We start from the raw sequence: 100,999 nt of genomic DNA, 5'->3' as shown, positions 1-100,999 counted from the left end.
CCCGGGGGCGACCGGTACATGTCCGTGGCCCGCTTGCCCCGGCGGCGGTAGGGCGGGACCCTGTAACCCCGCGGGCCGGTGCCCGGGGGGCCGCCCCCCGGGCCACCGGCCGTTTTCAGTCAGGCAACCGGACGGGTCACCGCTCGGACCGGTCCCGGGTCAGCGCAGCTCCGGGTCCGTCTCGATGACGCTGTACGGGTACGGGAGCACCTGCCCGCTCGCCTCGGTGAGCAGCTCCGCGTCGGCCGGGTCGAGGTCCAGGTCCGCCGCGCCCAGGTTGGTCTCCAGCTGCTCCAGGGTGCGGGCGCCCACGATCGGGGCCGTCACGCCCGGCCTGCCGAGCAGCCAGGCGAGGGCGAGGACGGGCACCGCGAGACCGGTGCGCCCGGCCACCTCGTGCAGGGCGTCCAGCACCCGCCAGGTCCGCTCGTCGCCCTCGTACGCGCTCCACGACTCGCCCCACCCGAGCCGCTCGGCGGTCTCCACCCGGGTGCCGGAGGGCGGTGCCGTCGTACCGCGCCGGATCGCGCCGCTCAGCCAGCCGCCGCGCAGCGGGCTCCACGGGATCACGCCGAGGCCCTCGTTGCGGCTGACCTCGATCAGCTCCCACTCGGCGGAGCGGTCCAGCAGGTTGTAGAGCGGCTGGAGGGCGGTGAACGGCTCCCAGCCGTGCGCCCGGCTGAGGTCGATCGCCTTCTGGAGCTGCCAGCCGGAGAAGTTGCTGGCCCCGATGTAGCGGACCTTGCCCGAGGTGACCAGGGCGTCCAGTGTGGCGAGGGTCTCCTCCAGCGGGGTGCCCGGGTCCCAGGCGTGCACCTGGTAGAGGTCGATGTGGTCGGTGCCCAGGCGGCGCAGGCTCGCCTCCACCCCGGCGATCAGGTGGTTGCGGCCCAGCCCCCGGTCGTTGGGGCCCTCCCCGGTGCCGTACCGCACCTTGGTGGCGACGACCACGTCGTCGCGGCGCTGCCCCTTCAGCCAGCGGCCGAGGATCTCCTCGGAGGCACCGGCGGAGTAGATGTCGGCGGTGTCGACGAAGGTGCCGCCCGCCTCCGTGAAGCGGTCCAGCAGGGCGTGGCTGGTCCGCTCGTCGGCCTCGCGGCCGAAGGTCATGGCGCCCAGGCAGAGTTCGCTGACCCTGAGGCCGGTCTTTCCGAGGTAGCGGTAGCGCATGGTCGGGTTCCTTAGCTGTGGTGTCGGAGGTGAGGTCGGAGACGGGTGTCGGCGGGCGTCCGGGAAGCGTGGTCCGGGCCGGTGAGCGACACGGTCACCTCCTGGACGCTGTGGTCGGAGAGTCCGCGCGGGTCGCGGAAGCGGTAGCTGTGCACCCGGGCGCCGGGGGTGGTGAGCACCCAGTCCAGGCGCCACCAGCGCATCCCGGGGCGGGGCTGCCAGGAGGTGGGGCAGAGGCGTCCGGTCAGAGGTACGGCGTCGGCGCCCAGCCGGGCGATGTGCCGGGCGTCCCCGATCGCCGCCGTGGTGTTGAAGTCCCCGGCGATCAGGGCGGGGTGGGGGCAGCCCGCGACATCGCGGGCGAGTCCGGCGTACTCCCGGGCCCGGTCCCCGGCCCGGGTGCGCACCGCGCGGTAGAACGCGGGGCGCAGCGGGCTGATGAGCCGCAGCTGCACCGGGATATGGACGTTGAACGTGGTCAGCACTCCCCGGCCGCCGGGCATCTCCAGGTCCACCCGCAGGGTCCGGCGGGCGGCGGTCTCCACCGTGGCGGCCACCGGCAGCCGGGAGAGGGTGATCAGCCCCCGGGCGATGACGGCCTCGTGGCCGGGGAAGGTGGCGCGCAGCCGCCGTTCGTCGTCGATCAGGCGGTAGGTGCCGTCGAACACGTCGTGGTGGTACTCCTGGAGGAGGTAGACGTCGGCGTCCAGCTCGCGCAGGAAGGCGTAGAACGGGCCGGGGTCGGTGGACTGGCACCAGTGCTGGGTGTTCCAGGACACGAGGCGTACGGTGCCTTCTTCCGGTGGCCGGGCCGGTCGGCGTACGAGTGCCCGAGCCGGCCTGCGTACGAGTGCTCCGGGCACCAGGCCGCACTGCCGGGCCCCGATGAGCAGCGCTGCGCCCGCCACCGCCCCGGCGGCCACCTCCCCCGTCACCCAGGCGAGCACCAGCAGGGCGGCGGGGACGGCGGCGAACAGGGGCGGCGGGAGCAGCGAGGGCAGCAGCCACAGCCACCAGCGGCCGTTGAGGGCCAGGTGGGCGCCGAGGAAGACCGCCCAGGCCACCGCCGCCCACAGCACCGGCCCCCCGGTCACGCGGCCGCCCCGCGTACGGCTCCGGCCTCCTGGAAGAGGGCGTCGTACGCGTCGAGGCAGGCGTCCGTCCCGTACCGGGCCCTCGTCGCGCGCGCCCCCTCCGCGCGCCGCTCCGGCGGGAACGCGGCCACCTCCGTCAGCGCGGCGGCCAGGGCGTGGGCGTCGCCGGGCGGGAAGAGGCGCCCGAAGCCGGTCTCGGAGACGGGGACCCGCATCCCGGGGGCGTCACTGGCCACGGAGGGGACGCCGAGCATCATGGCCTCGGCCTGGGAGATGCCGAAGGACTCCTCGGCGACGGACGGCAGGGCGAAGGCGTCCAGCGAGGCGTAGAACTCCGGGACCCGGGCGTCGTCCAGGAAGCCGGTGAACCGGATCCGGGTGTCACCGCCCGCCCGGGTGCGCAGCGCCCCGACGACACTGCCGCCCGCCACCTTGGAGTAGTCCCCCGCGATCAGCAGCCGGGCCTCGGGGTCGGGGAGCGTGCGGAAGGCGTCCACCAGGTGGTGCAGGCCCTTCTCGTGGGCGATCCGGCCGAGGAAGCCGAAGTGGGGACCGGCCGTCTCCCGGAACGTGGCGGGGGCGGGTTCGCGCTGGCGGCAGGGCGGGGCGATGGCCAGCAGGGTGCGCTCGCGCATGAGGGGCCAGTGGCGCGAGTGCTCCGCGTGGTCCACGTTGTTGACGACGACGGCGGCCGAGCGGCGCAGGGCCGCGCCCACCGAGGCGTCGACCACCTTCACCTGGAGCGGGGCCAGCCGCCCCGGCGGCAGCCAGACGTCGTCGTGGTGGGTGCTCACCACGGGGGTGTCCCCGGCGAGCCGGGCGACGGCCCCGGCCTCCAGCATCGGCAGGTGGACGTTGACCACCCGGGAGGCGCGGGCGACGCGCCCGGCGAGCGGGGCGAATCCGGGGCTGAGCACCCCGCGTCCGATCCGGGCCGCCACCGGGGCGCGGAACACCTCCACACCGTTGACGGTCTCCCGCGCGGGGTGGGCCGGATCGTGGCGGGAGGCGACGACGGCGACCCGGCGGCCCCGGGCGGCCAGCCCCTCGGCGACCGTGCGGGCCACCTCGGTGAGGCCGCTGGTGTAGGGGAGGTAGTAGGTGAGGACGATCGCCACGTCGAAGCGGGGCGGGGGCGCGGCGCGCCTGGTCGCGGCCGGGCCCTCTCGGTGGGCAGGGCGCCTGGTCATGGCCGGTCCTTCTCGGTGGGCGGGGCGGAGTTCCCGGGGGCGGGCAGGGAGAGGCGGAGGTCGATCAGCTTGTGGGTGGAGTGTTCGGCGGGCGGGTCCTCGATGTGCTGCCGGTGCAGTCGGACGGAGGGCGAGACGAACGCCCAGTCGAGCCGCCAGAGGGCGGGGCCCCGGACCGGGAAGGTGGCCGGGTGGACCGGGCCCACGAGCCCGGCGGCGTCCCGGAGCCCGTCGAACCAGCGCAGGTCCCCGGTGCCGGGCAGCACGTTGAGGTCCCCGGCGAGGACCACGGGGTGCTCGTTGGCGTCCAAGTCCTCGCGCAGGGCCCGGAAGTGGATCTCCCGCCGGTCGGAGAGCTGCTTCACCGCACGGTGGTAGGCGGGGGTGAGGGGGTTGCGGTCGACGTTCAGCAGGTCGGGCAGGTGGGTGTTGTAGAGGGAGAGGGTCCGGCCGTCGACGTCGATGTCGGTGCGCAGGACGCGGATGTTCCAGTAGTCGGCCCAGGAGGTGTCCGGCGGGGCGAGCCCTTCCGGCCGCAACGCCCGTACGGAGGTGATGGGGTAGCGCGACAGGGTGAGGAACTCCCCCTCGGTGGCGAGGTGGTAGCCGGGGAACTCGGCGCGGAGCCGGGACAGGTCGTCGATGGGCGCGGGTTCGTCGCCCCGGCGGTTCTGGTACTCCTGAAGGAGGTAGACGTCGGCGGAATGGCTCTTCAGGTAAGCGTAGAAGTCATCGGTGTCGCTGTCCTCGTCCCAGAAGAAAGTGTTCCAGTTGACCACCTTCAGGGCGTCGGCGGGAACGGCCGGCTGCCCGCGCAGCAGCGCCCCGGGGTGGAGCCCGGTCTGCCAGGAGCCGAGGAGCAGCGAGACCAGGACGACGCCCACGGCGAGCCGTCTCCCCCGCCGGATCAGGGCGGCCGGGACCAACAGGGCGAGCGGGACCAGCAGATGGGCGACGGGCGGGGCGAGGCCGATGCCGTTCCACCCCCACCACCGCCCGCTGAGGAGTGCGCGGGCGGCGACGAACAGCGCCCAGAGGAAGGCGACGCCGAGCAGGAGGCGGCCGGGCCACACCCGGGGGGCGCCGCGCGTACCCGTAGGGGCGTCGGAGTCGCGTACGTGGGTCACGTCGTGGCCCGTACGGCGGTGAGGTGCTCCCCCGGCTCGTACAGCCTGCGGAAGCGCCGGGAGGCCAGCCACTGGAGGACGCCGACGCCCGCGCCCGCCGCGATGACCGCGTTGACCACCGAGTGCGTGAAGGCGAAGTAGGCGGTGAAGAGGGGCCCCCGGCGGCGCAGGACGAAGCGGTAGAGGGCGGTGTCGGCCAGCAGGGCGAGGGCCAGCAGGACGGCCGGGAGCAGCAGCCAGGGCGCGGCGATCAGGCCCAGCGGCAGGGTCAGCAGGGCGAGCAGGGCCGCCACACTGGCCCCGGCGCGGGGGCCGGTGGCGATACCGCCGGGGAGGTCGCCCCGGCGCACGTACAGCGGGATGTGCAGCCGGGTGCGGTGGAAGACCTTGCGGAGCACGACCCGCCAGGTGTCGTCGTGGTCGTGGCGGCCGCGCACGGTGGTGGAGCTGTGGACCTCGTAGCTCCGGCAGATCCTGGCCGCGTAGTCGCCGTCCTCGGTGTGGCGCAGCCGGGGGTTGAAGGGCCCGATCTCGGCGAAGACATGGGCGGGCATGGCGCAGATCGCGGTGTGCAGGGTGCCGATGCGGCCCTCCGTCTCGGCGAGCCAGTAGTACTGGTGGAGGCAGCGGTACTCCTCGATCAGGCTGTCCCTGATGAGGGGTTCGGCGTCGTACGTGCCGCAGACGGCGCCGATCCTCGGGTCGGAGGTGAGCAGGGCGACCGCGTTGGTGATGGCGTCCGGTTCCATCGCCACGTCGGAGTCGACGAAGACGACGATCTCGCCCCGGGCGTGGGCGGCCCCGGTGTTGCGGGTGGTGGCGACCCCGCTGTTGACCCCGGTGGAGATGACCCGCACCCCGCACGCCTCGGCGACGGCGACCGAGTCGTCGGTGGAGCAGTCGTCGATCAGCAGCACTTCCATGGGGGCGTAGGTCTGGGCGAGGGCGGCACGCAGGCAGAGCTCCAGGGCGCGGCCGTAGTTGTAGTTGGGGATGACGACGGAGACGAACGGTGTCTTCTTCTGGTTCGACGTCTTCTTCTGGTTCAACGGTGACTTCTTCTGGTTCATGGGGCCGCACCTTCGGGCGGTCGGAGGGTCGAGGCGGTGACGGTCGGTTCGGTCACAGTCGGGAAAGTGCGCCGGTCACAGTCGGGAAAGGAGCAGGGCTACGGAGACCAGCACGGCCCACAGCGTCGCGTTGACGAGCGTCGCGCGGTCCCGGAAGAGGACATGGACCGGATTGGCGCCGCCCTCCTCCACCAGGAGGAGTTGCAGATAGCGGGCCAGCCCGAAGACGGCACAGGGGGCGGAGAGCAGGGTGACGAAGGAGGCTCCGGCGGCGAGGGCGGCGTCGTCGCGGAGGTAGAGCACATAGGAGACGGCCGTCAGGACGGCGACCAGGACGACGAGGTGGTCCAGGAAGGCGAGCGTGTAGCCGCGCAGGGCGGGGCGGTGGGCGCGGCCCGCCGCCGTCATCTCGTGCCGCCGTTTGCCGAGGGCCAGCATCAGGCAGAGCGCGAAGACGCAGAGCGCGAGCCATTCGGAGACCCGGCCGCCCACCAGGAGGGCGCCCTGGACGAGCCGCAGGACGAAGCCGGTCGCCACGATGAACGCGTCCACCAGCGGTACGTGTTTGAGGCCCTGGCTGTACGCGATCGAGAGGGCCAGGTAGAGCGCGGTGGGCCACCACTGCCAGGCGGGCCCTGCCACCGCCCAGCAGGTGAGCGAGGCGGCGAGGAGGCCGGTCAGGACGGTGGCCGCGGTGGTGGAGACCCGGCCGGAGGCGATCGGGCGGTTCCGTTTGACCGGGTGCAGCCGGTCCCGCTCCCGGTCGGCGAGGTCGTTGACGACGTAGACGAGCGCGGAGGCCAGGGTGAAGCCGAGCACGGCCCACCCGATCCGCCCGAGCGCGGCGGGGTGCCAGGGCCGGACGTCCAGCAGGGCGAGCGGCACGACGACGAGGTTCTTCACCCACTGGCCGGGGCGCACGAGGGCGAGGAGGTCACGGAGGAGGCCGCGGTGGGCGGCGGGCTGCGAGGTGGTGGGGGCGGGCAGGACCGTGAGGTCCGGGGGTTCGGGCGGGGCGGTCACCACGCGCACCGGCGCGGGTGAGGACCGGGTGATGTCCACGGCAGGGCTCCCGCGTCTTTAGAAGAAGACCTTGGCGAGGCCCAGCGCACCCTGGCGCCACGGGTCCCGGCTGGTCCGGCCGGCCCCGGGAGCGGGTGCGCTGCCCTGCCGTTGGGTGCGCCACCAGGCGTACGTGCCGAGGATGGCGTCCTGGTTCGAGAGCGCGGGACGGAAGCCGAGCCGTTCGGTGGCGCGGCTGATGTCCACGTACGAGTCGTCGAGGAGCTTGAAGAGCAGCCGCCCGTAGACCGGGGAGAGCCTGGTGCGCTCCAGGAGGCGCAGGACGGCGAGCGCGGGCCCGGCGGGCAGCGGAACGACCCGCTTGCCGTGTCCGGCGGCGTCCAGGACGGCCTGGAAGTCCTCGCGCAGGGTGCCGAACTCGGCGGCACCCAGGTTGTACACGTCGTTGGCAACCTCGGGCTCCGCGTGCAGGGCGAGCACCACCGCGTCCACCAGGTCGGCCATGCCGAACATCTGGATGCGGACATCCCCCCGGCCCAGGACGGGGAAGTTGCGCCGCTCCTCGGCCCATTCGAAGAGCATCGCGAACAGGCCCATCCGGCCCGGCCCGAGGAAGGTCTTGGGCCGCAGCACCGGCAGGCACATCCCGCGCGCCCGGAACTCCTCGCAGACCTCCTCCGCCTCGGCCTTGGCCCTGCTGTACGGGTCGACGGGCTCGCGCGGGTGCTCCTCCGGGGTGGGGACACGCTTGGGGAGCCCGTAGACGGCGGTGGAGGAGATGTGCACGACGCGGGCGACCCGGGCCCGGTGGGCGGCGGCCAGGACCGTACGGGTGCCGTCGACGGTGATCGAGCGGATCTGGTCCACGGGGTAGCTGGGCAGGGCGGCGGCGCAGTGCACCAGCGCGTCGGCCCCGGCGAAGGCGCGGCCGAGCAGCACGCCGTCCCGGATGTCGGCGACCACGTGCCGGGCGCCCGGGGGCGGTTGGGGGTCCTCGCGCAGGTCGATGCCGATGACGTCGTGCCCGTCGGCGGCGAGCCGGGCCACCAGGTGCGAGCCGAGCATGCCGGCCGCCCCGGTCACGGCGATGGTCAGGCGGCCCATCTGGACACCGCCTTCTCCTTCAGGAACGCGGCGAGGAGCCGGTTCATGCCCCGGGCCAGCGTCCTGTCGAAGGCGTCGAGGAAGATCTCCACCTCTTCGGGCCCGGCGACCAGAGAAGGCGCCGCGACCAGAGGGCTGCGCCCGTTGAGCGTGTAGTACATGTACACGTCGTGCTCCTGGTACATCGCGTTGACGACCGCGCAGGTGATGACCTTCGTCCGGAGAAGAGGGTCACGCGCGAGCCCTCCGGGGGCGAGCTTGGCGGCGAGGTCGAGCATCTTCGGTCCGCCGTCGAGGAAGATCCCGTACAGCGCTCCGGCGCCCCGGACGTCCGCGATGATGTCGGGGTACTGCTTGCGCAGCCGCTCCAGCCCCGGGGCGAGGACGCGTTCGATGGCGCGGGCGCGGGCCGGGTAGTCGTCCTCCACCGCGATGTTGACGGCCTCCAGCGCGGTGGCGGTCTCCTCGCCGAAGCCGTAGTAGGTGGTGCTGGTGGACTGGAGCATCGCGTCGCCGAGGCTGTCGTACGCCTTGCGGAAGACGGGTTCGCGGGCGACGAAGGCGGAGATGGAGGACTTGCCGCCGCCGAAGGACTTCGAGGTGGTCACGACGTCCGGGACGAGCCCCGGGTGGCGCATGAAGTGGAAGAGGCTGCCGGTCTTGCCCCAGCCGGTGTAGATCTCGTCGAAGATCAGCACGATGTCCTCGGCGGTGCACAGCTCCCGCAGGCCGCGCAGGAACTCCTCCGAGCACTCCGTCATGGTCGAGGCGGAGAAGGGTTCGATGAGGATCGCGTACACATCGCAGCGTCCCTTGGCGTTCCGGGCCGCCGCGACGCTCTCGCGTACGGAGTCGAGGTCGCCGTAGCGGAAGGCGGAGACACCGGGGATACCGGGGAAGGCGAAGGTGCTCTGGGCGCTGCCGGTGAGGCTGCCGGAGCCCAGCAGTTTGCCGTGGAAGCTGATGTCGGCGTGCAGGATCTGCTGCCGCTTGCCGCCGTGGTACTTGTACGCGAGTTTCACCGCGCCCTCGACCGCCTCCGCCCCCGAGTTGGGGAAGAACGACATGTCCAGGTCGGCGGGGAGGAGTTGGGCGAGGTTGTGGCCGAGGGCCGCGATGTAGGGCGAGAAGTAGGTCTTGTGCACCTCCATCCGGCGCTGCTCCTGGAAGCGGCGGCGGGCGGCGAGGATGCGGGGGTGGTTGTGGCCGTGGTTGAGGACGCCGACGCCCCCGGTGAAGTCGAGGATGCGGCGGCCGTCGCGGGTGTGGATCCAGGAGCCCTCGGCGTGGCTGACGAGCTCCCGGCCGAAGCCGAAGGAGGTCATCAGGGAGACCTGGCTCTTGTTGACGTGCGACCGGTAGAGGTCGTGCACGCGGCGCAGCGGCATCTCCTCGCAGTCGTCCACGGTGATCAGCGGTGGCAGGCCGGTGTTCGAGGGCCTGGTGTCGGAGGGCGGGGGTGTTACGTCGGTGGTCATGCGGCTCCTTCCTGGAGCGCGGGTCGGGGTGTGGGCAGGGGGCCTGCGGCGCGGGCCCAGAGCAGCGCCCCGCCGGTGGCGGCGACTTCGCTGAGCACGCAGACCAGCCGGCTGGCGATGACGGCGGCCGCGGCGGCGGAGAGCGGCATGACGGCGGAGAGGGGGGCGAGCAGGACGAGTTCGCGGGCGCCCCAGCCGTCGGGCAGGACGAAGGCGAGGCTTCCGGCGACGGTGGCGAGGGCGAAGCCGCCGACGCAGACGGGCAGGGAGAGCAGCGGCGGGGCCCCGAGGAGGACGGCGATGGCCCACAGGTGGAGCCCGGAGACCGCCCAGGAGGCGCAGGCCCAGCCGATGGAGAGCCGCAGGGCCCGGGGCGAGGAGGCGGCGGCCCGGTCGGGGCGGCGGGCCAGCCGCATGGTCCACGCGACCAGCCGGCCCACCCAGCCGGGCCGGACGACGGCCGCGGCGGCGAGCAGGACGAGGGGGGCGAAGACCCAGGCATGGGCGCCGAACACCGCCGGGGCGACCAGGAGTCCAGCGGCGGCGCCGGTGGTCATCCCGATGACGAGGCCCAGCCCGAAGGCCGCGATCATCCGCTCGGGGGCGATGCCGAGGGCCTTGCCGAGCTGGATGTGGGCGAGGACGCCCCAGATGCGGCCGGGGACGAACTTGCTGATGACGCCGATGAAGAAGATCCGCGCGATGTCGGAGGTACGGGCCTTCGGCCCACGGACACCGCCCTCGCCCGCGCCGCCGTCCCCTGCTCCGCCGTCCACGACGAGGACCCGCCAGGAGAGCATCGACAGGACGAGTCCGGCCGCGTTGGCGAGGAGGGCGGCCACCAGCAGCAGCACGCCCCCGGGCCGTCCGGCCGCCTGCGCCACCTCCGTACCGGCACCGCGCAGCGCACCGCCCACGGCGAAGCAGGTGGCCGCGATCAGGACGAGGGCGGCGACGAGGCGGAAGACCCGGGCGCGCCGGGACGGCCGTACGGGGGCGGCTTCGGACACACCATCACCCGAAGCGGCTTCGGACACACCGTCGCCCGGAACGGCTTCGGAGGCACCGCCGCCCGGAACGGCCGCACCAGCACCAGCGCCCCCGTCCCGCGTCACCGTGCTCACCGCGCGACCACGGCCGACGGCCGGTCCCGGCGCCGCCGGACGGAGGGGCCGAAGCCCGGGTCCACCAGCCAGCGGACGCCCCCGTGGACCGCGCCGAGGACCAGGGCCAGGTGGACCGCGAAGTGCAGGGCGGTGAAGCGGAGGAGGAAGGGCCACCCCTCGCGGCGGGCCACGAAGCGGGAGAGCTCCACGTCCGCCAGGGCGAAGGCCAGCGCGCAGGCCAGGGGCACCGCGAGCAGCCAGGGCGTCAGCAGCGCGAGCGGGAGCGTGGCGGGGACCAGGGCGGCGGCCAGGACCCCGCGCGTGCGGTTGGCCCGGAGCCCGCCGCCCCGGCGGCGCTCGACGGCGGCGACCGGGACGAGGAGCTGGGAGCGGCGGTACTGCTCGGCGAGCATCGGCAGCAGCCGGTCCACGTCGTCGTGGCGGCCGGTCACCCGCTCGCTGAGGCGGATGCGGTGGGTGGCGGCGAGGCGGTCGCTGTACTCGACGTCCTCGGAGTCCCGCAGGTTCTCGTCGAAGGGCCCGGTGGCCTCGAAGACGCGGCGTTCGATCGCGGCCAGGGCGAAGAAGGCGGTGCCGACGATCCCGGCGCTGCGGCGGCGCCAGAAGTGGGCGTGCAGGCAGTGGTAGACCTCCACCGGCCCGTCGTCGTAGAGCGGTTCGGGGTCGAGCACGCCGTGGACGCAGCCGGTCTCCGGGTCGGCGCCCAGCAGGGCGACCGCGTTCTCGATCGCGTCCGGGGCCAGCGCGATGTCGGAGTCCAGGAAGAACAGGATCTCGCCGCGCGATGCGGCGACGCCCAGGTTGCGGGCGGCGGAGACGCCTCCGTTGTCGGGGCGGGCCACCAGGACGCAGGGGAACTCCCGGGCGATGTCGCGGGAGGAGTCGGTGCTGGCATCGTCCACGACCACCACGTCCAGCGGGCGCAGGGTCTGGGCGAAGACGGATTCCAGACAGGCCCGCAGGGTCTTCTCGTAGTTGTGGTTCGGGATGATCACGGACACGGTGGGGTGCTCCCGTGACATGGCGGGTCGGGTCCTTTCCGTTCGGGCAGTCGGTGCAGGTCCGGGCGGCGCAGGACCGCGAGGTGCCAGCCCCGGGCGCCGGGGTCGGCGGCCAGGGAGGCGAGGAGGAAGTCCAGGGCGGCCAGTTCGGCGTGGAGGGGGTCGGAGTCCTCCATGTAGAGCGCGGCGCGGACGGTCTCGCCGAGGTACGAGGTGGCGTACAGGTGGGCCGGGTGCGGACCGTCCGGGCCGGGGCGGCGCGCCCTCGCTCCGGTGCCCGAGGCCCGGAGCCGCCGGGCCAGTTCACGGGCGGTCCAGGCGGCGGGCTCCGGGGGCTCGGTCCGCACCAGCAGCGCGGTCACCAGGTACACGGAGGAGGTTCTCTTCTCCCGGGGTCACCCCCAGGAGAAGCCGCTCCGGGTGGCGGGGGCGAGAACGGCCAGGAGCGCCGGGGCGAGGGCGCAGGCCAGGGCGAGGCGGAGGGAGAGCGTACGGAGGGCCTGCATGCGGGACTCCTTCTCATCAACAGCGTGTGAATGTCTGGGCACGGCCCGAGCATGGCGTCACGGCTGTCCGGGGGTCACGCCCTGCCGGGTGGCCGGGAGTTACGGGCAGCAGGCTGCCAGCGCCCGCCGCCCCGTACGCACCCCCGCCACCTGCGGGGAAGCCCTGCTGGCAGCCGGTGGCCAGGCACCTAGCGGCCACGGTGCGGGCGCGAGGTGTCCACACTCCGGGCAGCGGCCGGATGGGGACCGGGCGAGGCGGACGGGTGCCGGGCGGGCGATGTCCCGTATCCACCCCATGGACTTGGTCTATACCTATCCGGCCCCCTCGCTCTACACTCGCGCCGGTGCCGATGAGGGTGTCCCGGCCCTGCATCGACGTTCAGGCGCGGCGTGACATCGGTGGGGGAGCCAGAGATGTTTCAGGTACTGGGGTTGGATGCGCGGACGGAGCTCGTCTACCGGCTCGTCCTGGAGGAACCCGAGCTGCGGCTCGACCAGATCGTCGCGCGGCTGGGCCGGAGCGAGCAGGACGTGCGCGACGCCCTCGACCGGCTCGCCGAGCTCTGCCTGCTGGACAACCACGACGACCGCTCCACCGCCGGTGACCCCCCGGTCTTCCGCGCCCTGGACCCGGCCGCCAGCCTGCCGTTCCTGCTCTCCCGGCGGGAGGCGGAGCTGGCCCGGCAGCAGCGGGGCCTGGAGGTCGCCCGGGACGCGGTCTCCGCCCTCACCGCCCACCGGGGCGGCCGGGCGCAGCGCGGGTTCGACGTCATCAAGCGGCTGGAGGGGCTGGACGCCGTACGGGAGCGGCTGACCGAGCTCGCCGAACTGGCCAGGTCCGAATGCCTCTCCCTGCTGCCCGGCGGCGCCCAGGCCCCCGACACCCTGGCAGCCAGCAAGCCGCTCGACCAGCAGGCCCTGGAGCGGGGCGTGCGCATCCGCTCCATCTACCAGGACAGCTTCCGCAACGACCCGGACACCCTGCGGTACGTGAACTGGATCGGCGGACTCGGCGCCGAGAGCCGTACGTTACCCACGCTGCCGCTGATCATGGTCGTGGTCGACAGCGAGGTGGCCCTCGTCCCGCTCGACCCCGACGACGGCCGGGCCGGCGCGCTGGAGCTGCGCAGCAAGGGTGCGGTGCTGGTCGCCCGCCTGCTGTTCGAGAGACTCTGGGCCGCCGCCACCCCGCTCGGCGCCGAACCGCCGAGGGACAGCGACGGCCTGACTCCGCAGGAGGGCGAGCTGCTCTCCCTGCTGGCCCAGGGGCACACGGACGCCACCGCAGCCCGCCGCCTGGGGGTCTCGCTGCGGACCGTCCGCCGGATGAACGCGGAGCTGACCGCCCGTATGGACGCCCGCAGCCGCTTCCAGGCCGGAGCGGAGGCGGCCCGCCGGGGCTGGATCTGACTGCCCCGGCGAGCCGGTCCCCTCGGCGACGACCCGATCCTTCTGGAGGTCGCGTGAATCTCCTTTGGGGCCCGCGTGAACTTCCTTTGAGTACGCGTGAACCGATTCCTCCCCTCGCCCGTGTCCCAACTGCGGAACAACGGAAATACGGGGCTGCGGGGCATCGGTGATGCCGGACCGGAATGCGGACAGGGGTTCCGGAGAGCGGCCACGAGCACCTAGATTTCGCGCACGTTGCGACAGTGATCACGCGAGGGGACGGATCGTCATGCCGGAATCGCCCACACCAGCACCACCGGTTCCACAAGCACCGGGACGGCGGTCGCTGTCCCCGAAGTCGATAGCCGTCTGGAGCCTGGTCGCCCTGGCGGGCGCCGCCGGCTGGGCCACCCTGGCGCTCTCGCGGGGCGAGGAGGTCTCGGCCGCCTGGATGCTGCTGGCGGCGCTGGGCTCGTACGCCATCGCGTACCGCTTCTACTCCCGGTTCATCGCCAACCGGGTCCTGAAGGCGGACAAGAACCGCGCGACCCCGGCCGAGCGGCTGGACAACGGTGTCGACTTCCACCCCACCGACCGCCGGGTGCTCTTCGGCCACCACTTCGCCGCCATCGCGGGGGCGGGCCCGCTGGTCGGGCCGGTGCTCGCCGCGCAGATGGGCTATCTGCCCGGCACGATCTGGCTGGTCGTCGGCGTCATCTTCGCCGGTGCCGTCCAGGACATGGTGACGCTGTTCTTCTCCACCCGCCGCAACGGCCGTTCGCTCGGCCAGATGGCGCGTGACGAGATAGGGCCGGTCGGCGGGATCGCCGCCCTGATCGCGGTCTTCGTCATCATGATCATCCTGCTCGCGGTCCTCGCGCTGGTCATCGTGAACGCGCTCGCCCACTCTCCGTGGGGCGTCTTCTCCATCGGCATGACGATCCCGATCGCCCTCTTCATGGGCGTCTATCTGCGCATCCTGCGGCCCGGCAAGGTCAGCGAGGTCTCCTTCATCGGCGTCGCGCTGCTGCTGCTCGCGATCGTCGCGGGCGGCTGGGTCGCCGAGTCGTCGTGGGCGGAGTTCTTCACGCTGGAGCCGGGCACGCTGGTCATCTGGATGATCGTGTACGGGTTCCTCGCCTCCGTGCTCCCCGTCTGGCTGCTGCTGGCCCCGCGCGACTACCTCTCCACCTTCATGAAGATCGGCACGATCGGGCTGCTGGCCCTGGGCGTGGTCGTCGCGCTGCCGACCCTGAAGATGCCCGCGGTCACCGACTTCGCCACCAGCGGCTCGGGCCCGGTCTTCGCCGGTTCCATGTTCCCGTTCGTCTTCATCACCATCGCCTGCGGCGCGCTCTCCGGCTTCCACTCCCTGGTCTCCTCGGGCACCACCCCGAAGATGGTCCAGAAGGAGACACAGATCCGGGTGATCGGCTACGGCGCGATGCTGGTCGAGTCGTTCGTGGCGATCATGGCGATGATCGCGGCCTGCATCATCGACCCCGGTCTCTACTTCGCCATCAACGCGCCCGTCGGGGTGATCGGCGACAGCGTCCAGTCCGCCTCCGAGGCCGTGGCCAACTTCGGCTTCACCATCACCCCGGACGCCCTGGCCCAGGCCGCCAAGGACGTCGAGGAGGCGAGTCTGCTCTCCCGGACCGGTGGCGCGCCCACGTTCGCGCTCGGCATGGCGGAGATCTTCTCCGCGGTGATCGGCGGGACCGCGATGAAGGCGTTCTGGTACCACTTCGCCATCATGTTCGAGGCGCTCTTCATCCTCACCACCGTGGACGCCGGCACCCGGGTCGGCCGCTTCATGCTCCAGGACATGCTGGGCAACGCCTACAAGCCGTTCCGCGAGGTCAGCTGGAAGCCGGGCGTCTGGTTCGCCAGCGCCGTCGTGGTCGGCGGCTGGGGCTACTTCCTCTGGGTCGGCGTGCACGACCCGCTGGGCGGCATCAACCAGCTCTTCCCGCTCTTCGGCATCGCCAACCAGCTGCTGGCCGCCGTCGCGCTGGCCGTCTGCACCACGCTGCTGGTCAAGTCGGGCCGGCTCAAGTGGGCCTGGGTCACCGCGGTCCCGCTCGCCTGGGACGTGGCGGTCACCCTCACCGCGAGCTGGCAGAAGATCTTCTCCTCGGACGTGAAGGTCGGCTTCTTCGCCCAGCGCGACAAGTACCAGGCGGGCATCGACGCGGGCGAGGTGCTGGCACCGGCCAAGAACATGGAGGAGATGCGGACGGTCGTCACCAACTCCACCGTCGACGGTGTGCTCTGCGCGCTCTTCGCGATCCTCATCATCGTGGTGCTCGTGGACGCCGGCCGGGTCTGCTACAGGGCCATCCGCGACCCGGAGAGCATCAAGCTCCACGAGACGCCGTACGTGGAGTCCAAGCTCGTCGCCCCGGCCTCGCTCATCGCCACCAAGGAGGAGAAGGCCGAACTGCTCGCGGCGGGCGTCGGCCCCGAGGGCGGCATCCGCAAGGAGGCAGCGGCGGGCACGGGGAGCCGCTCATGACGATCGCGGATGTACGGCGGGTGGCGGTCGTGACCATCGGGGACGTACGGCGGGTGGCGGGGCGTATCCGCTGGTACGTCCGCGAGCTGACCGGCGAGTCGACATATGACCGCTACGTGGCGCACGCGAGGTCTCATGATCCGGACACGCCGGTCATGACCCGCCGAGCCTTCGAACGCAGCCGCATGGACGCCCGCGAGGCGGACCCCCGCGAGGGCTTCCGCTGCTGCTGAGCACCGTCGGCCGAACGGGGCCGTCGCACCCCTTCCAGGGGCGCGGCGGCCCCGTTCCGCGTCACCGCGAGGGCCCGCCCGCCCGCCGCCGATGCGGAAAAAGCCGGGCGAAGAAACCAGACCGCCACACCAACATCTGTTCACGCCGACACAACATGTGGGGGCTTCCTCATCAGGCGGCCCCCACATGTATGCTCGACCTCGCTGTCGCCGCAGGGGAATCCGGTGTGAATCCGGAACTGTCCCGCAACGGTGTGATCAGTGTGCTTTTGCACACCCGAAGTCCGAAGACCTGTCGACAGTACGTCCGGCTCGACCGAACCGGACGGCAGACGTCCGGGCCTCGCGGATGGGCCGGTGGACGCCGTGATCAGTGCTGCCCTGTGGGCACCGCGCTGCCCGGCTCCCCCCGCTCGCCGCCGGCCCCCAGCCGAGCGAGGGAAAGCCCAGTGACCATCGCGCCCGCCGATCCGGTTTCAGCCACCGAATCCGCTGCCTCCACCACGTCCGGAGCAGGCACGAACGACGGACCCGGGACCGCCCTGCTGCGGACCCTGACCGACCTCACCGTCGATCTGCCCGACACCGACCCCGGACGGGTGGCCGCCTCCGCGCTGCGCGGGCGCAACGCCCGCTCCGACGAGGCCGAGCTGCGCTCGCTGGCCACCGAGGCGGCCGCGGGCCTGATCTCCGAGGACCCGGCGTACTCCAAGCTCGCCGCCCGGCTGCTGACCCGTACGATCGCCGACGAGGCCGCGAGCCAGGGCGCCACGTCCTTCTCCGCCTCGGTCGCAGTGGGCCACCGCGAGGGCCTGATCGCGGACCGCACCGCCGCCTTCGTGGAGCTGCACGCCAAGGCGCTGGACGCGCTGGTCGAGCGGACGCTGGCCGAGGGCGCGGACGACCGCTTCGGCTACTTCGGTCTCCGTACGCTGCACAGCCGTTACCTGCTGCGCCACCCGATCACCCGCCAGGTCATCGAGACCCCGCAGCACTTCATGCTGCGCGTGGCCGCGGGCCTCGCCGAGGACGAGTCGGTGCGCGCGCTGGACGAGGTCGCCGCGCTCTACGGGCTGATGAGCAAGCTGGACTACCTCCCCTCCTCCCCCACGCTCTTCAACTCGGGCACCCGGCACCCGCAGATGTCCTCCTGCTACCTGCTGGACTCCCCCAAGGACGAGCTGGACTCGATCTACGACCGCTACCACCAGGTGGCGCGCCTCTCGAAGCACGCGGGCGGCATCGGCCTCTCCTACTCCCGTATCCGCGCCCGGGGTTCGCTGATCCGGGGCACCAACGGGCACTCCAACGGCATCGTGCCGTTCCTCAAGACGCTGGACGCCTCGGTGGCGGCGGTGAACCAGGGCGGCCGGCGCAAGGGCGCGGCGGCGGTCTACCTGGAGACCTGGCACGCGGACATCGAGGAGTTCCTGGAGCTCCGCGACAACACGGGCGAGGACCAGCGGCGTACGCACAACCTGAACCTGGCTCACTGGATCCCGGACGAGTTCATGCGCCGGGTCGACGCGGACACCGACTGGTCGCTCTTCTCCCCCGCCGAGGTCCCCGAGCTGGTCGACCTGTGGGGCGACGAGTTCGACGCGGCCTACCGCGCGGCCGAGGCCAAGGGCCTGGCCCGCAAGACGATGCCGGCGCGTGAGCTGTACGGCCGGATGATGCGGACCCTCGCCCAGACCGGCCAGGGCTGGATGACGTTCAAGGACGCCTCCAACCGGACCGCCAACCAGACCGCCGAGCCGGGCCGGGTCGTCCACTCGTCGAACCTGTGCACGGAGATCCTGGAAGTCACCAACGACGGCGAGACGGCCGTCTGCAACCTGGGCTCGGTCAACCTGGGCGCGTTCGTGACGGGCGGCTCGATCGACTGGGAGCGCCTGGACTCCACGGTCCGTACGGCGGTCACCTTCCTGGACCGGGTCGTCGACATCAACTTCTACCCGACCGAGCAGGCCGGGAACTCCAACTCCCGCTGGCGGCCGGTCGGTCTGGGCGCCATGGGCCTTCAGGACGTCTTCTTCCAGCTGCGCCTGCCCTTCGACTCGCCCGAGGCGCGCGCGCTCTCCACGAAGATCTCCGAGCGCATCATGCTGGCCGCGTACGAGGCGTCCTGCGACCTCGCCGAGCGCTCGGGCCCGCTGCCCGCCTGGTCCGAGACCCGGGCCGCGCGCGGTGTGCTGCACCCCGACCACTACGACACCGAGCTGAACTGGCCGGAGCGCTGGGACGCCCTGCGCGCCCGGATCGCGAAGACCGGCATGCGTAACTCCCTGCTCCTGGCCATCGCGCCGACGGCGACGATCGCCTCCATCGCGGGCGTGTACGAGTGCATCGAGCCGCAGGTCTCCAACCTGTTCAAGCGCGAAACGCTCAGCGGTGAGTTCCTCCAGGTCAACGCCTACCTGGTGGACGAGCTGAAGAAGCTCGGCGTGTGGGACGCCCGCACCCGCGAGGCGCTGCGCGAGGCCAGCGGCTCCGTACAGGGCTTCGCCTGGATCCCCGAGGACGTGCGGGCGCTGTACCGCACCGCGTGGGAGATCCCGCAGCGCGGTCTGATCGACATGGCGGCGGCCCGTACGCCGTTCCTCGACCAGAGCCAGTCGCTCAACCTCTTCCTGGAGACGCCGACGATCGGCAAGCTCTCCTCGATGTACGCGTACGCCTGGAAGCAGGGGCTGAAGACGACGTACTACCTCCGTTCGCGCCCGGCGACCCGGATCGCCCGTGCCGCCTCCGGAGCCGCGTCGGCCGCCGCCCCCATTCCCGTACAGCAGGCTTCGGCTCCCGACGCGGACGCCATCGCCTGCTCCCTTGAGAACCCTGAGTCCTGCGAGGCCTGCCAGTAATGAGCACCACCGACAACAAGAACCTGCTCGACCCGGGCTTCGAGCTGACCCTGCGTCCCATGCGCTACCCGGACTTCTACGAGCGCTACCGGGACGCGATCAAGAACACCTGGACCGTCGAGGAGGTCGACCTCCACTCGGACGTCGCCGACCTCGCCAAGCTGTCGCCGGGTGAGCAGCACATGATCGGCCGCCTCGTTGCCTTCTTCGCGACGGGCGACTCGATCGTCTCGAACAACCTCGTGCTGACGCTGTACAAGCACATCAACTCCCCCGAGGCGCGGCTGTACCTGTCGCGGCAGCTCTTCGAGGAGGCCGTGCACGTCCAGTTCTATCTGACGCTGCTCGACACCTACCTGCCCGACCCGGACGACCGGGCGGCGGCGTTCGACGCGGTCGAGGAGATCCCCTCGATCCGCGAGAAGGCCCAGTTCTGCTTCAAGTGGATGGACTCGGTCGAGAAGATCGAGCGCCTGGAGACGAAGGCCGACCGCCGCCGCTTCCTGCTGAACCTGATCTGCTTCGCGGCCTGCATCGAGGGGCTGTTCTTCTACGGCGCCTTCGCCTACGTGTACTGGTTCCGCTCGCGCGGCCTGCTGCACGGCCTCGCCACGGGCACCAACTGGGTGTTCCGTGACGAGACGATGCACATGAACTTCGCGTTCGAGGTCGTGGACACCGTCCGCAAGGAGGAGCCGGAGCTCTTCGACGACGCGCTCCAGCAGCAGGTCACCGACATGCTGAAGGAGGCCGTCGAGGCGGAGCTCCAGTTCGGCCGCGACCTGTGCGGCGAGGGCCTGCCGGGCATGAACACCGAGTCGATGCGCCAGTACCTGGAGTGCGTCGCCGACCAGCGCCTGGCCCGCCTGGGCTTCCCGACGGTGTACGGCTCCGAGAACCCGTTCGCGTTCATGGAGCTCCAGGGCGTCCAGGAGCTGACGAACTTCTTCGAGCGCCGCCCGTCGGCTTACCAGGTGGCGGTGGAGGGCTCGGTCGGGTTCGACGACGAGTTCTAGGCCCCTGGGCCTGCTTCGGCAGCCTGTTCCAACAGCGCCGCCCACCATGCATTCGGCATGGTGGGCGGCGCTGTGCGTCTGCCCCCCGCCTTTCCGTAGCAGCGCCGGTCCGGCAGCCGGGGCGATTCTGCGGGAAGGGCACGCGAAACACCGGCCACGGCAGTACAGTTCACATGTTCGATTACCAGGGGGTGGCCCGGCACTCCGTCCGACATGGAGAACACGATGGCCGACGACACGTCCAGGAACATCGCACTGCGCCCCCTCACCGAGGAGGACATCCCGACGCTCTTCGAGATCCAGCTCGACCAGACCGCCCAGCGGCTCGCGGCCTTCACCGATGCCAGGACCGCCCGCGACGCCGAAGCCTTCCGGCAGAAGTACCGGAAGATCCTGGCCGACGGCGCGGTGGTCCACCGGGTCATCGAGATCGACGGTGAGGTCGTCGGCAGCGTGGCCACCTATCCGATGGAGGGCGACACGGAGCTGACCTACTGGATTCGGCGGGACTGGTGGGGCCGGGGCGTAGCCACCGCGGCCGTCACGGCGCTGCTCGACGAGGTGACGGAGCGACCGATCCACGCCCGGGTGGTGGAGGACAACCGCGGCTCCGTACGGGTGCTGGAACGCACCGGGTTCGTACACATCGGGAGCGAGGACTCGCTTGCTCCCGGCCGCCGGACCACCGTCACCGAGCTGATCTTCAAGCTGGGCGACTGATCCGGGCGGGGCCAGCCGCGCACACTCCGGACGGCCACAGAGAACGCGACCGAACGGGTATCCGGCCACCCGTGTCAGGCGCGCCCGGACAGGAGCTCGGCGAGCAGGCCGCGGACCCGCCGTTCGATCTCGTCGCGGACGGGCCGGACGGCGTCGGCACCGAGCCCGGCCGGATCGTCGAGCCGCCAGTCGAGATAGCGCTTGCCGGGGAAGACGGGGCAGGTGTCGCCGCAGCCCATGGTGATCACCACGTCGGACGCCCGTACGGCGTCGGCGGTCAGGACCTTCGGCGTCTCGGCGGACAGGTCGATGCCCACCTCCGCCATCACCTGCACGGCGGCCGGGTTCACGGCGTCGGCCGGTGCGGACCCGGCGGAGCGGACCTCGACCTGGCCCCGGGAGAGATGGGCGAGGAAGGCGGCGGCCATCTGCGAGCGGCCGGCGTTGTGGACGCACACGAACAGCACGGACGGCTTGGGCTCAGACACGGGCGGAACCTTCCGGGGCGATGACCGGCCGGCCCTTCGCGGCGGGCCGGGGGAAGAAGCGGCGGGCGGCCAGGGCGACATGGACCAGGCCGATGAGTACGGGGACTTCGACGAGGGGTCCGACGACTCCGGCGAGGGCCTGGCCGGAGGTGGCGCCGAAGGTGGCGATGGCGACCGCGATGGCCAGTTCGAAGTTGTTGCCCGCGGCGGTGAACGCCAGCGTGGTCGCCTTCGGGTGGCCGAGTCCCACGGCACGGCCGACGGCCATGGACCCGGCCCACATGAGGACGAAGTAGACCAGCAGCGGCAGCGCGATCCGGACGACGTCGAGCGGCTTCGAGGTGATGGCGTCACCTTGGAGGGCGAACAGCACCACGATCGTGAACAGCAGCCCGTACAGGGCGAACGGTCCGATGCGGGGGATCAGCCTCGTCTCGTACCAGACGCGCCCCTTGGCCCTCTCGCCCAGGCGGCGGGTGAGGAAGCCGGCCAGCAGCGGGATGCCGAGGAAGATCAGCACACTGCGCGCGATCTCCCACACGGACACGTCGAGCACGGCCTGCTCCAGGCCGAGCCAGCCGGGGAGCAGGGAGAGGTAGAACCAGCCGAGCAGGCCGAACGCGACCACCTGGAACACGGAGTTCAGGGCGACTAGGACGGCGGCGGCCTCGCGGTCACCGCGGGCGAGGTCGTTCCAGATGATCACCATGGCGATGCAGCGGGCGAGGCCGACGATGATCAGGCCGGTACGGTATTCGGGCAGATCCGGCAGGAAGAGCCAGGCCAGGGCGAACATCAGAGCCGGGCCGACGGCCCAGTTCAGGACCAGGGACAGGATCAGCAGGCGCCGGTCGCGGGTGACCGTGCCGAAGCGGTCGTAGCGGACCTTGGCGAGCACCGGGTACATCATCACGAGCAGGCCGAGCGCGATCGGCAGCGAGACGCCGGTGACGGTGACCTTCGCGAGCGCGTCCCCCAGCCCGGGCACGAGGCGGCCCAGGCCGAGGCCGGCGGCCATCGCGACGAGGATCCACACGGTGAGGAAGCGGTCCGGAAAGGGCAACCGCCCGGCGACCGCCCCTGCGGGCGCGGGGCCGGTGGACCCGTTGCTCAAGAGGCGGTCCCGGCGGGCACGGTCCCGGCCGACGCGGGCCGGGCGGGTGCGGGACCGGCCTGCGCGGACCCGGCGGGCGCGGACCCGGCGGGCGCGGACCCGGCGGGTGCGGTCACGCCCGGGAACTGCCCGGCGGGCCGGGTGAGGATCGCCGCAAGGTGGTCGGTCGTCTGCGGCAGCAGCCGGTAGTACACCCAGGTTCCGCGCCGCTCGGAGTCGATGAGCCCGGCCTGCTTCAGCAATTTGAGGTGGTGGGAGATGGTCGGCTGGGACAGGTCGAAGGCGGGGGTGAGGTCGCAGACACAGACCTCCCCGCCCGCACGGGAGGCGATCATCGACAGCAGCCTCAGCCGGACCGGGTCCCCCAGGGCCTTGAACACCTTCGCCAGCGTCTCGGCCTGGTCCTCGTCCAGCGGGGCGGCCAGCAGGGCGGGACAGCATCCCTCGACGCCGTCCTGGCCGAGCACCACGAGCTCTTGTTTCGACATACTTCTATGTTGACATTCTTCGATCCAGGACACAACCTTGAATCGACAGGCATCGATACAACCCGACCGGGGAGACCGTCATGTCCCGTGCTCAGCTCGCCCTCAACGTCGCCGACCTCGAAGCGTCGGTGACCTTCTACTCCAAGCTCTTCGGCGTCGAGCCCGCCAAGCGCCGCCCCGGCTACGCGAACTTCGCGATCACCACCCCGCCGCTCAAGCTCGTCCTCATCCAGGGCGAGCCGGACCAGGAGACCCGCCTGGACCACCTCGGCGTCGAGGTGGAGACCACCGACGAGGTCACCGCCGCCACCACCCGGCTCAAGGACGCGGGACTCGCCACGTTCGAGGAGAACGACACCTCCTGCTGCTACGCGCTCCAGGACAAGGTGTGGGTCCACGGCCCCGGCCGGGAGCCATGGGAGGTCTACGTCGTCAAGGCCGATGCCGACCGGCTCGGCAAGAGCCCCGCCCCCGAAGGCGGCGCCTGCTGCACGAGCGGGAGCGAGACCGCCGGGGGCGAGACCGCCGGGACCGTGACACCCGAGCCGACGGCAGCGGGCTGCGCCTGCGGCAGCTGAGCCGCGCCAGGACAGTAACCGCCGGGACAGCCACCCCGGCGGCGGCTGTCCCGGCACTCGCCCCCACCGGGGTGGCCGCCCCTCGTCCATAAGCCCCCCTTCGGATGATCTCTATCTTCCAGATGTTGCGTTTGTTTCGGATAATGCGGATACTGCGGATAGCGGGCCGGTCACTGAGTACACCGGACCTGTCGCCACTGCCCTCACGCCAGTGGGCTTCGTGGTTGCGCCAACACTCATGAAGCCCGCCACCGTCGTCAGCCCTCCGCCGCGCCAACGGCGGTCGGCCCACATCTAGGGGCGCCCCATGACAAAGACCGACCTTCGCCCGGTCAAGCTCCCGGACGACAAGAAGGAAGCCGCCAACCACGCTCTCGCGCGGGTTCGGACGTACTTGGCAGAGCACCAGGAAGCGTCCCAGGTCCGCGTCAGCGTTCAGGGGGAGAATCCTGAACCCCTGGTCCTCCCCCGCGAGGCCGTGGAGCTTCTCGCGTCGCTCCTCGCCCACCTCGGCGCCGGCCGCGCCGTGTCCATCGTTCCCTCCGACGCCGAACTCACCACTCAGCAAGCCGCCGACATGCTCAACGTGTCCCGCCCTTTCCTCATCGGGCTCTTGGACGCAGGAGAGATCGAGTACAGGACCGTCGGCACACACCGCAGGATCACTGCGTCCTCTCTGCTGGAGTACAAGCGTCAGGACGACCACCGTCGCCGCCTGGTGGCGGACGAGCTCACTCAGCTCGGCCAGGAGATGGGAATGAACTGAGGCCATGGCCTTCACCACCGTCTACGACGCCAACGTTCTGTATCCGAGCACCCTGCGTGACGTGCTCATCAGAGTCGCGCAAGCGGGTCTGGTACAGGCGAAGTGGACGGACCGCATCCTCGACGAGACCTTCCGGAACCTGGAGAAGAACCGGCCTGACCTGGCCCCGCACAAGCTGAAGCGAACGCGCGAACTCATGGCGGGCTCCATCCGGAACGTGCTGGTCAGAGGGTACGAGCCACTGATCGGGATGCTCGATCTACCGGACCCGGACGACCGACACGTTCTCGCGGCGGCTGTCCGCGCAAAAGCTCAGGTGATCGTCACGTTCAACCTCAAGGACTTCCCGGCCGACAAGCTGTCGGTCTGGGATGTCCAGGCTGTCCATCCGGACGCGTTCATCGAAGCGCAGGTCGGTCTGTCGCCCCAGTTGGTCTACGGGGTGCTGACACAGATAGCGGACGCGTGGATGGTGCCTCCTGACGCGGTGGTGTCCGATGTGATCGCCTCGCTGGAGAGAGAGGGCCTGGTCGCCTCGGCCGCAGCGCTGCGAGCCATGCGGTAGGCAGCTCACGGCAGTTGCTCCAGCGTCCCGGGATCCGGCCTCCCGAGGCTAGATCTCCCGGGATCCGGCCTCCCGAAGTTCGGTCTCCCGGGATCCCGGCCCCCGGCATCCCCGATCCGGCCGCACGCCCGCGTCAGGTCGTCGCGGTCGTCCCGTCACCGAATCTGGCGGCCTGCATGCGCCGCGCGGCCGTGGCGGCGTCGCCCTCCGGGGCCCAGTCCTTCGGCCGGCAGCCCTCCAGGATGCGTTGTACGGGGGTCCATCCGGCCCACCGAGGAGTGTCCCAGCCCGGCGGGCCCGGCAGGGCCGGGATCTCCCGGTAGTGGTCGGTCCTGACCTCGTTCCAGGCGTGAATGACCAGGCCATCGCCCACACACAGCCCCACATGGCCCCAGTTCTGCCGCCGGCCGAGCATCTCGCCGTGGACGTCGTAGAACACGAAGGCCCCGGCCGGCGGCTCCCCGTCACAGCTCCAGTCCATTGGCCCGTTCGTAGGCGTCCTCCACGAAGGCCAGACAGCGGGAGGCGTAGGACGCCGTCCCGAGGTGCTGTCGCGCCCAGGCGATGGCGTTCTCCGTACGCGTGGTCTCCAAGTGCCGTTCCACAGGGCTTCTTCAGCGGGTTCGGACGCCGGACGGGCCGGTGGTGGGGGCCGCGCGCCGGTACGTGAGGACCGGCCCGGCATACGTCCACGCCCGAGCCGGACCCGGGCCACCGACCCTGCCCGCCCCACCTGTTACGCCGGTCATGGTCGGCATCATGGCCGTCAACCGCGCGCCGCGCACCCGACTTTCCCCCCGCCACCGCAGCCACCCGCCCCCGCCGTCAGGACGCGGCCACCCGTGCTGCCTCCAGCTCGGCCACCAGCCGTGTGATCCGCCGGTTCCGGGTCCGGCCCCAGCTGTGGCCCCCCAGCATCAGCAGCTGGTCCGTCCCGCCGGAGGCCAGCACCAGTTCCGGGACGTCGGACGAGTAGACCGTGCTCGGCAGGACGGCCACCCGCACCTCCCGGATGTCCTTCCACGCGTGGGAGCGCGCCCCGAACAGCCCGGAGTACCGCACCCCCGCCGGGCCGTAGGAGACACCGAGCCCCGGCGCGCGCAGCGTCAGCAGCGCACCCGGTACGCCGACGACCACGACCGGGATCAGGTGGACCACACTGCGGGCGCCCACCGCCATGACTCCGGCGACGAAGAGGCAGGCGCAGCCCATCAGGAAGTAGCCGGGCGCCCAGAGAGTGCGTCTCTTCCTTGCCCGCATACCTGCCCCCGTCCCACCACGCGACGCTCGCGACTCGCGGACCAGCATACGAACGCACCGCATACGCACGTACCGTCGCCCCGGCCCCACACCGGGCACCGGACCCCCACCCCTGAGAAACTGTCCGGCCGCTCAGCGAGCACAAGGGGCATACTTCCGCCTCATGACCGACCACGGCATCGCGCTGCCCCACTACCGCCTCCATGTCGTGCCTGCGGTCGTGGCGCTGGCGAGCCCGACCTGGCAGCGAGAGGTATGGCTCGATCCGGATCGGTTCGAGGACCTCGACCACACCGTGCACGTCCTCTTCGATGACTTCTGCGATGCGGACAACCCCCGGCCCTGGCTGGGGCAGTCCCTCTGCAGCGAGGAGGAGGTGGAGCTGATGGCGCGTCTCGGTGCGGCCTACGGCGCGGTGCAGGACGCGGTCGGCGCCCGTGCCCCTGACGAGGTCTACCTGGACGCACCGGGCTGGTCGGCCGTGGTCTCCGCGGCGGCCCGGCTCGCCCAGGTGCTGGTGTCCAACGACCACTCCGCGTTGAGCGGGCTGCATGACGCCGGCCACCGCCGGACGAGAACATGAACCGCCGGACGAAAATATAATTGGACTAGACCAAGCTTGGCGTGCACACTCTCAGATCGACCCCGCCCGACAGGGCCCGGCCCGCTCCAGGAGAGGCGCACATGCCCGTCATAGAAGTGGCAGACCTCGTCAAGGAGTTCAGCCGGCCCAAACGGCAGGAGGGCGCCTTCGCGGGCATCCGTACGCTGCTGACACGTGAGAGGACCGTCAAGCGTGCCGTGGACGGCGTGAACTTCACGGTCCAGCAGGGCGAGATGGTCGGCTATCTCGGCCCCAACGGTGCGGGGAAGTCCACCACCATCAAGATGCTCACCGGCATCCTCGTCCCCACGTCCGGCACGGTCACGGTCGCCGGTGCCACGCCCTGGCAGGACCGGTCCCGCAACGCCCGCCGGATAGGCGTGGTCTTCGGCCAGCGCAGCCAGCTCTGGTGGGACCTGCCGCTGCGCGACTCGCTCTGGCTGATCGGCCGTCTCTACGACGTGCCGGAGGCCCGGTTCCGCGAGAAGCAGCGGCAGTTCAGCGAGGTGCTCGACCTCGGCCCGTTCCTCGACACCCCCGTACGGCAGCTCTCCCTGGGGCAGCGGATGCGCGGCGACCTGGCCGCCGCGATGCTCTACGACCCGGGCATCCTCTACCTGGACGAGCCGACCGTCGGGCTCGACGTCATCGCCAAGGAGCGCATACGCGCCTTCGTCGGCGAGCTGAACCAGGAATCGGGCACCACGGTCATCCTCACCACCCACGACCTGGACGACGTCGAGGAGCTCTGCGACCGGATCATCCTCATCGACCACGGCAGAGTCGCCTACGACGGCGCGGTGGACGAGCTCAAGACCCGCTACGCCCCGCACCGCGAACTCGTGGTGCAGACCGACCGGCTGGAGAGCGTCGAGGGCGCGGAGGTCGTCCGCCGGGAGGACGGCAAGGTGTGGCTGCGCTTCGACCCCGTACGTACTCCGCCCGCCGAACTGGTGGCCGCGGTGCTCGCGCAGCACCGGGTGACCGACCTCTCGATCGTGGAACCCGAGCTGGAGAGCGTCATCCACCGGATCTACGCGGACCGCGGATGACCGCCCCGACGGCCCGCGCCTCGGCCAAGACGGCCCGCACCTCCGCGAAGCCGCCACTCGGGACGCTGCTCCGGGCCCATCTCGCCTGCGCCCGGATGGAGTTCCGGGCCGCCCTGACCTACCGCACGGCCTATCTGTCCTCCTTCGCGATGATGCTCCTCCAGATCTGGTTGCTGACGGTGGTCTGGAAGGCCCTCTACGACGGCCGTGCGGAGGTGGACGGGCTCAGCCTCACCACCATGACGGCGTACGCGACGCTGACGACGCTCCAGTACCAGTTGGTCAGCCCGTGGCGGTCCTCCCCCATCGACCAGCGCGTACGGGAGGGCAAGGTCGCCGTGGACCTGCTGCGGCCCATCGGCTTCCCCGGGCAGATGCTCGCGGGCCAGCTCGGGTGGGCATCGGCCGCGGTCCCGGTACTGCTGGTGGCCCTGCCGTTCGCGCTGCTGATCGGCGCGGGCCAGGCCCCCGCCTCCACGGCGGCGGGGTTCGCCTACCCCGTGGCCCTGCTCGGCGCGCTGCTCGTGAACCAGTTGCTCGGGCTGCTGCTCGGCATGGTCTCCTTCTGGACCCTGGAGGTGAGCGGCGCCCTGATGGCCTACCGCTTCGTCGCACAGTTCTTCTCCGGCGCCCTGGTCCCGTTGTGGTTCATGCCCGGCCCGGTCCGGGTGGCGGCGGAGTGGCTGCCCTTCCAGGCCACCGCGTACACCCCGGCGGCCGTCTACCTGGGCCAGGTCGAGGGCCTGGGCATCGTGGCCGCCCTCGGGGTCCAGCTCGCCTGGATCGCCGCGCTCGGCGCACTGTCCGCGTACGTCTGGTCGCGCGCCCGGCGCCGCGTCATGTCGCAGGGGGGATGAGGGGCGATGCGAGGACCGCGTGCCTATCTGCTGCTGGCCGGTGCGGCGTTCCGCGCCGAATTCCAGTACCGGGGGAACCTGTTCATCAACATCATCGGCGGCCTGTTCTACCAGGGCGTCGGGCTGGCCTTCATCTGGGCGGTGCTGGACCGCTTCGGGCAGGTCGGCGGCTGGGGACTGGGAGAGATCGCCTTCCTCTACGGGATCAGGCTCACCGCCCACGGCCTGTGGCTGCTCCCCGGCCACCAGCTGATCCACGTCGACGAGGTCGTCATCGAGGGCGAGTACGACCGCTACCTCGTCCGCCCGGTACCGCCCCTGGTCCAGCTCCTCACCCGCAGGGTACGGCTGAGCTCGCTCGGCGACCTGGCGGGCGGAGTGGTCCTCCTCTCCATCGCCTCGGCCTCCGCCCCGGTCGACTGGTCACCGGGAGCCGTCGGCTTCCTCCTGCTCGCGGTGGTGGGCGGCGCACTGGTGGAAGGCGCCCTGCAACTGGCCGCCTCCGCCCTGGTCTTCAGGATGAAGCGGGTCTCCCCCATCAAGTTCGCCATCGACATGATCTTCAACGACTTCGGCAACTACCCGCTGAAGATCTTCGGCCCGGTGGCGGGCTTCGGCCTGACCTTCGTCTTCCCGCTGGCCTTCGTCGCCTATCTGCCCGCGACCGTGCTGATGGACCGGGGAGAGGAGCTCGCTGTACCGGAATGGCTCGCCTGGGGCGCCCCGGGCATCGGCGTGGTGCTCATGTACGCCGCGTACCGCTTCTGGGAACGGCAGTCGCGCCATTACGAGAGCAGTGGGCACTGAGCGGGTCCGCCGGGGCGTCGCGTCGCGGACCGGGACGATGTCACGCAGGGCGGCGGGGCTGACGGCCACTCGACGCAGGCACCACCCTTCGGGCTGTACGAGGACGTGAACCACGGCGTGTGCTCGGTCGTCGCGATGTGCGCTTTCGTAACCGGGAGTTCCACCATCCACGCTCCGGCGGGGCAACGCCGGAGGGCCTCTGCCCGCCGAGGCGGTAACGCGTCGAAGTCGTACTCCAGGACGTAGGCCGCCGCGTTCAGGACCGTCTCATTGACTTCCACGGGACGGTTTGCTTACCGCCCGAGGAGGTAGAGCGCGCGCTCATCGAGCTCCGCCGCACAGCGCACCCCGCGAGCGCGGAACCTCGCGATGTCCTTGCGCATGTTCTTCACAGCCTTGCGTGTACGCGTTGACTGCACGCCGTCCATATGGTTGATGGCCCGGTTCCAGGTCTCACACGCCTCCTCGATCCGTCCACGCTTGAGCTGCATCTCCGCGCCGGCCACGAGGTCGAGGGAGACGATCCGCGCATAGGTCGTGGCGGGGCGGGCGGCCGCCGCTCGGGCGTACTGGCCGGCAGCGGCGCTGAAGTCGCCCAGCGTCTCGTGCACCTTGGCCGTCCGGGAGTAGACGGACGCGGCGGGTGGTCCCCAGGCCAGAGCCCAGAAGGGAGTCTCGTCGCCCTTGTCGGCGGCGAGGAGTTCACGGGCCCGGTCGGCCTCGGCGACAGCGGCTCGCCGTTGTCCGCTCTTGGCGAGGGTGTGGGCGTGGACGACACGGAACAGCGCCATGGTCGCGTTGTCTACCTTGCCCTTGGCTCGGTTCAGTCCGGTTTCCGCGAGGCCCTGGCAGTGCTCGGGACGGTGGAGCTTCAAACCCTGCATGGCCATGGTGCGCATGATGAACCCGTCGTGCCCGGTGATGCCCGACTCGACGGCCAGTGCGTAGGACTGAAGGTAGTAGCGCTGGGCGAGTCCCTGCTGTCCCGCGTCGCAGGACTTCCAGCCCAGGAGGTGCACACCCCGGCTGGCGGCGGAGAGCATGTGCTGGCGCATCTCCTCGTTGCGGAAGCGGGCACGGCACAGCGGTGCGACGTCGTCGCGGAGGTACTGGACCAGGGCTGAGCGCCCGTGCCGGCCGCCGTGGCGTTCGTCCATCTCGGAAAACATCCTCACCATGTCCCTCACCGCACGCACCTCGGCCATTCCGACGATGTGTCCGGTGCGAGCGGCAGCCGACCTGTCGACCACCTCCTGCACGTAGTCGAGAGGCAGTGCGGCAGCGGCCACCGAGTAGGCGGAGCTGGTCAGGAAGGTTCGCCGGTCCAATTCGGCCCTCCACATCGGCACCAGGGCGTCGATCGGGTCCGCCCCGAGGGACAGGCCCATGGTGTCATTCTCTGCCACATCCGGGCTGGGCAGGCCAAGGTCGGCCGGCGTGAGCAGACGGTCGAGGTGCCGGGACAGGGCAGCGGCCAAGAATCGAGCGGTCGTCTCCTGTGGTACGACACCGTTGAGCCAGTGCCGAATCATGCCCTTGTTCGTGGCCAACTCGATGCCGCACTCGGCAGCGACCTGCCGGACGGCCTTGGCGAGCGCTTCATAGGTGAGACCCGACTCGGAGATGCGATCCCGCAGCCGCTGGTTCGGTGCGCTCATGGTCGTTCCCGCCCCCGTGATACCCGTGATACCGCTTGACCTCCCCGTCACCGTACCGCCTGACGCCTACTGCGGGTTGACTGTTCATCACGCCGGGCGACCGCCCTCAGGGAGTTCCGGGGACGCGTCACGCCTGACCACGTTCCACCGGACGTGGCAGCGTCCCGAGGCTGACCGGGCGTCCAGCCGCGAAGGGCCGCGCCGCGTGCAGGCCTCCGGCGGCCCGGTGCCCGCTCTTGTACCGGCGATCGACATACCCCTGTAGAGAAGAGAAGGGAACAAGTGCGAGTGGAGATGGAGTCGCTGCCACCCACCGTGGGTGCACTCGTGGTCGACACCAGTCGTGGTGACCGCGTGGGTGAGTTCCGTGGGGTGGCCGGCTGCTATTGGTCGCTGCGGCCCGTGGGTGGTGGGCGGGAGTGGGAGGTCGAGCCCCGTCACGTACGTCCCGCGCTGGTCATAGAGCAGCTTCGGGCCCGCATCGCGCGGATGAACGCACGCAGTCGGGGTGAGGTCCTGTGAGCGCCCTCGCCCGGTTACGGGTCCAGCTCGCCCTTGCCCTCGGGGCCGTGGAGGTCCGGCTGCGGCTCCGCTTCCCCCGCCTCATGTGGGCGTTCACCCGGGGCCCGGCCGAGCCCGTCGTGCCCTTCGCCGAGCTGCAACGTATCGAAGCCGACCCCGCCTACCGGGCCCTGTTCCTCGCCCGGCTGGACGCGGCGATCACCGACCGGGACGCCGAACGCGAAGCCGTCGTGCACGCGATCGAAGCGGCGGCCGACCGGCTCCGGGCGCTGATCCATACCGACAGCCGCAGCGGTGGCAGTGGTGGGCGTGGCGCGTGATGCGGGCGATGGCGTACGCGTACGCCGCCGAGGTCACCGTGACCGACGGGCGGCGGTTCGCCTCGCTCGGCGGGGTCGCCGTGCCGAACCGGCGGCTCCTCCTGCGCTGGCTCCGCAGGCAGGCGCTGCGTCTCGCGGACGGGCACGGGCTCGTGGTGGCCCCGGACACTCTGCGACCGCCGGTCCGGGATGTGCGGCCGGTTCTCTTCCATGGATCCGACGCCCCGGAAGAGTTGCGGACCTGGGCGACCGACGACGAGCGCCAGGACGATGCGATACAGGCCCTGGAAGCGGGCTTTCCCCTGCTGTTCACCGTAGTTGACCCCGCAGTCGGGCTGAGCCTGACCCTCGCCGGATGGCACATATCCCCGGCCGACCACCCATAGCACCCAGCTCCCCTCCCCCCTCCCTCTCCACCACCACCTCCACAGAAGAGGCCCCACGTGCTGCAATGCACCGCCGTGACCCGGATCCCTCTCGGCGAGGTGACCGTCGCCCTCGTCACCCTGGGCGGCGGGCCCGACGACCCGCCCGACGACTTCACCCTCGACCACTACGTCCTGTGCGAACTCGGCGAGCACACCCCCCTCACCGAACACGCCGCGCTTATCTCCCCCGCCGACACACCCCACCGGCCCGCACTCTGGTTCCTCTGGACCGGCACCGACACCGACCGCACCCACCGCATCACCACAGTGCCCTGGTGCCCCGCCGTCCTCCGCATCCTCGCCACGGCCTCCGCACTGCCGTGCTCACTCTTCAACCACCACACCGGGGCCCACTCCTGGAGCGTGACCGACCCGCTCGGCGACCTCATCGCCGGACCGATCACCTTCGGCGACACCACCGACGACCCGAGATGACGGACCCCACCATGCACCAGTGCACCGCAGTCACCCTCCTGCCACCCCCCGACCACATCATCATCCTGGCAACCCCCGGCCACCGCCCCGAACCCGGCCACATCCTCTGCGAACTGGCCACCGACCACCCCGACGACCACGCCACCATGCTCTGGGACGAAGGAGGCCCGGCCGGTGGCGCCGTCTGGGCCTGCTGGAACACGCATCGCCCCCGGCTCGTCCCGCTCCCCTGGTGCCCCGCACTCGACCCCCGTAAAGAAGCCTGCGAACTCTTCGCCGACCACCCCTCGCCCCACAGCTGGGACATCACCGACCCCACCGACGAAGCGATCACCCACGACCTCGCCCGGCAACACCCCCACCTCTTCCCCGGAACCCCCGAGATCGCCGAACGCACCGAAGAGGGAGACGGGAGCTGACGACTGTCCGCAAGAACCGGGAGAGAGGGTGGCGTACAAACCCCTGCCTGGTCGGCTAGAAGAGGCCGGAGTGCCGGGGGTGCGTGAGGTCCTCAAGAATCCTGCGCAACCACGGGCTGCGGATGGCCGGCAGCCGGACCAGGGTGTGCCGCAGCACATCCAGGTCGGCCCGGAAGAGGTGAGGCGGGTGCGGCGCGGGAGGGTCGAAGTCGTCGCGGCGGACCCCGGCCGGCAGGACCCCCGACGTGGGGACGGGCAGGTCCGGTACGGGGAAGGCCAGCCACCGCCACACCCCGAACGGCAGCGGCACCAGGTACGGCACCGGGTCGGCCGGAGCCCAGGTCGTACCCGTCTGGGGATGGGACGGCACGAGGAGGATGGGGTCGTCCCCTCCGGGAGCCGGTAGTCCGGGTCCAGCCAGGACGGCCTGCCGCGCCGGTGGCCCCGCGGGCAGCAGGGCGCTGAGCGCACGCTGGAACACCTGCTCGGCCAAACCGCCCGGGACGAGCACCGGTTGACCGCCGGACGCCGCCAGGAGGTGGGCGAGCGCCTGGCCGGCCGCTGCCTCCCACTGGGGGCTCCACGACCACCAGTAGTTCGCCCAGTGGCCCGCCACCGTCCGCGCTTCCCAGGAGGCGATGGGCTCGTACGGGGGCGTGCCCGCGTTCTGCGCCATCAACTCGGTCCAGGTGAGCGGCGCGGCGCCGTGGCCGTCGACGCGAAGGCGGCGCACCGCGTCCGGGGCGAGCCACATCGCCTGCCAGAGCGAACAGTCGTCGACCCTGCTCGCTACGGGCAGGGAACACTGGGCGCAGGCCACGTTGGGGCCGTCGGCACCGTCGAGGCCGCAGCAGTAGCCGTCCGGGCGATTCCCGGGGATCAGCACCGTGCCGTCGGCGTCGCCGGGTGCGATGACGATCGCGCCGGGCGCACCGTCGGAGAGGGCGTACACCGGGGCGTACACACCGCGGGCGACTGCTTCGTCCGGGCGGATCTCCTCCCACCTCCGCCACGGCGGCCCCCAGGGCTCCGGGTCCACGGCGAAGGTGCCGGACGCCATGAGCACCGGGAGCTGGACCCCGTTCCCGTACTTCTGATGGGCATGGGCGGGCAGGGCGACCTGGGACAGTGGGGCGGTCAGCCTGGCCCCACAGCCTACGCACGCGAAGACGAACAACCAACCTCCGTAAGGAATCAAAGGAATCAAAGGAATCAGCAGCATGATGTCGGCTCGGCGGCGGACCGGGCGGTGAACGAGTTTCTGGTCGGCCGTGCCGTCGACGACGGACTACCGGAGATCGGTGCTCGGTCGACGACGCCAGTCCCAGTCGGGGTGGCGGCCCAACAGCGTGAGGAATGCGCTCGTCGGCAGGATCTCGAAATGGTTGGTGTCGACGAGGCCGTCGACACCGGGAAGAACCTCACGGAGGAACGCCCGGGCCGCGTCCATGGACTGGCACGACACGTAGACCGCGTACGGTTCGCCGATCGACGACGTGACCTGGTCGAGCTCGTCCGGCTCATAGTCCGTCAGGATGCCGCCCGAGAGGTCGAGGCAGTACGCGTAGCCGTGCCGGTGCAGCCTTTCGTCACCCGTCACAGGGTCCGGCACAAGCCCGAAGGTACGGATTCTCCCTTCAAGGGACGGCCGCTGTTCTGCGGCGACAAGGATGATCACAGACGGCCAGGACACGGCGCTCACCTCCCCAGTGACCGTACCCGCCCCTCGTCGAGGTGGACCGTCCAGGTGTCTCCCACGGCCCTGCGCAGTTCGACCAGGGCCCGCGGCCTCCGCGATGACCGGCGGAGCGTCGGACAGGCGCAAAGGGGAGTCCGGGACGCCGCCGCGGGTGTAGACCGGCAGCTCTCCGGTGCAGGTGAAGGCATGCACCGGAGAGGGCGGGCCACTGAACCAGGTGGGGCGGTGCTCCTCGGCCCATCTGGCCGCGGCGTCAACGCGTTCCGCATGCGCCAGCAGATGTTCCGGCGCGGGCCCGTCGCTGAACTGGACGAGGAAGCCCCGGGCGTCCACCGCCCACCAGTCCCAGAGTGTCGAACGCCCACCGCAGAACAGCGTCCGCGGTCTCCGTGGCATATCCGTGGGCCCACGCGGCGGCATCGAAGACATACCCCAGGGACGCACTGCGGAAGTCCGGGTTCCAGCCGGTCAGGCCACACCAGCCGATGAACGCACCGTCGGAGACACGGTCGACGGCCACCCGCGGCCCGGTTCGGTCCACGGCGGGGAGTCCCAGTAACGCCGCAGCACATGAACGTCGCTGTGCAGCGCGTAGAGCGGCGCCGCGTCGGCGGCGAGGCGGCGAGGCGGCGAGGCGGCGAGGTGATGGGGAGGTCAGGGGCGGCCAGCCGTCTGGACCTTCGCCCAACTCCGCGACGGGAGGCGCCGCGTGGCGTTCTCCCGTTCCGTGGGCGGCGCCTCCCCCCGCTCCGCGTCGCGCAACTGGCGGTCGATACGGCGGTCATGGGCCGCGCCGATGGTGGCGGGGAGGAGGACGAGGGCGAAGAGGGCGGTCACGACCAGGTAGTCCAGGAAGATGTTCATGGCTCCACCTTCGCCCGCCCGGAAGGTTTTGGTCAGTGGCAGCACTGCCACACAGCATCGAATTACTGCCACACTGCCCCCATGCTGAAAAACGTCGCCGTCCTGCTGCTCGACGAGGTCCACCCCTTCGAACTCGGTGTGCTGAGCGAGGTGTTCGGACTGGACCGCAGTGAAGAGGGGCTGCCGGTGCACGACTTCGCCGTCGTCTCCGCCGAGGGTCCCGTGCTCCGCACCCACGCGGGCTTCACGATCAGCACGCCCCACGGCCTGGAGCGGCTGGAGGAGGCCGACCTCATCGCCGTACCGGCGGGCAGCAATTTCATGGACCGGGAGTATCCGGAAGAGGTCCTGGCGGCGCTGCGCCGGGCCGTGGAGCGCGGGGCGCGGGTGCTGAGCGTCTGTTCGGGGGCGTACGTCCTCGGGGCGGCGGGCCTGCTGGACGGGCGCCGCTGCACCACGCACTGGCGCCACGCGGCGGAGCTGGCCCGGCGCTACCCGAAGGCGGTCGTGGAGCCGGACGTGCTGTACGTGGACGAGGGCCCGGTGATCACCTCGGCCGGGACCGCCTCGGGCATCGACGCCTGTCTCCACCTGGTCCGGCAGGCGTACGGGCAGGACGCGGCCAACACCATCGCCCGGCGCATGGTCGTGCCGCCGCACCGGGACGGCGGGCAGGCGCAGTACATCAACCGCCCGCTCCCCCGGAACGCCTGCGACACCGTCGGCTCCACCCTGGCGTGGATGGAGCACCACCTCGACCAGGAGATGACGGTGGAGCAACTGGCCGCGCTGGCCCACATGTCGCCGCGCACCTTCGCCCGCCGCTTCCAGCAGGAGACCGGGACGACCCCGTACCGCTGGCTGCTGCGACAGCGGGTGCTGCTGGCCCAGCACCTGCTGGAGACCTCCGACCAGACGATCGACACCATCGCGGGGCAGACGGGGTTCGGCACGGCGGCGACCCTGCGCCACCAGTTCGTACGCACGCTCGGTACGACGCCGAACGCCTACCGCCGGACCTTCCGGGGCCCGACGAGCACCGTGCCCGACGTCGCCTGAGGGCGGACGCCGGGCACGGCCCACACCTTCAGCAGATCAGATGCCGCACTGCGATGCCGACCAGAAGCGGTTCGGCCCCTGGTTGACGTGCACGTGGTCACCGTGACCGGCGTAACCCGGGCCGAGGATGCCCCGGAAGCCGTGGTAGCGGGCCTGCTTGGCCAGCGTGCACAGGGAGTGCGGCGAGGCGCCGAGGTCGACCGCGTCGCCGTACAGGTGGCGGCTGTTGGTCGCTCCGCCGACGGCCGCGTTGCAGGAGGTGGAGCGGAAGCCGCTGGTGACGCGGATGGACTTGTCACCCAGCGCGTGGCGCAGCGCCTCCAGCTTCCACATGCTGCTCAGCGCGTTGGCCCTGGCCGTGCCCGCCGCGACCGCGCCGCCCGCCCAGGTGCTGTTGCACTTGTTGAGCTCGGGGTACGTGAAGTGGATCGGGGTGCAGTCGTTGTCCTGGAGCGCGTAGATCTTGGCCTGGGTGGCCGGGCCCGCGATCCCGTCGGCGGCCAGGCCGTAGGCCGCCTGGAACCGCTTGACGGCGGCGGTGGTGGCGGGGCCGTAGGAGCCGTCGATGGCGAGCACGGAGTCGTACCCGGGCCATCCGGCCACCCGGATCTGGAGCTGGGTGACGTCGTTGCCGGTGGCTCCCGGCGCGAGCGTACGGGTCCAGGTGTAGCAGCCGTCGGCCTGCGCGGGACCGGCGGTCAGCACCGCCCCGCCCAACGCGAAAGTAATGGTCATGACAAGTCCGAGCAGCACGCGTGCGGCACGTCTCAGCATGGGGCTCCCTCTCGATCACGGACGCTGTGAAGGCGAGCCTGGCCCAGGAGTCGACGCGCGTCAACTCCCTCCGGGTAAACGGCAGTTATCCGAAGGGAAGGGGCCCGGCACCCCGGACGAAGCGGTGCCGAGCCCCGTACGCGTACAGCGTCCTCAGTCGTTCGGGACCGTCTCGTAGCGCGGCGTGCCCTCTTCCATCTGCCGCAGCGCGTCCTTGCGGTCGCGCTTGGAGAGCCGGTCGATGTACAGGTACCCGTACAGGTGGTCCGTCTCGTGCTGGAGGCAGCGCGCGAAGTAGCCGGTGCCCCGGACCCGGATCGGGTTCCCCTTCGCGTCCTGGCCGCGCACCACCGCGTAGTCGGGGCGGGCGAGGGAGGCGTACGCGGTCGGGACCGAGAGGCAGCCCTCGTTGGAGTCGTCCAGCACCCGGCGCTCGGGCTCCAGCTCCTCCAGGACCGGGTTGCAGACCACTCCGGTGTGCCGGTTGCCGTCGTCGTCCGGGCAGTCGTAGACGAAGACCTTCAGGTCCACGCCGATCTGGTTGGCGGCCAGGCCCACGCCCTCGGCCGTCTTCTGGCTGGCGAACATGTCGTCGATGAGCTGCGCGAGCTCGTCGCCGAACTCGGTGACGTCCTTGCACTCCTTGTGCAGCACCGGGTTGCCCACGACCGTGATCGGACGCGACGTTCCGCGCTCCCGGTACGCCGTCTCGCGCGCCTCACAGTCCTCGGTGTCGATGACGAACCCCTCGTCGTCCACGCCGATCCGCCCGTCCGTCTCCTGCTGCGACATGTCCGCCGTACGCCTTCCTGCAAAACCTGAACTCGGTGACCCCGCCGGACCCGGCCGGATGCCGGGAACCACGGGAGGAACAGCACCGCGATCGGTGCGCGTACAGCCTACGGGCAGCGGTCAGCAGACTTCTTCGAGATCCCGCCACTCGCGGCTGTCCGGGCTGTCGGCGACCCAGCCGTCCAGCAGGCCGCGCACCAGACCGGCGGGGGCCGCGAGACCGCACTCGCGCTCGGGCACCCACAGGTCACCGGCGCCCGCCGTGCGGTGGCCCAGCGGTCCCGGGTGGCCCGGCTCGCTGTGGTCGTGCGGGTCCAGGTGCTCCCCGTCGCCCTCGTCGCTCTCCATCCGGCTCTCCGAACAGGCCCGGCACAGCAGCCGTACGGAGGAGGACCAGTCCTCGGCGGCGAACCCGGCGTCCGAGGCCAGCTTCTCCAGCGCGTCCCGGTCGTCCTCGGTGGCCGCCTCCAGCAGCACCACCCAGGTCGGCACCGGGGAAGGCGCCCACAGCTCGATCTCGTCGAACACCGGATACGAGGGTCCGGCGGCGGTGACCCGCTCGCCGTTGGGCACCCCGTCGTGCAGCACGACCTCGCCCCAGCGCCGCCCGGACGACGGCAGCGGGATGGAGAGCACCTCCATCCGGGCCGGGTCGAGCCGGCGCCCCCAGACCACCTCTGCCTCGCCCTCCGGCGAGAGCCGCACCGCCGCGCTGCCCAGCTCCATGCCGGTCGGCTCGGTGGTGGCCGCGCTGTTCAGCCCGGAGCCGGGCACCCGGAGCCCGTACGCCTGCCAGGCCCGGCGCGCCAGCGGCCAGTCCTGGAGCGCGGTGGCCGCGATCCCGACGTTCCACCAGTCCGGGGCGCCGGACTCGCGGTCCAGCAGCGCGACCGCCCGCAGGCCCGCCGCGCGCGCCTGCTCCCAGTCGTGGCGGAACTTGTGCAGCAGCGCCAGATTGAACCAGGACTCCGAGAGCCAGGGCTCCAGATCCGCCGCGCGCGTCAGCAGCGCCCCCGCGTCCTCGTACCGGCCGTCGCCGATCAGCGTGAACGCGCGGTCCGTGGCCTGCCGCCAAGAGGCGGACGGCCGATGCCGTACCTTCCCGAAGATCCTCACGATTCCCGCCTGTCCCGACTGGACACCCTCGTTTTCCGCTCTGCTTTCGCATCCAACCATGCCCGGCCGGACGCCCGCTCATTACCCATGGGTTACCCAGCCCCGGCCCGGGCCAGACCGCCCCGGCCGAGGACTCTCGCGAGGGCCTCGACCACCTGCGGCTGGTGGTCGTGGCCGGTACCGAGCCTGAGCTCCTCCAGCGCCCCCAGCGGCCCGCCGATGCCTTCCCCGCACAGGTCGTCGTATGCGTTGACCGTCCTGACGATTCGGGCGGCGGGCAGCTGTTCCCGGTACGGATCGGCCTGCTGCTCCACCACCGCCGCGACCTGAGGGTCCACCCCGGTCCGGCGCACCACGGCCCCGCCGAGCAGCGCGATCCGGCGCTGCTCGGCGACGGGCAGCCGGGCGGTGGCCCCGTCGGCGACCGGGTCGAGCAGGGAGAGCTGGCCGATGTCGTGCATCAGGGCCGCGTGCTCCAGGACGGTCAGCTGCGCCCCGGTGAACCCCAGCTCCCGCCCCACGGCGGTGGCGAGGACGGCGACCCGGCGGGCGTGGCCGGGCGGGGTGTACCCGGCGATCTCGGTGGCGCGGGCGAGCGAGGCGATGGTCTGGCCGTAGGTCGTACGAACGGCCGCGTACCGGCGGAAGGAGACCTGGGTCAACAGCAGCGGCACACAGAGCACGGGCAACGCCCACAGCCCGGCGACGGCCACCCCCAACGCCATCACCACCCCACTCGCCCCGACGGCGGGCCCGATCCCGGCAAGCGCCCGCAGCTCGTCGCGGAGGAAGGGGCCGTAGGGGGGTGGGGTCGGCGGTCGGTACGGGGGTGGGTTCCCGATTCCGTACGGGGTCGGGGCCTCGGTGCCGTACGAGGTCGGAGCCCCGGTCCCGACCCCGTACGGCAGCGCCCGCGCACGTGCCACGAGGGCGGCGAGCAGCGCGTCGCAGGCGGCGGTCAGCGCCAGCAGGCTGAGCAGGAACAGCGCGAAGTACAGCCCGTCCCCGAACCACCGCACCGCCTGCCCGGAGTTGTACAGCGGCTGGAAGCAGATGGCGGCGAACCCCACCGTGACCACCCGCCGCGCCGCCCGGTCCACGTCCGGGCCGCCGCCCCGGGCGAGCTGCCCCACGGCCACCACGAGCTGCGCGGCGACGACCACGGCGACCACCTGGAGGGGCCTGTGCCCGGTCGGCTCCCCCGCGCTGTCCCCGAGCAGGGCGTACGCCAGCGCTCCGGCGGCGGCGAGCGGCGCGGGCTCCCGCTCCCCGGGCGCCCCGCCCCGCCGGGCCAGCTCCCCGAGGGCGACGAGGAGCCCGAAGGCGAGGGCGTGGCCGGGCTGGATGAGACCGTGCCAGAGCGTGTGGGCGAGCGCGGCGAGGGTGAGGGCGAGGGCGGCCGCGCGCAGGGCGAGGAGGGCGGGCGGGGTGGGGCCCTTGGGCCGCGTACGGCTCCTCGGCGGTGTGCGGCTCTCCACGCGGCTTCTGACGCGGCTTCTCACATGGCTTCTCACGGGACTTTTCACGCGGTTCCTCACGCGGACCGGTCCGGGGAGGGGCTTCGCGGTTCGGCTTCCTCGCGGGCCGTGGGCACGGCCATCGCCCCCGCCTCGTCCGCCGTCACCGCCGTGTCCGCGCCGCTCCAGCCGTGCCGCTCCACGGCGCGGGTCAGCGCCCGCACCATGCGCGGGTCGAACTGGCTGCCCGCGCACCGCCGCAGCTCGGCCAGGGCGGCGGGCACGGGCCGCGCACGCCGGTAGGAGCGGGTCGAGGTCATGGCGTCGAAGGCGTCGGCGACCGCGACGATCCGGGCGAACTCGGGGATGCGGCCGCCGCTGAGCCCGTACGGATAGCCGGTGCCGTCGAGCCGTTCGTGGTGGTGCAGGATCGCGGCGCGGGCCTCGTCCAGGAAGCCGATGCCCCGGACGATCTCGTGGCCGTACTCCGGGTGCAGCTCCATGGCCCGGCGCTCGTCGGGGGTGAGCGGGCCGTCCTTGCGCAGCACCCGGGTCGGTACGCCCAGCTTGCCGACGTCGTGCAGGACCCCGGCGAAGCGGAGCGCCTCCAGGCGGTCCTGGTCCATGCCGAGTTCACGGGCGATCAGGACGGAGGCCCGGCCGACGCGCTCGCTGTGGCCGCGCGTGTAGGTGTCCTTGATGTCGACGGCCTGGACCAGGGCGCGGATGGTGGCGCGGTGGGCGGTGTCCTCGCGGTGGTACTGGGCGAAGACCCAGCAGGAGATGTACATGGGCAGCAGGACGAAGAGCGCGGAGACGGGCCCGTACGGGCTGCGCCACAGCACGGCCATCATCAGCCCGGCGAGCGCGTGCACCAGGTGGGGCCCCAGGGCGCACGGCAGCAGACGGCACCAGGAACGGCGTACGGGCCGGCCTTCGGCCGCCGCGAGGATGACGCAGTCCAGGGCCGTCAGCACCAGGCTGAAGGCGAGGGCCGCCGCGCAGGCGGGCAGCAGGGCGTACGGGAGGTCCGGGGCGGCGATGGCAGCGGGGCCGCCCAGGAGCGTGTGGGTCCAGGAGGCGGCGCAGCAGGCGAGGGCGAGCTGTGCGGCCCGCCAGCTCCGGCGGGCCGCGAAGGGCGGCCGGTCCACCCGGCCGGCCAGCGACGCCACGGCCGCGACCAGCGCGGCGGCCGGAGGCGGCAGGAGGAAGGCGGCGGCGGGCAGCAGAGGGAGGAACGATCCGGCACCGGCCTGGACCGCCCCCGGATCGAAGCGGCGGCCGACGGCCTCACAGACGAGACAGAGGACAGCGAGCAGCCCCAGCGTTCCCCAGGGGATGGCGGAATCGGGCCGTACCAGGGGAATGGCGGAGTCGGGGCGTACCAGCGGGAGGGCGCAGGCGGTGGCCGTGGCCACCGCCGCCAGGATGCAGACGCGCGCCGCCGCCGGTGTGCCTCTCACGCCCGCATTCGCCCCCACTGGTGGTCCATGGAGGCGCCACGCTAGCGAGTCGGCGGGCTCACGGAGCCGCTACAGGTGCGATTAACACATTCGGGTGACTACTCCCGCGCGGTCGCGGCCTGGTCGGTCCCGGCGATGGTGGCGTCCGGGCCACCGCTGACCGTGATGTCCTGCTCGGGCACGGCCTCACCGGCCCTGATCAGGTCGATCCGGCCCATCACCTTGGAGCGCAGGTCGGTCGGGACCTCGTCCTGACCGCAGCAGCGCTTGACCAGCTTCTTCACGGCCTGCTCCAGGCCGTACTTCTCCAGGCACGGCGAGCACTCCTCGAAGTGCACCTCGAACTTGGTGCAGTCGCCCTCGGGCATCTCCCGGTCCAGGAACTCGTAGAGATGGTCGAGGACCTCCGAGCAATCCGTCTCGTGCGGCTCTCCGCAGCTCATGAGGTAGAGCCCTTCCGATCGTCCGAATCACCGGCACCGGCCGCGACGAGCCCGCGCTCACGGGCGTAGTCCTCCAGCATGCCGCGCAGCTGGCGGCGGCCGCGGTGCAGCCGGGACATCACCGTACCGATGGGAGTCCCCATGATGTCCGCGATCTCCTTGTAGGCAAAGCCCTCGACATCGGCGAGATAGACGGCGATGCGGAACTCCTCGGGAATCGCCTGGAGCGCCGACTTCACGTCGGAGTCCGGCAGGTGGTCGAGGGCCTGGGACTCGGCGGAACGCAGACCGGTCGACATGTGCGACTCGGCGCGTGCCAGCTGCCAGTCCTCGATCTCCTCGGCGGCGCTGCGCTGGGGCTCGCGCTGCTTCTTGCGGTACGAGTTGATGAAGGTGTTGGTGAGGATGCGGTACATCCACGCCTTGAGGTTCGTGCCCTCACGGAACTGGTGGAAGGAGCCGTACGCCTTGGCATAGGTCTCCTGGACCAGGTCCTCGGCATCGGCGGGATTGCGCGTCATGCGCAGCGCGGCCGAGTACATCTGGTCGAGAAACCCGAGGGCGTCCCGCTCGAAACGCGCGTTGCGCTCGGCGGTCGTCTCCGGTGCGCGGCCGTCGTCGGTCCCTGTGTCGGTCCCAGTGACCGGACCCACCTCCTCCAACGATGTGGCGGAGCCGAAACCGGACCCGCTCGCCTCGGAGAATAGTCGACCTTGCTTCGAGACGGGCTGTCGATCAACGACGCCCGTCGACCGCTCACGGGTGGTCTTCGCCGCAGGCAGCACGGTCCACTCCAGGTCAGCGGCGTTCGAGCGGCTGGGGCAGATGGTCGAACCCATGCGACGGACTCCCTCTCCACGTACACGTTGTCGTACCGGCGTCGTTGTACCGACGTCCCGAACAACAGCACCCCCGTACGCGGCATTCCCGTGGCCCGTGTCACCCCAGTGACGTGAGCCATCCCGTGACCGCCCCGGTGAGCACGCCCATCGCCTGATCCTCACTCAGCCCGGACTTCTTCGGTACGGCGAAGCCATGGTCTCCGTACGGCACTTCCTTCAGCTCGTACGGGCCGGACGGGAACTCCTCCGGTCGCCCGAACGGGTCGTTGCCACCCTGCACCACCAGGGTGGGCACGCCCGTGCCGAGCAGTTCGTCCGCCCGGGACTTCTCCGGCCTGCCCGGCGGGTGCAGCGGGAAACTGAGCGCGAGGACGGCCGCCGCGCCCAGCTCGCTCGCGGTCCGGCAGGCGACCCGGGCCCCGGCGCTCCGGCCTCCGGAGACGACCGGCAGCCCGGGGGCGGCCAGGGCGGGCCACAGACCGCGCCACCCGGTGTCCAGGGTCTTCGGGGCGGGCGCCACCTTCTTCCCGGCCACCCGCCAGGGCTGCTCCACCAGGGCGACGGTGACCCCGTGTCCGGGCAGGGCGGCGGCCAGGGCCTTCAGGTCCCGGGCCTCGATGCCGCCACCGGCCCCGTGGCTCGCGGCCAGCACGAGGCGGGGCGCGGTGGTGGCCGGGAACCAGGTGATCCGGGCCTCTCCGGCGTCGGTGGTGACGTTCTGCGTACGGTGTTGGGGGCTCACCGGCCCATCCTCCCCCGTACCCGCCCTCAGACCCTCCCGTACGCCCTCAGAAACGCGCCCCCGGAGAAACACGCCACTAAAAGCACGCCTCTAAAGAGGGTCGCCTCCTCCACGCGCCCTTAGAAGCGCGCGCCCTTAAAAGAGGGTCGCCTCCTCCGGCGCGGCCAGTTCCTCCAGCAGTTCGGGCCCGTTGTTGCGGACGTTGCTGACGGCGGTGGCGACCGGGTAGGCGCGCATCAGCCCGCCGGGCGGCGGCTCCAGCAGCGCGCGCAGCTCGTCCAGGCCGGTGTGGGAGGGGTCCAGCCAGGCGTCCCAGCGGTCCGGGGTGAGCATCAGCGGCATTCGGGGGTGGATGTCGGCGAGGGCGCCCGGCCCTTCGGCGGGGGCGACGGCCAGGGGCGTGGTCTCGGCCTCGGTGGTGATCACCGAGCACGTCACCCACCAGGCGTTCTCGTGCTCGCCGGGGAGCGTCGGGTCGCGCCAGAACTCGTACAGTCCGGCCATCGCGAAGACCGAGCCGTCGGCGGGGGTGACGAAGTAGGGCTGCTTGCGCGCCCGCTTCTTGCCCTTCTTCTCCTCCAGCTGCCGCTCCTCGGCGCCGGTGACCCACTCGTAGTACCCGTCGGCGGGCAGGATGCAGCGGCGCTGGGCGAAGGCCCGGCGGAAGGAAGGCTTCTCGTGGACGGTCTCGGAGCGGGCGTTGATCATCCGGGCGGCGCCCTCGGGGGTCTTCGACCAGGAGGGGACGAGCCCCCATTTCAGGGCCCGCATCTGGCGAACCGGACGCCGGTCGTCCGCGTCCTTAACAGGACGTTCCAGTACCGCGTAGACCTCTTTGGTCGGCGCCACGTTCCAGTCCGGCTCCAGGGTCTCGGTGGGTTCCCACTTCTCGACCCCGAAGAGTCCGGTCAGGTCCTCGGGCGCCCGACTGGCCGCATACCGTCCGCACATAAGTGCCAGACTGCCACGACCGCCCGCCCCCACCGCAAGGAGTCGCCCGGCCGATGAACAGCACCGAACTGGGCGATCTGTGGGATCGCCTCACCGGCACCCAGCCCGCACCCGAGCAGTGGCTGGTGGTGGTGACGGCCGCCCTGGCCCTCGTCGCCGTCGTGCCGAACCCGATATGGCGGCTCGCGCGCAACACCATCACCATCGCCCACGAGGGCGGCCACGGCCTGGTGGCCCTGCTCACCGGGCGGCAGCTCTCCGGCATCCGGCTGCACTCGGACACCAGCGGGCTGACCGTGAGCCGGGGCAAGCCGACGGGCATCGGCATGATCCTCACGGCGGCGGCGGGCTACACGGCCCCCTCGCTGCTGGGTCTGGGCGGTGCCTGGCTGCTGACCAATGGCCGGATCACGCTGCTGCTGTGGATCTCGACGGCGCTGCTCGCCGCGATGCTGGTGATGATCCGCAATGTGTACGGGGCCCTCACCGTCATCCTGACCGGTACGGCCTTCCTGCTGGTGTCCTGGCTGACCTCGTCGGACGTGCAGTCGGCGTTCGCGTACGCGGTGGTCTGGTTCCTGCTGCTGGGCGGGGTGCGGCCGCCGTTCGAGCTCCAGTCCAAGCGGCGCTACGGCGGCGCCCCGGACTCCGACGCGGACCAGCTGGCCCGCCTGACGCACGCCCCGGCGGCGCTGTGGCTGTTCCTCTTCCACGCGGTGTCGCTGTGCTCGCTGATCGGCGGCGGGCGCTGGCTGCTGGGCTGGTGAGGACCGGCCTCCCGCGCGGGACATGATCCGGTCCGTAACCAGTCCTTCGTCACGGGACACGATCCGGTTCGCAACCAGTCTTTCGTCACGGGACACGATCCGGTCCGTACCAGTCTTTCGTTACGGACCGGTTTCCGCCCTTTTGGTGACGATCCGCGTTTGCTCGGAGCCACTAAAGTAGGGCCATGACCGAGAGTTCCGTGCACCCCGCCCTCTGGCCCGCCCCTCACGCGAGCGGAGCCGTCGACGCGACCGTCACCGTGCCCGGATCGAAATCGGTCACCAACCGGGCGCTCGTGCTGGCCTCGCTGGCCTCCGAGCCGGGCTGGCTGCGCCGCCCGCTGCGCTCCCGCGACACCCTGCTGATGGCCGAGGCGCTGCGCGCGATGGGCGTCGGCATCGAGGAGACGGTCTCCTCGTCCTCCGCGACCAGCCCCTCCGCCGCGACCGGACCGGACGCCTCCGGCGAGGCCTGGCGGGTCATTCCGGCGGGGCTGCACGGCCCGGCCACCGTCGACGTCGGCAACGCCGGCACCGTCATGCGCTTCCTGCCGCCGGTCGCCACGCTCGCCGACGGCCCGATCCGCTTCGACGGCGACCCCCGCTCCTACGAGCGGCCGCTGACCGGCGTGATCGAGGGACTGCGGGCGCTGGGCGCGCGGATCGACGACGACGGGCGCGGTGCGCTCCCGCTGACCGTGCACGGCGGCGGGGCGCTGGACGGCGGCCCGGTGGCGATCGATGCGTCGTCGTCCTCGCAGTTCGTCTCGGCACTGCTGCTGTCGGGGCCGCGCTTCAACCAGGGTGTGGAGGTCCGGCACACCGGCTCGGTCCTCCCCTCGATGCCGCACATCCGGATGACCGTCGACATGCTGCGGGCCGTCGGGGCGCAGGTGGACGAGCCGGAGACGGGCGGCGAGCCGAACGTGTGGCGGGTCTCCCCCTCCGCGCTGCTCGGCCGGGACCTGACGATCGAGCCGGACCTCTCCAACGCCCAGCCGTTCCTGGCCGCCGCGCTGGTGACCGGCGGCAGGGTCACCATCCCCGACTGGCCGGAGCGGACCACCCAGCCGGGTGACGCGCTGCGCGAGATCTTCACCGCGATGGGTGGCAGCTGCGAGCTGACCGAGCGCGGTCTGACCTTCACCGGTACGGGCCGGATCCACGGCATCGACGTGGACCTCGGCGAGGTCGGCGAGCTGACCCCGGGCATCGCGGCGGTCGCGGCGCTGGCCGACTCCCCCTCCACGCTGAGCGGCGTCGCCCATCTGCGGCTGCACGAGACGGACCGGCTGGCCGCGCTCACCAAGGAGATCAACGAGCTGGGCGGTGACGTCACCGAGACCGCCGACGGGCTGCACATCCGCCCGCGCCCGCTGCACGGCGGCGTCTTCCACACGTACGACGACCACCGCATGGCCACCGCCGGGGCGATCATCGGCCTCGCGGTGAAGGGCGTGGAGATCGAGAACGTGGGCACGACCGCCAAGACCCTGCCGGACTTCCCGGACATGTGGACCGGAATGCTCGGGGTCTAGATCATGCGCCGCTACGGGAAGAACCCCGACGAGGACGACATCCGCGTCCGCCCCAACCGCAAGGGCAACCGGCCGCGTACGCACATCCGGCCCAAGCACGAGGACGCCGAGGACGGCATGGTCCTCACCGTCGACCGGGGCCGGCTCACCTGTCTCGTCGACGGGCGGACCGTGGTGGCGATGAAGGCCCGCGAGCTGGGCCGCAAGGCCGCCGTGGTGGGCGACACCGTCTCCATCGTCGGGGACCTGTCCGGCGAGAAGGACACCCTGGCGCGGATCGTGCGCATCGCCTCGCGCCGTACGGTGCTGCGCCGCACGGCGGACGACGACGATCCGTACGAGCGTGTGGTCGTCGCCAACGCCGACCAGCTGGCGATCGTCACCGCGCTGGCCGATCCGGAGCCCCGGCCGCGCATGATCGACCGCTGCCTGGTGGCCGCGTACGACGGCGGCCTCACCCCGCTCCTGGTGCTGACCAAGTCCGACCTGGCCTCGCCGGACAAGCTCCTGGAGGCGTACACCCCGCTCGGCGTCCCGTACATCGTGACCAGCCGCGAGGAGCTGGAGAACGGCGGCGCGGCGGACCGGGTGCGCGAGCAGCTGGCGGGGAAGGTCACCGCCTTCGTCGGGCACTCCGGGGTCGGCAAGACGACGCTGGTCAACGCCCTGGTGCCGAAGGACCGGCGGCGGACCACCGGCATCGTCAACGCGGTCACCGGCCGCGGCCGGCACACCACCACCTCCGCGCTCGCCCTGCCGCTGCCCGACGGCCGCGGCTGGGTCGTCGACACCCCGGGCGTCCGCTCCTTCGGGCTGCACCACGTGGACCCGTCGCGCGTCATCAACGCCTTCCCCGACCTCCAGCCGGGCACCGAGAACTGTCCGCGCGGCTGCACCCATGACGCGGACCAGCCGGAGTGCGCGCTGGACGCCTGGGTGGCCGAGGGCCACGCCGACCCGGCCCGGCTCGACTCCCTGCGCCGCCTGCTCTCGACCCGCGAACGACGCGAGGGCGACTGACCGGGGTACGGGGGCGACCGCCCCGGACTCGGGGGCGACCGACCCGGCCCGGGCGTGGGGCCGCGCCCCGGACGCGAGGGCGATGATCGGGACCCGCCACGATGTGGCGGTTTTCGGCCTCTGCGCGCCCGGCATGTTTGCCAGTTTCAACAACTGGTAAAGGCATAATCGCCCGTGCGGGACAGACCCCGCCAACTACGCAGGAGGCAACGGACGATGGCATGGCTGCTGGTCGTGGTCGCCGGACTGCTGGAGACCGGCTTCGCCGTCTGTCTGAAGCTCTCGCACGGCTTCACCCGGCTCTGGCCGACGGTCGCTTTCGCGGTGTTCGCCCTGGGCAGTTTCGGCCTTCTGACGATAGCTCTGAAGAAGCTCGACGTCGGGCCCGCGTACGCGGTGTGGACCGGCATCGGCGCGGCAGGCACGGCGATCTACGGCATGGTCTTCCTCGGTGACATCGTCTCGACGCTGAAGCTGGTGTCGATCTCGCTGGTGATCATCGGAGTGATCGGACTCCAGCTGTCCGGCTCCGCGCACTGACCGGGCGAGCGGGGCACGACCACGTAGGAGAGTGCGAGGCGCAGGGCGGTCTCGCAGCGTATCGCCGTCTCGTACGTCTCCGTGGTCGGGTCCGAGACGACGGCCACCATCCGGTCCCGGGCCAGGCCGAGGAGTTGGGCGGGGGCCGGGACCTCATGGCCGGGGCGGGGTAACCACTCCCCCCAGAGTCCCGTCAGTAAGCCCTTGACCAGCGGGTCCTCGCGGGCCGCCCGTACGGTCCAGTGCGCCACGGCGACCGGGTGCTCCGGCGCGGGCGCGGTCAGTGCGCGGTCCACGCCGGCCAGATAGCGGTCGGCGGCCCGCCGCAACAGGGCCGTGGCGAGCCCGCCCTTGGTGCCGAACTCGTTGTAGAGGGTCTGCCGCGAGACCCCGGCCAGGGCGGCGACCTCGACCATCCGCACCGTGCGCCAGGGCCGCTCGGCGAGCGCCCTGAGGGCGGCGTCCAGCAGGGCTTCTCGCGCTGTCGGCATCGCCGCCTCCCACGCCCGGGGCCTGCGGTTCAGCGTTGAGGCGCTCGTACGGACTGTCAAGGGTCCGCGTACGGGCCGGGGGCCGGTGGCCCCCGGCCCGTACCGCTGGATACTGTGACGGCATGCCCGACTACCACGATGATCTGCGCCTCGCCCACGTACTGGCGGACGCCGCCGACGCGGCGACCATGGACCGGTTCAAGGCTCTCGACCTGAAGGTGGAGACCAAGCCGGACATGACGCCGGTGAGCGAGGCCGACAAGGCCGCCGAGGAGCTGATCCGCGGCCATCTGCATCGGGCCCGCCCGCGCGACGCGATTCTGGGCGAGGAGTACGGGGTCGAGGGCACCGGGCCCCGGCGCTGGGTGATCGACCCGATCGACGGCACCAAGAACTACGTGCGCGGTGTGCCGGTGTGGGCGACGCTGATCTCGCTGATGGAGGCGGGAGAGAACGGTTTCCAGCCGGTCGTCGGCGTGGTCTCCGCGCCCGCGCTGAACCGGCGCTGGTGGGCCGCGAAGGGCGCCGGCGCGTACTCCGGGCGCAGCCTCACCTCCGCGACCCGGCTGCACGTGTCGAAGGTGGAGACCATCGCGGACTCCTCGTTCGCGTTCTCCTCGCTGAGCGGCTGGGAGGCGCAGGGCCGCCTGGACGGCCTCCTGGACCTGACCCGGGCCTGCTGGCGGACGCGGGGGTACGGGGACTTCTGGCCGTACATGATGGTCGCGGAGGGTTCCGTGGACATCTGCGCCGAGCCGGAGCTCTCCCTCTGGGACATGGCGGCGAACGCGATCATCGTGCAGGAGGCGGGCGGCCGGTTCACCGACCTGGACGGGGCCGACGGACCCGGCGGCGCCAACGGGGCCGCGTCGAACGGGCTGCTCCACGACGAGCTGCTGGGCTATCTCAACCAGCGCTACTGACACTTCCGCCGGTCACCGGGCGCCCGGGGACGCTGTCACTTCCACCGGTCATCGGACGCCGGGGGACTCTGTCACTTCCGCCGGTCATCGGGCGCCCCGGGGACGCCGTGCGTGCTCACGCACTCCCCCGGCGCGCGCCCGGTCCACCCCTTGTCGACCCGCCCCAAGGGTGCAACTCTGAGAGTCCCCCCACTTGTGAACTTGTGAATCGGCTCACAGAGTCGGCGCACCGAGGAGGTGGCTCGTTTCATGCTCGTCCGTGACGCCATGAGCACGGTGGTCCTCACCATCGGCCCCACCCATACGCTCCGCCAGGCGGCCCGGCTGATGTCGGCCCGCCGGATCGGAGCTGCCGTCGTCCACGACCCGGACACCTGCGGACTCGGGATCATCACCGAGCGCGACATACTCGACGCGGTCGGCTCGGGCCAGAACCCCGATCTGGAGACCGCCGCCGCCCACACCACCACCGACGTGGTGTTCGCCGCCCCGGCCTGGACCCTGGAGGAGGCCGCGGAAGCCATGACGCACGGCGGGTTCCGGCACTTGATCGTGCTGGACGGCAACGGCCCGGTGGGCATCGTGTCGGTGCGCGACATCATCCGGTGCTGGGCGCCCACCCGTCGCCGTACGGTCGCGGCCGCCGGGCCGGCGTAATCCTCTGCGAACGCCCGGTGGGCCGGATCCCCGCGAGGGAGCCGGCCCACCGTCGACGGCAAGCGTCCGGTCAGCCGCGAAGGGCCTGGACCGCGGCTTCCAGCCGCTTGCCGAAGTCGCCGTCCGCCTGGCGGAAGTTGTTGATCGCGCGCTCGGCGATGTCGTCGCGCGAGACCTGGGAGATGAACCCGGCGAGGTTGTCGATCAGCCGGGCCTTCTCGTCCTCGGAGAAGAGCCGGTAGAGGTTCCCGGCCTGCACGAAGTCGTCGTCCTCCGCGTGGCTGGGGGCCTCGGTGTTGCCGGTGGTGCCGCTGACCGGCACGGGCTGCCAGAGCGGGCGGTCCGTCTGGAAGGGGCCGCCGAAGCTGTTCGGCTCGTAGTTCCTGGCGCCCCGGTGACGGCCGTCGTAGAGGTAGCCGTCCCGGCTGTTGGTGCGCGCCTCGGTGGCGTGCGGGCGGTTCACCGGCAGGTGGTCGGCGTTGATGCCGACGCGGTAGCGGTGGGCGTCGCCGTACGCGAAGAGACGGCCCTGGAGCATCTTGTCCGGGGACGGGCCGATGCCCGGCACGAAGTGCGCGGGGCTGAAGATCGACTGCTCGACCTCGGCGAAGATGTTCTCCGGGTTGCGGTTGAGCTCCAGCTTGCCGATCTCGATCGGCGGGTAGTCCTCGTGCGGCCACACCTTGGTGAGGTCGAACGGGTTGAAGCGGTACGTCGCCGCGTCCGCCGCAGGCATGATCTGGACCTGCACCGTCCAGGACGGGAAGTCCCCGCGCTCGATCGACTCGCGCAGATCGCGCTGGTGGCTGTCGGGGTCCTCACCGGCGAGCTTGTCGGCCTCGGCCTGGGTGAGGTTCTTGATGCCCTGGTCGGTCTTGAAGTGGTACTTGACCCAGAAGACCTCACCGGCCTCGTTGTTCCACTGGAAGGTGTGCGAGCCGTACCCGTTCATGTGGCGCAGCGTGGCCGGGATGCCCCGGTCACCGAAGAGCCAGGTCACCTGGTGCGTCGACTCGGGCGACAGCCCCCAGAAGTCCCAGACGTTGTCCGCCTCCTGCGAGCCGGTGTACGGGTCGCGCTTCTGGGTGTGGATGAAGTCGGGGAACTTGATGGCGTCCTTGATGAAGAACACCGGGGTGTTGTTGCCGACGAGGTCGTAATTGCCCTCCTCGGTGTAGAACTTCAGCGCGAAGCCGCGCGGGTCGCGCACGGCGTCGGCGGAGCCGAGGTTTCCGGCCACCGTGGAGAAGCGCAGGAACGTCTCGGTCTGCTTGCCGACCTCGGAGAGGAACTTCGCCCGGGTCCACTGCGTCACGTCGCGGGTCACGGTGAAGGTGCCGTACGCCCCGGCGCCGCGGGCGTGCACGACGCGCTCCGGAATGCGCTCCCGGTTGAAGTGCGCGAGCTTCTCCAGCAGCGCCTGGTCCTGGACGAGAACCGGACCGCCGACGCCCGCGGTCTCGCTGTTCTGGTTGTCGGCGACCGGAGCCCCGGCCTCCGTGGTGAGCGGTCCCTGCGTCACGTGCGCCTCCTGCGTCATGTCCCTGTACAGATTTCTGGTTCCCGTACAGCCCTGTCCATTGGCTAATGCCGTTCTCGATCCTACAATGGACAATGTCTAAGTCAAGCGAGCATCCAAAGTCACACCCGATCGGGACTCGATCCCGCCACTGTTAGGCTGGGCTGCATGAGCGACCTGCTGGAACGACTCCGTGGACGCGGCTGGCGCATGACGGCGCAGCGGCGTGTCGTGGCCGAGGTCCTCGACGGGGACCATGTGCACCTGACGGCTGACGAGGTCCACGCGAGGGCCGTCGACAAGCTGCCCGAGATCTCCCGTGCCACCGTCTACAACACCCTGGGCGAGATGGTGTCCCTCGGCGAGGTGCTGGAGGTCTCCACCGACCGCCGGGCGAAGCGGTACGACCCGAACGCCCACCGCCCGCACCACCACCTGATCTGCGGCCAGTGCGGCGCCATCCGCGATGTGCACCCGGCGGGCAACCCGCTCGCGGACCTGCCGACGGAGGAGCGCTACGGCTTCACGGTCTCCGGCGTCGAAGTCACGTACCGCGGGCTCTGTCCGAGCTGCGCCGCCTCCGCCTGAGCACTCCTGGGCCGGGCCCGTCTCCTGTGAGGCGGGCCCGGCTTTCCGTTGCCGGGGCAGTTCTCGGACATGGCGAAGGCCCGGATCTCTCATCGAGATCCGGGCCTTCGTTCTTCAGTAGCGGGGACAGGATTTGAACCTGCGACCTCTGGGTTATGAGCCCAGCGAGCTACCGAGCTGCTCCACCCCGCGTCGGTGAATGCAACATTACGTCAGCGGGTCGAACGGCGCAAATTCATTCAGCCCGGCCCCCGGGAGGCCGTCCCGGTGTCACGCGGTGAGCTCCTGGTGCAGCGCCTCGCGCAGCCGCGCGGCCCGCTCGGCGACCTCGGCCGGGCCCAGCTCCACGGCCCGGGCACACCAGCGCTGCCCCTCGGTGAGCTCGCCCCGGCGGGCGGCCAGCAGGGCCAGCCGCAGCGCGGCCCGGCCGTGACCGGCGTTGGCCGCGCGGCTCCACCACAGGGCGGCCTCGCGCTCACTGCCCTCGCGGGCCAGCAGCAGCCCCAGGTTGAAGGCCCCGTTGCGGCTGCCCGCCTCGGCGGCCTCCCGGTACCAGTGGGCGGCGCTCTCCACGTCGCCCCGGGCGGCGGCGAGCATGCCGACCCGGACCTGGGCGCGGCGGTGGCCCTGCTGGGCGGCCCGCTCGTACCACTCCTCGCACTCGGTCTTCTCCGGCATCGGCTCGCCCAGCGCGGGCGGGCCCGGCGGCGGCTGGCGCGCGTCCAGCACCCCGGCCAGCCGGAACGCCGCCTCGGCGCTGCCGCCACCGGCCGCGCAGCGCAGATGGCGCTCGGCCTCCCGGTCCTCACCGTCGCGCAGCAGGGCCATGCCGACCTGGAGCGCGGCGTCGGTGTGCCCGGCCGCCGCGGCCCGCTGGTACCAGCCCAGCGCCGTACGGTCCTCGTCGCGCCCGGCGTGCAGGATGCCGAGGTTGAAGGCGGCGTCCACGCTGCCCGCCTCGGCCGCCTTGGAGAACCAGGGCTCGGCTCCGGTGTGGTCCCCGGCCTGGAGGAGGAGGACGGCGAGCGCGTTGGCGGCCTCGCGGTGTCCGGCGTAGGCGGCGCGGCGGTACCACTGCTCGGCCTGCGGCGTACGGTCCTGGGCGGCGCAGAGCAGCCCGAGGTTGTACGCCCCGTTCACGTCACCGGCGTCCATGGCGGCCCGGTACCAGCGCTCGGCGGTCTGCTGCTCGCCGCGCGCCGCGTGCAGGGCGCCCAGCGCGTTGGCGGCGTTGCCGTCGCCGTCCTGGGCGGCGCGCAGCCACCAGACGGCGGCACTCTCCTCGTCGCCCGCGTCGCGCAGCAGGAAGCCCAGCGCGCAGGCGGCGCGGGCCTCACCGTCCTTGGCCGCCGTGAGGTACCAGCGGCCCGCCTCCTTGAGCTCGCCGCGCTGCTCCAGGATGGCGCCGAGGTGCAGGGCCGCGCGCCGGTGTCCCCGGGCGGCGGCGCGGCGGTACCACTGCTCGGCCTCGCCGACCCGCCCCGCGGCCGGACCGGCCACGGGGCTGTCACCGTCGGCCCCGCTCTTCCCGCCCTTCGCGCCTGTCACACCCTTCGCAGCGGTCGTGCCCGCGGTCCGCGCGTCGGTGGCGGCCGGGCCGGCGGAGGGTCCGAGGCCCATACCGGTGCGGCCGGTGCCGGTCCCCCGGCCCAGGCCGAAGGCGTCGTGCGGGTCCTCGACGGCGTTCCGCTCCAGGGTGCGGGCCAGCCGGTACGCGGCCTCCCGGTGCCCCTGCTCGGCGGCAACGCGCAGCCAGCGCTCGGCGCCGACATCGCCCCGGTGCTCCAGGAGGTCGGCGAGCGCGTAGGCGCCCAGCGCATGGCCCTGCTCGGCGGACTGGCGGAGCCAGTACTCGGCCCCGGGCTCGTCGCCGCGCTCCCGGAAGTGGCGGCCGAGCGCGTGCGCGGCGGCGGCGGAACCGGCCACGGCGGCGATGCGCCACCAGCCGGCCGCCTCGTCCGGGTAGCCGCGCTGGTGGAGCAGGACGCCCAGGTTGTTGGCGGCGGCACGGTCGCCGTCGGCGGTGGCGGCGCGGAGGTAGGTCTCGGCGCCGTCCAGCTCGCCCCGGCGCAGCAGCAGGGCGCCCAGCACGCTCATCGACGCGGTGTCCCCGGCCTCGGCCGCGCGGCGGTGGCGCGCCTCGGTCTCGGCACTGTCCGCCGCGTCGACCGCGTCCGTGGTGTCCGCGTCGGCGGTGGGCACGTCCGAGACGGCCTTGTGCGAGGTGCCCGTGTGCGACGTGCCCGTGTGCGAGGCCGTCGTGTGCGGGGCGCTTTCGGCGCGTACGGCTTCGACGTCCGCGCCGTCCGCGCTGTCCGGCGTCACGATGGCGTCACCCGTGACGCGCCTCCCGCCCCGGGCCGGCGCCTCGACAGCGGGTCCCGCTCCACCGGCGGTGGTGGCGTCCGCCACTCCGGGTGTGCTCACGCTCGCCCCGGCCGCCCCGGCGATGACAGCTGCGAAAGCCGCATCTGCCACCTTGTCCGCCTTCTGGCCGCGCCGCTGCACAAACCGCCCTGTCTCCAACAGAGTTGCCCTGTCCCCCATAAATACCATCGTCGCACCACCTGTAACCCGCGTACACCTGGTATATCGCGGTCAGTGAGGTCACTTCAGCGTTTTGTCGACATGCCCACAGAGAGACAAGTCAAACACGTCGGAACCCAACTGGTGCCCAGCGAACCGCACTTCACGCCCACCGTCCGAGAAAGACACGACGACATGACGAAGGCCCGGATCCCATAGGATCCGGGCCTTCGTCTTTCAGTAGCGGGGACAGGATTTGAACCTGCGACCTCTGGGTTATGAGCCCAGCGAGCTACCGAGCTGCTCCACCCCGCGCCGTTGTGTTCAAACCGTACCACGGCGCGGGGTGGTGCCTTCTCAGGTGCCCTGGTCGCCGCCCGGCTCGGCCTCGTCGCCCTCGTCGGGCTTCTTGGCCGCGTCGGCTCCCTCGTCCTTCTCGGGCTTCTCCGGCTTCTCCGCCGCATCGGCCTTGTCCGCCTTGTCGGCCTCGCTGCCGGCCTTGGGCTGGGCCTTGGCCGCCCGCTCAAGAGCCTCCTGGAGCGCGTCCTGGGCCTTGCCGTAGGCAGGCCAGTCCTGCTCCTTCAGCGCCTTCTCGCCGTCGGAGTACGCCTTCTGGGCGTCCGCGATGGCCTTCTTGAGCGCTTCGCTGCCGGTGGCCGGGGGCTTCGTGGTGTCGCCCGGCGGCTCACTGGGATCGGGCGGTGTGGTGTCCGATTCGCCGTCGACCCCGAAGACCGCGTTGAGCGCGTCTCCCAGGTTGTTCTCAAAGACGATCTTCGAGCCGTACGAGGCGGCCACCTTGCGCAGCAGCGGGTAGTTCTGGGTGCCACCGCGCGTGTAGACCGGCTCGATGTAGAGGAAGCCGCCTTCGAGCGGCACCGTCAGCAGGTTGCCGTAGTCGATGTCGGAGTCCGTGCCCTTGAGGTTCCTCACGAACTCGGCGACGTCGTCGTTACCGTTCAGCTCACTCTGTACCTGGCCCGGGCCCTTCACCGTGGAGGTGACCCGGAGCAGTCTCATCGTGCCGTAGTCCTTGCTGGCCGCGTCCGCGTTCACCGCCATGAAGGCGCCGAGGTTCGGCCGCCCCCTGGGGGTGAACGTGGTGGTCAGGGAGAACGCCTGCTGATCCTGGCCCGGCATCTTCATGGACAGGTAGTACGGCGGAACGGAACCCGACTCCTTGGTCGTCGGGTCGTCCGGCACCTGCCACGCGTCGGAGCCGCTGTAGAACTGCGCGGGGTCCTCGACGTGGTAGCGGGTGAGCAGCTCGCGCTGGACCTTGAAGAGGTCCTGCGGGTAGCGCAGGTGGTCCATGAGCGCCTGCGAGATCTCCGAACGGGCCTTCACCGTGCCCGGGAACGCCTTGCGCCAGGTCTTGAGGACCGGGTCCTTGGTGTCCCACTCGTAGAGCCTGACCTTGCCGTCGTACGCGTCGACGGTGGCCTTGACCGAGTTGCGGATGTAGTTGACCTGGTTCTGCTGGGCGACGACCGCGCGCTGGTTGGTGGTCAGCGAGTCGGCCGTGGTGTCGCCGAGCGTCGTCCGGGACGCGTACGGGTAGCCGTTGGTCGTGGTGTAGGCGTCGACGATCCACTGGATGCGGCCGTCGATGACCGCCGGGTAGGCGTCACCGTCGATGGTCAGCCACGGGGCGACCGCCTCGACGCGCTCCTTGGGCGTGCGGTTGTACAGGATGCGCGAGCCCTCACCGATGGCTCCCGAGTACATGATCTGCGGCTCGCTGAAGGAGACCGCGTACGCGGCGCGGTTGAACGTGTTGGAGAGACTGACCCCGCTGTCGCCCTTGTAGCTGGTGGTCTTCTCGCCGTCCTCCTCGTAGTCGAGCTCCTTCTGGGGCCCGCCGACGATGGAGTACTGCTCGGTCTTCTCGCCGTAGTAGATCCGCTGCTCGTAGTCGCCCAGCTCACCGGTGGAGGGCAGGCCCGACTCGGTGAAGTCCGGGGACCCCGTCGGGTTGGTGCCGGTGGTGGTGCCGCGGGCCGCGATAGCGCCGTAGCCGTGGGTGTACGTGAAGTGGTCGTTGATCCAGTTCCGCTTGGGCAGGCCCTGGATGTTCAGCTCACGCAGACCGATGATCGTGTCCTGCTCCTTGCCGTCCTCGCCCTTGTAGCGGTCGACGTCGAGCGTCTTGGGGAACTGGTAGTAGTTCCTCCGCTGCTGGAGCTGCTGGAAGGCCGGGGAGACCACGTTGGGGTCCATCACGCGGTAGCTGGCAGCCGTGTTGGCGGCGGCACGCAGCTTGGTGTCATCCGTCGTGGTGGCCTGGCCCGAGTAGTCCTCCATCACGGCGTCATCGATGTCGTACGCATCGCGTGTCGCGTCGATGTTCTTCTGGATGAAGGGTGCTTCCTTGGCCTGCTCGTTCGGCTGGACCTGGAACTTCTGCACGATCGCCGGGTAGAGCCCGCCGATCAGGATCGCCGAGAGCACCATCAGGCCGAAGCCGATGACCGGCAGCTGCCAGGTGCGGCGCCAGAGCGTCGCGAAGAACAGCACGGCGCAGATCGCCGCGATGCAGAACAGGATGGTCTTCGCCGGGAGATAGGCGTTGGCGTCGACGTACCGCAGGCCCGTCCAGTTCTCCGCGGCCTTGAAGTCACTGGACTTCACCGCGAGCCCGTACCGGTCGAGCCAGTAGGCCACGGCCTTCAGGGAGACGAAGATGCCGAGCAGCACCGAGAGGTGGCCGGTGGCCGCTCCGGTGGCGCGGGCGCCGGGGCTGGTGATGCGCAGCCCGCCGTACAGGTAGTGGGTCAGGGCGGCGGCGATCAGCGAGAGCACGGTCGCCGCGAAGCCGAAGCCCAGCAGGAAGCGGTAGAACGGCAGGTCGAAGGCGTAGAAGGCGACGTCCAGCTGGAACTGGGGGTCCTTCTGGCCGAACGGCACGCCGTTGATGTACATCAGCCACGTGCGCCACTGGCCGGAGGCGGATGCTCCGGCGATCAGCCCGACGAGCGCGGTGACGGCGAGCAGCACCCACTTCTTGAAGGGGGCGACGCTCATGCGGTAGCGGTCCAGGCTCTGCTGCTCCAGCGACATCGCGCTCAGCGGCGGCCGGAGCCGGTGCGCGAGCCAGATGTTCACGCCGATGGCCAGGGCCATCAGCAGTCCGAAGACGAGGAACAGTCCGATCTTGGTCCACAGGGTGGTGGTGAAGACGGAGGAATACGCGACCGACCGGTACCAGAGCCAGTCCGTCCAGAACCCGGCGAACATGACGAAGGCCATGGCGAGAACCGCCAGGACCCCCAAGGTCATGAGCAGGGTACGGACGCGCCGGGACGGGCGGCCGACACTGATCCGTGGCCCCGTGGGGCCTCCGCCGCGGTCCGGCATCTGGAAAGCCAACGTGCGCACCTCGAAGTTCGCGGGTCGTGTGGAGCGGGCCTCAGCGGTAGCAGAGCCCACCTATGCAACTTACTGAAGCTTTACCTAGTTCCCGATACCGGGGCCGAAGGAGGCAGGATATTGCCCATGCCCAACGTTTCCCCCGCAGGACCCCCGATGGCCGCGAGCCCGCTCACCGTCGCCGTCCTCGAAATCGACGCCTATGCCTCCACTCTCGGCTGGGACCAGCCCGCCCGGCTGTTCGCCCTGGTCGACACCGCCCGGCTGCGGGTCCAGGAGCCCGCTCTGGCCACTCAGCTCGGGCTGGACGACGCCGCCTCCACGACCGCTTCCCTCACCCCGATCGAGCAGGACGAGCTTCCCGCCGGTACCGCCCTGGACGAATTCCTCGGCACCATCGCCTGGCCCGACGCCGTGGTCGGCTGCGCCATGACCGTGGAGCGGCTGATGCTGCCGCCGTCCGCCGAGGCCTCCGTACCGGAGGGGCTCAGCGACAAGAAGCTCACCCAGTGGGTGGCCAAGCACCCCGACCGGCAGGAGGTGCGGATGACGGTGGCCGTACTGCGGGACGGGGCGCGCGAGTCCGCCGTACGGCTGCGCGAGAAGGACTCCCCCACGGAGGTGCTGACCGGAGCGGGTCTGGTCCCGGGGCTCGCCGAAGCCCTCGCGGCGACGTTCGAGTCCTGACCGGCCCCTTCGGGTTCTGACCGGCCTTTTCGAGTGCTGGCCGGCCCCTTCGGGTTCTGACCGGCCTCTTCGAGTGCTGGCCCAGGGGACGTTCGGCTTCCGGCCCCTGGGCTGTTCGAGGTTCTGCCCCGGATCCATGTCCCCGGTCCGCCCGTTCGTGGCGGGCCGGGGGCGGGTCGGGCCGGGGCGTGGCGGTCAGCCGGCCGAGCAGCTAGGCAGCGCGTCGGTCTTCCCGGCGCTGATCTTCTCCAGCGACTTCACGGCGTCGTCGAGGGTCTTGACCCGGACCAGCGTCAGCCCGTCCGGGGTGTCCGCGGCGGCCGCGGCGCAGTTCTCGTCGGGCGTCAGGAAGTAGCTCGCGCCCTCGTCACGGGCGCCGACCAGCTTCATGGTGATCCCGCCGATCGGGCCGACCTTGCCCTCGTCGTCGATGGTCCCGGTGCCCGCGATGAACTTGCCGCCGGTCAGACTGCCCGGGGTGAGCTTGTCGATGATGCCCAGCGAGAACATCAGACCGGCGCTGGGCCCGCCGACGTCCGCGAGCTTGATCTCGATCGTGAACGGGAACCTGTGGTCCGTCCCGGCCCTGATGCCGACGATCGCCCGGTCCTTCCCGCCCTCCTCCGAGGCGGGCGCCCTCTCGGTGGTGATGGTGACCTTCCGGTCGCCCTCGGGGGTCCGGCCGGCCTTCTCGGCGGCGGCCGCCTCCTTCGCCGGGATGATGGTGAACGTGACGTCCTCGCCGGGCTTGTGCTTGGTCACCAGCTCGGCGACGTCGCCCGGCTCCTTGACCTCGGTGGAGTCGACGGCCTTGATCACGTCACCCGCGTGCAGCTTGCCCTCGGAGGGGCTGTCCTTGACCACGCTGGCGACGATGACCTGGGTGGCGACGGGGATGTCCAGCTCCCTCAGGGCGGCCACCTTGGCGCTCTCCTGGGACTGGCTGAACTCCTCGGCGTTCTCCTGGGTGGACTGCTCCTCGGTCTTGCCGTCCGGGTAGAGCGTGTCGTGCGGGACGACGACGCTGTCGTGGGCCAGCCAGCCGTAGACGGCCTGGCCCAGGTTCATCCGGTAGTCCGCTCCGGTGACCCGGACCGTCGTCATGTTGAGGTTCCCGGTGGTCCGGTACGTGCCGGGGCCCTCGATCCGCAGGACCGGCTCGCCACGCGTCTCGCCCAGGGTGTTCACCGTCGGCCCGGGAGACATCTCCGCGTACGGCACGTTGATGAGCAGACCTGTGCAGCACAGCACGATGAGAAGGAGGGTGGAGGCGAGCATCGTCGCGGTGCGGCGTGGCATGGAACGACAGTACGGGAAGGGTCTGTCGGTGCACCGCCGGGGCCGGTCCGTACGGGGAGGGCCGAGAACGCGGCGGAAAGAAGGTCACGCGGCGTCCGGCGGCCTCGGGAAGCCTCAGAGAGCCTCGGAACCGGAGTGCGATTTCTCCATCGCGTCACGGAACCTGGCATACCCGGCGAGTTCGGTGACATCGCCGGTCGTGCGATTGCGAGCAGCCCACGTCGCCCATATCGCACCGCCGACAGCAGCGAAAAGGGGAATCAGCAACCAAGCGAGTGCCGCCATCACGACCTCCCTACCCCATGAGCGACCGAGTGATCGATCTGCAGATTAACGATCCGGAAGACCAACGCTCGTGGCAGGGGTGCGGTTACGCAAATCGGGGCTGATCCGCCCCGGTCCGGTTTGCGCTCAGCAGGCCCCGACCCACTCCTCCGTGCCGTCGGAGAAACGCTGGTGCTTCCAGATCGGAACCTCGTGCTTGAGGTCGTCGATGAGCTTGCGGCAGGCCGCGAAGGCCTCCGCGCGGTGCGGGCAGGCGACGGCGACGACCACCGCCAGATCACCCACCTCCAGTTCACCCACCCGGTGGACGGCGGCGAGGCCGCGGACCGGGAAGTCGGCGACGACCTTCTCCGCCACTCGGCGCAACTCGTCCTGGGCGGAGGGATGGCAGGAGTAGCCCAGCGCACCGACGTCCTGTCCGCCGTCGTGATCGCGCACGGTGCCGACGAAGAGGGCGATGCCGCCCGCGCTGTCGTCCCCGACGGCACGGAAGACCTCGTCGACGGAGAGCGCGGTCTCCCGGATCGCCAGCAGCCGGATGGGGTCCGCTGCCGCCTGCTCGCCGGGGTGGTCCTGAGTGCGTGCCATGCCCCCATCGTGCCGTACGCCACCGACATCGTGGAATTGCCTGTTCACCCGGCGGACGCACAGCCGCGTTGGAGCCTCCTACAGGCCGTCTGCGGGCCCCTGCGGACGCGGTCGGATGCGGACGCGGTCAGATGCGGCGGCGGGCCTTGCGGGCGCGGCGGACCAGGGCGGCCGTACCGAGCAGGGCGACGGTGGCACCCGCGGCGGTGGCCGTGGCGGCGGTGGCGTCCTTGCGGCCGAGGCGGCGCCCGGCGACCGTGTGGCGTCCCTCGACCTCTTCGAGGAGCGCTCCGAGGACCTCCTCGTTGGTCCACTTGGGCCGCCATCCCGCGTCGTGCAGACGGCTCACGCTGACCACCCAGGGGTGCATCGTGTACGCGAGGTCCCCGGCCGGGGACGGGGTGAGCCCGATCCGGTGCAGCCGGGCGGCCGCCCCCAGGGCGACGGCGGAGGGCAGCTCCATCCGGCGTACGCCGCTGAGCTCCTCGACCTCCTCCTGTTCGAGCCAGCCGTCGCAGCCGACCGCGAGCTCCCCGTCGATCTTCTCCAGGGCGGCGTACTCCAGGGCCGTCACCAGGTCCTCGACATGGCAGAACTGCCAGGTGGGGCGGGAACCGGCGACAACCAGGAGACGCGGTGACTCGAAGTAGCGGGTCAGCGCGGTGTCGGTGCCGCCGACCAGGACGGTGGGGCGTACGACGGTGACGTTGAGCCCGGGGTGGGCGCGGGGCGCGCGGCGGCCGAGCCGTTCGATCTCCAGGAGGTCGCCGACGCCGGTGGCCTCGGCGGTGGCGCGCAGCTCGGCGTCCTCGGAGAGGGGCACGTCGTTGTCGGGCAGCGCCCCGTAGACCATCGCCGAGGTGCACAGCACGACCCGGCGGACCCCGGCGGCGGCCGCTGCGGTGAGGACGGTCTGGGTGCCCCGTACGTTGTACGCGGTACGGGCGGCGGGGTCGGTCTCCAGGTCGAGATCGAGCGCCAGGTGCACCACGACGTCCGCGCCGCGCAGCTTCTCCGCAATGGCCGGGTCGCGGACGTCCAGGATGTGCCAGGTCGCCTCGGAGACCTCTCCGCGGCGTTCGTCGATCGCGATGACCTGCTTGATCTCGTCGGATGCGGCGAGATGGGCGGTCAGCAGCTCACCCACGCCGGTCGCGGCACCGGTGACCGCGACCACGGGGCCCCGGTTCCTGGGGGTCCTGGGGTGTTTCTTTTCGGATGTGCTTTCGGGCGAGGGGTCGGTCAGGTTTCGCGCTGCGCGAACCTGCGGATCTGGGGAACTCACCGGGCGTCTCCAGCGGTTGTCTTCAGTACGTACCCGAATGACGCGTACGTACCAGGTGGCGTCCATCCTGCCGCAGGCCGGGAGTCGGCGGAGCACTGAGGCCCGAAGCGGGCGTGGTGTCTACGCTGGATGGTGATGTCGGGCAGTCGCCGCCGGTTCGAGCCGGCGGCCCTACGAGCCGAGGAAACCCGTGAGTGACACCCCATTCGGATTCGGCCTTCCGCCGGAGGAGCCGGAGAACGGCGACGAGGGCAAGAAGAAGGACCCCACCGAAGGTGGGCAGAGCGCGGGCGGGCCGGGGAACCCGTTCGGCTTCGGGCCGGGGGCGGGCGGGGACAACCCGTTCGCCGCGATGTTCGGCTCGATGAACCCGAACGATCTCGGTGCGGCCTTCCAGCAGCTCGGCCAGATGCTGAGCTACGAGGGCGGTCCCGTGAACTGGGACATGGCCAAGCAGATCGCCCGCCAGACCGTCTCCCAGGGGACGCCGGACGGCACCAAGGACGCGAGCGTCGGCCCGTCCGAGCGGACGGCGGTCGACGAGGCGCTGCGGCTGGCCGATCTCTGGCTGGACGGAGTGACGTCGATGCCCTCCGGTTCGGTCTCCACCGTGGCGTGGAGCCGCGCGGAGTGGGTCGAGGCCACGCTGCCCGCCTGGCAGCAGCTGGTCGACCCGGTGGCCGAGCGGGTGGGCGCGGCGATGGGCGATGTGCTGCCCGAGGAGATGCAGGCCATGGCGGGCCCGCTGATCGGCATGATGCGGTCCATGGGCGGCGCCATGTTCGGCCAGCAGATCGGGCAGGCCGTGGGTGTGCTGGCCGGTGAGGTGGTCGGTTCCACCGATATCGGGCTGCCGCTCGGCCCGGCGGGCAAGGCCGCGCTGCTCCCGCTGAACGTGGCGCGGTTCGGCAAGGACCTCAGCGTCCCGCAGGACGAGGTGCGGCTGTATCTGGCCCTGCGCGAGGCCGCCCACCAGCGGCTCTTCGCCCATGTGCCGTGGCTGCGCTCGCACCTGTTCGGCGCGGTCGAGTCGTATGCGCGGGGCATCAAGGTCGACACCAGCAAGCTGGAGGACGTCGTCGGCCAGTTCGACCCCTCGCAGCCCGAGCAGTTGCAGGACGCCCTTCAGCAGGGCATGTTCCAGCCCGAGGACACGCCCGAGCAGAAGGCGTCCCTGGCCCGTCTGGAGACGGCTCTCGCGCTCGTCGAGGGCTGGGTGGACGCGGTGGTCCACGAGGCCGCCAAGTCCCGGCTGACCTCGTCGGACGCCCTGCGCGAGACGATGCGCAGGCGCCGTGCCTCCGGTGGTCCGGCCGAGCAGACGTTCGCCACGCTCATCGGTCTCCAGCTGCGCCCGCGCCGGCTGCGGGACGCCTCGCGCCTGTGGGCCTCGCTCACCGACGCCCGGGGCCTGGAGGGCCGGGACGCGCTGTGGGCGCACCCGGACATGCTGCCGACCGCCCATGACCTGGACGACCCGGACGGCTTCGTCCACCACGAGCAGGCGGACTTCTCCGAGCTGGACAAGATGCTCGGCGAGGCCGCGAAGGGCCCGCAGAAGCCCGCCGACGGCAACGAGGGCGTCGAGGACAAGGGCGAGGACGGCAAGGACGGCCGCGACCAGTGACCTTGCACGACGACGCCACCCTCGTACTGAAGGGTTACGCCCCCGAGGGCGAGGGCGGTGACCAGGCGGAGCTGCGCCAGGCCTACCTGGACCATCTGGCACTCCACGCCGACGGCATGTGGAAGGCGTGCGGGGCCGGGCATGTGACGGCCAGCGCCCTGGTGATCGATCCGGAGCGGGAGAAGGTGCTGCTCACCCTGCACCGCAAGCTCCGGATGTGGCTCCAGATGGGCGGGCACTGCGAGGAGCAGGACGCCACCCTGGAGGCGGCGGCGCTCCGTGAGGCGACGGAGGAGTCCGGCATCACGGGGCTCACCCTGCTGCCGGGCGGCCCGGTCCGGCTGGACCGGCACGCCATTCCCGCGCCCTGCAACTGGCACCTCGACGTGCAGTACGCCGCGCTGGCCCCGGCCGGAGTGGCGGAGCGGATCAGCGAGGAGTCCCTGGAGCTGCGCTGGTTCGGGTACGGGGACGTGTCCGGGGTAGCCGACGCCTCCGTCGTACGGCTGCTGGAGGCGACACGCGCCCGGCTGTAGCGGCGGGGCTTCATCGATACGCGTAAGGGGCGGCCTCTATAGAGGCCGCCCCTTACCGCTGTGCTCTGCGGGTACCGGTCAGCTCCAGGCGTTGTTCTGGTTCTGGCCGTAGGCGCCCTGCTGGCCCACGCCGAACTGGGCGCGGGCGCCCTGGCCGATCTGGGCGTTCTGCGGGGGCATGACCTCGCTCGGCTGGACCAGGGCGAAGCCCTGGCCGAGGAAGCTGAGCTCCCAGCCCTCCCCGGTGTTGCCGCGCCGCCGGAAGACGCCGGAGGAGTGCGTCTGGGCCTGCATCTGCACCCGCAGGGCGCTGGACCAGGCGACGATCGCGTCGGCGTCCACATTGACGTACTTCTCCGGCGTGACCTGCATCATCAGGGGCTGGCCGGAGGTCATGAGCGCGACCTTGCCGGTGCCGGAGATGTTGAGCTGGTACTTGCCGCTGCCGGAGATCCCGTACTGGCTGTCCACCGCGATGACCTCGGTGTGCAGCGAGGAGTCGAGCGCGAGGACGTAGGAGCTGTCCACGGTCATCCCCTCGCGGTCGACATCCACGACGTGGATGTACTGGGCGAGGTTGGCGAAGAAGACGGTGCCCTGGCCGGAGACCCGCATCAGGTCGAGGCCCTCACCGGTGTGCGCGCGGGCGCTGCGCTGCCCATGCGACTGGTACTCGCCGTCGAAGTCCATCAGGCCCTGGTAGGCGACCATGGCGCCCTTGCGGGCGAGGACGTCGTCCTGCCCGGTCAGCGCCACCCGCAGGAGCTGCGGGTTCTGGACCGTGTACCGGTCCTGGGACTGCTGCTCGGTGTGGCTGAAAAGCGGACTCTGCATGGTGTGTTCTCCTCCCCTCAGTTCCGGATCCGCAGGCGGTCCGTACTGTCCTCGCTCGGCTGGACGACGACGATGCCCTCCCCGGAGAAGGCCATCTGGTACGCCTCCCCGCTGCCCCGGCCGATCAGCGCCCCGGCCTTGAAGCTGCGCTTCCCCTTCACCTTGAGGTGCGTGGACCAGGCGACCAGGGCGTCGGGGTCGACATACGTCTCGTCCTCGCCGCGTCCGCAGTCGACGACGATCGGGGTGCCCCGGGAGGTGATGGCGACCCATCCGGTGCCCTGGACGACGACGTTCCACAGCCCCTGGCCGGCGAACTTGGCCATCCCCTTGACCCGCTCGACGCTCCAGGTGAGGTGGGCGTCGTAGGCGAGGAGGTTGGTGCCGTTGACCGAGATGGACTCGTTGTTCAGGTTGATGACGACCACGTCGGCGCCGTAGTCGGCGAGGTAGAGCAGTCCGTCGCCGGAGCACTTCATGACGGGCGCGCCCTCGCCGGTGATCCACTGGGAGGCGATCTGCCGGACGGCAGGCGGGTTGGGCTCGTACTGGATGAAGCCTTCGTACGCCACCATCGAGCCGGTGCGCGCGTAGAGGTCCTGCCCGGAGGCCATGGCGACCTTGAGCATGGCCGAGCCGTGGTTCTCCATCCGGGCCGTGACGGGGGTCGGGACGTAGCCCGCGAGTTGCTGGTTCATGACGGGCTCCCTCTAGACCTCGTAGGGCTGGACGACGATGAAGTTGCCGGGGGCTCCCCGGAACTGGAGGTTCACGGCCTCGCCGCTGTGCCCCGGGTAGGCGTTGCGGCGCAGCCGGACCTGGCTGGAGACGATCACCTGGGAGGCGGCCGACCACGCCACCACCGCGTTGCAGTCGGCGAACGTGGTGGGGGTGACCGGCAGGACGACCGGGGTGCCGTGGGTCTTGATGATCACGGTGCCGGTGCCCTGGAACTGCATGGTGAACAGGGCGCCGCCGGGGATGCCGTGCCCCTCGACCCGGCGGACCTCGTACTGGAGGGACTCGTCGAAGGCGAGGACGCTCTCGGCGGAGACGCAGATGGCGTCGCCCTGGAGCTCGATGGGGTGCAGATACGAGCCCTCCTCGGCGAGGAATACCTGACCGCGGCCGGTACACCGCATCAGCTGCATCTCCTGGCCGGTGGCGTTGCCGACGACCCGGCCGACGAAACCGGCTCCCTTGTAGCCGAAGTCGACCTTGCCCTGGTACATCACCATGCTGCCCTGGCGGGCCAGCACCCCGGTGCCGCCGATGGTCAGGTCCACGCGCATGAGCTGCTGGTTCTGCGGGGTCCAGCGCTGCCCGGTGGGGGTCTCCTTGTACTTCTGGAGGGCCGCCTGGAGCCCGGCACCGGCCGCCGGAACGCCCTGGGGCACGCCTTGCGGCACGCCGGGGGGCTGCTGCCCGAAGGGGGGCGGGGCGGGCTGCCCGTACGGGGCCGGTACCGGCTGACCGTAGGGCGCGGGCGCGGGCTGGCCGTAGGGGGCGGGCGCCGGCTGACCGTAGGGGGGTGTGGGCGGGGCGCCCTGGCCCGGGATCTGGCCGGGGGGCTGGCCGAACTGCGGCTGCGGGGGCGGGGGCGGCTGGTGACCGGGCTGGCCGTACGGGGGCGGGGCCAGGGGCGCCTGCGGGGTGAGCGGGGCCGCGATGGTGGGCGCGGCGTGCATCGGCTGCTGGGGCGCGGGGGCGGGCGCGGGCGGGGCGCCGAAGGACGGTGCGGGCTGCGGGGCCTGGGGGGCGGGTGGGGCACCGAAGGCCGGAGGCTCGGCGGCCGGGGCGGGCGGCGGGGCGAATCCCGGGGCTGCCTGCGGGGCGGCGGCCGGTGCCTCTTCCTCCTCGGCGACCTCGCCGCCGAAGTTCTTCAGGAGCGCTTCGAGACCGCCGTCGAAGCCCTGGCCGACGGCGGCGAAACGCCAGACGTCCTTCAGGTAGAAGTCACCGAGCATCACCGCGCGCTCGGTGGTGAACTCCGAGCCGGTGAAGGCGTATCTGACCACTTCCTCGCCGCCCGCGACGATCCGGATGTACCCGGGGCCGACCTGCGACATCTGGCCCGGTCCGTCGATCGTCGCGGTGAAGGAGAGCTTCTGGATGGCGGCCGGGATGCGGTCGAGCGTGACGCGGAAGGACTCGGTGTCGCCGGACTGCGCGCCGAGGAGCTGAATGGACTCCTCGGGCGATTTCGGCTGGTTGAAGAAGATGAAGTACCGGTCGTCCGAGAGCTGTTCGTCGGCGTCCAGACCGAAGCAGCTGATGTCGAAGGTCAGCCCAGGGGCGGCGATCTGCACACCTACGTACAGATCTGTCCCCGGTGTGAGATCACTGAGCTTGGCCTTGTGGCCTCGTTGGAATTCCCTGGCCATACGTAACGACCGTCCCCCATCCCGAAGGTGTATGCGTCGCGTCAGGCTAACCGCAATCGCCGACATCCGGCCAAGCCGGTACACACCCGGTACAGAATCGCCGGACGCGGACCGTCGCAACCCCCGAACGCGCCGGTCTCACTCCTCGCGCGCGGCCGGCAGACGGGGCAGCCGATCGGCCGCCACCACTCCTTCGAGGTAGCCGCGGGCCCGCTCGGTGCGGGGGTACGCCTCCAGCAGCCGCCAGAACTCCGGGCCGTGGCCGGGCACGAGCAGATGGGCCAGCTCATGGGCGAGTACGTAGTCGACGACGTACTCCGGCATGCCCTGGAGCCGGTGCGAGAGCCGGATGCTGCCCTCGGCAGGGGTGCACGAGCCCCAGCGGGTGTTCTGGTTGGTCACCCAGCGCACCGAGGCGGGCCGCGCCCGGCCGCCGAAGTACTGGGCGGACAGGCACTCGGCCCGCTCCGTGAGCTCGGCGTCACCGAGGACCCGTCTGCTCTCCTGGGCCGCGAGCTTGTCGAGCATCACTCCCACCCAGCGCCGCTCCTCGGCCTCCGACATCCGGGCAGGGATCAGCACGATCGTGCGGTCGCCCTCCCGGTACGCGGAGACCGACTTCCTGCGCCGGGTACTCCTGCGGACCTCGACCGCGCTCGTCGCCGAGGCGCGGGGCGCACGGGCGGCCGCGCCGCGCTGATGGCTTGCGGCACTGCGCGCGGGGGTCTCCCCGGCGACGCCGGGTGACGGGTCTGCGGGCACGCCTCGACGTTACCCGCTGTATGTGGGGGAAGTCCCGCCTCCGGGTCCGTTCACCTCCGATGCCCGCCATTCCTCCGCACGACGGGCGGCCTGCCCGCGCCATGACCCGCACCATTGCCCACGCCATGACCCGCACCGTTGCCCGCACCATTTGAACGACTAATACCCCCTACCTGTGGATAACTCCGCGCACGCTTCGCCGACGGCGCGCATTCTGGCAATGGCTCGACGCGACCGGGAATCCTCCCGGCACGCGGTCACGACACCGATCGGGGGGAAAGCCGTGCGTCTCGGGGGAGAAGTCCCGCATCCGATGCTGAAGCCCGCGCTGCGCCGTGCGTGGCGCGGACGGAACACCGTGCAATTCGGGGTGACACCGGCACACGCCGTGACACTCGGCCCGGTGGACATCGCCACAGGGAGCTTTCTGGAACTGCTCGACGGAACGCGCGGCCTGCCGCTGCTGCGCGAGGAGGCGCGCGCCCTCGATCTGTCGGACCGTCATGTGGACGTCCTGGTGCGGCGGCTGGCGGAGGCGGGCCTGCTCGACGATGTACGGGCCGGTGGGCCACAGGCGGATGTGCTGTGCCGGCGGGCCGAGGTGATGGAGCGTCAACGCCCTGATGTGGCCTCGCTCTCCGTCGTCCATCCCGGACCGGGCGAGGGTCTGCGCCGGATGGCGGCCCGGCGGGCGATGCGGGTCCAGGTGCGGGGTGCGGGCCGGGTCGGTGCGTCGGTCGCGGCGGTGCTGTCCGGGGCGGGGGTGGGCCGGGTGGAGGTGCTGGACGGGGGCCGGGCCGAGCCGGCGGACGTGGCTCCGGCCGGGCTCCCGCCCGCGGCCGTGGGGGAACGGCGCGATACGGCGGCCCGTCGGCTGGTGCGCCGGGCTGCCCCCGGGCCCGCGCCCCGGTCGCGGGCGGCGGAGGCGGACCGGGGCGCGGCCGGTGGGCCGCCGGGCCTGTCGGCGGGTGGGGAGCCCGGTCTGTCCCTGATCGTCGTCGCGCCCCGGGACGGCCTCTCGGTGTACGCGCCGGTCCCGGACATCGCGGCGCCCTGGATCGCGTCCGGGACTCCGCACCTCTACGCGGGAGTGATCGAGGCCACGGGGGTGGTCGGGCCGCTCGTGCTCCCGGGCGGCACGGGGTGCGCGGGATGTCTGGAGCTGCACCGCGCGGACCGGGATTCGCAGTGGCCCCGGATGCTGGCGCAGTGGCGCTCGGGGCGGCGGGGAGCGGTGCCCGCCTGCGATCTGGGGCTGGCCACGGCGGTCGCCGGTCTCGCCGCGGCGCACGCCCTGTCCTTCCTGGACGGGGAGCTGCCGGGCAGCACCGGGGCCCGGTGGGAGGCCGCGCTCCCCCTGCTGGACTGGCGCTGCGAGCGGATCGGCCCCCACGCGGACTGTTCCTGCGGTGCGGCGGAGCACGGCAGGGGGGAACGGGCCTCCGACGCGATTTCGGCTCAGGACACAATGGCCGGGTGACCGCCGTCGACGGGTGACACCGGAGGATCAAGCGGCACGGCAGTCTGGGAACTGGAGGGGCACATGTCTGATCTTCCCCGGAAGGCGGTTACACGTACCGCCAAACTGGCCGCGCTCCCGCTCGGCTTCGCCGGCCGTGCCACATGGGGTCTGGGCAAGCGGATCGGCGGCAGATCCGCCGAGCTGGTCGCCCGCGAGGTGCAGCAGCGCACGGCGGACCAGCTGTTCAAGACCCTGGGCGAGCTGAAGGGCGGGGCGATGAAGCTGGGCCAGGCGCTGTCCGTCTTCGAGTCGGCGCTCCCCGAGGAGGTCGCGGGCCCCTATCGCGCCGCGCTGACCAAGCTGCAGGAGGCGGCGCCGCCCCTGCCCGCCCACACGGTCCACGCGGTGCTCGCCGAACGGATCGGCGAGGAGTGGCGGGAGTATTTCCTGGAGTTCGAGGACAAGCCGTCGGCCGCCGCCTCGATCGGGCAGGTGCACCGGGCGGTGTGGCACGACGGGCGCGAGGTCGCCGTGAAGGTGCAGTATCCGGGTGCGGGCGAGGCCCTGCTCTCGGACCTCACCCAGCTCAGCCGCTTCGCCCGGCTGCTCGGCCCCCTGGTGCCGGGGATGGACATCAAGCCGCTCATCAAGGAGATGCGCGACCGGGTGTCGGAGGAGCTGGACTACGAGCTGGAGGCGCAGGCCCAGCGGGAGCACGCGGCGGAGTTCGCGGACGATCCCGATGTGGTGATCCCGGGGGTGGTGCACCAGTCCGACCAGGTGCTGGTGACGGAGTGGATCGACGGGATCCCGCTGGCCGAGGTCATCGCGGACGGTACGGAGGAGCAGCGGGACCGGGCCGGACAACTGCTGGCGCGCTTCCTCTTCTCGGGCCCGGCACGCACCGGCCTCCTCCACGCCGACCCGCACCCGGGGAACTTCCGGCTGCTGCCGGCTGCGGGGAGCGATCTGGGCGGCTCGGACGGGGAGGCCGCCCCGGACGGTGCCTGGCGGCTGGGGGTGCTGGACTTCGGTACGGTCGACCGCCTTCCGGGCGGGCTGCCGGGGACCATCGGTGAATCCCTGCGGATGACGCTGGAGGGGAACGCCGCCGCGGTGTACGGGCTGCTGCGGGAAGAGGGCTTCGTGAAGGAGTCGGTCGCCCTGGAGCCGGACGAGGTGCTCGACTACCTGCTCCCGATCATCGAGCCCGCGCAGGTGGAGGAGTTCACCTTCTCCCGGGGCTGGCTGCGGGACCAGGCCGCCCGGATAGCTGATCCGCGCTCCCCCGCCCATCAGCTCGGCAGGCAGCTGAACCTTCCGCCGTCCTACCTCCTGATACACCGGGTGACGCTCAGCACGATCGGGGTGCTGTGCCAGCTCGGTGCGGCGGTCCGGCTGCGGGACGAACTCGAAGCGTGGCTGCCCGGGTTCGTGGCGGAGCCGGAGCTGTCCGAGGCCGTCCCGGAGACCGAGGAGCTGGAGACCGTCCCGGAGGGCGACCGGTAGCCGGGGGCCGAGGAGGCGGGGGGCGTGCCGGAGGGCGGCCGGTAGCCGGGGCAGCACCGGGGCGGGGCGGGGTGTCCGGTCACCACCAGAGGGAGTCGAGGCGGCTCTCGATCGCTCTGATGTGGAGACGGGCACAGGTCTCGCAGAAGTGGAGGCGGCGGCCGTCCTCCACGGAGGAGATCCAGGTCACCGGGGCCGTCCCGCCTTCGGCCGCGGTGCCGCAGCGGGCGCAGACCACAGGTCCGGCAGCCGGTGGTTCAGCCGGTCGATCGGGGGGATGCGTCTCCTCGTCCACGTCGTGACGATATCCCCGCCACCGGAACCGGGCAGCACAACGCACCGCGGGGCCGTCCTCGTTCGGACGGCCCCGCGGTGGGGTGGTGGCTGCTCACCGGGCAGAGCGGTTGCCCGGTGAGCAGCCGTGGTGCTGCTCCTGCGTGGAGCGGAGAGGTGGGGCCTCTCAGTGCATGACGGCCATGGCCAGCGCCCGGCGGGCGCGCAGCGAGGCGCGCTCCGCTCGGCGCTGCATCCGGCGGGCGACCATGAGACGCGCCGCCTGGCGGTCCCCCTCGGCCTCCCGCAGGCGGTCGCGCATATGCGCACGAGCCAGGGCTTCTGGGATGAGTTGCATCTCGCGGGTCCTGTTCTGGCGCGAGTCGTTCGCGCCGATGATGGTGACGTCAGGGGTGGCGGAGCCGACGGGCTCCTTCGTGGGGGTGGTCATCGGTGCCTGATTCCGGGGGTCATGGGTCTGGGGACGGTCGATCGTTCCGAGGCGCAGCCACCGTGTGGGGGCGGGGGCGCCACAGCCGGCGGTCACGCTGCGACCGGGTTCTTGCGCGGACGGCCACGCGGCCGCTTGCGGGCCACGACGACACCCTGGACGAAGAGCTCGCCGCCCCAGACGCCCCACGGCTCGCGCCGCTCCTTGGCACCGGCGAGGCAGGCCTCGACGAGCGGGCAGGTACGGCAGAGGGACTTGGCGTACTCGACGTCGGCCGGGGACTCGGCGAAGAAGACCTCGGGGTCGTACGAGCGGCAGGGGACGGGTACGCCGAGGTTCTCGATGGCGTCGTCGAGCGCGGTGAGCGCGGTGAGGGGGAGCAAGGTGGAGTCCTCCGTGGAGCCGGGCGGGGAGATCGTGTCGGACTGCGGTACTGACGGGGCGTGCGTTTCGAGTTGCACGGTGGGTGGTGTCCTCGTCTGGTCGTGCCGGCCTGTTGGCCGGTTGGCGGCTGGTACTGCTGGCCCGAGGCGCCTTCGGTCCGTCTCGTCCGTTCGGACAAAACAAAAGGGCCGCGGATCCCGAGTGGGGTTCCGCGGCCCTGAGGCGCCGGCCTGATGCTGCATCAGGCTGGATCGCTCCAGGGTTCAGGCCCACGGAAGGCCCACATCGTGTGGTGCTGCTGCGTCTGCTTCTTGGCTCCGGCACCGGCTGCCGCAAAGGCATAGGCCTGAGCCTGTGCATCCTTCGCTACTGCTGCCGCCGGTGCCTCGATCGGTCGCTCATTGCGCTCCCGCATCACGGGGAGGCTCGCCAGGGACAGCGGGCTGACGGCGGAGATGCCGGACAGACCGGTGGCGCGGAGCGAAGCAGCCGAGGAGCGGGTGAGGCCGAGCGAGCAGGCGGAGACGACCGAAAGACCGGTCATTTTCTGGGTTTCGATGATGCTGATCACTTCAATCGCCTCCTCTCGGCGTCTAGGGTGACCGGCCGGAGCCGGTCGCGCGTATTCGGATAAGTACAGCACGGAATCAGGGCTTCAGAGAAGTCGCTGTTCCCGTGGTTAAGAACCTATGGTGACGACTGGTGCGGGCGCAAACTATTTTCTGGACGAGTTTTTCTCAGCTCTCCCCGTCACCCTCCCCGGGCTCCTCACCAACCGTCTCACCTGCGCAGATGGCGAGTACGTCGGCTCCGAAACGGGTCAGCTTCCGGTTTCCGACCCCGGCGATGACGACCAGCTCCCCCTCGGTGGCGGGCACGGCCTCGGCGATGGCCATCAGGGTCTTCTCGGTGAAGACGCAGTAGTCCGGCTGGCTCAGCCGGGCCGCCTGGCCCGCGCGCCAGTCGAGCAGCCGTCCGTACAGCGCCTCGTCCATGTCGGACGGGCACTCCTCGCACCGCATCAGCTTCATCTCGCCCGCGTCGGTGAGGGTCCGGCCGCAGACCCGGCACCGCACCGGCTGCCGGGGCTTGCGCTCGACGGCCTCGGTCCGCCCGGCCGCCGCCGCGACCCGGCCGGAACCCCGGTCGATCCCGCCGCCGCCTCCGGCCCCGCCCCGGGCGCCGGACGCCGTGGAGCCCGGCCGCAGCCCGTTCAGGAACCGGGTGGGCCTGCGGCTGGCCCGTCCGCCGGGCGAGCGGGCCAGGGACCAGGAGAGCGAGAGGTGGAGGCGGGCGCGGGTGACCCCGACGTACAGCAGACGCCGCTCCTCCTCGACCTGCTCATCGGTCTTGGCGTACGCGATCGGCATCATGCCCTCGGTCAGGCCGACCAGGAAGACCGCGTCCCACTCCAGCCCCTTCGCCGAGTGCAGCGAGGCCAGGGTCACCCCCTGGACCGTCGGGGCGTGCTGGGCGGCGGCCCGTTCGTCGAGCTCGCGGACCAGGTCGGTCAGGGTCGCCCCCGGCCTGGCCGCCTCGAAGTCCTCGGCCAGCCGCACCAGCGCGGCCAGCGACTCCCAGCGGTCACGCACCGCACCCGACCCGGCGGGCGGCCGGGTGGTCCACCCCTTGGTGGAGAGCACCGCCCGCACCTGGGAGGGCAGCCCCTCCGCCCCGTCGAGCAGGGAGTCGTTGCCCCCGGCGCGGGCCGCGCCGCGGAGGGCGGTGCCCGCCTCCCGGACCTCCGCCCGCTCGAAGAACCGCTCGGCCCCGCGCAGCTGGTAGGCCACGCCCGCGTCCGCGAGGGCCTGCTCGTAGACCTCGGACTGGGAGTTGACCCGGTAGAGCACGGCGATCTCCCCGGCCGGGACGCCCGCCGCGATCAGGTCGCGGATGCGCCGGGCGGTGGACTCGGCCTCGTGGGGCTCGTCGGGATACTCCGCGTAGACCGGCTCGGGGCCCTTGTCCCGCTGCGAGACCAGCTCCAGCCGGTGGTCGGCGGCCCTGCCCCGGGCCTGGCTCAGGAGGCCGTTGGCGAGGTGGACGACCTGGGGCGTGGAGCGGTAGTCCCGCACCAGCTTGACCACCGTCGCGTCGGGGTGGCGGGTGCGGAAGTTCAGCAGGTGGTCGGGGGTGGCCCCGGTGAAGGAGTAGATCGTCTGGCTGGCGTCGCCGACGACACAGAGGTTGTCCCGGTCGCCGACCCAGAGGTCGAGCAGCCGCTGCTGGAGCGGGCTCACGTCCTGGTACTCGTCGACGACGAAGTGCTGGTACTGGCCGCGCACGTGGTCGGCGATGTCCTGCCGGTCCTGGAGGATGCCGACGGTGAGCAGCAGCACGTCCTCGAAGTCGATCACTGAGCGGTCGCGCTTGAGCTGCTCGTACGTGGAGTAGATCTGGGTGAGGACCGCCGGGTCGCGGGGGGCGTCCCGCTGGGTCTTCGCCACCGCAGCCGGATAGTCCGCGGGCACGGTCTGGGTGACCTTGGCCCACTCGATCTCGCCGGTGACGTCCCGCAGCTCGTTGCGGTCGAGCCGGAGCTCGCAGCGGGCGGCGGCCTCGGCGACCAGCTGCACCTTCCGCTCCAGCAGCCGGGGCAGCTCACCACCGACTGCTTTCGGCCAGAAATACTGGAGCTGCCGGAGCGCCGCGGAGTGGAAGGTCCGTGCCTGGACCCCGGTTGCGCCGAGCTGCCGGAGCCGTCCGCGCATCTCCCCGGCGGCCCGGTTGGTGAACGTGACGGCGAGGACCGTGGCGGGCTGGAGGATGCCCGCCCGCACCCCGTACGCGATGCGGTGGGTGATCGCGCGGGTCTTCCCCGTACCCGCTCCGGCCAGCACGCACACCGGTCCGTGCAGGGCGAGCGCCACCTCGCGCTGCTCGGGGTCGAGCCCGTCGAGCACGGCGTCCGGGGTCTCGGGAACCTGCGGGAAGAGGGTGGAGTGCGTTGCTGCTGTCACCCCGCCATGCTGCCAGGTCGCACGGGGCGGATGCGGCGGTTGTCCACAGGGGTGAGGTATTCGTCGTACTGATACGTACGGATACGGAGACGGCGGGCACCCCGCACCGGCTGCGGGAATGGTGGCCGCGTCCCGTACGTTCCACTCGGTGCGGGACGGCGGCTGCGGCCGCCGGGCCGCATGTGACGCTGCCGGCCGCGCAGCGGTACGGACGAGACAAGGGAGCGCCAGCGACATGGCGGGCACTGTGACGATGTACAGCACCACCTGGTGCGGCTACTGCCGTCGGCTCAAGGGCCAGATGGACCGCGAGGGCATCGCGTACAACGAGGTCAACATCGAGCACGACGCGGACTCGGCGGCGTTCGTCGAGAAGGCGAATGGCGGAAACCAGACGGTCCCGACGCTCCTGATCGTCTCCCCCTCCGGCACCGAGTCGGTCATGACGAACCCCTCGCTCGCCCAGGTGAAGCAGGCTCTGGCCGCCTGAGCCCCGCGCTCGGCCCACCGGGCTTCCACCACTGCCCCCGGCATCCGCCGGGGGCAGTGGTGTTTCCCTGACGCAGTCGTGTTTCCCTGACGCAGGGGGTGTCCTCGACGCAGGGGGTGTCCCCGACGCAGGGGGTGTCTCCCCGTTCAGTTCGACCGGTTGAAGCTGCCCGGCCTCGGCAGCGGCTTCCCGTACCAGAGCTCGATCAGCCGGGCGGCGATCGAGATGCCGAACGGGGGCATGACCTCGCCGGACTCGAAGGCCGCCGTGAGGTCCTCGCGGGAGAACCAGCGGGCCTCCTCGATCTCCTCACCGTCGACGACGATCTCCGAGGAGGTCGCCCGGGCCATGAAGCCCAGCATCAGGCTGGAGGGGAAGGGCCACGGCTGGCTGGCGATGTACTCGACCTCGCCGACGGTGATGCCCGCCTCCTCGTAGACCTCGCGGACCACGGACTGCTCGATCGACTCCCCCGGCTCGACGAACCCGGCGAGCGTGGAGAAGCGGCCCTCGGGCCAGTGCACCTGGCGGCCCAGCAGCGCGCGGTCCTGGTCGTCGGTGACGAGCATGATGACGGCCGGGTCGGTGCGCGGGTAGTGCTCGGCGCCGCAGGCCTGGCAGCGGCGGATGTGCCCGGCCGCCGCGATGACGGTGCGCTCGCCGCAGCGGGAGCAGAAGCGGTGCAGCCGCTGCCAATTCTCCAGGGCGACCGCGTGCACCATCAGCCCCGCGTCGCGGGGGCCGAGCAGCAGGCCCGCCTCGCGCAGTCCGGCCGGACGGGCCGACTGGTCCATGCGGCCGGGCAGCGAGTCCTTCTGGAGCGCGAAGTAGCTGACACCCTCCTCGTCGGTGCCCAGGAAGTACCGGTGGGTCTCGGTGACCGGGGCCTCGAAGGCCGGGGTCATCACGATCGAGGTGCCCCCCTCGGGGGTGTCGTCGATCAGCACCTGCCCGCCGGAGACGACGAAGACACGGGTCGTCGGGTGGCTCCACGCCACGGCCAGCCACGCCTCGTCGAGACGGTGGTGCGCCGCGCGGTCGATGCCGCTGGGCGCGGTGAGGCCGATCGGGCGGTCTGCGGTGGCGTTGTCGAAGGTGCTCACAGGTGCTTCCTACTCCCCCTGGGCGGATCGGGTGTGCGGAGGTACGTGGAGGTGCGGCGGGTACGGCGGGTACGGCGAGTGCGGCGGCTTCATCGGCTTCAGCAGCGCCATCGGCTTCATCGGCCGAGCGCCGTGGCGAGTTCGCCCCACAGGTACGCGGTCGTCTCCACGCCCTTGAGCAGCAGGTCCAGCTCGACCTTCTCGTTGGGCGCGTGCCAGCCGTCGGAGGGTACGGAGATGCCGAGGAAGAGGACGGGGGCGCCGAGCACATCCCTGAGGTCGGCGGCCGGGCCCGAGCCTCCCTCGCGGGTGAAGAGGATCTTCTTGCCGAAGGCCCGGCCCATCGCACGGGCCACCGCCTGGAGCGCCGGGTGGTCCAGCGGGGTCAGACACGGGCGGGTGGCGGGCTGGAACGTGATCCGGAGCCGGATGCCCGCCGGAATGCGGGACTCCACCCAGGCGCGGACGGTCTCCTGTACGCGGTCGGGGTCCTGGCCGTCGACCAGCCGGAAGCTGATCTTCACCAGGGCGGAGGAGGGGATGATCGTCTTGCTGCCCGTGCCCTGATAGCCGCCGCCGATGCCGTTGACCTCAGCGGTGGGGCGGGCCCAGACGCGCTCCAGCGTGGTGTACCCGGCCTCGCCGGAGGCCGCCTGCGACTTCGCCGTACGCAGCCAGGTCGCCTCGTCGAAGGGCAGCTCGGCGAAGAGGGCCCGCTCGGTGTCGGAGAGGTCGGTGACCCCGTCGTGGAAGCCGGGGATCGCGACCCGGCCGTCCTCGTCGTGGAGGGCGGCGACCAGGCGGGCGACCTCGGTGGCCGGGTTGGGGACGGCTCCCCCGAACGATCCGGAGTGGATGTCCTGGTCGGGGCCGTACAGCTCGATCTCGCACTCCACGAGGCCGCGCATGCCGGTGCAGACGGTCGGGGTCTCCTCGTCCCACATGCCGGTGTCGGAGACGATCACGGCGTCGGCGGCGAGGCGGGCTGCGTGCTGTTCGGCCAGGGCGCGGAAGTTCGCGGAGCCCGACTCCTCCTCGCCCTCGATCAGCAGCTTGAGGTGGACGGCGGGGGTGGTGCGGCCGGTCGCCGCGAGGTGGGCGCGGACGCCGAGGGTGTGGAAGAACACCTGGCCCTTGTCGTCGGCCGCGCCGCGCCCGTACATCCGGCCGTCCCGGACCACCGGCTCGAACGGGTCGGTGTCCCAGCCGTCCTCGCGGGCGGCGGGCTGCACGTCGTGGTGGCCGTAGACCAGGACCGTCGGGGCGTCCGGGTCCTCGCTGGGCCACTCGGCGAAGACCGCCGGGGCGCCGGGCGTCTCCCAGATCTCGGTGACCGGGAAGCCGGTCTCCTTGAGCTTGGTGCTCAGCCATTCGGCGCTGCGCCGTACGTCCCCGTCGTGCTCCGGCTGCGCGGATACGGACGGGATGCGCAGCCACTCGGCGAGGTCGTCGAGGAAGGCTGCGCGGTGCTGTTCGGTGTACGTACGGACGGCGCTGTCCGGGGTCTCGCTCATGCTCTTGAGCCTATCCGTCCCGCGGGGCGGGCTCGTCCAGCAGGATCCGCTCCAGCTCGGCCCGGCCGGGCAGTCCCTGCGGGTGGACGGTCTCCCCGGTGCGTACGTAAAGGAAGGTGGCGGTGACCGCGTCGAGCGGCAGGTCGTGCAGTTCGGCCCAGGCCAGCCGGTAGACGGCGAGCTGGAGCGGGTCGGCGGTGCGGTGGCGGGTGGTCTTCCAGTCCACGATCTCGTACGTGTCGCCCGTGCGGTAGACCGCGTCGATACGGCCCCGGATCACCCGGCCCGCGAGGGTGATCTGGAACGGGGTCTCCACCCGGTACGGCGTGCGCCGGGCGTACGCGGTGCGCTCGAACGCCTCCTTGAGCTCGGCGAGGTCGCGCTCGTCGGCGATCTCCGCGTCGCTCTCGTCGCCCCCGGGCAGCTCGTCGGGGCCGAGCATGGGCAGCGGCAGCTCCTCGTACCGGGACTCCACCCAGGCATGGAACCGGGTGCCCCGGCGGGCGGCAGGCTGCGGCGGCCGGGGCATGGGCCGGGCCAGCTCCTTGGCGAACGCGTCGGGGTCCTCGGCCAGCCGCAGCAGCTGGGTGGCGGAGAGCGAGGCGGGGACGAGGACGTCGTGCACGGTGGCGCGGGCCCGGCGGAGCTCCCCGGCGAGGGCGTCGAGATCCCGGTCCCAGGAGGCGAGGGTGCGGGCCTCCTCGGGGGTGAGCCGGTCCACCGGTTCTTCCTGGGAGTGGCGGGCGGCGGGGATGTGCGGTGCCGAGTCCCGTACGGGCTCCGATGCCGTGGCCGGGGCGGCCTGGGCGCGCGGAGACGTGTCCGGGGTGGCCTGGGGGCGTTCGGTGGGGAGCGCGTCCCAGTCCCAGTCCTCGTCGGACGGGGGCTCACCGTCCCAGGGCTCGTGCGCCGGTACGTCGTCGGGGTCGGTCCCGTACGCCGGTACGTCGTCGGGGTCGGAGGCGTACGCCGGTGGCTGTTCGTCCCCGTGGGCGGCCAGGCTCTCCAGGTGGGCCAGCACGGTGTCCCGGGCGGCGCGGCGGCGGGTGAGGGCCGTGGCGTCGAGCGGGAGCGGCCAGGCCAGGTCGGTGCCGCCCGTCGCGAGGGCCGGGTTCTCCTCGTCCTTGGCAGGCTCGTCCGCCCAGGCCTCGATCTCCCCGTGACCCGCCGCGCAGTGCTCGTACAGCGCCTCCAGGAAGGCGGACGGGCCGCGCGTCTTCTTCTGGGACGGGCCCCACCAGTGGCCGGAGCCGAGGAGGAGGGAGCGGGGGCGGGTGAAGGTGACGTATCCGAGGCGCAGCTCCTCCGTGTGCTGGTGCTCCTTCATCTCCTCCTTGAAGGCCTTCATCCCCTTGGCGTCGAACGTGTCCAGTTCGGGGAGGGTCGCCGCGTCGCCGCGCAGGGCGTGCGGGAGCACCTTGGCCTGGGCGGTCCAGGCGTCCCGGGACTGCCCGCTGGGGAACTGGCCGGTGACCAGTCCGGGCACGGCGACCACGTCCCATTCCAGCCCCTTGGACTTGTGCGCGGTGAGGACCTTGACGGTGTTCTCGCCGCCGGGCAGGGCGTTGTCGAGCCCCTTCTCGTACTGCGCGGCGGTCCGCAGGAAGCCGAGGAAGGCGAGCAGGGACGCCTCGCCGTCCAGGGAGGCGAACCGGGCCGCCACATCCAGGAAGTTGGCGAGGGTCTCGCGGCGGCGGGCGGCCAGCGCCTGCGGGGAGGCGGACAGCTCGACCTCCAGGCCGGTGGTGGCAAGGACGCGGTGCAGGACGTCCATCAGGGGGTCCGCGAGCGAGCGGCGCAGGTCGCGCAGCTCCTTCGCGAGCCGGGCGAAGCGCACGCGGGCCTCCGCCGAGAACGGCAGCCCGTCGTCCGCCGTGTCCCCCGCGATCAGGAAGGTGTCCAGGGCGTCCGCGAGCGATATCACCTCGGCCGGGTCGGTGCCCTCGACGGCCTCCGCGAGCCGCCGGTCCGGGTCGGCGTCGTCGTCCTGGGCGGCCCGGTGGACGAGATGGCGGGCGCGGCGGCCGAGGAGGGCAAGGTCACGGGGGCCGATGCGCCAGCGCGGTCCGGTGAGGAGGCGGACCAGCGATGCGTTGGCGCCCGGGTCCTGGAGGACCTCGCAGACGGCGACCAGGTCGGCGACCTCCGGCAGGTGCAGCAGCCCGGCGAGGCCGACCACCTCGACCGGGATGTCCCGGGCGACCAGGGCCGCCTGGATCTGCGGGAAGTCCCCGGCGGTGCGGCACAGGACGGCGATCTCGCCGGGCGGGGTGCCGGTGCGGACGAGGTGGGCGAGGGAGTCCGCGAGCCAGTCGGTCTCTTCGGTGTGGGTGGTCAGCAGGGCGCAGCGGACCATCCCGTCGCGCTCGGCCCCCGGGGCGGGGCGCAGCGCCTCGACGCCCTCGTGCATCGCGCGCAGGGGCTCCGCGAGGCCGTTGGCGAGCTGGAGGAGGCGTCCGCCGCTGCGCCGGTTCTCGCTGAGGCTGAAGCGGGTGGCGGGGGTGCCGTCGGCGTGCGGGAAGTGCTCGGGGAAGTCGTCCAGGTTGGCCACGGAGGCGCCGCGCCAGCCGTAGATCGCCTGGCAGGGGTCGCCCACGGCGGTCACCGCGTGGCCGGTGGGCGCGGGATGGTCGGCGCCGGAGCCCGTACCACCGCTCCCGAACAGCGCCGAGAGCAGCAGCCGCTGGGCCACCGACGTGTCCTGGTACTCGTCGAGCAGCACCACCCGGAACTCGTCCCGCAGGATCGCCCCCACCTCGGGCCGGGTCAGGGCCAGCTCGGCGGAGAGGGCGATCTGGTCGCCGAAGTCCAGGAGGTCCCGGCTCCGCTTGGCGGACCGGTAGCGCTCGGTGAGGCCGAGGAGGGAGCGGCGGGCCCCGGCGGTCTCGGGGATCCTGCGCAGGTCCTCGTTGCTGAGCCGGACGCTCTCCAGGGCGCGCAGCAGCTCGGTGTCGTACGCCTCCAGCCTGTCCGGTCGTACGAGGTGTTCGGACAGCTCCCCGTCGAGCGCCAGGAGATCGCTGACGAGGGTCGGGAAGGAGCGGGTGAGCGCCGGATACGGGCCCGGGGCCTCGCGCAGCACCTTGGCCGCGAGCTGGTATCGGGTGGCGTCGGCGAGGAGGCGGGTGGAGGGCTCCAGGCCGATGCGCAGGCCGTGCTCGGTGAGGAGGCGGCCGGCGAACGCGTGGTACGTGGAGATGGTGGGCTCGCCCGGCGGGTTGTCCGGGTCGATGACCTCGGGGTCGGTGACCCCGGCGGCGATCAGCGCCTTGCGGACGCGCTCGGCCAGCTCGCCCGCCGCCTTGTTGGTGAAGGTGAGGCCGAGGACCTGCTCCGGCGCGACCTGTCCGGTGCCGACGAGCCACACCACGCGGGCGGCCATCACCGTGGTCTTCCCCGACCCGGCTCCGGCCACGATCACCTGCGGGGCGGGCGGCGCGGTGATGCAGGCCGTCTGCTCCGGGGTGAAGGGGATCCCCAGAAGCTCCTTGAGCTGCTCGGGATCGGTGATGCGTGAGGACACGTGAGAAACGGTAACCGGAGCCACTGACAATCCGGCCCGATGCCCACGAAAGGCCCTACTCCACCACCTGCCGCCCCTCCGGCTGCGCGCTGCACGAGGCACGGAAGGCGCAGTGGGCGCAGTGGGTGCCGGTGGTGGGCGTGAACCGTTCGTCCAGGACCTTCCCGGCGGCCGTGGCCAGCAGGTCGGAGACCCACTCCCCGGCCAGTGGTTCCTGCGCCTGGACCTTGGGGAGGGCGTCGCCGCCCTCCTTCACGGGCGCGGGCTGGCGGAGCTGGACGAGCTCGGCGCCGCCGGGTTCGGGCCGCCTGCCGTCGAAGACCTCGTCGACCGCGCCTTCCCGGACTGCCAGCTGGTAGACGGCGAGCTGGGGGTGGGTGGCCACCTCCTTCTTGGTGGGCGCGCTCTTGCCGGTCTTGAAGTCGACGACGTACGCCCTTCCTTCGGTGTCCTTTTCGACGCGGTCCATGGAGCCCCGGATGCGGACGGCGTACGCGCCCGCCTCCAGGGTCACGTCGAAGCCGTGCTCGCTCGCGGCGGGGGTGCGGGCCCCCCGGTCCAGGACGTGCCACTTCAGGAAGCGTTCCAGGGCGGCGCGGGCGTGGTCCTTCTCCTGCTCGGACTTCCAGGGGGCGTCGAAGGCGAGGCCGTCCCAGACGGAGTCCAGGCGCTCCAGAAGGACGTCGAGATCGGCGGGCGTACGGCCGGAGGCGACCTCGTCGGCCAGTACGTGGACGACGTTGCCGAACCCCTGGGCGGCGGTGGCCGGGGCGTCGGCCTTCACCTCGCGGCCCAGGAACCACTGGAGGGCGCAGGTGTTGGCGAGCTGTTCCAGCGCGGAAGGGGAGAGGGAGACGGGCTGGTCGCGCTCGCGCAGCGGGACGGCCGAGCGGGTGGGCTCGTCCAGGCCCCACCAGCGGGACGGGTGGGCGGCGGGCACGAGGGGCTGGCCCTCGTCGTCGGTGAGCGCGGCGAGCCGGGCGAGGCGGTGGGCGGCGGCGTCGCGCAGGGCGTCGGAGGCGGCCGGGTCGACGGTGGTGGCCCGCAGCTCGGCGACGAGCGCGGCGACGGCGAGGGGGCGGCGCGGGCGGCCGGTGACGTCGCGGGGTTCGGCGCCCAGCTCGGTGAGGAAGCGGGAGGGCTGGTCGCCGTCGTCGGCGGGGGCCTTCACGGCGGTGACCACCAGGCGCTCGCGGGCGCGGGTGGCGGCGACGTAGAAGAGGCGGCGCTCCTCGGCGAGGAGGGCGCCGGGGGTGAGGGGTTCGGCGAGCCCGTCGCGGCCGATCCGGTCCGCCTCCAGGAGGGAGCCCCGGCGGCGCAGGTCGGGCCAGAGCCCCTCCTGGACCCCGGCGACCACGACGAGCCGCCACTCCAGGCCCTTGGAGCGGTGGGCGGTCATCAGGCGTACGGCGTCGGGGCGGGCGGTCCGCCGGGAGAGGGTGTCGGCGGCGATGTCCTGGGCGTCGACCTCCTCCAGGAAGTTGAGCGCCCCGCGCCCCCCGGTGCGCTCCTCGGCGCGCGCCGCCGTGTCGAAGAGGGCGCACACCGCGTCGAGGTCCCGGTCGGCGTTGCGGCCGCCCGCCCCGCCGCGCAGCGCGGCCCGCTCCAGCCGCCCCGGCCAGGAGGTGCCGTTCCACAGGGTCCACAGGGCCTCCTCGGCGGTGCCGCCGCCTTCGAGGAGCTCGCGGGCCTTGCGCAGGAGCGCGCCGAGGCGCTGCGCGCCGTGGGCGTACGCCGGATCGTGCGTGACGAGCCGCTCGGGCTCGGCCAGGGCGCGGGCCAGCAGCTCGTCGGAGGGGGCCGGGACCCTGATCCCGGCGGCGCGCTCCTCGTCGCGCAGGGCCCGGCCGAGGCGGCGCAGGTCGGCGGCGTCCATGGAGCCGAGGGGGGAGGTGAGGAGGGTGAGGGCGGTCTCGGTGTCGAGCCAGGGGGCGAGGGCGGGGGCGTCCTCCGACTGAGCCTCCGGTTCCGGTTCCGGTTCCTGTTCCTGTTCCCGTTCCTGCCCCTGTTCCGGCGGAGCTGCCTCCGGTTCCGGATCTGTTTCCGGCCGGGCTGCCTCCGGTCCTGGATCCTGTTCCAGCCGATCTGCCTCCGGTTCCGGATCTGATTCCGACCGGGCTGCCTCCGATTCCGTTTCCGGCCGGGCTTCCGCGGGGCGGTGGTGCAGCGCCGCCGTCGCCACCGTCCGCAGGGCCGTCAGCAGCGGGGCGACGGCCGGTTCATGGCGGAGGGGGAGGTCGTTGCCGTCCACCTCCAGGGGGACTCCGGCGGAGGTGAGGGCACGGCGGACGGCGGGCAGGGAGCGGCCTCCGGCCCGTACCAGCACGGCCATCTCCCGCCACGGAACCCCGTCCTCCAGATGGGCGCGGCGCAGCAGGTCCGCGATGTTGTCCAGCTCGGTGGAGGCGGTCGGGTAGGTGTACGTCTCCACCCGGCCGCCCTCCCGGACGGCGTGCAGCTCGCGGTGGGCGCGGACGGTGTCGGCGGGCAGCCGGGTCAGCGGCATCCTGCGGGTGAGCAGCCGGGTCGCCGCGAGCAGCCCGGCCCCCGAGCGGCGCGAGGTGGTGAGGACGCCCACGGGCGCGGGGCCCCCGTCGGCCCGCCGGAAGGTGTCGGGGAAGTCGAGGATGCCGTTGACGTCGGCGCCCCGGAACGTGTAGATGGACTGGTCCGGGTCGCCGAAGGCCACCAGCGTCCGGCCGCCCCCGGCGTGCGCCCCGCGCACCTGACTCCCGTCCCCGGCGTGCGCCCCGCTCCCCCGGCTCCGGGAACCGCCCACCCGGTTCCCGGCCAGCGCGTGCAGCAGGCGCACCTGGGCCGGGTCGGTGTCCTGGTACTCGTCGACGTACACCGCGTCGTACGCCCCGGCCAGCTGCGCCGAGACCTCGGGGCGCTCCGCGAGCAGGACCGCGCGGTGGACCAGCTCCGCGTAGTCCAGGACGCCCTGGGCGTCGAGCACGTCCAGGTACTCGGCGAGGAACTGGGCCGCCGCGCTCCAGTCCGGGCGGCCCGTCCGGCGGGCGAAGGCGGCGAGCGCGTCCGGGCCGAGGCCCAGTTCGCGGCTGCGGGCGAGCACGGCACGCACCTCGTCGGCGAAGCCGCGGGTGGTCAGGCAGGCGCGCAGCTCGTCGGGCCAGCGGACGTGGGCCTTGCCCTCCTTCTCCAGGTCGAGCTGGCCCGCGAGCAGGTCGCGGACGGTGACGTCCTGCTCGGGCCCGGAGAGCAGGCGGAGTGGATCGGCGAAGAGGTCGGCGTCCTGGTGGGCACGGACCAGGGCGTAGCAGTACGAATGGAAGGTGGTGGCCTGCGGGCCGCGCGCCGCGCCGAGCCGGGCCGCCATCCGGTCGCGCAGTTCGACGGCGGCCTTGCGGCTGAAGGTGAGGACGAGGATGCGGGCGGGGTCGGCGCCCCGGTTCACCCGGGCCGCGACGGACTCCACGAGGGTGGTGGTCTTGCCGGTGCCGGGACCCGCGAGGACGAGCAGCGGTCCTTCGGCGTGATCAACCACAGCGCGCTGGCCTGCGTCCAGGAGAGGAGGCTCCACGGAACCCGGCGGGGTGCGGACCAGGCGGTACGCGCCCGTGGTCCGCGGCCGTGACTCACGGTGCGGACTGTGCCGGGTGGAAGAGGAGGAGCTCACGTGGATCGCCGGTCCTGGTGGGTTTACGGGTCGTACCGGTCATACGGGCCGGGCAGGCCGGGTCCTGACGGTGCCGAGGAACGAGGAGAGGGGGCGCGCGTGGAGCGCGGTGACGACGCTACGCCAGTGGGGGCGCGGGAGGCGGCGGGTGCGCTGCGTCCCTCGTCACGTACCGGGGCGCGCGGCCCGGGGGTCGGGCGCGGGCGCGGGCGCGGGCCGTCAGGTGTGACTTTCCTCGCCCCGGCCGCCGCCGGGGCCGACGTCACCGCGTGTGCCGTGACCGCCCCCAGGACCGTCGCCGCCCTAAGGACCATCACCACTCCCAGGACCGTCACCGCCCTCGGGGCCGTAACCCCCTCCAGGGCCGTCACCGCCCCCAGGGCCGTCACCGCCCCCGGAGCCGTCCCCGCTCGTCCCGCCGTCCCAGCGTGCCCGGCGCATGTCGAGCCGCGGAAGGTGTCCCGCCGCCCGGCGCGACGCCTCGCGCAGCGGGGTGCCCTCCGCGCGGTACTGCTCCAGCGCCCGCAGCTCGTGGCCCGGGAGCAGTGCCCCGTCGGCCCGCACGACCCGCCACCACGGCACGGCGGAGCCGTACAGCGCCATGACCCGGCCGACCTGCCGGGGGCCGCCGTCGCCCAGCCACTCCGCGACATCGCCGTACGTCATGACCCGGCCCGGCGGGATGAGGTCGGCCACATCGAGGACCCGCTCCGCGTACTCCGGCAGTTCGCCCGGCTCGGCCACCGGCCCGGCGCCGGTCGGGGCGGCACCGGGCCCGCCCCCGCCCGTCTCGTCCTGGCTCATCCGCCCCATCCTGCCGTACGCCACCGACAGCGTGGCAGGAACCGTGTGCGTACGGGCACCGAGCGTGCGCACAGGTGCAAAGGGGCGTATGTTGCGCATCCCGCGCCCGTGCGACGCACCCTGATGCCCCTCTCCGTACACGGGCCGTGCCACCATCATCCGGGCGGTGACCGGTGATACGAGATCACGAAGACGAACCAGAGGCGACGAAGGAGCAGGGCGTGCAGCCACCGAAGGCGGCGGACGCCTCCGATGCCGGAGAGCGCCCGTCGAGCGCGCCGGAGCCCACCGGGAACCACGCGGGGAGTGCGCCGGAGCGCGCCGGACAGCACCCGGACCCTCAGCCCGCCCCCGCGCCTTCGCCCGCCGGACAGCACCCGGACCCTGAGCCCTCGCCCGCCGGGTCGCGCCTGGAGAAGGCCCAGGACCCCGCCGCCGTGCTCCGCGCCGACGGCCCCACCGCCACCACCAGCGGCCACCTCACCGGCTCGACGCTCGCCTCCGCCGAGGCCGCCCTGACCGACCGCGTCTCCGGTGACGAACCGCTGCTCCCGGCCCGGGTGCACCGCCCCTCCGACCTGATGCGGCTGCTCATCGGCATCGCCGCCGTCGCCGTACTGTTCGCGATCGCCGCGTTCGCCCAGGGCACCACCACCGGCCTTGAGGACGACATCTCCAAGGGCACCGAGCAGGCGCCCGATCTGCTGATCAAGATGGCCGGCCTGGTCTCCAGCATCGCCGTGCTGCTCGTGCCGGTCGCCTTCGCCATCGAGCGGCTGATCAAGCGGGACGGGCTGCGCATCGCGGACGGTGTGCTCGCCGCCGTGCTCGCCCACGGCGTGACCCTCGCCACGGATCTCTGGGTCTCGCGGTCCGCGCCCGGCACCATCCAGGAGGCGCTGACCCAGCCGCAGCCGGGCGACGGACTGACCGACCCGGTGCACGGCTACCTCGCCCCGGTGATCGCGTACATGACGGCGGTCGGGATGGCGAGACGGCCGCGCTGGCGGGTCGTGCTCTGGGCGGTGCTGCTGCTCGACGCGTTCGCGATGCTCGTCGGCGGGTACACCACCCCGTTCTCGATCATCCTGACGGTCCTGATCGGCTGGACGGTGGCGTACGGAACGCTGTACGCGGTCGGCTCCCCGAACGTCCGCCCCACCGGCCAGCACCTGATGGCGGGCCTGCGCCACGTCGGCTTCCGCCCGGTCGCCGCGATGCGCACCGAGGACGTGCCGGACAACGCCGACCAGAGCGACCGGGGACGGCGATATCTGGTCACCCTGGAGGACGGGCCACCGCTGGACGTGACGGTCGTCGACCGGGAACAGCAGGCCCAGGGGTTCTTCTACCGGGCCTGGCGGCGGCTGACCCTGCGTACGCTCACCCAGCGCCGCTCCATCCAGTCGCTGCGGCAGGCCCTGGAGCAGGAGGCGCTCCTCGCGTACGCGGCCATCGCCGCCGGGGCGAACGCGCCCAAGCTGATCGCCACCTCCGAGCTCGGCCCGGACGCCGTGATGCTCGTCTACGAGCACATCGGCGGCCGGTCGCTGGACCAGATGGAGGACGAGGAGATCACCGACGAGCTGGTGCGCGGCGCCTGGCGTCAGGTGAAGGCGCTCCAGTCGCGCCGGATCGCGCACCGCAGGCTGACCGGTGACGCGCTGTTGGTGGATCGTTCCGGCAAGGTGTTCGTGACGGACCTGCGCGGTGGCGAGATCGCCGCCGGGGACCTGGTGCTGCGGATGGACGTGGCCCAGTTGCTGACCACCCTGGGGCTGCGGGTGGGGGCCGAGCGTTCGGTCTCCGGCGCCCTGGCCGTGCTCGGCCCGGACGCCGTCGCGGACTGTCTGCCGCTGCTCCAGCCGATCGCGCTGAGCCGCTCCTCCCGGGCCACCCTGCGCCGGATCGCGCGGGAGCGTTCGCAGCAGGAGCGCGAAGCGGTGCTGGAGGCCTCGCGGGCGGCCAAGCAGGCGCGGGCGGAGGACGCGGCGGAGAGCAGTGCGGCCGAGGCCGCCGGGGAGCGCACGCCGGAGCACGAGGCCGGACACAGAACCGATCGCAAGGCCGAACGCACGGCGGATTACAGAACCGATCACAAGGCCGAGCACAAAGCAGATCACAGGGCGGATCACAAGACCGGGCACAAGGCCGAGCGCAAGTCGCTGCGGACCGAGAAGCAAGCCGAGAAGCAGGCCGAGAAGCGGGCCGTGGACGATGCGCTGGAGGAGGCCCGGGAGGGCGATCTGCTCGCCCAGATCCGCCGCCAGGTGCTGCTGATCCGGCCGCAGGCGCCGGTCGAGCCGGTCCGGCTGGAGCGGATCAAGCCCCGGACGCTCTTCAGCTTCATCGCCGGGGCCATCGCCGCGTACTTCCTGATCTCCCAGGTCACCCAGGCCGACTTCGGCGTGCTCGTGGAGCAGGCGGAGTGGGGCTGGGTGGCCGCCGCGCTCGGCTTCTCGGCGCTCAGCTACGTGGCGGCGGCGATGAGCCTGCTGGGCTTCGTACCGGAGCGGGTGCCGTTCCTGAAGACCGTGCAGGCGCAGGTGGCGGGTTCGTTCGTGAAGATCGTCGCCCCGGCCGCCGTCGGAGGCGTGGCGCTGAACACCCGCTTCCTGCAACGCGCCGGAGTGCGCCCCGGTCTGGCCGTGGCGAGCGTCGGGGCCTCGCAGCTCTTCGGGCTCGGCTGTCACATCCTGCTGCTGGCCCTCTTCGGCTATCTCACGGGGACGGAGAAGACCCCGGACTCGCTCACCCCCTCCCGTACGGTGATCGCCGGTCTGCTGACGGTCGCGGTGCTGGTGCTGGTGGTGACGGCCATCCCGTTCCTGCGGAAGTTCGTGGTGACGCGGGTGCGCTCGCTCTTCGCCGGGGTCGTGCCGCGCATGCTGGACGTGGTGCAGCGGCCGCAGAAGCTGGTCACCGGGATCGGCGGGATGCTGCTGCTGACCAGCCTGTTCGTGCTCTGCCTGGACGCGTCCATCCGGGCGTTCAGCGGCCCGGACGTGACCCAGCTCAGCTACGCGAGCATCGCGGTGGTCTTCCTCGCGGGGAACGCGCTCGGCTCGGCCGCGCCCACCCCGGGCGGGATGGGCGCGGTCGAGGGCGCCCTGACGCTGGGCCTGATCGCGGTCGGGCTGCCGATGGAGGTCGCGGCTCCGGCGGTGCTGCTGTACCGCGTGATGACGCTGTGGCTGCCGGTGCTGCCGGGGTGGATCTGCTTCAACCAGCTGACCCGGAAGGGCGAGCTGTAGGCACCCGGGGCCCCCGCAGGAGGGGGCGCACCACCCGCATGGACCGCGCCCCGCGCGCTCCCCGGCGCCCCGCCGCACGATGGAGCCCATGAGGACTTCCCCCGCCCTGCGTGCCGCCGCCCTCGCCGCCACCGCCACCGTGCTGCTGCCCCTGACCGGCTGTTCGGACGGCGACGGAAACGGAGAGAGCCGCTCGACGCCCACCGGAGCCTCGACCGCCTCCCCCACGGCCACTGCCGAGGAACTGGCTTCGCAGAAGCTGGACTGGTCGCCCTGCCCGGCGCCGAACGTGGCGCAGGGCGGTGGTGAGTCGCCCTCACCGCTGCCCGGCGGCACGGTCTGGGAGTGCTCCTTCATGAACGTACCGCTGGACTACGGGGAGCCGGACGGCCGCACGATCGAGCTGGCGCTGATCCGGGGGAAGGCCAAGGACCAGAACCGGCGGATCGGGTCGCTCCTGTTCAACTTCGGCGGACCCGGCGCCTCCGGAGTCGCGACCCTGCCCGCCTTCGGCGCGGACTACGACCGGCTCCGCACCCGGTACGACCTGGTCAGCTTCGACCCGCGCGGGGTGGGGCGCAGCGAGGGCGTGGAGTGCGCGGACGACGCCCAGCTGGACGCCCTCTACCAGGAGGACTCCACACCGGACGACGCGGCCGAGGAGAAGGAGTTCGTGCAGGGGCAGAAGGACTTCATCGCCACCTGTAAGGAGAACTCGGGCCCCGAACTGCCCTATGTGGGCACCACGAACGCCGCCCGCGACATGGACCTGATGCGCACGGTGCTCGGTGACGACAAGCTGCACTACTTCGGTATCTCCTACGGCACCGAACTCGGCGGCGTCTACGCCCACCTCTTCCCGGACAAGGTCGGCCGGGCGGTCTTCGACGCGGTGGTCGACCCCACCAAGGACGCCGAGCAGTCCTCCCTCGGCCAGGCCGAGGGGTTCCAGCTCGCCTTCGACAACTTCACGAAGGACTGCGCGGACCGCGGTGACGCGTGCGCGCTGCCCGGCTCCACCGGCGAGGAGGTCGAGAAGTGGATCGCCGACCTCCTGGCTCAGCTGGAAAAGGAGCCGATCGACGGGCTCGGCGACCGGACGCTGACGCAGACGCTGGCCACCACCGGGATCGCCTCCGCGCTCTACTCCAAGGAGACCTGGCCGCTGCTGGAGCAGGGTCTCGACGAGGCCGACGGCGGTGACGGCGCCCTGCTGCTCGCGCTGGCCGACTCGCTGAACGGCCGCTCCGAGGACGGCCGCTACGACAACTCCAACGCCGCCAACATCGCCATCAACTGCGCCGACAACAAGCAGCGGTTCAGCCTGGAGCAGACGAAGGCGGCCCTGCCCGCCTTCCGCAAGGCCTCACCGATGTTCGGGGAGTACCTGGGCTGGGGGCTGATGGGCTGCACCGGCTGGCCGGTCGCGGGCGCCTGGGAGACCCCCGACGTCAGCGCCCCCGGCTCCGCGCCGATCCTGGTCATCGGCAATACAGGTGACCCGGCGACTCCTTATGCGGGCGCGAAGGCGATGGTGGAGCAGCTCGGTACAGGCGTGGGCGTCGAGCTGACGTACAAGGGTGAGGGCCACGGCGCGTACAACAGCAAGAACACGTGCGTACAGAGGGCGGTCGACGGCTACCTCCTGAACGGTACGGTGCCGAAGTCCGGCACAGTCTGCGAGTGACCGGCCCACGGCGCCCCGCTCCCGTTCCCGTTCCCGCCCCCGCTCCCGCCCCCGTTCCCGACGCTCTGTCAGAGGCGCCGATTAGCATGGCGGGACAGACATCGCAAGCGCCCGGCGCTTCATCACCGGCTCGGGCCTCGGGGACGGGAGCCGGATCATGCGTGCGCACCGACGGGCCCTACGGGCGGGGGCCGGGCTGCTGGTGGCGGGGCTGCTCGCCGGCTGTGGGCTGCTGAGGACGGAACCGGAGCCGTCGGGGCGGGCGGACGGCCGCCCCGGTGACAGCTCCGTCTCCCCCGGCCTGCCCGCCGAGCTCACCTCCCAGCGCCCCGACTGGAAGCGCTGTGCGGCCCCGCCCGGCGGCAGCGCCCCCGGCTCCGACTGGCGCTGTACGAGCGTGAAGGTGCCGCTGGACCACGCGAAGCCGTCCGGGGAGACCATCTCCATCGCGCTGATCCGCAAGGAGGCCCGCGACAAGGGCCGCCGGATCGGTTCGCTGCTGTTCAACTTCGGCGGCCCCGGCGGTTCGGGCGTCGAGATACTGCCGCGCGCGGCCTCCTCGTACGGGAAGCTCAACTCCCGCTACGACCTGGTGGGTTTCGATCCGCGCGGGGTCGCGGCCAGCTCCGGGGTGAGCTGCCGCACCGACGAGGAGCAGGAACGGGCCCTCCGGAGCGTCGACCTGACCCCGGACACGGCGGCCGAGGAGGCGGCGTTCATCAAGGACGGCGCGGACTTCGGCGCGGGGTGTCTGCGCCGCTCGGGCAAGGTCCTCCCGCACGTCGGCACGTCCAACGCCGCCCGCGACCTGGACCTGATCCGCCATGTCCTCGGTGACGGCAAGCTGTCGTATCTCGGCTTCTCCTACGGTACGGAGCTGGGCGGGACGTACGCGCATCTCTTCCCCCGGAACGTGGGGCGCGTCGTCCTGGACGCGGTCGTCGACCCGACGGCCGACGGCATCGGGCACGCCCGCAACCAGGCGACGGGGTTCCAGCGCGCCCTGGAGAACTACCTCAAGGACCGCGGCCAGGACCCGAAGGAGGGCTCGGAGCGCATCGCCCGGCTGCTGGCCCGGATCGACGGGGAGCCGCTGCCGACCGCCTCCGGCCGCGAGCTGACCGAGTCCCTGGCCCTCACCGGCATCGTCACCCCGCTCTACTCACGGTCCGGCTGGCCGACGCTGACGGCCGCCCTGGACGAGGCGGAGGGCCAGGGCACGGGCGACGCCCTGCTCCGCCTCGCCGACTCCTACAACGGCCGCGGCGAGGACGGGCGTTACGACACCCAGGCCCACTCCCAGCGGGCGATCTCCTGCGCCGACACCAAGGCCCGCCCCACGGTGGACGAGGCCCGCACGCTGCTGCCCGAGTTCCGCGAGCTCTCCCCGGTGTTCGGGCCGTTCCTGGCCTGGGACACGGCGGGGTGGTGCGCCCAGTGGCCGGTCGACGGGGAGCACGACACCCCGGAGACCAGTGCGCCGGGCGCCGCCCCGATCCTGGTCATCGGCACGACCGGCGACCCGGCCACCCCGTACGAGGGGGCGCAGCGGATGGCGGACGAGCTGGGCAAGGGCGTCGGCATCATGATCACCAACAGGGGCGAGGGGCACGGGGCGTACGGCGAGGGCGGCTGCGTGACCTCGCTGGTGGACGGCTACTTCCTGGACGGAAAGGTTCCGCAGGACGGCACCACCTGCGGCTGACACGCGAGAAGAGGGGCCGGTCCAGATGGACCGGCCCCTCTCCGTACGACAGAACTCCGGGCAGGATCTACGGGATCTACGGGATCTACGGGATCTAGTAGATCGGCTTCTCGGGCTCGATCTGGTTGACCCAGCCGATCACGCCGCCGCCGACGTGCACCGAGTCGGCGAAGCCCGCCGACTTGAGGACCGCGAGGACCTCGGCGCTGCGGACACCCGTCTTGCAGTGCAGGACGATGCGGCGGTCCTGCGGGAGGTCCTGGAGGGCGTTGCCCATGAGGAACTCGTTCTTCGGGATCAGCTTGGCGCCGGGGATCGAGACGATCTCGTACTCGTTCGGCTCGCGGACGTCGATGATCTCGATCTTCTCGTCCCCGTCGATCCACTCCTTGAGCTGCTTCGGAGTGATCGTGGAGCCGGCCGCCGCCTCCTGGGCCTCCTCGGAGACGACGCCGCAGAAGGCCTCGTAGTCGATGAGCTCGGTGACGGTCGGGTTCTCACCGCAGACCGCGCAGTCGGGGTCCTTGCGGACCTTGACCTGGCGGTACTGCATCTCCAGGGCGTCGTAGATCATCAGACGGCCGACCAGCGGGTCACCGATGCCGGCGAGCAGCTTGATCGCCTCGGTCACCTGGATCGAGCCGACCGACGCGCACAGGACACCCAGCACGCCGCCCTCGGCGCAGGAGGGGACCATGCCCGGCGGCGGGGGCTCCGGGTAGAGGCAGCGGTAGCAGGGGCCGTGCTCGGACCAGAACACGGAGGCCTGGCCGTCGAACCGGTAGATCGAGCCCCATACGTACGGCTTGTTCAGCAGCACCGCCGCGTCGTTGACCAGATAGCGGGTGGCGAAGTTGTCCGTGCCGTCCACGATCAGGTCATACTGCGCGAAGATCTCCTTCACGTTCTCGGCTTCGAGCCGCTCCTCGTGAAGGACCACGTTGACGTACGGGTTGATGCCCAGGACGGAGTCCTTGGCGGACTGCGCCTTGGACCGGCCGATGTCGGCCTGGCTGTGGATGATCTGGCGCTGCAGGTTCGACTCGTCGACCTCGTCGAACTCCACGATGCCCAGCGTGCCGACACCGGCGGCGGCCAGGTACATCAGGGCCGGCGAGCCGAGACCGCCGGCGCCCACACAGAGCACCTTGGCGTTCTTCAGGCGCTTCTGCCCGTCCATCCCGACATCCGGGATGATCAGGTGGCGGGAGTACCTGCGGACCTCGTCGACGGTGAGCTCGGCAGCCGGCTCGACCAGGGGTGGCAGCGACACAGGAACCTCAACAATGCAGGTGGTCGGATTTACGTACGTCGACTGCGCGTACATCGACTACGTACGGTTGTTCTTCCGGTAACACTGCCACGCCCCTTCTCATTCCGAGATACCGGGTCCGATCCGCGAGACGATTTCGTCCCAGTACCTGGGCAGCGCCGCGAATGGATCGGTTTGTCCGCTCCGTCCGTCGTCGCCCCGTCCGTCGCCGCTCCGCCCGCCCCGGTCCGTGAAGAAGATCGTCCCGGCGCCCTGCCAGCGGGCGATGCGCATCGCCTCGTCGAGATGGGTGCGCGGCACCCCGTGGACGAAGTGCGCGAACCGCTCCGGCGGGTAGTCCGCCGTCCACTCGGCCACCTGTGACCAGCGGTAGTCGGTCCACGGGCCCTGGAAGGTGACCAGTTGGTCGGCCGCCTCCGCGTAACCGGGGTACGGGTGGGTCCCATGGCCCAGGACCAGGCGGCCGCCGTCGTCCGCGCTGTCGCTCTCCGACAGAAGCGCGTGGAGCGTGCCGGTGAGACGGCGTACGCCGGGCAGTTCGGCCCGTTCGGCGGGGCAGCGGGCGAGGTAGAAGCCGCCGACCCGGTACCAGTCGACGAAGGCCCGGGCGTCGGCGATCAGCTCGTCGAAGGGCCGGTTGCCGTGGGCCAGATCCAGATGGCCCAGGAGCCGGCCGCCCCCGGCGCGTACGAAGTCGTCCGGAGCCTCGCCGTGCAGGGCGCGCTCCCGGGCGTTGCGGAGTCGCCCGGCGGCCTCCAGGCAGTGCGGGTCGGGCCGGGTGCCGGGGCCGTTCGCGATGTTGAGGACGGCCCAGTGCAGCGGGGTGCCGGGGCGGGCCAGTTCGGCCCACTCGGCGGGGGCCAGCAGCGGGTGGGCGTAGCCGGGGACGCCGAAGCCGAGCTGTTCGCCGCCCGCGGTCCTGCGGGCGTCGGCGGGGGCGGTCAGATACGGCATGCCGCCTCCATCCAGATGTCCGCGAGCGACTCCTCCAGGTTGATCCGGGGGCGCCAGCCGAGCCGGTCCCGCGCGGTGCGGACGTCGGCCTGCTGCCAGGCCCCGCAGCCGTCCGGATACGGGGACGGGGTCGCCGAGAGGTGCTCCATGACCGATTCGGCGGAGGTGCGCGGGGCCCCGATGGGCAGGCGCGCGGGGGGCGTGTCCAGCTCGTGGAGTGCGCCCGCGTACCCGGCGACCCGCGCCAGTACGGCGGCGGCGTCGCGGAGGCGGACGGCGCGCCCGGTGCCGATGTTGACGACGCCCTGCGCGGCGGAGAGCGAGGCGGCGTGGACGGCCCGCGCCACGTCCCGTACGTCGACGAAGTCCCGCTGCACGCCGAGGCCGCTGAGCTTCAGCTCACCGTCGCCCGCCTGCATGGCCCGGCGCATCGCCTCGGCGAGGCGGCCGAGCGGGGAGCCCGCCGGGGTGCCGGGGCCGACGGGCGAGAAGACCCGGAGCACCACGGCGTCGAGGCCCGAGCCGAGGACCAGTTCGGTGGCGGCGAGCTTGCTGACGCCGTACGGGCCGCCGGGGCGCGGGATGGCGTCCTCGGCGGTGGAGGAGCCGGGCTGCGAGGGGCCGTACTCGGAGGCGCAGCCGACCTGGACGAGCCGGGCCCCGCAGCCGCTGCGGCGCAGGGCCTCGCAGACGGTGGCGACGGCGACGGTGTTGTGGCGGGTGAGGTCCCGGGCGCCGCCGCGGGTGGCGCCCGCGCAGTTGACGACGACTCCGGGGTGGACGGCGTCCAGGAAGCGGGTGAGCGCTCCGGGGCTGCCGCCCGCGAGGTCGAACCGGACGTCGGCGTCGTCGCCGCGCCCGAGGGCCGTGAGGTGGACAGCGGGGTCGGCGAGCAGACGGTCGGCGACGAAGCGGCCGAGGAATCCGTTGGCTCCGAGCAGCAGCACCCTCATCGCGCACCGCCTCGGTGCCGACGGCGGGCTGCCGGTGCGGGGGACTGGGGGGTCATGGCGGGTTACTCCTTGGTGGGTCAGTCAGTTCGTGCGGTGTCGGACAGGACCCGCGGCGTCGGCTCCGCGGGGGTGGTGCGTGAGTGGTGCGTGGGTGGTGCGGTGGTGCGTGAGTGGTGCGTGAGTGGTGCGGTGGGGTGGTTGGGGGGTGGTGCGGTGGTACGTCGACGGGGCCGGTCAGGGCCTCGTGTGGGCGGAGGCCCGGGAGAGGGCGGCGGAGGCGTGGAGCAGCAGCCCGAGGGCGGCCGCGCCACAGGCGAGGGCGGGTACGGCTCCGGTGCCGCCCGCCGAGACGAGGGCGTGCACGGGGACGGCCAGCGGTTCGAGGCCGGGCAGCCGTCCGGCGAGGACAAGGGCGGGGGCGGCGGCCTCCACGGCACAGGCGGCGGCGAGCGCGACGGTGCCCGGTTCGGGCAGTCCGTGCGCGGCGAGCAGCCGGGCCACGAAGAACAGCACCCCGAGGGCGGCGGCCGCGACCGGCGTCCCGTTGCCGCCGAGGCCGAGGTCGGCCAGGAACAGCAGGGGCAGCAGGGCGCAGAGGAAGAGGGCGACGGCCGCCAGGAGCAGGGGGCGCACTCCCGCGCCGAACTCCTCCAGTGCGCGGCTGCCGGTGAGTTTGCGGTGGGCCTGGACGGTGAAGAGGTGGGCGCACCAGGCGGCGGGGGCGACGGCGGCGGCCAGCCCGAGCAGAGGGGCTGGGGTGGCCTGCCAAGGGCCGTCCGGGCCGCCGCTGATGACCTGGGCGATCAGCTCCTCCCCGTACACCGCGAAGCTCAGGAGCCAGCAGGCGTACATCCCGGCGCGGCCCGCTCCCTCGGGGGCGCGCAGGGGCCCCCGGCTCAGGCAGAGCCGGAGCGCCAGGCAGGCCAGGAGTGCGCCGGTGATGGTCACGGCGGCCCGCGCTCCCCCACCGAGCGCCCCTTCGGTGACCCGGAGCAGACCGGCGGTGGCGAGGCAGGCGGCGCCGGGGAGCAGCGCGAGCAGCGTCCACCCGGCCCGCGCCTCGGTGTCGGGCCCGGGCGGCGGGGGCGCGGTGGCGGTGGCGGTCGCGGTGGGCTCGGCGGACCGGGCCGGGGTGCGCGCGTACAGCTCCTCGGCGAGCGAGAACACGTCCCGGTGGCGGTAGCGGGCGGCGGTGCGGTCGGTGAGGCCGTGGGCCTCCAGACCGGCGGCGATCTCCAGCGGGCTCACGGCCCGTTCGCACAGGGCGCGGTGGTGGTGCATCAGGGACTTCACGGGGTCGGCGGGCCCCCGGCGCGCGGGCGCGGCGGGCCTGCGCTGCGGGGCGCGCGGGGGGATCTCGGCGGCGCGGTCCGGTACGGCGGTGACGGGGAGGGCGCCCGACGCGGCGACGAGCACAGGAGCATCAGCGGGCGCGGCGGGGACGGAATCTGTCCCAGCACCACCGGCCCGCACCGCCGCACCACCGGCCGGCTCAGGCCCATCGGCAAGCACCCCACCATCGGCGAGCTCAGCGGCTTCGGCGGTCGCTGTGGCGTCTTCCGGACGGGGCATCGGGTGGTCTCCGTGGTCGGGGCGGGGGCGAGGGCGGGCGCAGGGGTGGGTCGGGTGGTCACGCATCGCCGTCCCCCGGTCCGTAGGCGGCCGCGCAGACGCCCTCGGGCTCCGGGGCGGGGTCGGGCTCCGCTCCGGCGGCCCAGCTCGGCACCCCGGCCCCGGCCCCGGGCTCGTCCCAGGACCCGGCCCCGGTCCCGGTCCCGGTGGCCGGGGGCTGTGGCTGGGTCCAGTGGCCGAGCAGCCGGGACTCCGCCGGGGTGGCGAAGAGGAGCGGCTCGCCGTGGGCGTCCACGGCGTCGGCCTCCCGGCGGACCGGGGCGTGCGACATCAGCTCCAGGTAAATGCCGCGAAATGCCGCAAGGTTCTGTTCGACGGTGAAGAGTTCGAGCGCCCGGGCGCGCGCCGCCGCTCCCAGCCGCGCCCGGCGCTCGGGGTCGCGCAGCAGCGCGATGCAGGCGTCCGCGAGCGCCCGGGGGTTGCGCGGGGGCACCACCAGGCCGGTGCCGCCGATGACCTCGACGACCGCTCCGACATCCGTGGAGACCGTGGCCCGGCCGCAGAACATCGCCTCGACCAGGCTGATCGGGAAGCCCTCGACCACGCTGGAGAGGACGATCACCCCGCCCGCCGCGTACGCCTCGGCGAGGTCGGGGACCTCGGGGCCGCCGATCTCCTCGAAGGTGACCGGGCTGACGCCCTCGGCATGGGCGCCCGTGGCCTCGTCCGGGAAGAGCTGGGCGGCCAGCGCCCGGCAGTGCGCGAGGTAGGTGGCGCCCTCGTCGCCCTCGGCCGGGGCGCCGAAGACGCGCAGCCGGGCGTCCGGTTCGGCGCGGCGGACCTCGGCGAAGGCGTGCAGCAGGGCGATCAGGTCCTTGGCGGGCTCGATCCGGCCGACCCAGACCAGGGTGTCGGGCCCGCCCTGGTCGTCGTCCTCGCCGACCGGCGAGAAGCGTTCGGCGGCCATGCCCGGGTAGACCGTGCGCTGCTTGGCCGGGTCGGCACCGCACCGCTGCTGCCAGCGGCGTACGTGGGTGTTGCCGGGGGTGATGACGGTGGCCTGGCGGTAGACCTCGGCGGCCAGCTGGCCGTGGAAGGTGGCGAGGAGGGCGCGCACCGGAGCGCCGAAGGGCCCGTCGGTCGCGGCCAGGTAGTGGGCGCGGAGCTGCACGCCGTGCTCGGTGACCAGGAGCGGCACCCCGAAGAAGCGTTTGGCCAGCAGTCCCGGGAGGGCGGCCGCCCCGCCGGAGGTGGCGTGGCAGAGGTCGACGGCGCCGAGGCTCTCCTGCCCGTACCAGTCGAGCGAGAGCGGGCGCAGGACGCGCTCCAGCTCGGCGGCGACGGCGAGGTGGTCCAGGACGGTGGCGCTCTGCACGGTCCGGCCGGTGCCCCGGGCGCGGCAGGCGGCCTCCAGGATCCGCACGGTGGTCTCGGAGCGCAGGGCGAGGTGGAGTCCGCCGCGCTCCCGGGCCAGCTCGGCCAGACCGTAGAGCCCCTCGGTGAAGAGCCCCCCGTCGGTGGCGGGCTCCCGGCCGGCGTCCTCGGTGGCGCAGATCGCGGTGGCCAGCGCCTTCAGGTGGGCGGTGAAGCGCCTGCGGTCGCGCCGCCCGTAGGACGAGCCGCCGCCGGTCACCAGTCTGGCCAGCAGGCCGCGTTCGCCGCTGCCGCGCAGGGTGCCGTCCTCGGGCGTCCAGAGCGGTGCGGTGCGCACCCGGCTGACGTGGTGCGGCAGCCTGACCCAGCCCTGGTCCTCCTGGTGGGCGGACCGGCTCAGCGCGAACAGGTCGAACTCGTGCTGCGGCAGACCGCGCACGAGCCGGTCGCACCAGAGCCTGGACTCACCGGTCGCATACGGATAGCCACCGTCGGTGAGCAGTCCGATCCGCACGAGCACACCCCGATCTCCCTTGTGGGCGGCCGCCGTTGGAACGGCGACTCGCAGCGGGACGACCGTAAGCGGATACCTCGGTGGGGGGGGGGGGGGGAGTGGTCGGGGGGAGCCCGAGAAGGAGATAATGAGTAAGAGGAAAGGAGCACCGTGGGGGGGGGGGGATAGGTGTGGGGGGGGTG

The 100,999-nt window shown here is 72.0% G+C and carries 90 protein-coding genes, 2 tRNA genes, 2 pseudogenes and 1 riboswitch; of the genes and pseudogenes, 35 read left to right on the top strand and 59 right to left on the bottom strand.

Annotated elements, in window-relative coordinates:
• Positions 1-159: 159 nt before the first annotated feature.
• The 11 genes from ACFW9Z_RS05265 to ACFW9Z_RS05215 all read right to left on the bottom strand — a co-directional run bounded on the left by ACFW9Z_RS05265 (position 160) and on the right by ACFW9Z_RS05215 (position 11,755).
• Positions 160-1,170: an aldo/keto reductase gene (locus tag ACFW9Z_RS05265; protein ID WP_384634577.1), complete on the bottom strand. Its 1,011-nt coding sequence runs from the start codon at positions 1,168-1,170 to the stop codon at positions 160-162.
• An 11-nt stretch (positions 1,171-1,181) separates the two neighbouring features.
• Positions 1,182-2,264: an endonuclease/exonuclease/phosphatase family protein gene (locus ACFW9Z_RS05260; protein WP_384634574.1), complete on the bottom strand. Its 1,083-nt coding sequence runs from the start codon at positions 2,262-2,264 to the stop codon at positions 1,182-1,184.
• Positions 2,261-3,454: a glycosyltransferase family 4 protein gene (locus tag ACFW9Z_RS05255; protein WP_384634571.1), complete on the bottom strand. Its 1,194-nt coding sequence runs from the start codon at positions 3,452-3,454 to the stop codon at positions 2,261-2,263. The genes ACFW9Z_RS05260 and ACFW9Z_RS05255 overlap by 4 nt, the downstream gene beginning before the upstream one ends.
• Entirely contained in the window at positions 3,451-4,581 is a 1,131-nt protein-coding gene (locus ACFW9Z_RS05250; RefSeq protein WP_384634568.1) for an endonuclease/exonuclease/phosphatase family protein, read from the bottom strand. Before ACFW9Z_RS05250 ends, ACFW9Z_RS05255 begins: the two co-directional genes overlap by 4 nt.
• A complete protein-coding gene (locus ACFW9Z_RS05245) occupies positions 4,578-5,651 on the bottom strand; it encodes a glycosyltransferase family 2 protein (RefSeq protein WP_384634565.1) in 1,074 nt (357 codons plus the stop codon). Before ACFW9Z_RS05245 ends, ACFW9Z_RS05250 begins: the two co-directional genes overlap by 4 nt.
• 75 nt (positions 5,652-5,726) lie before the next feature.
• Entirely contained in the window at positions 5,727-6,713 is a 987-nt protein-coding gene (locus ACFW9Z_RS05240) for a UbiA prenyltransferase family protein (protein WP_384634562.1), read from the bottom strand.
• A gap of 18 nt (positions 6,714-6,731) precedes the next feature.
• Positions 6,732-7,778 carry an NAD-dependent epimerase/dehydratase family protein gene (locus ACFW9Z_RS05235; RefSeq protein ID WP_384634559.1) on the bottom strand — a complete coding sequence of 349 codons (1,047 nt, stop codon included), beginning with the start codon at positions 7,776-7,778 and terminating at the stop codon, positions 6,732-6,734.
• On the bottom strand, positions 7,766-9,256 hold the full coding sequence (locus ACFW9Z_RS05230; RefSeq protein ID WP_384634557.1) for an aspartate aminotransferase family protein: 1,491 nt from the start codon (positions 9,254-9,256) through the stop codon (positions 7,766-7,768). The genes ACFW9Z_RS05235 and ACFW9Z_RS05230 overlap by 13 nt, the downstream gene beginning before the upstream one ends.
• Positions 9,253-10,266, bottom strand: a complete 1,014-nt coding sequence (locus ACFW9Z_RS05225) for a lysylphosphatidylglycerol synthase domain-containing protein (RefSeq protein WP_384634554.1) — start codon at positions 10,264-10,266, stop codon at positions 9,253-9,255. The genes ACFW9Z_RS05230 and ACFW9Z_RS05225 overlap by 4 nt, the downstream gene beginning before the upstream one ends.
• A 110-nt stretch (positions 10,267-10,376) precedes the next feature.
• Positions 10,377-11,405: a glycosyltransferase family 2 protein gene (locus tag ACFW9Z_RS05220; protein ID WP_384634551.1), complete on the bottom strand. Its 1,029-nt coding sequence runs from the start codon at positions 11,403-11,405 to the stop codon at positions 10,377-10,379.
• A complete protein-coding gene (locus ACFW9Z_RS05215) occupies positions 11,375-11,755 on the bottom strand; it encodes a hypothetical protein (RefSeq protein WP_384634548.1) in 381 nt (126 codons plus the stop codon). Before ACFW9Z_RS05215 ends, ACFW9Z_RS05220 begins: the two co-directional genes overlap by 31 nt.
• Positions 11,756-12,304: 549 nt before the next feature.
• Between ACFW9Z_RS05215 and ACFW9Z_RS05210 the strand changes: the two genes are divergently transcribed.
• From ACFW9Z_RS05210 to ACFW9Z_RS05185, 6 genes are all read left to right on the top strand, one after another.
• Complete coding sequence (locus ACFW9Z_RS05210) at positions 12,305-13,300, top strand: LuxR C-terminal-related transcriptional regulator (protein ID WP_384634546.1); 996 nt, start codon at positions 12,305-12,307, stop codon at positions 13,298-13,300.
• A 268-nt stretch (positions 13,301-13,568) separates the two neighbouring features.
• Positions 13,569-15,797 carry a carbon starvation CstA family protein gene (locus ACFW9Z_RS05205; RefSeq protein WP_384634543.1) on the top strand — a complete coding sequence of 743 codons (2,229 nt, stop codon included), beginning with the start codon at positions 13,569-13,571 and terminating at the stop codon, positions 15,795-15,797.
• A gap of 29 nt (positions 15,798-15,826) precedes the next feature.
• Positions 15,827-16,030, top strand: coding sequence for a YbdD/YjiX family protein (locus ACFW9Z_RS05200; protein WP_384634646.1), 204 nt, complete (start codon positions 15,827-15,829; stop codon positions 16,028-16,030).
• 179 nt (positions 16,031-16,209) lie between these two features.
• A riboswitch (cobalamin riboswitch) is annotated at positions 16,210-16,345 on the top strand.
• Positions 16,346-16,479: 134 nt separating this feature from the next.
• Positions 16,480-18,894, top strand: a complete 2,415-nt coding sequence (locus ACFW9Z_RS05195; RefSeq protein ID WP_384634540.1) for a ribonucleoside-diphosphate reductase subunit alpha — start codon at positions 16,480-16,482, stop codon at positions 18,892-18,894.
• Complete coding sequence (locus ACFW9Z_RS05190; protein ID WP_384634538.1) at positions 18,894-19,910, top strand: ribonucleotide-diphosphate reductase subunit beta; 1,017 nt, start codon at positions 18,894-18,896, stop codon at positions 19,908-19,910. The genes ACFW9Z_RS05195 and ACFW9Z_RS05190 overlap by 1 nt, the downstream gene beginning before the upstream one ends.
• A 225-nt stretch (positions 19,911-20,135) precedes the next feature.
• On the top strand, positions 20,136-20,630 hold the full coding sequence (locus tag ACFW9Z_RS05185; protein WP_384634535.1) for a GNAT family N-acetyltransferase: 495 nt from the start codon (positions 20,136-20,138) through the stop codon (positions 20,628-20,630).
• Positions 20,631-20,704: 74 nt separating this feature from the next.
• Here ACFW9Z_RS05185 and ACFW9Z_RS05180 read toward each other — a convergent pair whose 3' ends face one another.
• The 3 genes and pseudogenes from ACFW9Z_RS05180 to ACFW9Z_RS05170 form a co-directional block, all read right to left on the bottom strand.
• Positions 20,705-21,118 carry an arsenate reductase ArsC gene (locus ACFW9Z_RS05180; RefSeq protein WP_384634532.1) on the bottom strand — a complete coding sequence of 138 codons (414 nt, stop codon included), beginning with the start codon at positions 21,116-21,118 and terminating at the stop codon, positions 20,705-20,707.
• Positions 21,111-22,232, bottom strand: a complete 1,122-nt coding sequence (gene arsB, locus ACFW9Z_RS05175) for an ACR3 family arsenite efflux transporter (protein ID WP_384634529.1) — start codon at positions 22,230-22,232, stop codon at positions 21,111-21,113. The genes ACFW9Z_RS05180 and arsB overlap by 8 nt, the downstream gene beginning before the upstream one ends.
• 92 nt (positions 22,233-22,324) lie before the next feature.
• Positions 22,325-22,720: pseudogene (locus ACFW9Z_RS05170) on the bottom strand (ArsR/SmtB family transcription factor); the annotation flags it as partial.
• Positions 22,721-22,800: 80 nt separating this feature from the next.
• Here ACFW9Z_RS05170 and ACFW9Z_RS05165 point away from each other — a divergent pair.
• The 3 genes from ACFW9Z_RS05165 to ACFW9Z_RS05155 all read left to right on the top strand — a co-directional run bounded on the left by ACFW9Z_RS05165 (position 22,801) and on the right by ACFW9Z_RS05155 (position 24,629).
• A complete protein-coding gene (locus ACFW9Z_RS05165; protein WP_384634526.1) occupies positions 22,801-23,298 on the top strand; it encodes an ArsI/CadI family heavy metal resistance metalloenzyme in 498 nt (165 codons plus the stop codon).
• A 307-nt stretch (positions 23,299-23,605) separates the two neighbouring features.
• Positions 23,606-24,064, top strand: coding sequence for a helix-turn-helix domain-containing protein (locus ACFW9Z_RS05160; protein ID WP_384634523.1), 459 nt, complete (start codon positions 23,606-23,608; stop codon positions 24,062-24,064).
• 4 nt (positions 24,065-24,068) lie between these two features.
• Positions 24,069-24,629: a PIN domain-containing protein gene (locus ACFW9Z_RS05155; protein WP_384634520.1), complete on the top strand. Its 561-nt coding sequence runs from the start codon at positions 24,069-24,071 to the stop codon at positions 24,627-24,629.
• Between the two features lie 133 nt (positions 24,630-24,762).
• Here the strand turns inward: ACFW9Z_RS05155 and ACFW9Z_RS05150 are convergent, their stop codons facing one another.
• The 3 genes from ACFW9Z_RS05150 to ACFW9Z_RS05140 all read right to left on the bottom strand — a co-directional run bounded on the left by ACFW9Z_RS05150 (position 24,763) and on the right by ACFW9Z_RS05140 (position 25,889).
• On the bottom strand, positions 24,763-25,110 hold the full coding sequence (locus tag ACFW9Z_RS05150; RefSeq protein WP_384634517.1) for a hypothetical protein: 348 nt from the start codon (positions 25,108-25,110) through the stop codon (positions 24,763-24,765).
• Positions 25,094-25,222 (bottom strand): hypothetical protein, encoded by a 129-nt coding sequence (locus tag ACFW9Z_RS05145; protein ID WP_384634514.1) that lies wholly within the window; start codon positions 25,220-25,222, stop codon positions 25,094-25,096. Before ACFW9Z_RS05145 ends, ACFW9Z_RS05150 begins: the two co-directional genes overlap by 17 nt.
• A gap of 232 nt (positions 25,223-25,454) precedes the next feature.
• Positions 25,455-25,889, bottom strand: a complete 435-nt coding sequence (locus ACFW9Z_RS05140) for a hypothetical protein (RefSeq protein ID WP_384634511.1) — start codon at positions 25,887-25,889, stop codon at positions 25,455-25,457.
• Between the two features lie 163 nt (positions 25,890-26,052).
• On the opposite strand from ACFW9Z_RS05140, the gene ACFW9Z_RS05135 reads away from it, so the two are divergent.
• From ACFW9Z_RS05135 to ACFW9Z_RS05120, 4 genes are all read left to right on the top strand, one after another.
• Positions 26,053-26,472, top strand: coding sequence for a hypothetical protein (locus ACFW9Z_RS05135; RefSeq protein WP_384634509.1), 420 nt, complete (start codon positions 26,053-26,055; stop codon positions 26,470-26,472).
• A 101-nt stretch (positions 26,473-26,573) separates the two neighbouring features.
• Complete coding sequence (locus tag ACFW9Z_RS05130; protein ID WP_384634506.1) at positions 26,574-27,545, top strand: ATP-binding cassette domain-containing protein; 972 nt, start codon at positions 26,574-26,576, stop codon at positions 27,543-27,545.
• A complete protein-coding gene (locus tag ACFW9Z_RS05125; protein ID WP_384634503.1) occupies positions 27,542-28,402 on the top strand; it encodes an ABC transporter permease in 861 nt (286 codons plus the stop codon). The genes ACFW9Z_RS05130 and ACFW9Z_RS05125 overlap by 4 nt, the downstream gene beginning before the upstream one ends.
• Positions 28,403-28,408: 6 nt before the next feature.
• Positions 28,409-29,209 carry an ABC transporter permease gene (locus tag ACFW9Z_RS05120; RefSeq protein ID WP_384634501.1) on the top strand — a complete coding sequence of 267 codons (801 nt, stop codon included), beginning with the start codon at positions 28,409-28,411 and terminating at the stop codon, positions 29,207-29,209.
• Positions 29,210-29,502: 293 nt separating this feature from the next.
• On the opposite strand, the gene ACFW9Z_RS05115 is transcribed toward ACFW9Z_RS05120, so the two are convergent.
• Positions 29,503-30,867: a hypothetical protein gene (locus ACFW9Z_RS05115; protein WP_384634498.1), complete on the bottom strand. Its 1,365-nt coding sequence runs from the start codon at positions 30,865-30,867 to the stop codon at positions 29,503-29,505.
• Between the two features lie 294 nt (positions 30,868-31,161).
• Here ACFW9Z_RS05115 and ACFW9Z_RS05110 point away from each other — a divergent pair, with 294 nt between their 5' ends.
• From ACFW9Z_RS05110 to ACFW9Z_RS05090, 5 genes are all read left to right on the top strand, one after another.
• The gene (locus tag ACFW9Z_RS05110) at positions 31,162-31,389 is read left to right on the top strand and encodes a hypothetical protein (RefSeq protein WP_384634644.1); all 228 of its coding nucleotides are present in this window, start codon (positions 31,162-31,164) and stop codon (positions 31,387-31,389) included.
• Positions 31,386-31,709 carry a hypothetical protein gene (locus ACFW9Z_RS05105; protein ID WP_384634495.1) on the top strand — a complete coding sequence of 108 codons (324 nt, stop codon included), beginning with the start codon at positions 31,386-31,388 and terminating at the stop codon, positions 31,707-31,709. Before ACFW9Z_RS05110 ends, ACFW9Z_RS05105 begins: the two co-directional genes overlap by 4 nt.
• Entirely contained in the window at positions 31,709-32,095 is a 387-nt protein-coding gene (locus ACFW9Z_RS05100) for a hypothetical protein (RefSeq protein WP_384634641.1), read from the top strand. Before ACFW9Z_RS05105 ends, ACFW9Z_RS05100 begins: the two co-directional genes overlap by 1 nt.
• Positions 32,096-32,170: 75 nt before the next feature.
• On the top strand, positions 32,171-32,572 hold the full coding sequence (locus ACFW9Z_RS05095; protein WP_384634492.1) for a hypothetical protein: 402 nt from the start codon (positions 32,171-32,173) through the stop codon (positions 32,570-32,572).
• Positions 32,573-32,583: 11 nt separating this feature from the next.
• Entirely contained in the window at positions 32,584-32,991 is a 408-nt protein-coding gene (locus ACFW9Z_RS05090; protein ID WP_384634638.1) for a hypothetical protein, read from the top strand.
• A 55-nt stretch (positions 32,992-33,046) separates the two neighbouring features.
• Here the strand turns inward: ACFW9Z_RS05090 and ACFW9Z_RS05085 are convergent, their stop codons facing one another.
• From ACFW9Z_RS05085 to ACFW9Z_RS05070, 4 genes and pseudogenes are all read right to left on the bottom strand, one after another.
• Complete coding sequence (locus tag ACFW9Z_RS05085) at positions 33,047-34,168, bottom strand: hypothetical protein (protein ID WP_384634489.1); 1,122 nt, start codon at positions 34,166-34,168, stop codon at positions 33,047-33,049.
• Between the two features lie 111 nt (positions 34,169-34,279).
• Positions 34,280-34,603 carry a hypothetical protein gene (locus ACFW9Z_RS05080; protein WP_384634486.1) on the bottom strand — a complete coding sequence of 108 codons (324 nt, stop codon included), beginning with the start codon at positions 34,601-34,603 and terminating at the stop codon, positions 34,280-34,282.
• A 427-nt stretch (positions 34,604-35,030) separates the two neighbouring features.
• Positions 35,031-35,302 (bottom strand): annotated as a pseudogene (locus ACFW9Z_RS05075) (GNAT family N-acetyltransferase); the annotation flags it as partial.
• A gap of 42 nt (positions 35,303-35,344) precedes the next feature.
• Positions 35,345-35,554 carry a hypothetical protein gene (locus tag ACFW9Z_RS05070; RefSeq protein WP_384634483.1) on the bottom strand — a complete coding sequence of 70 codons (210 nt, stop codon included), beginning with the start codon at positions 35,552-35,554 and terminating at the stop codon, positions 35,345-35,347.
• Positions 35,555-35,635: 81 nt separating this feature from the next.
• Between ACFW9Z_RS05070 and ACFW9Z_RS05065 the strand changes: the two genes are divergently transcribed.
• Positions 35,636-36,613 (top strand): GlxA family transcriptional regulator, encoded by a 978-nt coding sequence (locus ACFW9Z_RS05065; RefSeq protein WP_384634480.1) that lies wholly within the window; start codon positions 35,636-35,638, stop codon positions 36,611-36,613.
• A gap of 36 nt (positions 36,614-36,649) precedes the next feature.
• On the opposite strand, the gene ACFW9Z_RS05060 is transcribed toward ACFW9Z_RS05065, so the two are convergent.
• The 9 genes from ACFW9Z_RS05060 to ACFW9Z_RS05020 all read right to left on the bottom strand — a co-directional run bounded on the left by ACFW9Z_RS05060 (position 36,650) and on the right by ACFW9Z_RS05020 (position 45,193).
• Entirely contained in the window at positions 36,650-37,387 is a 738-nt protein-coding gene (locus tag ACFW9Z_RS05060) for a D-Ala-D-Ala carboxypeptidase family metallohydrolase (RefSeq protein WP_384634477.1), read from the bottom strand.
• Positions 37,388-37,540: 153 nt separating this feature from the next.
• Positions 37,541-38,179, bottom strand: a complete 639-nt coding sequence (def, locus tag ACFW9Z_RS05055; protein ID WP_384634474.1) for a peptide deformylase — start codon at positions 38,177-38,179, stop codon at positions 37,541-37,543.
• A gap of 120 nt (positions 38,180-38,299) precedes the next feature.
• Positions 38,300-39,295: a tetratricopeptide repeat protein gene (locus ACFW9Z_RS05050; RefSeq protein ID WP_384634471.1), complete on the bottom strand. Its 996-nt coding sequence runs from the start codon at positions 39,293-39,295 to the stop codon at positions 38,300-38,302.
• Between the two features lie 92 nt (positions 39,296-39,387).
• Positions 39,388-40,773 (bottom strand): HD-GYP domain-containing protein, encoded by a 1,386-nt coding sequence (locus ACFW9Z_RS05045; RefSeq protein WP_384634468.1) that lies wholly within the window; start codon positions 40,771-40,773, stop codon positions 39,388-39,390.
• A 56-nt stretch (positions 40,774-40,829) separates the two neighbouring features.
• Positions 40,830-42,215 carry an HD-GYP domain-containing protein gene (locus ACFW9Z_RS05040; RefSeq protein ID WP_384634465.1) on the bottom strand — a complete coding sequence of 462 codons (1,386 nt, stop codon included), beginning with the start codon at positions 42,213-42,215 and terminating at the stop codon, positions 40,830-40,832.
• Between the two features lie 98 nt (positions 42,216-42,313).
• A complete protein-coding gene (rsrA, locus tag ACFW9Z_RS05035; protein WP_384634462.1) occupies positions 42,314-42,658 on the bottom strand; it encodes a mycothiol system anti-sigma-R factor in 345 nt (114 codons plus the stop codon).
• Positions 42,655-43,311 (bottom strand): sigma-70 family RNA polymerase sigma factor, encoded by a 657-nt coding sequence (locus tag ACFW9Z_RS05030; RefSeq protein WP_018510075.1) that lies wholly within the window; start codon positions 43,309-43,311, stop codon positions 42,655-42,657. The genes rsrA and ACFW9Z_RS05030 overlap by 4 nt, the downstream gene beginning before the upstream one ends.
• A 286-nt stretch (positions 43,312-43,597) precedes the next feature.
• Positions 43,598-44,242: an alpha/beta family hydrolase gene (locus tag ACFW9Z_RS05025; RefSeq protein ID WP_384634460.1), complete on the bottom strand. Its 645-nt coding sequence runs from the start codon at positions 44,240-44,242 to the stop codon at positions 43,598-43,600.
• Positions 44,243-44,377: 135 nt separating this feature from the next.
• A complete protein-coding gene (locus ACFW9Z_RS05020) occupies positions 44,378-45,193 on the bottom strand; it encodes an SOS response-associated peptidase (RefSeq protein WP_384634457.1) in 816 nt (271 codons plus the stop codon).
• A 53-nt stretch (positions 45,194-45,246) separates the two neighbouring features.
• Between ACFW9Z_RS05020 and ACFW9Z_RS05015 the strand changes: the two genes are divergently transcribed.
• The 4 genes from ACFW9Z_RS05015 (at position 45,247) to ACFW9Z_RS05000 (ending at position 49,058) form a co-directional block, all read left to right on the top strand.
• On the top strand, positions 45,247-45,960 hold the full coding sequence (locus ACFW9Z_RS05015; RefSeq protein WP_384634455.1) for a M50 family metallopeptidase: 714 nt from the start codon (positions 45,247-45,249) through the stop codon (positions 45,958-45,960).
• A 185-nt stretch (positions 45,961-46,145) separates the two neighbouring features.
• Positions 46,146-47,498 (top strand): 3-phosphoshikimate 1-carboxyvinyltransferase, encoded by a 1,353-nt coding sequence (gene aroA / locus ACFW9Z_RS05010; protein ID WP_384634453.1) that lies wholly within the window; start codon positions 46,146-46,148, stop codon positions 47,496-47,498.
• 3 nt (positions 47,499-47,501) lie between these two features.
• The gene (gene rsgA / locus ACFW9Z_RS05005; RefSeq protein WP_384634450.1) at positions 47,502-48,518 is read left to right on the top strand and encodes a ribosome small subunit-dependent GTPase A; all 1,017 of its coding nucleotides are present in this window, start codon (positions 47,502-47,504) and stop codon (positions 48,516-48,518) included.
• 216 nt (positions 48,519-48,734) lie between these two features.
• The gene (locus tag ACFW9Z_RS05000) at positions 48,735-49,058 is read left to right on the top strand and encodes a DMT family transporter (RefSeq protein ID WP_384634447.1); all 324 of its coding nucleotides are present in this window, start codon (positions 48,735-48,737) and stop codon (positions 49,056-49,058) included.
• Here the strand turns inward: ACFW9Z_RS05000 and ACFW9Z_RS04995 are convergent.
• Complete coding sequence (locus tag ACFW9Z_RS04995) at positions 48,950-49,549, bottom strand: TetR/AcrR family transcriptional regulator (RefSeq protein WP_384634444.1); 600 nt, start codon at positions 49,547-49,549, stop codon at positions 48,950-48,952. The genes ACFW9Z_RS05000 and ACFW9Z_RS04995 overlap by 109 nt on opposite strands.
• 122 nt (positions 49,550-49,671) lie before the next feature.
• Here ACFW9Z_RS04995 and hisN point away from each other — a divergent pair, with 122 nt between their 5' ends.
• Positions 49,672-50,472: a histidinol-phosphatase gene (hisN, locus tag ACFW9Z_RS04990; RefSeq protein ID WP_384634441.1), complete on the top strand. Its 801-nt coding sequence runs from the start codon at positions 49,672-49,674 to the stop codon at positions 50,470-50,472.
• 249 nt (positions 50,473-50,721) lie between these two features.
• Entirely contained in the window at positions 50,722-51,129 is a 408-nt protein-coding gene (locus ACFW9Z_RS04985) for a cyclic nucleotide-binding/CBS domain-containing protein (RefSeq protein WP_384634437.1), read from the top strand.
• A gap of 70 nt (positions 51,130-51,199) precedes the next feature.
• Here the strand turns inward: ACFW9Z_RS04985 and ACFW9Z_RS04980 are convergent, their stop codons facing one another.
• Positions 51,200-52,669: a catalase gene (locus tag ACFW9Z_RS04980; RefSeq protein ID WP_384634435.1), complete on the bottom strand. Its 1,470-nt coding sequence runs from the start codon at positions 52,667-52,669 to the stop codon at positions 51,200-51,202.
• A 147-nt stretch (positions 52,670-52,816) separates the two neighbouring features.
• Between ACFW9Z_RS04980 and ACFW9Z_RS04975 the strand changes: the two genes are divergently transcribed.
• Positions 52,817-53,236, top strand: a complete 420-nt coding sequence (locus ACFW9Z_RS04975; protein WP_384634432.1) for a Fur family transcriptional regulator — start codon at positions 52,817-52,819, stop codon at positions 53,234-53,236.
• A 118-nt stretch (positions 53,237-53,354) separates the two neighbouring features.
• On the opposite strand, the gene ACFW9Z_RS04970 is transcribed toward ACFW9Z_RS04975, so the two are convergent.
• From ACFW9Z_RS04970 to ACFW9Z_RS04955, 4 genes are all read right to left on the bottom strand, one after another.
• Positions 53,355-53,428: transfer RNA gene (locus tag ACFW9Z_RS04970), tRNA-Met, on the bottom strand.
• 78 nt (positions 53,429-53,506) lie between these two features.
• A complete protein-coding gene (locus ACFW9Z_RS04965; protein ID WP_384634429.1) occupies positions 53,507-55,792 on the bottom strand; it encodes a tetratricopeptide repeat protein in 2,286 nt (761 codons plus the stop codon).
• A gap of 211 nt (positions 55,793-56,003) precedes the next feature.
• Positions 56,004-56,077, bottom strand: a tRNA-Met gene (locus ACFW9Z_RS04960).
• Positions 56,078-56,119: 42 nt separating this feature from the next.
• Positions 56,120-59,119, bottom strand: a complete 3,000-nt coding sequence (locus tag ACFW9Z_RS04955) for a UPF0182 family protein (protein WP_384634635.1) — start codon at positions 59,117-59,119, stop codon at positions 56,120-56,122.
• Between the two features lie 138 nt (positions 59,120-59,257).
• On the opposite strand from ACFW9Z_RS04955, the gene ACFW9Z_RS04950 reads away from it, so the two are divergent.
• On the top strand, positions 59,258-59,818 hold the full coding sequence (locus tag ACFW9Z_RS04950) for a PPA1309 family protein (RefSeq protein WP_384634426.1): 561 nt from the start codon (positions 59,258-59,260) through the stop codon (positions 59,816-59,818).
• 195 nt (positions 59,819-60,013) lie between these two features.
• On the opposite strand, the gene ACFW9Z_RS04945 is transcribed toward ACFW9Z_RS04950, so the two are convergent.
• The 3 genes from ACFW9Z_RS04945 to ACFW9Z_RS04935 all read right to left on the bottom strand — a co-directional run bounded on the left by ACFW9Z_RS04945 (position 60,014) and on the right by ACFW9Z_RS04935 (position 63,275).
• On the bottom strand, positions 60,014-61,117 hold the full coding sequence (locus tag ACFW9Z_RS04945) for a PDZ domain-containing protein (protein ID WP_384634423.1): 1,104 nt from the start codon (positions 61,115-61,117) through the stop codon (positions 60,014-60,016).
• Between the two features lie 411 nt (positions 61,118-61,528).
• Positions 61,529-61,990, bottom strand: a complete 462-nt coding sequence (locus ACFW9Z_RS04940; protein WP_384634421.1) for a molybdenum cofactor biosynthesis protein MoaE — start codon at positions 61,988-61,990, stop codon at positions 61,529-61,531.
• Between the two features lie 127 nt (positions 61,991-62,117).
• Positions 62,118-63,275 (bottom strand): SDR family oxidoreductase, encoded by a 1,158-nt coding sequence (locus ACFW9Z_RS04935; protein ID WP_384634417.1) that lies wholly within the window; start codon positions 63,273-63,275, stop codon positions 62,118-62,120.
• A 190-nt stretch (positions 63,276-63,465) separates the two neighbouring features.
• Between ACFW9Z_RS04935 and ACFW9Z_RS04930 the strand changes: the two genes are divergently transcribed.
• Together ACFW9Z_RS04930 and ACFW9Z_RS04925 are read left to right on the top strand one after the other, a co-directional pair.
• Positions 63,466-64,902 carry a zinc-dependent metalloprotease gene (locus tag ACFW9Z_RS04930; RefSeq protein ID WP_384634414.1) on the top strand — a complete coding sequence of 479 codons (1,437 nt, stop codon included), beginning with the start codon at positions 63,466-63,468 and terminating at the stop codon, positions 64,900-64,902.
• The gene (locus ACFW9Z_RS04925; protein ID WP_384634411.1) at positions 64,899-65,438 is read left to right on the top strand and encodes an NUDIX hydrolase; all 540 of its coding nucleotides are present in this window, start codon (positions 64,899-64,901) and stop codon (positions 65,436-65,438) included. Before ACFW9Z_RS04930 ends, ACFW9Z_RS04925 begins: the two co-directional genes overlap by 4 nt.
• A 78-nt stretch (positions 65,439-65,516) precedes the next feature.
• Here ACFW9Z_RS04925 and ACFW9Z_RS04920 read toward each other — a convergent pair whose 3' ends face one another.
• The 4 genes from ACFW9Z_RS04920 to ACFW9Z_RS04905 all read right to left on the bottom strand — a co-directional run bounded on the left by ACFW9Z_RS04920 (position 65,517) and on the right by ACFW9Z_RS04905 (position 69,418).
• Positions 65,517-66,272: an AIM24 family protein gene (locus ACFW9Z_RS04920; RefSeq protein WP_384634408.1), complete on the bottom strand. Its 756-nt coding sequence runs from the start codon at positions 66,270-66,272 to the stop codon at positions 65,517-65,519.
• Positions 66,273-66,289: 17 nt separating this feature from the next.
• Positions 66,290-66,970: an AIM24 family protein gene (locus ACFW9Z_RS04915; protein WP_384634405.1), complete on the bottom strand. Its 681-nt coding sequence runs from the start codon at positions 66,968-66,970 to the stop codon at positions 66,290-66,292.
• 12 nt (positions 66,971-66,982) lie between these two features.
• Positions 66,983-68,656 (bottom strand): TerD family protein, encoded by a 1,674-nt coding sequence (locus ACFW9Z_RS04910; protein ID WP_384634402.1) that lies wholly within the window; start codon positions 68,654-68,656, stop codon positions 66,983-66,985.
• A gap of 138 nt (positions 68,657-68,794) precedes the next feature.
• The gene (locus tag ACFW9Z_RS04905; protein ID WP_384634400.1) at positions 68,795-69,418 is read right to left on the bottom strand and encodes a M48 family metallopeptidase; all 624 of its coding nucleotides are present in this window, start codon (positions 69,416-69,418) and stop codon (positions 68,795-68,797) included.
• A 313-nt stretch (positions 69,419-69,731) separates the two neighbouring features.
• Between ACFW9Z_RS04905 and ACFW9Z_RS04900 the strand changes: the two genes are divergently transcribed.
• Positions 69,732-70,898: a ThiF family adenylyltransferase gene (locus ACFW9Z_RS04900; protein ID WP_384634397.1), complete on the top strand. Its 1,167-nt coding sequence runs from the start codon at positions 69,732-69,734 to the stop codon at positions 70,896-70,898.
• Between the two features lie 63 nt (positions 70,899-70,961).
• On the top strand, positions 70,962-72,389 hold the full coding sequence (locus tag ACFW9Z_RS04895; RefSeq protein ID WP_384634394.1) for an ABC1 kinase family protein: 1,428 nt from the start codon (positions 70,962-70,964) through the stop codon (positions 72,387-72,389).
• Between the two features lie 79 nt (positions 72,390-72,468).
• Here the strand turns inward: ACFW9Z_RS04895 and ACFW9Z_RS04890 are convergent, their stop codons facing one another.
• The 5 genes from ACFW9Z_RS04890 to ACFW9Z_RS04870 all read right to left on the bottom strand — a co-directional run bounded on the left by ACFW9Z_RS04890 (position 72,469) and on the right by ACFW9Z_RS04870 (position 76,457).
• Positions 72,469-72,684 (bottom strand): hypothetical protein, encoded by a 216-nt coding sequence (locus ACFW9Z_RS04890; RefSeq protein ID WP_384634391.1) that lies wholly within the window; start codon positions 72,682-72,684, stop codon positions 72,469-72,471.
• Positions 72,685-72,849: 165 nt separating this feature from the next.
• On the bottom strand, positions 72,850-73,209 hold the full coding sequence (locus ACFW9Z_RS04885) for a hypothetical protein (protein WP_384634389.1): 360 nt from the start codon (positions 73,207-73,209) through the stop codon (positions 72,850-72,852).
• Positions 73,206-73,574 (bottom strand): WhiB family transcriptional regulator, encoded by a 369-nt coding sequence (locus tag ACFW9Z_RS04880; protein ID WP_384634387.1) that lies wholly within the window; start codon positions 73,572-73,574, stop codon positions 73,206-73,208. Before ACFW9Z_RS04880 ends, ACFW9Z_RS04885 begins: the two co-directional genes overlap by 4 nt.
• Positions 73,575-73,738: 164 nt before the next feature.
• Complete coding sequence (locus ACFW9Z_RS04875) at positions 73,739-74,068, bottom strand: hypothetical protein (protein WP_327220449.1); 330 nt, start codon at positions 74,066-74,068, stop codon at positions 73,739-73,741.
• Positions 74,069-74,234: 166 nt separating this feature from the next.
• On the bottom strand, positions 74,235-76,457 hold the full coding sequence (locus tag ACFW9Z_RS04870; protein ID WP_384634384.1) for an ATP-dependent DNA helicase UvrD2: 2,223 nt from the start codon (positions 76,455-76,457) through the stop codon (positions 74,235-74,237).
• A 235-nt stretch (positions 76,458-76,692) separates the two neighbouring features.
• Between ACFW9Z_RS04870 and ACFW9Z_RS04865 the strand changes: the two genes are divergently transcribed.
• On the top strand, positions 76,693-76,947 hold the full coding sequence (locus ACFW9Z_RS04865; protein WP_073878569.1) for a glutaredoxin domain-containing protein: 255 nt from the start codon (positions 76,693-76,695) through the stop codon (positions 76,945-76,947).
• A 146-nt stretch (positions 76,948-77,093) separates the two neighbouring features.
• On the opposite strand, the gene nudC is transcribed toward ACFW9Z_RS04865, so the two are convergent.
• The 5 genes from nudC to ACFW9Z_RS04840 all read right to left on the bottom strand — a co-directional run bounded on the left by nudC (position 77,094) and on the right by ACFW9Z_RS04840 (position 87,531).
• The gene (nudC, locus tag ACFW9Z_RS04860; RefSeq protein ID WP_384634381.1) at positions 77,094-78,050 is read right to left on the bottom strand and encodes an NAD(+) diphosphatase; all 957 of its coding nucleotides are present in this window, start codon (positions 78,048-78,050) and stop codon (positions 77,094-77,096) included.
• A gap of 116 nt (positions 78,051-78,166) precedes the next feature.
• Positions 78,167-79,564 (bottom strand): dipeptidase, encoded by a 1,398-nt coding sequence (locus ACFW9Z_RS04855; RefSeq protein ID WP_384634378.1) that lies wholly within the window; start codon positions 79,562-79,564, stop codon positions 78,167-78,169.
• A 10-nt stretch (positions 79,565-79,574) separates the two neighbouring features.
• Entirely contained in the window at positions 79,575-83,087 is a 3,513-nt protein-coding gene (locus ACFW9Z_RS04850; protein WP_384634375.1) for a UvrD-helicase domain-containing protein, read from the bottom strand.
• A 55-nt stretch (positions 83,088-83,142) separates the two neighbouring features.
• Entirely contained in the window at positions 83,143-86,727 is a 3,585-nt protein-coding gene (locus ACFW9Z_RS04845; RefSeq protein WP_384634372.1) for a UvrD-helicase domain-containing protein, read from the bottom strand.
• A 303-nt stretch (positions 86,728-87,030) separates the two neighbouring features.
• On the bottom strand, positions 87,031-87,531 hold the full coding sequence (locus tag ACFW9Z_RS04840; protein ID WP_384634370.1) for an MGMT family protein: 501 nt from the start codon (positions 87,529-87,531) through the stop codon (positions 87,031-87,033).
• A gap of 221 nt (positions 87,532-87,752) precedes the next feature.
• Here ACFW9Z_RS04840 and ACFW9Z_RS04835 point away from each other — a divergent pair, with 221 nt between their 5' ends.
• The 3 genes from ACFW9Z_RS04835 to ACFW9Z_RS04825 all read left to right on the top strand — a co-directional run bounded on the left by ACFW9Z_RS04835 (position 87,753) and on the right by ACFW9Z_RS04825 (position 94,177).
• A complete protein-coding gene (locus ACFW9Z_RS04835) occupies positions 87,753-90,785 on the top strand; it encodes a YbhN family protein (RefSeq protein ID WP_384634367.1) in 3,033 nt (1,010 codons plus the stop codon).
• Positions 90,786-90,873: 88 nt separating this feature from the next.
• Positions 90,874-92,472, top strand: a complete 1,599-nt coding sequence (locus ACFW9Z_RS04830; protein ID WP_384634364.1) for an alpha/beta hydrolase — start codon at positions 90,874-90,876, stop codon at positions 92,470-92,472.
• A 157-nt stretch (positions 92,473-92,629) separates the two neighbouring features.
• Positions 92,630-94,177: an alpha/beta hydrolase gene (locus ACFW9Z_RS04825; RefSeq protein WP_384634361.1), complete on the top strand. Its 1,548-nt coding sequence runs from the start codon at positions 92,630-92,632 to the stop codon at positions 94,175-94,177.
• Positions 94,178-94,271: 94 nt separating this feature from the next.
• On the opposite strand, the gene moeZ is transcribed toward ACFW9Z_RS04825, so the two are convergent.
• The 5 genes from moeZ to ACFW9Z_RS04800 form a co-directional block, all read right to left on the bottom strand.
• Complete coding sequence (moeZ, locus tag ACFW9Z_RS04820) at positions 94,272-95,450, bottom strand: adenylyltransferase/sulfurtransferase MoeZ (RefSeq protein ID WP_030561087.1); 1,179 nt, start codon at positions 95,448-95,450, stop codon at positions 94,272-94,274.
• A 99-nt stretch (positions 95,451-95,549) separates the two neighbouring features.
• A complete protein-coding gene (locus tag ACFW9Z_RS04815; RefSeq protein WP_384634358.1) occupies positions 95,550-96,404 on the bottom strand; it encodes a spherulation-specific family 4 protein in 855 nt (284 codons plus the stop codon).
• A complete protein-coding gene (locus ACFW9Z_RS04810) occupies positions 96,392-97,357 on the bottom strand; it encodes an NAD-dependent epimerase/dehydratase family protein (RefSeq protein ID WP_384634355.1) in 966 nt (321 codons plus the stop codon). The genes ACFW9Z_RS04815 and ACFW9Z_RS04810 overlap by 13 nt, the downstream gene beginning before the upstream one ends.
• Positions 97,358-97,591: 234 nt before the next feature.
• Positions 97,592-98,929: a hypothetical protein gene (locus ACFW9Z_RS04805; protein WP_384634353.1), complete on the bottom strand. Its 1,338-nt coding sequence runs from the start codon at positions 98,927-98,929 to the stop codon at positions 97,592-97,594.
• 58 nt (positions 98,930-98,987) lie between these two features.
• The gene (locus ACFW9Z_RS04800; protein ID WP_384634632.1) at positions 98,988-100,817 is read right to left on the bottom strand and encodes a DUF3492 domain-containing protein; all 1,830 of its coding nucleotides are present in this window, start codon (positions 100,815-100,817) and stop codon (positions 98,988-98,990) included.
• Positions 100,818-100,999: the final 182 nt, after the last annotated feature.

The sequence above is a fragment of the Streptomyces sp. NPDC059452 genome (genome assembly GCF_042750035.1).
Taxonomy (GTDB): Bacteria; Actinomycetota; Actinomycetes; order Streptomycetales; family Streptomycetaceae; genus Streptomyces.
The sequence above is the reverse complement of the archived record's forward strand: the minus strand, read 5'-3'. Positions and strand labels throughout refer to the sequence as shown.

Bases quoted from the DNA above. Each gene is read 5' to 3' on its own strand.
- ACFW9Z_RS05265 (WP_384634577.1), bottom strand. From the start codon at position 1,170: ATGCGCTACCGCTACCTCGGAAAGACCGGCCTCAGGGTCAGCGAACTC.
- ACFW9Z_RS05255 (WP_384634571.1), bottom strand. From the start codon at position 3,454: ATGACCAGGCGCCCTGCCCACCGAGAGGGCCCGGCCGCGACCAGGCGC.
- ACFW9Z_RS05245 (WP_384634565.1), bottom strand. From the start codon at position 5,651: ATGAACCAGAAGAAGTCACCGTTGAACCAGAAGAAGACGTCGAACCAG.
- ACFW9Z_RS05235 (WP_384634559.1), bottom strand. From the start codon at position 7,778: ATGGGCCGCCTGACCATCGCCGTGACCGGGGCGGCCGGCATGCTCGGC.
- ACFW9Z_RS05230 (WP_384634557.1), bottom strand. From the start codon at position 9,256: ATGACCACCGACGTAACACCCCCGCCCTCCGACACCAGGCCCTCGAAC.
- ACFW9Z_RS05220 (WP_384634551.1), bottom strand. From the start codon at position 11,405: ATGTCACGGGAGCACCCCACCGTGTCCGTGATCATCCCGAACCACAAC.
- ACFW9Z_RS05210 (WP_384634546.1), top strand. From the start codon at position 12,305: ATGTTTCAGGTACTGGGGTTGGATGCGCGGACGGAGCTCGTCTACCGG.
- ACFW9Z_RS05205 (WP_384634543.1), top strand. From the start codon at position 13,569: ATGCCGGAATCGCCCACACCAGCACCACCGGTTCCACAAGCACCGGGA.
- ACFW9Z_RS05190 (WP_384634538.1), top strand. From the start codon at position 18,894: ATGAGCACCACCGACAACAAGAACCTGCTCGACCCGGGCTTCGAGCTG.
- ACFW9Z_RS05185 (WP_384634535.1), top strand. From the start codon at position 20,136: ATGGCCGACGACACGTCCAGGAACATCGCACTGCGCCCCCTCACCGAG.
- ACFW9Z_RS05165 (WP_384634526.1), top strand. From the start codon at position 22,801: ATGTCCCGTGCTCAGCTCGCCCTCAACGTCGCCGACCTCGAAGCGTCG.
- ACFW9Z_RS05160 (WP_384634523.1), top strand. From the start codon at position 23,606: ATGACAAAGACCGACCTTCGCCCGGTCAAGCTCCCGGACGACAAGAAG.
- ACFW9Z_RS05155 (WP_384634520.1), top strand. From the start codon at position 24,069: ATGGCCTTCACCACCGTCTACGACGCCAACGTTCTGTATCCGAGCACC.
- ACFW9Z_RS05150 (WP_384634517.1), bottom strand. From the start codon at position 25,110: ATGGACTGGAGCTGTGACGGGGAGCCGCCGGCCGGGGCCTTCGTGTTC.
- ACFW9Z_RS05140 (WP_384634511.1), bottom strand. From the start codon at position 25,889: ATGCGGGCAAGGAAGAGACGCACTCTCTGGGCGCCCGGCTACTTCCTG.
- ACFW9Z_RS05135 (WP_384634509.1), top strand. From the start codon at position 26,053: ATGACCGACCACGGCATCGCGCTGCCCCACTACCGCCTCCATGTCGTG.
- ACFW9Z_RS05130 (WP_384634506.1), top strand. From the start codon at position 26,574: ATGCCCGTCATAGAAGTGGCAGACCTCGTCAAGGAGTTCAGCCGGCCC.
- ACFW9Z_RS05125 (WP_384634503.1), top strand. From the start codon at position 27,542: ATGACCGCCCCGACGGCCCGCGCCTCGGCCAAGACGGCCCGCACCTCC.
- ACFW9Z_RS05120 (WP_384634501.1), top strand. From the start codon at position 28,409: ATGCGAGGACCGCGTGCCTATCTGCTGCTGGCCGGTGCGGCGTTCCGC.
- ACFW9Z_RS05115 (WP_384634498.1), bottom strand. From the start codon at position 30,867: ATGAGCGCACCGAACCAGCGGCTGCGGGATCGCATCTCCGAGTCGGGT.
- ACFW9Z_RS05110 (WP_384634644.1), top strand. From the start codon at position 31,162: ATGGAGTCGCTGCCACCCACCGTGGGTGCACTCGTGGTCGACACCAGT.
- ACFW9Z_RS05100 (WP_384634641.1), top strand. From the start codon at position 31,709: ATGCGGGCGATGGCGTACGCGTACGCCGCCGAGGTCACCGTGACCGAC.
- ACFW9Z_RS05090 (WP_384634638.1), top strand. From the start codon at position 32,584: ATGCACCAGTGCACCGCAGTCACCCTCCTGCCACCCCCCGACCACATC.
- ACFW9Z_RS05070 (WP_384634483.1), bottom strand. From the start codon at position 35,554: ATGAACATCTTCCTGGACTACCTGGTCGTGACCGCCCTCTTCGCCCTC.
- ACFW9Z_RS05065 (WP_384634480.1), top strand. From the start codon at position 35,636: ATGCTGAAAAACGTCGCCGTCCTGCTGCTCGACGAGGTCCACCCCTTC.
- ACFW9Z_RS05060 (WP_384634477.1), bottom strand. From the start codon at position 37,387: ATGCTGAGACGTGCCGCACGCGTGCTGCTCGGACTTGTCATGACCATT.
- def (WP_384634474.1), bottom strand. From the start codon at position 38,179: ATGTCGCAGCAGGAGACGGACGGGCGGATCGGCGTGGACGACGAGGGG.
- rsrA (WP_384634462.1), bottom strand. From the start codon at position 42,658: ATGAGCTGCGGAGAGCCGCACGAGACGGATTGCTCGGAGGTCCTCGAC.
- ACFW9Z_RS05020 (WP_384634457.1), bottom strand. From the start codon at position 45,193: ATGTGCGGACGGTATGCGGCCAGTCGGGCGCCCGAGGACCTGACCGGA.
- ACFW9Z_RS05015 (WP_384634455.1), top strand. From the start codon at position 45,247: ATGAACAGCACCGAACTGGGCGATCTGTGGGATCGCCTCACCGGCACC.
- aroA (WP_384634453.1), top strand. From the start codon at position 46,146: ATGACCGAGAGTTCCGTGCACCCCGCCCTCTGGCCCGCCCCTCACGCG.
- rsgA (WP_384634450.1), top strand. From the start codon at position 47,502: ATGCGCCGCTACGGGAAGAACCCCGACGAGGACGACATCCGCGTCCGC.
- ACFW9Z_RS05000 (WP_384634447.1), top strand. From the start codon at position 48,735: ATGGCATGGCTGCTGGTCGTGGTCGCCGGACTGCTGGAGACCGGCTTC.
- ACFW9Z_RS04995 (WP_384634444.1), bottom strand. From the start codon at position 49,549: ATGCCGACAGCGCGAGAAGCCCTGCTGGACGCCGCCCTCAGGGCGCTC.
- hisN (WP_384634441.1), top strand. From the start codon at position 49,672: ATGCCCGACTACCACGATGATCTGCGCCTCGCCCACGTACTGGCGGAC.
- ACFW9Z_RS04985 (WP_384634437.1), top strand. From the start codon at position 50,722: ATGCTCGTCCGTGACGCCATGAGCACGGTGGTCCTCACCATCGGCCCC.
- ACFW9Z_RS04980 (WP_384634435.1), bottom strand. From the start codon at position 52,669: ATGACGCAGGAGGCGCACGTGACGCAGGGACCGCTCACCACGGAGGCC.
- ACFW9Z_RS04975 (WP_384634432.1), top strand. From the start codon at position 52,817: ATGAGCGACCTGCTGGAACGACTCCGTGGACGCGGCTGGCGCATGACG.
- ACFW9Z_RS04965 (WP_384634429.1), bottom strand. From the start codon at position 55,792: ATGGTATTTATGGGGGACAGGGCAACTCTGTTGGAGACAGGGCGGTTT.
- ACFW9Z_RS04955 (WP_384634635.1), bottom strand. From the start codon at position 59,119: ATGCCGGACCGCGGCGGAGGCCCCACGGGGCCACGGATCAGTGTCGGC.
- ACFW9Z_RS04950 (WP_384634426.1), top strand. From the start codon at position 59,258: ATGCCCAACGTTTCCCCCGCAGGACCCCCGATGGCCGCGAGCCCGCTC.
- ACFW9Z_RS04945 (WP_384634423.1), bottom strand. From the start codon at position 61,117: ATGCCACGCCGCACCGCGACGATGCTCGCCTCCACCCTCCTTCTCATC.
- ACFW9Z_RS04940 (WP_384634421.1), bottom strand. From the start codon at position 61,990: ATGGCACGCACTCAGGACCACCCCGGCGAGCAGGCGGCAGCGGACCCC.
- ACFW9Z_RS04920 (WP_384634408.1), bottom strand. From the start codon at position 66,272: ATGCAGAGTCCGCTTTTCAGCCACACCGAGCAGCAGTCCCAGGACCGG.
- ACFW9Z_RS04915 (WP_384634405.1), bottom strand. From the start codon at position 66,970: ATGAACCAGCAACTCGCGGGCTACGTCCCGACCCCCGTCACGGCCCGG.
- ACFW9Z_RS04910 (WP_384634402.1), bottom strand. From the start codon at position 68,656: ATGGCCAGGGAATTCCAACGAGGCCACAAGGCCAAGCTCAGTGATCTC.
- ACFW9Z_RS04900 (WP_384634397.1), top strand. From the start codon at position 69,732: ATGCTGAAGCCCGCGCTGCGCCGTGCGTGGCGCGGACGGAACACCGTG.
- ACFW9Z_RS04895 (WP_384634394.1), top strand. From the start codon at position 70,962: ATGTCTGATCTTCCCCGGAAGGCGGTTACACGTACCGCCAAACTGGCC.
- ACFW9Z_RS04865 (WP_073878569.1), top strand. From the start codon at position 76,693: ATGGCGGGCACTGTGACGATGTACAGCACCACCTGGTGCGGCTACTGC.
- ACFW9Z_RS04855 (WP_384634378.1), bottom strand. From the start codon at position 79,564: ATGAGCGAGACCCCGGACAGCGCCGTCCGTACGTACACCGAACAGCAC.
- ACFW9Z_RS04840 (WP_384634370.1), bottom strand. From the start codon at position 87,531: ATGAGCCAGGACGAGACGGGCGGGGGCGGGCCCGGTGCCGCCCCGACC.
- ACFW9Z_RS04830 (WP_384634364.1), top strand. From the start codon at position 90,874: ATGAGGACTTCCCCCGCCCTGCGTGCCGCCGCCCTCGCCGCCACCGCC.
- ACFW9Z_RS04825 (WP_384634361.1), top strand. From the start codon at position 92,630: ATGCGTGCGCACCGACGGGCCCTACGGGCGGGGGCCGGGCTGCTGGTG.
- ACFW9Z_RS04815 (WP_384634358.1), bottom strand. From the start codon at position 96,404: ATGCCGTATCTGACCGCCCCCGCCGACGCCCGCAGGACCGCGGGCGGC.
- ACFW9Z_RS04810 (WP_384634355.1), bottom strand. From the start codon at position 97,357: ATGAGGGTGCTGCTGCTCGGAGCCAACGGATTCCTCGGCCGCTTCGTC.
- ACFW9Z_RS04805 (WP_384634353.1), bottom strand. From the start codon at position 98,929: ATGCCCCGTCCGGAAGACGCCACAGCGACCGCCGAAGCCGCTGAGCTC.